This is a genomic window from Thauera sp. WB-2 (assembly GCF_027594845.1).
In the GTDB taxonomy this organism is placed as follows: Bacteria; Pseudomonadota; Gammaproteobacteria; order Burkholderiales; family Rhodocyclaceae; genus Thauera; species Thauera mechernichensis.
This window is the reverse complement of record NZ_CP088935.1, coordinates 2,393,808-2,506,475: the sequence shown is the minus strand read 5'-3', so window position 1 is coordinate 2,506,475 and position 112,668 is coordinate 2,393,808. Positions and strand designations below refer to the sequence as shown.

Annotated in this window: 96 protein-coding genes, 9 tRNA genes, 3 rRNA genes and 1 pseudogene (2 of these 109 running past the window's edge); 69 read left to right on the top strand and 40 right to left on the bottom strand. The window is 64.6% G+C overall.

What is annotated here, in order from left to right; genetic code table 11:
• Together LQF09_RS11520 and LQF09_RS11515 are read right to left on the bottom strand one after the other, a co-directional pair.
• A protein-coding gene (locus LQF09_RS11520; RefSeq protein WP_270068011.1) for a cytochrome b crosses the window boundary here: on the bottom strand, positions 1-540 show its 5' portion. Its footprint begins 54 nt before the window's first position; the window shows 540 of its 594 coding nt (coding positions 1-540); its start codon is at positions 538-540; its stop codon lies off the left edge, out of view.
• On the bottom strand, positions 537-1,358 hold the full coding sequence (locus tag LQF09_RS11515) for a DODA-type extradiol aromatic ring-opening family dioxygenase (RefSeq protein ID WP_270068010.1): 822 nt from the start codon (positions 1,356-1,358) through the stop codon (positions 537-539). Before LQF09_RS11515 ends, LQF09_RS11520 begins: the two co-directional genes overlap by 4 nt.
• Before the next feature lie 29 nt (positions 1,359-1,387).
• On the opposite strand from LQF09_RS11515, the pseudogene LQF09_RS11510 reads away from it, so the two are divergent.
• Positions 1,388-2,275, top strand: a pseudogene (locus LQF09_RS11510) (LysR family transcriptional regulator); the annotation flags it as partial.
• Positions 2,276-2,355: 80 nt separating this feature from the next.
• On the opposite strand, the gene LQF09_RS11505 reads toward LQF09_RS11510, so the two are convergent.
• The 7 genes from LQF09_RS11505 to LQF09_RS11475 form a co-directional block, all read right to left on the bottom strand.
• A tRNA-Leu gene (locus LQF09_RS11505) sits at positions 2,356-2,440 on the bottom strand.
• Positions 2,441-2,541: 101 nt separating this feature from the next.
• The gene (locus tag LQF09_RS11500; RefSeq protein WP_270068009.1) at positions 2,542-3,111 is read right to left on the bottom strand and encodes a DUF2946 family protein; all 570 of its coding nucleotides are present in this window, start codon (positions 3,109-3,111) and stop codon (positions 2,542-2,544) included.
• A 32-nt stretch (positions 3,112-3,143) separates the two neighbouring features.
• On the bottom strand, positions 3,144-3,989 hold the full coding sequence (gene nadC, locus LQF09_RS11495; protein ID WP_002927095.1) for a carboxylating nicotinate-nucleotide diphosphorylase: 846 nt from the start codon (positions 3,987-3,989) through the stop codon (positions 3,144-3,146).
• A 70-nt stretch (positions 3,990-4,059) separates the two neighbouring features.
• A complete protein-coding gene (locus tag LQF09_RS11490) occupies positions 4,060-5,592 on the bottom strand; it encodes an NAD(P)H-hydrate dehydratase (RefSeq protein WP_270068008.1) in 1,533 nt (510 codons plus the stop codon).
• A gap of 60 nt (positions 5,593-5,652) precedes the next feature.
• Positions 5,653-7,200, bottom strand: a complete 1,548-nt coding sequence (locus LQF09_RS11485; RefSeq protein WP_002927089.1) for a SpoVR family protein — start codon at positions 7,198-7,200, stop codon at positions 5,653-5,655.
• Positions 7,197-8,477, bottom strand: a complete 1,281-nt coding sequence (locus LQF09_RS11480; RefSeq protein WP_002927087.1) for a YeaH/YhbH family protein — start codon at positions 8,475-8,477, stop codon at positions 7,197-7,199. Before LQF09_RS11480 ends, LQF09_RS11485 begins: the two co-directional genes overlap by 4 nt.
• A 66-nt stretch (positions 8,478-8,543) precedes the next feature.
• Positions 8,544-10,466 (bottom strand): PrkA family serine protein kinase, encoded by a 1,923-nt coding sequence (locus LQF09_RS11475; protein ID WP_270068007.1) that lies wholly within the window; start codon positions 10,464-10,466, stop codon positions 8,544-8,546.
• Positions 10,467-10,830: 364 nt separating this feature from the next.
• Here LQF09_RS11475 and tig point away from each other — a divergent pair, with 364 nt between their 5' ends.
• From tig to LQF09_RS11445, 6 genes are all read left to right on the top strand, one after another.
• Complete coding sequence (tig, locus tag LQF09_RS11470) at positions 10,831-12,135, top strand: trigger factor (RefSeq protein ID WP_002927083.1); 1,305 nt, start codon at positions 10,831-10,833, stop codon at positions 12,133-12,135.
• A gap of 20 nt (positions 12,136-12,155) precedes the next feature.
• Positions 12,156-12,794: an ATP-dependent Clp endopeptidase proteolytic subunit ClpP gene (gene clpP / locus LQF09_RS11465; RefSeq protein WP_002927081.1), complete on the top strand. Its 639-nt coding sequence runs from the start codon at positions 12,156-12,158 to the stop codon at positions 12,792-12,794.
• A gap of 17 nt (positions 12,795-12,811) precedes the next feature.
• Positions 12,812-14,080 (top strand): ATP-dependent Clp protease ATP-binding subunit ClpX, encoded by a 1,269-nt coding sequence (gene clpX / locus LQF09_RS11460; protein ID WP_002927079.1) that lies wholly within the window; start codon positions 12,812-12,814, stop codon positions 14,078-14,080.
• Positions 14,081-14,188: 108 nt separating this feature from the next.
• Positions 14,189-16,618: an endopeptidase La gene (lon, locus tag LQF09_RS11455; protein ID WP_002927077.1), complete on the top strand. Its 2,430-nt coding sequence runs from the start codon at positions 14,189-14,191 to the stop codon at positions 16,616-16,618.
• Positions 16,619-16,841: 223 nt separating this feature from the next.
• The gene (locus LQF09_RS11450) at positions 16,842-17,114 is read left to right on the top strand and encodes an HU family DNA-binding protein (protein ID WP_002927069.1); all 273 of its coding nucleotides are present in this window, start codon (positions 16,842-16,844) and stop codon (positions 17,112-17,114) included.
• Between the two features lie 41 nt (positions 17,115-17,155).
• Positions 17,156-17,231 (top strand) — tRNA-Val (locus LQF09_RS11445).
• 91 nt (positions 17,232-17,322) lie between these two features.
• On the opposite strand, the gene LQF09_RS11440 is transcribed toward LQF09_RS11445, so the two are convergent.
• Positions 17,323-20,229, bottom strand: a complete 2,907-nt coding sequence (locus tag LQF09_RS11440; RefSeq protein WP_270068006.1) for a crotonase/enoyl-CoA hydratase family protein — start codon at positions 20,227-20,229, stop codon at positions 17,323-17,325.
• A gap of 200 nt (positions 20,230-20,429) precedes the next feature.
• Here LQF09_RS11440 and LQF09_RS11435 point away from each other — a divergent pair, with 200 nt between their 5' ends.
• Positions 20,430-20,966 (top strand): PadR family transcriptional regulator, encoded by a 537-nt coding sequence (locus tag LQF09_RS11435; protein WP_270068005.1) that lies wholly within the window; start codon positions 20,430-20,432, stop codon positions 20,964-20,966.
• 1 nt (position 20,967) lies between these two features.
• Here the strand turns inward: LQF09_RS11435 and LQF09_RS11430 are convergent, their stop codons facing one another.
• From LQF09_RS11430 to dbpA, 3 genes are all read right to left on the bottom strand, one after another.
• Positions 20,968-21,804, bottom strand: a complete 837-nt coding sequence (locus LQF09_RS11430; protein WP_270068004.1) for a DUF429 domain-containing protein — start codon at positions 21,802-21,804, stop codon at positions 20,968-20,970.
• An 80-nt stretch (positions 21,805-21,884) separates the two neighbouring features.
• Positions 21,885-22,805, bottom strand: coding sequence for a histone deacetylase family protein (locus LQF09_RS11425; protein WP_270068003.1), 921 nt, complete (start codon positions 22,803-22,805; stop codon positions 21,885-21,887).
• A gap of 25 nt (positions 22,806-22,830) precedes the next feature.
• A complete protein-coding gene (gene dbpA, locus LQF09_RS11420) occupies positions 22,831-24,249 on the bottom strand; it encodes an ATP-dependent RNA helicase DbpA (RefSeq protein WP_002927059.1) in 1,419 nt (472 codons plus the stop codon).
• A gap of 220 nt (positions 24,250-24,469) precedes the next feature.
• On the opposite strand from dbpA, the gene LQF09_RS11415 reads away from it, so the two are divergent.
• From LQF09_RS11415 to purT, 5 genes are all read left to right on the top strand, one after another.
• On the top strand, positions 24,470-25,642 hold the full coding sequence (locus LQF09_RS11415) for a M20 aminoacylase family protein (RefSeq protein WP_002927057.1): 1,173 nt from the start codon (positions 24,470-24,472) through the stop codon (positions 25,640-25,642).
• A 10-nt stretch (positions 25,643-25,652) separates the two neighbouring features.
• Positions 25,653-28,151 carry an ABC transporter permease gene (locus LQF09_RS11410; RefSeq protein ID WP_270068002.1) on the top strand — a complete coding sequence of 833 codons (2,499 nt, stop codon included), beginning with the start codon at positions 25,653-25,655 and terminating at the stop codon, positions 28,149-28,151.
• A gap of 17 nt (positions 28,152-28,168) precedes the next feature.
• A complete protein-coding gene (locus LQF09_RS11405) occupies positions 28,169-29,377 on the top strand; it encodes a DNA recombination protein RmuC (RefSeq protein ID WP_270069880.1) in 1,209 nt (402 codons plus the stop codon).
• Positions 29,378-29,451: 74 nt separating this feature from the next.
• A complete protein-coding gene (locus LQF09_RS11400; RefSeq protein ID WP_270068001.1) occupies positions 29,452-29,793 on the top strand; it encodes a hypothetical protein in 342 nt (113 codons plus the stop codon).
• A 249-nt stretch (positions 29,794-30,042) separates the two neighbouring features.
• Entirely contained in the window at positions 30,043-31,242 is a 1,200-nt protein-coding gene (gene purT, locus LQF09_RS11395; RefSeq protein ID WP_270068000.1) for a formate-dependent phosphoribosylglycinamide formyltransferase, read from the top strand.
• A 53-nt stretch (positions 31,243-31,295) separates the two neighbouring features.
• On the opposite strand, the gene LQF09_RS11390 is transcribed toward purT, so the two are convergent.
• The gene (locus tag LQF09_RS11390) at positions 31,296-33,029 is read right to left on the bottom strand and encodes a hypothetical protein (protein ID WP_270067999.1); all 1,734 of its coding nucleotides are present in this window, start codon (positions 33,027-33,029) and stop codon (positions 31,296-31,298) included.
• 80 nt (positions 33,030-33,109) lie between these two features.
• Here LQF09_RS11390 and LQF09_RS11385 point away from each other — a divergent pair, with 80 nt between their 5' ends.
• Entirely contained in the window at positions 33,110-33,919 is an 810-nt protein-coding gene (locus tag LQF09_RS11385; protein WP_270067998.1) for a creatininase family protein, read from the top strand.
• A gap of 76 nt (positions 33,920-33,995) precedes the next feature.
• Here the strand turns inward: LQF09_RS11385 and ribA are convergent, their stop codons facing one another.
• Positions 33,996-35,153 carry a GTP cyclohydrolase II gene (ribA, locus tag LQF09_RS11380; RefSeq protein WP_270067997.1) on the bottom strand — a complete coding sequence of 386 codons (1,158 nt, stop codon included), beginning with the start codon at positions 35,151-35,153 and terminating at the stop codon, positions 33,996-33,998.
• A gap of 155 nt (positions 35,154-35,308) precedes the next feature.
• Here ribA and LQF09_RS11375 point away from each other — a divergent pair, with 155 nt between their 5' ends.
• A complete protein-coding gene (locus LQF09_RS11375; RefSeq protein WP_270067996.1) occupies positions 35,309-36,106 on the top strand; it encodes a RibD family protein in 798 nt (265 codons plus the stop codon).
• On the opposite strand, the gene LQF09_RS11370 is transcribed toward LQF09_RS11375, so the two are convergent.
• From LQF09_RS11370 to LQF09_RS11350, 5 genes are read right to left on the bottom strand one after another with little or no spacing between them, the layout of a single operon-like run.
• A complete protein-coding gene (locus tag LQF09_RS11370) occupies positions 36,103-37,137 on the bottom strand; it encodes a lysylphosphatidylglycerol synthase transmembrane domain-containing protein (RefSeq protein WP_270067995.1) in 1,035 nt (344 codons plus the stop codon). The two genes, LQF09_RS11375 and LQF09_RS11370, sit on opposite strands and share 4 nt — an antisense overlap.
• Before the next feature lie 14 nt (positions 37,138-37,151).
• Positions 37,152-38,063, bottom strand: a complete 912-nt coding sequence (locus tag LQF09_RS11365) for a class I SAM-dependent methyltransferase (RefSeq protein ID WP_270067994.1) — start codon at positions 38,061-38,063, stop codon at positions 37,152-37,154.
• Between the two features lie 40 nt (positions 38,064-38,103).
• A complete protein-coding gene (locus LQF09_RS11360; RefSeq protein WP_270067993.1) occupies positions 38,104-39,183 on the bottom strand; it encodes a glycosyltransferase family 4 protein in 1,080 nt (359 codons plus the stop codon).
• Positions 39,184-39,217: 34 nt separating this feature from the next.
• A complete protein-coding gene (locus LQF09_RS11355) occupies positions 39,218-39,616 on the bottom strand; it encodes a 6-pyruvoyl trahydropterin synthase family protein (RefSeq protein WP_002930096.1) in 399 nt (132 codons plus the stop codon).
• A 17-nt stretch (positions 39,617-39,633) separates the two neighbouring features.
• On the bottom strand, positions 39,634-40,620 hold the full coding sequence (locus tag LQF09_RS11350; RefSeq protein WP_270067992.1) for a zinc-dependent alcohol dehydrogenase: 987 nt from the start codon (positions 40,618-40,620) through the stop codon (positions 39,634-39,636).
• 188 nt (positions 40,621-40,808) lie between these two features.
• Between LQF09_RS11350 and LQF09_RS11345 the strand changes: the two genes are divergently transcribed.
• Positions 40,809-41,534, top strand: coding sequence for a CDP-alcohol phosphatidyltransferase family protein (locus tag LQF09_RS11345; protein WP_270067991.1), 726 nt, complete (start codon positions 40,809-40,811; stop codon positions 41,532-41,534).
• Positions 41,531-42,142 carry a YceI family protein gene (locus tag LQF09_RS11340; RefSeq protein WP_270067990.1) on the top strand — a complete coding sequence of 204 codons (612 nt, stop codon included), beginning with the start codon at positions 41,531-41,533 and terminating at the stop codon, positions 42,140-42,142. The genes LQF09_RS11345 and LQF09_RS11340 overlap by 4 nt, the downstream gene beginning before the upstream one ends.
• Positions 42,143-42,170: 28 nt before the next feature.
• On the opposite strand, the gene moaA is transcribed toward LQF09_RS11340, so the two are convergent.
• Complete coding sequence (gene moaA / locus LQF09_RS11335) at positions 42,171-43,262, bottom strand: GTP 3',8-cyclase MoaA (protein WP_270067989.1); 1,092 nt, start codon at positions 43,260-43,262, stop codon at positions 42,171-42,173.
• Between the two features lie 181 nt (positions 43,263-43,443).
• Between moaA and LQF09_RS11330 the strand changes: the two genes are divergently transcribed.
• A complete protein-coding gene (locus tag LQF09_RS11330) occupies positions 43,444-45,873 on the top strand; it encodes a Lon protease family protein (RefSeq protein ID WP_270067988.1) in 2,430 nt (809 codons plus the stop codon).
• Between the two features lie 185 nt (positions 45,874-46,058).
• Here LQF09_RS11330 and LQF09_RS11325 read toward each other — a convergent pair.
• The 3 genes from LQF09_RS11325 to LQF09_RS11315 all read right to left on the bottom strand — a co-directional run bounded on the left by LQF09_RS11325 (position 46,059) and on the right by LQF09_RS11315 (position 47,572).
• Positions 46,059-46,134, bottom strand: a tRNA-Asn gene (locus LQF09_RS11325).
• Between the two features lie 64 nt (positions 46,135-46,198).
• Positions 46,199-46,274, bottom strand: a tRNA-Asn gene (locus LQF09_RS11320).
• Positions 46,275-46,363: 89 nt separating this feature from the next.
• A complete protein-coding gene (locus tag LQF09_RS11315) occupies positions 46,364-47,572 on the bottom strand; it encodes an amino acid aminotransferase (protein ID WP_002930075.1) in 1,209 nt (402 codons plus the stop codon).
• A gap of 150 nt (positions 47,573-47,722) precedes the next feature.
• On the opposite strand from LQF09_RS11315, the gene uvrB reads away from it, so the two are divergent.
• On the top strand, positions 47,723-49,810 hold the full coding sequence (uvrB, locus tag LQF09_RS11310) for an excinuclease ABC subunit UvrB (RefSeq protein ID WP_002930074.1): 2,088 nt from the start codon (positions 47,723-47,725) through the stop codon (positions 49,808-49,810).
• A gap of 27 nt (positions 49,811-49,837) precedes the next feature.
• A complete protein-coding gene (locus tag LQF09_RS11305; protein WP_002930073.1) occupies positions 49,838-50,311 on the top strand; it encodes a low molecular weight protein-tyrosine-phosphatase in 474 nt (157 codons plus the stop codon).
• Between the two features lie 82 nt (positions 50,312-50,393).
• On the opposite strand, the gene LQF09_RS11300 is transcribed toward LQF09_RS11305, so the two are convergent.
• The gene (locus tag LQF09_RS11300; protein WP_270067987.1) at positions 50,394-53,456 is read right to left on the bottom strand and encodes an Rne/Rng family ribonuclease; all 3,063 of its coding nucleotides are present in this window, start codon (positions 53,454-53,456) and stop codon (positions 50,394-50,396) included.
• Between the two features lie 446 nt (positions 53,457-53,902).
• Here LQF09_RS11300 and LQF09_RS11295 point away from each other — a divergent pair, with 446 nt between their 5' ends.
• Together LQF09_RS11295 and LQF09_RS11290 are read left to right on the top strand one after the other, a co-directional pair.
• Entirely contained in the window at positions 53,903-54,862 is a 960-nt protein-coding gene (locus LQF09_RS11295) for an RluA family pseudouridine synthase (RefSeq protein WP_270067986.1), read from the top strand.
• Positions 54,855-55,511: an HAD-IA family hydrolase gene (locus LQF09_RS11290; protein ID WP_002940511.1), complete on the top strand. Its 657-nt coding sequence runs from the start codon at positions 54,855-54,857 to the stop codon at positions 55,509-55,511. Before LQF09_RS11295 ends, LQF09_RS11290 begins: the two co-directional genes overlap by 8 nt.
• 31 nt (positions 55,512-55,542) lie before the next feature.
• On the opposite strand, the gene LQF09_RS11285 is transcribed toward LQF09_RS11290, so the two are convergent.
• Both LQF09_RS11285 and LQF09_RS11280 read right to left on the bottom strand, forming a co-directional pair.
• On the bottom strand, positions 55,543-56,283 hold the full coding sequence (locus LQF09_RS11285; RefSeq protein WP_270067985.1) for an SAM-dependent methyltransferase: 741 nt from the start codon (positions 56,281-56,283) through the stop codon (positions 55,543-55,545).
• Positions 56,280-56,855 (bottom strand): Maf family nucleotide pyrophosphatase, encoded by a 576-nt coding sequence (locus LQF09_RS11280; protein ID WP_270067984.1) that lies wholly within the window; start codon positions 56,853-56,855, stop codon positions 56,280-56,282. Before LQF09_RS11280 ends, LQF09_RS11285 begins: the two co-directional genes overlap by 4 nt.
• A 46-nt stretch (positions 56,856-56,901) precedes the next feature.
• On the opposite strand from LQF09_RS11280, the gene LQF09_RS11275 reads away from it, so the two are divergent.
• The 9 genes from LQF09_RS11275 (at position 56,902) to LQF09_RS11235 (ending at position 63,639) form a co-directional block, all read left to right on the top strand.
• Positions 56,902-57,426: a YceD family protein gene (locus LQF09_RS11275; protein ID WP_270067983.1), complete on the top strand. Its 525-nt coding sequence runs from the start codon at positions 56,902-56,904 to the stop codon at positions 57,424-57,426.
• Positions 57,427-57,456: 30 nt separating this feature from the next.
• Positions 57,457-57,636: a 50S ribosomal protein L32 gene (gene rpmF / locus LQF09_RS11270; protein WP_002930052.1), complete on the top strand. Its 180-nt coding sequence runs from the start codon at positions 57,457-57,459 to the stop codon at positions 57,634-57,636.
• A gap of 101 nt (positions 57,637-57,737) precedes the next feature.
• Positions 57,738-58,754 carry a phosphate acyltransferase PlsX gene (gene plsX, locus LQF09_RS11265; protein WP_002930049.1) on the top strand — a complete coding sequence of 339 codons (1,017 nt, stop codon included), beginning with the start codon at positions 57,738-57,740 and terminating at the stop codon, positions 58,752-58,754.
• Positions 58,751-59,716 carry a beta-ketoacyl-ACP synthase III gene (locus LQF09_RS11260; protein WP_002930047.1) on the top strand — a complete coding sequence of 322 codons (966 nt, stop codon included), beginning with the start codon at positions 58,751-58,753 and terminating at the stop codon, positions 59,714-59,716. Before plsX ends, LQF09_RS11260 begins: the two co-directional genes overlap by 4 nt.
• A gap of 43 nt (positions 59,717-59,759) precedes the next feature.
• On the top strand, positions 59,760-60,689 hold the full coding sequence (gene fabD / locus LQF09_RS11255) for an ACP S-malonyltransferase (protein WP_002930046.1): 930 nt from the start codon (positions 59,760-59,762) through the stop codon (positions 60,687-60,689).
• Positions 60,690-60,692: 3 nt separating this feature from the next.
• Complete coding sequence (gene fabG / locus LQF09_RS11250; RefSeq protein ID WP_002930043.1) at positions 60,693-61,442, top strand: 3-oxoacyl-ACP reductase FabG; 750 nt, start codon at positions 60,693-60,695, stop codon at positions 61,440-61,442.
• 91 nt (positions 61,443-61,533) lie between these two features.
• Entirely contained in the window at positions 61,534-61,773 is a 240-nt protein-coding gene (acpP, locus tag LQF09_RS11245) for an acyl carrier protein (protein WP_002930040.1), read from the top strand.
• A gap of 105 nt (positions 61,774-61,878) precedes the next feature.
• Positions 61,879-63,114: a beta-ketoacyl-ACP synthase II gene (fabF, locus tag LQF09_RS11240; protein ID WP_002930038.1), complete on the top strand. Its 1,236-nt coding sequence runs from the start codon at positions 61,879-61,881 to the stop codon at positions 63,112-63,114.
• A 21-nt stretch (positions 63,115-63,135) separates the two neighbouring features.
• On the top strand, positions 63,136-63,639 hold the full coding sequence (locus LQF09_RS11235) for a hypothetical protein (protein WP_270067982.1): 504 nt from the start codon (positions 63,136-63,138) through the stop codon (positions 63,637-63,639).
• A gap of 26 nt (positions 63,640-63,665) precedes the next feature.
• On the opposite strand, the gene nadB is transcribed toward LQF09_RS11235, so the two are convergent.
• Positions 63,666-65,267, bottom strand: coding sequence for an L-aspartate oxidase (gene nadB / locus LQF09_RS11230; protein ID WP_270067981.1), 1,602 nt, complete (start codon positions 65,265-65,267; stop codon positions 63,666-63,668).
• Positions 65,268-65,510: 243 nt separating this feature from the next.
• Here nadB and rpoE point away from each other — a divergent pair, with 243 nt between their 5' ends.
• The 17 genes from rpoE (at position 65,511) to LQF09_RS11145 (ending at position 80,478) form a co-directional block, all read left to right on the top strand.
• Complete coding sequence (gene rpoE / locus LQF09_RS11225; protein ID WP_002930025.1) at positions 65,511-66,110, top strand: RNA polymerase sigma factor RpoE; 600 nt, start codon at positions 65,511-65,513, stop codon at positions 66,108-66,110.
• A gap of 9 nt (positions 66,111-66,119) precedes the next feature.
• Positions 66,120-66,665: a sigma-E factor negative regulatory protein gene (locus LQF09_RS11220; protein ID WP_002930023.1), complete on the top strand. Its 546-nt coding sequence runs from the start codon at positions 66,120-66,122 to the stop codon at positions 66,663-66,665.
• Entirely contained in the window at positions 66,662-67,630 is a 969-nt protein-coding gene (locus LQF09_RS11215) for a MucB/RseB C-terminal domain-containing protein (RefSeq protein WP_002930020.1), read from the top strand. The genes LQF09_RS11220 and LQF09_RS11215 overlap by 4 nt, the downstream gene beginning before the upstream one ends.
• Positions 67,630-68,094 carry a SoxR reducing system RseC family protein gene (locus tag LQF09_RS11210; protein ID WP_083485764.1) on the top strand — a complete coding sequence of 155 codons (465 nt, stop codon included), beginning with the start codon at positions 67,630-67,632 and terminating at the stop codon, positions 68,092-68,094. The genes LQF09_RS11215 and LQF09_RS11210 overlap by 1 nt, the downstream gene beginning before the upstream one ends.
• Positions 68,094-69,545 (top strand): Do family serine endopeptidase, encoded by a 1,452-nt coding sequence (locus LQF09_RS11205; RefSeq protein ID WP_270067980.1) that lies wholly within the window; start codon positions 68,094-68,096, stop codon positions 69,543-69,545. Before LQF09_RS11210 ends, LQF09_RS11205 begins: the two co-directional genes overlap by 1 nt.
• Positions 69,542-69,817, top strand: coding sequence for a glutaredoxin family protein (locus tag LQF09_RS11200; RefSeq protein ID WP_002930015.1), 276 nt, complete (start codon positions 69,542-69,544; stop codon positions 69,815-69,817). Before LQF09_RS11205 ends, LQF09_RS11200 begins: the two co-directional genes overlap by 4 nt.
• A 52-nt stretch (positions 69,818-69,869) precedes the next feature.
• Positions 69,870-71,666: a translation elongation factor 4 gene (lepA, locus tag LQF09_RS11195; RefSeq protein ID WP_002930014.1), complete on the top strand. Its 1,797-nt coding sequence runs from the start codon at positions 69,870-69,872 to the stop codon at positions 71,664-71,666.
• A gap of 10 nt (positions 71,667-71,676) precedes the next feature.
• Positions 71,677-72,465 carry a signal peptidase I gene (gene lepB / locus LQF09_RS11190; RefSeq protein WP_002930008.1) on the top strand — a complete coding sequence of 263 codons (789 nt, stop codon included), beginning with the start codon at positions 71,677-71,679 and terminating at the stop codon, positions 72,463-72,465.
• Between the two features lie 15 nt (positions 72,466-72,480).
• Entirely contained in the window at positions 72,481-72,843 is a 363-nt protein-coding gene (locus tag LQF09_RS11185) for a DUF4845 domain-containing protein (RefSeq protein ID WP_002930007.1), read from the top strand.
• 4 nt (positions 72,844-72,847) lie between these two features.
• Positions 72,848-73,519, top strand: a complete 672-nt coding sequence (rnc, locus tag LQF09_RS11180) for a ribonuclease III (protein WP_002930005.1) — start codon at positions 72,848-72,850, stop codon at positions 73,517-73,519.
• Positions 73,516-74,442 carry a GTPase Era gene (gene era / locus LQF09_RS11175; protein ID WP_270067979.1) on the top strand — a complete coding sequence of 309 codons (927 nt, stop codon included), beginning with the start codon at positions 73,516-73,518 and terminating at the stop codon, positions 74,440-74,442. Before rnc ends, era begins: the two co-directional genes overlap by 4 nt.
• Before the next feature lie 15 nt (positions 74,443-74,457).
• Positions 74,458-75,210 (top strand): DNA repair protein RecO, encoded by a 753-nt coding sequence (recO, locus tag LQF09_RS11170; RefSeq protein ID WP_270067978.1) that lies wholly within the window; start codon positions 74,458-74,460, stop codon positions 75,208-75,210.
• A complete protein-coding gene (locus tag LQF09_RS11165) occupies positions 75,210-75,962 on the top strand; it encodes a pyridoxine 5'-phosphate synthase (RefSeq protein ID WP_002929996.1) in 753 nt (250 codons plus the stop codon). The genes recO and LQF09_RS11165 overlap by 1 nt, the downstream gene beginning before the upstream one ends.
• Before the next feature lie 19 nt (positions 75,963-75,981).
• Positions 75,982-76,359, top strand: coding sequence for a holo-ACP synthase (gene acpS / locus LQF09_RS11160; protein ID WP_002929994.1), 378 nt, complete (start codon positions 75,982-75,984; stop codon positions 76,357-76,359).
• Positions 76,360-76,378: 19 nt separating this feature from the next.
• Entirely contained in the window at positions 76,379-77,524 is a 1,146-nt protein-coding gene (gene nagZ / locus LQF09_RS11155; RefSeq protein ID WP_002929992.1) for a beta-N-acetylhexosaminidase, read from the top strand.
• 60 nt (positions 77,525-77,584) lie between these two features.
• On the top strand, positions 77,585-79,411 hold the full coding sequence (uvrC, locus tag LQF09_RS11150) for an excinuclease ABC subunit UvrC (protein WP_002929991.1): 1,827 nt from the start codon (positions 77,585-77,587) through the stop codon (positions 79,409-79,411).
• Positions 79,412-79,503: 92 nt separating this feature from the next.
• Positions 79,504-80,478 (top strand): TIGR01212 family radical SAM protein, encoded by a 975-nt coding sequence (locus tag LQF09_RS11145; protein WP_270067977.1) that lies wholly within the window; start codon positions 79,504-79,506, stop codon positions 80,476-80,478.
• Between the two features lie 54 nt (positions 80,479-80,532).
• On the opposite strand, the gene LQF09_RS11140 is transcribed toward LQF09_RS11145, so the two are convergent.
• The 3 genes from LQF09_RS11140 to LQF09_RS11130 form a co-directional block, all read right to left on the bottom strand.
• Positions 80,533-80,970, bottom strand: a complete 438-nt coding sequence (locus LQF09_RS11140; protein ID WP_002929989.1) for a GatB/YqeY domain-containing protein — start codon at positions 80,968-80,970, stop codon at positions 80,533-80,535.
• Between the two features lie 123 nt (positions 80,971-81,093).
• Positions 81,094-81,432: a hypothetical protein gene (locus tag LQF09_RS11135; RefSeq protein ID WP_002929988.1), complete on the bottom strand. Its 339-nt coding sequence runs from the start codon at positions 81,430-81,432 to the stop codon at positions 81,094-81,096.
• A 13-nt stretch (positions 81,433-81,445) separates the two neighbouring features.
• Entirely contained in the window at positions 81,446-82,693 is a 1,248-nt protein-coding gene (locus LQF09_RS11130) for an NAD(P)/FAD-dependent oxidoreductase (RefSeq protein WP_002929987.1), read from the bottom strand.
• A gap of 309 nt (positions 82,694-83,002) precedes the next feature.
• Between LQF09_RS11130 and LQF09_RS11125 the strand changes: the two genes are divergently transcribed.
• A complete protein-coding gene (locus LQF09_RS11125) occupies positions 83,003-84,376 on the top strand; it encodes a sigma-54 interaction domain-containing protein (protein WP_270067976.1) in 1,374 nt (457 codons plus the stop codon).
• A gap of 315 nt (positions 84,377-84,691) precedes the next feature.
• On the opposite strand, the gene LQF09_RS11120 is transcribed toward LQF09_RS11125, so the two are convergent.
• Positions 84,692-85,153 (bottom strand): c-type cytochrome, encoded by a 462-nt coding sequence (locus tag LQF09_RS11120; protein ID WP_270067975.1) that lies wholly within the window; start codon positions 85,151-85,153, stop codon positions 84,692-84,694.
• Positions 85,154-85,325: 172 nt separating this feature from the next.
• Between LQF09_RS11120 and LQF09_RS11115 the strand changes: the two genes are divergently transcribed.
• The 6 genes from LQF09_RS11115 to LQF09_RS11090 all read left to right on the top strand — a co-directional run bounded on the left by LQF09_RS11115 (position 85,326) and on the right by LQF09_RS11090 (position 89,638).
• Positions 85,326-87,920 carry a PEP/pyruvate-binding domain-containing protein gene (locus LQF09_RS11115; protein WP_270067974.1) on the top strand — a complete coding sequence of 865 codons (2,595 nt, stop codon included), beginning with the start codon at positions 85,326-85,328 and terminating at the stop codon, positions 87,918-87,920.
• A gap of 107 nt (positions 87,921-88,027) precedes the next feature.
• Positions 88,028-88,489 (top strand): hypothetical protein, encoded by a 462-nt coding sequence (locus tag LQF09_RS11110; protein WP_002929983.1) that lies wholly within the window; start codon positions 88,028-88,030, stop codon positions 88,487-88,489.
• A gap of 98 nt (positions 88,490-88,587) precedes the next feature.
• On the top strand, positions 88,588-89,163 hold the full coding sequence (gene pgsA / locus LQF09_RS11105; RefSeq protein WP_002929982.1) for a CDP-diacylglycerol--glycerol-3-phosphate 3-phosphatidyltransferase: 576 nt from the start codon (positions 88,588-88,590) through the stop codon (positions 89,161-89,163).
• Between the two features lie 97 nt (positions 89,164-89,260).
• Positions 89,261-89,336, top strand: a tRNA-Gly gene (locus LQF09_RS11100).
• 81 nt (positions 89,337-89,417) lie between these two features.
• Positions 89,418-89,491 (top strand) — tRNA-Cys (locus tag LQF09_RS11095).
• A 71-nt stretch (positions 89,492-89,562) separates the two neighbouring features.
• Positions 89,563-89,638: transfer RNA gene (locus LQF09_RS11090), tRNA-Gly, on the top strand.
• A gap of 159 nt (positions 89,639-89,797) precedes the next feature.
• Here the strand turns inward: LQF09_RS11090 and LQF09_RS11085 are convergent.
• From LQF09_RS11085 to LQF09_RS11075, 3 genes are all read right to left on the bottom strand, one after another.
• Complete coding sequence (locus LQF09_RS11085; protein ID WP_002929980.1) at positions 89,798-90,646, bottom strand: D-hexose-6-phosphate mutarotase; 849 nt, start codon at positions 90,644-90,646, stop codon at positions 89,798-89,800.
• A 3-nt stretch (positions 90,647-90,649) separates the two neighbouring features.
• On the bottom strand, positions 90,650-93,337 hold the full coding sequence (locus LQF09_RS11080; RefSeq protein WP_002929979.1) for a bifunctional acetate--CoA ligase family protein/GNAT family N-acetyltransferase: 2,688 nt from the start codon (positions 93,335-93,337) through the stop codon (positions 90,650-90,652).
• 187 nt (positions 93,338-93,524) lie between these two features.
• On the bottom strand, positions 93,525-94,733 hold the full coding sequence (locus tag LQF09_RS11075) for a sensor histidine kinase (RefSeq protein WP_232431619.1): 1,209 nt from the start codon (positions 94,731-94,733) through the stop codon (positions 93,525-93,527).
• A gap of 155 nt (positions 94,734-94,888) precedes the next feature.
• Between LQF09_RS11075 and LQF09_RS11070 the strand changes: the two genes are divergently transcribed.
• Positions 94,889-95,461 (top strand): class I SAM-dependent methyltransferase, encoded by a 573-nt coding sequence (locus LQF09_RS11070; protein ID WP_270067973.1) that lies wholly within the window; start codon positions 94,889-94,891, stop codon positions 95,459-95,461.
• Between the two features lie 46 nt (positions 95,462-95,507).
• On the opposite strand, the gene mnmH is transcribed toward LQF09_RS11070, so the two are convergent.
• Positions 95,508-96,554: a tRNA 2-selenouridine(34) synthase MnmH gene (gene mnmH, locus LQF09_RS11065; protein WP_270067972.1), complete on the bottom strand. Its 1,047-nt coding sequence runs from the start codon at positions 96,552-96,554 to the stop codon at positions 95,508-95,510.
• A 56-nt stretch (positions 96,555-96,610) separates the two neighbouring features.
• Between mnmH and selD the strand changes: the two genes are divergently transcribed.
• Positions 96,611-97,651: a selenide, water dikinase SelD gene (gene selD, locus LQF09_RS11060; RefSeq protein WP_270067971.1), complete on the top strand. Its 1,041-nt coding sequence runs from the start codon at positions 96,611-96,613 to the stop codon at positions 97,649-97,651.
• 6 nt (positions 97,652-97,657) lie between these two features.
• Here selD and LQF09_RS11055 read toward each other — a convergent pair whose 3' ends face one another.
• On the bottom strand, positions 97,658-98,269 hold the full coding sequence (locus tag LQF09_RS11055) for an arylesterase (protein WP_051018570.1): 612 nt from the start codon (positions 98,267-98,269) through the stop codon (positions 97,658-97,660).
• On the opposite strand from LQF09_RS11055, the gene LQF09_RS11050 reads away from it, so the two are divergent.
• Positions 98,253-98,966 carry an ABC transporter ATP-binding protein gene (locus LQF09_RS11050; protein ID WP_198291800.1) on the top strand — a complete coding sequence of 238 codons (714 nt, stop codon included), beginning with the start codon at positions 98,253-98,255 and terminating at the stop codon, positions 98,964-98,966. The genes LQF09_RS11055 and LQF09_RS11050 overlap by 17 nt on opposite strands.
• A gap of 20 nt (positions 98,967-98,986) precedes the next feature.
• On the opposite strand, the gene serB is transcribed toward LQF09_RS11050, so the two are convergent.
• Both serB and LQF09_RS11040 read right to left on the bottom strand, forming a co-directional pair.
• The gene (gene serB / locus LQF09_RS11045; protein ID WP_002929964.1) at positions 98,987-99,829 is read right to left on the bottom strand and encodes a phosphoserine phosphatase SerB; all 843 of its coding nucleotides are present in this window, start codon (positions 99,827-99,829) and stop codon (positions 98,987-98,989) included.
• A complete protein-coding gene (locus tag LQF09_RS11040) occupies positions 99,826-100,905 on the bottom strand; it encodes a 3-deoxy-7-phosphoheptulonate synthase (RefSeq protein WP_002929962.1) in 1,080 nt (359 codons plus the stop codon). The genes serB and LQF09_RS11040 overlap by 4 nt, the downstream gene beginning before the upstream one ends.
• Positions 100,906-101,274: 369 nt before the next feature.
• On the opposite strand from LQF09_RS11040, the gene LQF09_RS11035 reads away from it, so the two are divergent.
• The 11 genes from LQF09_RS11035 (at position 101,275) to LQF09_RS10985 (ending at position 112,519) form a co-directional block, all read left to right on the top strand.
• The gene (locus LQF09_RS11035; protein WP_002929959.1) at positions 101,275-101,481 is read left to right on the top strand and encodes a cold-shock protein; all 207 of its coding nucleotides are present in this window, start codon (positions 101,275-101,277) and stop codon (positions 101,479-101,481) included.
• A gap of 240 nt (positions 101,482-101,721) precedes the next feature.
• Positions 101,722-102,099, top strand: a complete 378-nt coding sequence (locus LQF09_RS11030; protein ID WP_002929956.1) for a hypothetical protein — start codon at positions 101,722-101,724, stop codon at positions 102,097-102,099.
• Positions 102,100-102,347: 248 nt separating this feature from the next.
• Positions 102,348-103,169: a hypothetical protein gene (locus tag LQF09_RS11025; protein WP_270067970.1), complete on the top strand. Its 822-nt coding sequence runs from the start codon at positions 102,348-102,350 to the stop codon at positions 103,167-103,169.
• Positions 103,166-105,265 carry a hypothetical protein gene (locus tag LQF09_RS11020; RefSeq protein WP_270067969.1) on the top strand — a complete coding sequence of 700 codons (2,100 nt, stop codon included), beginning with the start codon at positions 103,166-103,168 and terminating at the stop codon, positions 105,263-105,265. The genes LQF09_RS11025 and LQF09_RS11020 overlap by 4 nt, the downstream gene beginning before the upstream one ends.
• Positions 105,262-106,230 carry a hypothetical protein gene (locus tag LQF09_RS11015; protein WP_002929949.1) on the top strand — a complete coding sequence of 323 codons (969 nt, stop codon included), beginning with the start codon at positions 105,262-105,264 and terminating at the stop codon, positions 106,228-106,230. Before LQF09_RS11020 ends, LQF09_RS11015 begins: the two co-directional genes overlap by 4 nt.
• Positions 106,231-106,631: 401 nt before the next feature.
• Positions 106,632-108,168, top strand: a 16S ribosomal RNA gene (locus LQF09_RS11010).
• 77 nt (positions 108,169-108,245) lie between these two features.
• Positions 108,246-108,322 (top strand) — tRNA-Ile (locus LQF09_RS11005).
• A 27-nt stretch (positions 108,323-108,349) separates the two neighbouring features.
• Positions 108,350-108,425: transfer RNA gene (locus LQF09_RS11000), tRNA-Ala, on the top strand.
• 311 nt (positions 108,426-108,736) lie between these two features.
• Positions 108,737-111,623, top strand: a 23S ribosomal RNA gene (locus LQF09_RS10995).
• 118 nt (positions 111,624-111,741) lie between these two features.
• Positions 111,742-111,855, top strand: a 5S ribosomal RNA gene (gene rrf, locus LQF09_RS10990).
• The 16S, 23S and 5S rRNA genes sit together here with 2 tRNA genes alongside, the layout of an rRNA operon.
• Before the next feature lie 82 nt (positions 111,856-111,937).
• Positions 111,938-112,519 (top strand): DNA-3-methyladenine glycosylase I, encoded by a 582-nt coding sequence (locus LQF09_RS10985; protein WP_002928932.1) that lies wholly within the window; start codon positions 111,938-111,940, stop codon positions 112,517-112,519.
• Here the strand turns inward: LQF09_RS10985 and LQF09_RS10980 are convergent.
• Positions 112,512-112,668 carry the final stretch of a tetratricopeptide repeat protein gene (locus LQF09_RS10980; RefSeq protein WP_270067968.1) on the bottom strand. The gene runs 575 nt beyond the window's last position, so the window shows 157 of its 732 coding nt (coding positions 576-732); its start codon lies off the right edge, out of view; it ends in the stop codon at positions 112,512-112,514. The genes LQF09_RS10985 and LQF09_RS10980 overlap by 8 nt on opposite strands.

Genomic DNA, 112,668 nt, shown 5'->3' with positions numbered 1-112,668 from the left:
CCGGTCGAGGAAGTGATGCTTGAGTGCGGCTGCGATATGGCCGACGAGTGTCGCGGCGAGCAGCCAGTTGAGGTACATGTGGGTGGCCTGCAGCAGCTTGCCGAGGGCTTCGTCCTTGCCCAGAAGGTCAGGAATCGGCACCACGCCGAACCACACCGTCGGTACGCCCTTGGCAGAGCTCATCAGCCAGCCGCTGAGCGGGATGGCAAACATCAGCACGTACAGCAGGGCGTGCCCGGCATGCGCCGCCATGCGCAATGCGGGCGCCATGCTTGCGGGAAGCGGCGGCGGTGGATGGAACAGGCGCCACGTCAGTCGCAGTGCCACGAGCAGGAAAAGGCTGACGCCGGCCCACTTGTGCCACGCGATCAACTTGAGTTTTTCGGGCGAAAAGGGCAGGCCTTCCACGTACATGCCAAGGGCCATCGTTGCCGGGATCAGTACGGCCATCAACCAATGCATCACTTTGGCCGTGCTCGTGTAGGAGGTATCGGCACGTCGGGGTGAGCGGTCCTGGGGGGCGGGGGGCTTCGGGGTCATGCGGGGGCTCCTGGCTCGAAGGCGAAGATGTCCATCGCCAGCGCGTGATCGTCGATGCCGGCGTGCAGCCGACTTGCGTGGGGTTCATCGCCTGCGGCACCGAGGGCGACGAACAGGGGCAGCAGGTGCTCTTCGCTCGGGTGGGCGCGCATGGCTTCGGGTGCCTGCCGGCGGTAGTCCAGTAAGGCCGCGGTATCACCCGCGGCCAGGCGGTCGCCGAACCAGTCGGCAAAGCGGCGCACGTAGGCGGGCACGTCGGTCGCGCCGCTGCTGGCACCGAAGCGGAAATCGGCGAGGTTGTGGGTGAGGTTGCCCGAGCCGACGACGAGGATGCCGCGGGCCGTCAGCGGCGCAAGGCTGCGCCCAAGCTGCCAGGCGGCCTTTGGTCCGCCACGGCTTTGAATCGAGAGCGGTACGACGGCGATGTCCGCGTCCGGGAACATGATGCGTAGCGGTATCCAGGCACCATGGTCGAGGCCGCGGGTCGCCGATCGTGCGACCGGCAGGCCGGCGGCGCCGATCGCTTGTACAAGCTCCTCGGCGACCTCGCTGCAACCCGTGGCGGGGTAGTTCAGGCGATAGAGTTCGGGTGGGAAACCGTAATAGTCGTGGATGGTTTCAGGTCGCTCGGCAAAGCCGACGGTCGGGATGGTGGTGTCCCAGTGCGCACTCACGATGACCACCGCGCGGGGTTGAACCATGAGGTTTGCAAGACCGGCCATCGCCGCGCCGGCCGCGCCCGGCGCAAGCGCGAACAGGGGCGAGCCGTGGGGGACGAAGAGGGCGGGCTGCCGAGGGCTGGTCTGTCGTGCTTGCATGTTGGAAACGATTCTCACGTGTGCGTTGAATGCACTATAGGCTTCCGGCTCCGTCACATATACCGCACAATCAAGTTATTTCTGTTGCAGGAATGACAACAATGGATCGGCTGGAAGCGATGCAGCTCTTCGTGCGTGTGGCCGAGACCGGCAGTTTTTCGACCGTAGCCCAGCAACTCGGCGTGGCGCGTTCAGTGGTGACACGCAAGGTGGCGGCCCTGGAGTCGCATCTTGGTGCCAAGCTCATGGAACGCAGCACCCGCCGCCTGACGCTGACGACTGCGGGTACGGCCTTTCTTGAGCGCTGCCGTGTCATCCTGAACATGGTCGAAGTTGCCGAGGCTGGCGTTGCGCAGGAGCTTGCGACGCCGCGCGGGCGCATCCGTCTGAGCCTGCCGCTGAGCTATGGCCTGCGCCGGCTTGCGCCGCTGCTGCTCGATTTCTCACAGCAGTTTCCCGAGGTGGGGCTGGACATGGAGTACGCCGACCGTCGGGTGAACCTGATCGAGGAAGGGTTCGATCTTGCCGTGCGCATCACTGCGCAGCTCGAGCCGGGCGATATCGTGCGCAGACTTGCCAGCTGCCGCCTCTACGTGGTCGCCGCACCGGATTACCTGGCGCGTCACGGCAGGCCAAGGCATCCGGGCGAGCTCGCCCATCACGAGTGCCTGGGCTACATGACGCGGCTCGGCAGCCAGCTGTGGCGCTTTACCGTCGATGGTCGTGCCGAGACGCACACGCCGCGCTGCCGCATCAATGCCAACAACGGCGACGCGGTGATGGCGGCGACGGTAAGAGGGCTGGGCATCTCGGTACAGCCGGATTTCATCGCCGATGAGGCACTTTCGGCCGGTGCCGTCGAATGCGTGCTGGAAGACTACGCGCCGCCCGAGCTGGGGGTATTCGCGGTATTGCCAAGCAACCGCCACGTCCCGCACCGCGTAAGGATGCTGATCGACTTTCTGGCTGAGAGACTCGCGGCCGAACGGCCGGGAGATGGTGCCTTGGGCGAGACTCGAACTCGCACGGCTTTCGCCACTACCCCCTCAAGATAGCGTGTCTACCAATTTCACCACCAAGGCATTCGTGATCAGCAGCGGGTCTTGTTCGAGGGATGCTGCAAGCGCTGCTGTACGAGGGCGCGGACTATAGCCTTGATGCCCGGGCTACGTCAACAGGCCGATCAGACCGATCGTTCGTCGCTGCCGGGCTGCGGATCGAGTCGAAAGCCGAAGCGGGCGGGCAGCTCCGTGCAGCTGCAGGGCTCGACAGGCAGACCGCGCCAGGTCAGCGCGATGCGGGTGTCGCCACCGATGCAGGCAAGCAGCGCGTCCTCGCTGGGAAGCCTGCTGTCTGTATCGAGCATCTCGGTGATGAAGGCGGCGAGGTCGCGATCGTCAACGGTACCGGGGCCGGCATCGGTGGCGAGGACGATGTGGCCTTCCTCGTCGATGCAGACAGGGGGCTGCGCCTGCACTCGGCGCCCGGTGTGGTCGATCATGCTGCCGTCTCGTTCCAGGCGCAGCACCAGCGGTGCGCGCTCGAGACGGACGTAGACGCGCTGTGGGCCGTTGTTTACAAGCCAGTTGCCCGTTGCGTCGCAGGTGTAGTTGGCGTTGAGGAATGCGTTGAGTCCGGGGTGGGTGATGCGCTCGTCGCGCAAGCGCCATTGCCCGCGGGCGTCGAGCGCAAGCCATCCGTAGCAGGCTGGAACGGACGGCCAGTGCAGAGCGTCGGTTGCAGGGGCAGGCATGGGCGCCTCGTCGTCCGGTCTCAACCTGGTGTTCAGTCCTCGATGTGGCGCAGCGACAGGTCGAGTGCGCGCACGTCCTTGGTCAGCGCCCCGATCGAGATGCGGTCGACGCCCGTCTCCGCGATCGCGCGCACGCGCTCCAGGCTGACACCGCCGGAAGCTTCGAGTTCGGCACGGCCGGCGTTGATCGCCACGGCAGTGCGCATGTCGTCGAGGCTCATGTTGTCGAGCAGGATCATGTTCACCCCAGCGCCGAGGGCTTCCTCCAACTGCTCAAGGGTCTCGACCTCGACCTCGATGAAGACGTTCGAGGGTGCGATGCTGCGTGCTTGCTCGACCACCTCGCGGATGCCACCGGCCGCAATGATGTGGTTTTCCTTGATCAGGATGCCGTCGTAGAGGCCGACGCGGTGATTGGTGCCGCCACCGATTGCGACCGCGTATTTCTGCGCGAGCCGCAGCCCGGGTAGCGTCTTGCGCGTATCGACGATCTTCGCCTGCGTGCCCTCGATGGCATCGACGAAGCGGCGTGTCACCGTTGCCGTGCCCGACAGCAGCTGCAGGAAGTTGAGTGCGGTGCGCTCCGCGGTGAGAAGGACGCGTGCTCGCGCGATGATCTCGCACAGCGTCTGGCCGGGCTCGACGCGGTCACCATCGCGCACATGCCAGTGCACCACGGCCGCCGGGCTGAGTGCGGCGAAGGCGGCATCGAACCATGCCGTACCGCAGACGATGGCATGCTCGCGGGTGATCACTCGCCCGCGGGCCTCGGTGTCGGGGGCGATCAGGCGCGCGGTGAGGTCGCCAGTGCCGATGTCCTCGGCGAGCGAGGCGGCAACGTTGCGCTGGATTTCGACGCGGAGTTGTTCAGAAAGCATGTGATCGACCAAGACTGGAAACGGGTGAAAATTCTAGCACCGGCAGACGGGCTGCCGATGCCTTGCCAAGTCAGCGCAGCGGGCGCACGGCCGCCTGGCGCGGGTCGCGCTGTGCCTCGATCAGCCAACCGTTGAAGACGCCGCGTGCGGCGTCGATGGTCTCGCTCGCGGTAAGCCCAACCGGACCGATGCCTTCGCGCGCGAGGCGGTCGGCGGCGGCACCGTGCAGATGCACCGCGGCCATCAGGCCTGCTTCGGTGGGCCAACCCTGGGCAAGCAGGCCGACAGTCAGTCCGGTAAGGACGTCGCCCATGCCGGCGCTGGCCATCCCCGAGTGACCGCTGCCGTTGATGAACCAGCGCCCGTCTGCGGTGGCGATGATGCTGCCGCAGCCCTTGAGCACGACCAGCGCCTGGTGGCGGCGGGCGAGCTCGATGGCGGCGCTGAGGCGGTTTGCCTGCACGCTGGCCGTGTCGCAGCCGAGCATGCGCGCAGCCTCGGCCGGGTGCGGGGTGAGCACGGTGGGCGCGGCGCGCGTGTCGAGCGCCTTCGCCAGCGCGGGGTCTGCGCCGACGAGGTTGAGCGCATCGGCGTCGAGTACGAGTGGTATGTCGCGCCGCAGCGCCGCTGCCAGCAGGGCGGTGGAGGTGGTGTCGGTGCCAAGCCCGGGGCCCACTGCCATGGCGCTCAGGCGCTCGGGCACCTCTGTGGCCTGGCGCAGCATCAGCTCGGGATGTACGAGGTCGACGGCAGGGCCATCCGGATCCGCCAGGCCCACATAGACCCGGCCGGTTCCCAGCCAGAGCGCGGCACGGCCGGCGAGCAGTGCGGCACCCACCATGCCGGTGTTGCCGCCGACGATGGCGGCATCGCCGTAGAGGCCCTTGTGCGAGTTGCGCGGCCGCGGCCTCAGCATGTGGCGGAACAACGAGGGGGCGATCGCGTGGCCGTGTGGTTGGAGCCAGGCCGGGGCGTCGATGTCGATGCGCTGCACGCTGATCTCGCCGCAGTAGTCGGGGCCGTCGAGTGTGAGCAGGCCGGGCTTGAGGGCGATGAAGGTGGTGGTGTGCGTGGCGCAGAAAGTGGTGCCCATGGGCTGGCCGGTGTCGGCGTCAAGTCCGCTCGGCACGTCGAGTGCCATGCGCGGGCCGGGTTGGGCGTTGAGCGTGTTGATCCAGCTCGAGTAACGGCCTTCGATCGGGCGGCCGAGACCGATGCCGAACAAGGCATCGACCACCAGGGCCCAGCCATTGGCGGGCGCAGCGGGGAGGTCGGAGACAACCGTGCCACCTGCTGCGAGGTAGTCGGCATGCGCTTTGGCGGCCTCGGCCGGGAGTTTGTCGGCGGGACCGGCGAAGGCGACGATGACCTCTCGTCCCGCCTGCGCGAGCTGGCGTGCCATGACGAAGCCGTCACCGCCGTTGTTGCCGGGGCCGCAGGCGATCAGGATCGGGCCCGGTCGGTCCATGATCAGGCGCACCGCATCCTCTGCAGCGGCGCGTCCGGCGCGTTCCATCAGGGGTGGGCGTGCGCTCGGAATGAGCTTGTTCTCGATCGCGCGGATGCCGGCGACCGGGTAAATGGGGCGCAAGGGGCTGAACATGCGAAGACTCCCGGAAAGTTGCCCGGATTCTACGCCGTTCGCGGCCGCATGCAGCCGCGCTCAGTTGCCGTTGCGGCGCCGCTCGGCGCGGATTTCATGCTTGAGTTCGATGTTGCCGTCCTCGTCCACGGATTCCAGGCGCACGGTGAAGCCCCAGAGCCGAGCCAGGTGGCGCATGACCTCGTCGGTGCTGCCTCCCAGCGGCCGGCGGCGGTGAGGCTGATGGCGCAGGGTGAGCGAACGGTCGCCGCGCAGATCGACGTTCCAGGCCTGGACGTTGGGCTCGCGTGCGCCAAGGTTGTACTGGTCGGAGAGGATCTCGCGCACACGGCGGAAGCCGCTGTCGTCATGGATGGCCGAGACTTCCAGCTTGTCCTGGCGGTCGTCGTCGAGTACCGCGAACATGCGGAAATCGCGCATCACCTTCGGCGACAGGTACTGGGCGATGAAGCTCTCGTCCTTGAAGTTGCGCATCGCAAAGTCGAAGGTGTCCAGCCAGTCGCTGCCCGCGATTTCGGGGAACCAGCGCCTGTCCTCGTCGTCGGGGTGCTCGCACATGCGGCGGATGTCCTGCCACATCGCAAAGCCGAGCGCATACGGGTTGATGCCGTTGAACCAGCGACTGTTGTAGGGCGGCTGGTACACGACGTTGGTGTGCGACTGCAGGAACTCCAGCATGAAGCTGTCGGCCAGCAGGCCTTCGTCGTAGAGGTGGTTGAGCAGGGTGTAATGCCAGAATGTGGCCCAGCCCTCGTTCATGACCTGGGTCTGGCGCTGCGGGAAGAAGTACTGCGCGATCTTGCGCACGATGCGTACGACCTCGCGCTGCCAGGGTTCGAGCAGCGGTGCGTTCTTCTCGATGAAGTAGAGCAGGTTCTCCTCCGGCTCGGGCGGGAAGCGGGGGGCTTCGCGCGGGCCGCTGCGGGTGTCATGGGCAGGCAGCGTGCGCCAGAGGTCATTGACCTGTCCCTGGAGGTATTCCTCGCGCTCCTGCTGGCGCAGCTTCTCCTTGGCCAGCGACAGCTTGGGCGGGCGCTTGTATCGGTCCACGCCGAGGTTCATCAACGCATGGCAGGAGTCCAGCAGCAGTTCCACTTCCTCTTCGCCATGGCGCTGCTCGCATTCGCTGATGTAGTTCCGTGCAAACACCAGGTAGTCGATGATCGCGTCGGCGTTGGTCCATGTGCGGAACAGGTAGTTGCCCTTGAAGAAACTGTTGTGGCCGTAGGCCGCGTGGGCGATCACCAGGCCCTGCATCGTCAGCGTGTTCTCCTCCATCAGGTAGGCGATGCAGGGGTTGGAGTTGATGACGATTTCGTAGGCCAGACCCATCTGGCCGCGCTTGTAGCCCTTCTCGGTGGAGAGGAAGTGCTTGCCGAAGGACCAGTGGTGGTAGTTGACCGGCATGCCCACCGAGGCGTAGGCATCCATCATCTGTTCGGCGGTTATGATCTCGATCTGCACCGGGTACAGATCGAGCCGGTAGGCGGCCGCCACGCGCGCGATCTCCGCGTTGTAGCGCTCGATTGCTTCCGCGGTCCATTCGGAGCCTGAGGGCAGGGGGGGCTTGCGTGCGGGCGCTTTCGCTCTGGAGGTCATGGTGGTCATGCGATCGTCTTCTTGAACAGTTCGCGAAACACCGGGTAGATGTCAGCCGGCGACTCGATGCGCTGCATGGCGAAGTTGTCGTGCTCGGCACCGAGGCGGGCATACTCGCGCCACAGGTTCTGCGGCTCGCCAGCGGTGATTTCGACGTAGGCAAAGTACTGGCACCAGGGCAGGATCTCATTTGCCAGCAGCCGGCCGCACACTGGAGAGTCGTTGTCCCAGTTGTCGCCGTCCGAGGCTTGCGCACCGTAGATGTTCCACTGCCCGTTGGCATACCGCTCGCGCACGATGTCGCGCATCATCACCAGTGCACTCGATACCACCGTGCCGCCGGACTCGCGGGAGTGGAAGAATTCGTCCTCGTCGACTTCCTTGGCGACGGTGTGGTGGCGGATGAAGACGACTTCGATGTGCTCGTAGGTCCGGGTAAGGAACAGGTAGAGCAGCATGAAGAAGCGCTTGCCTATGGACTTGCGCTCCTCGTCCATGGAGCCCGACACGTCCATCACGCAGAACATCACCGCCTGGGTGGTGGGGCGTGGCACCTTGATGCGGTTGTTGTAGCGCAGGTCGAAGCTGTCGATGAAGGGGATGCGTTCGACCTTGGCGCGTAGCGCGGCGAGTTCCTCGCGCAGGGCGCGCAGCGTGTCTTCGTCGCTGTCCTCATCTGCCTCCTGGCGGGCCAGTGCATCGTCTAGGGCCTCCTGAAGCTGGCGAATGCGTGCGGCGTAGGGCGAGCCGAGCGCAAGCCTGCGGCCAAGCGCGCCGCGCATCGAGCGGATGATGTTGATGTTGGCAGGCACGCCGTCGGACTTGAAGCCGGCGCGCTGTGTCTTGTAGTCGGTGACCTTGGCAAGCTGCGTGCGGATCAGGCGTGGCAACTCGAGGTCCTCGAAGAAGAGTTCGAGGAACTCCTCGCGCGAGAGCTGGAACACGAAGTCGTCCTCATGTTCGCCCTCGTTGCTGGCCTTGCCCTTGCCCGAGCCGTCTCCGCCCCCACCGAGCGGCCTGTTGATGCGGTCGCCGCTGCTGAACTGGTCATTGCCCGGGAAGATCTGCTCCCAGACACCGCCACGGCCGTGATGAAGGGACGGCTCGGCCAGGTCGCGTGCGGGGATCGAGACCTCTTCGCCGTTGTCGAGATCGCGGATCGAGCGCCCCTGGATGGCACCGCTCACCGCCTTGCGGATCTGTTGCTTGAAACGGCGCATGAAGCGCTGGCGGTTGACCGCGCTCTTGTTCTTGCTGTCGAAGCGTCGATCGATGATGCGGACCATGTCTCCTCCCCGTATCACGCAAGAGGCGGGCGGGGCGTCAAGCCCCGCTCCGCCCGGCCGGCAACGTCAGGATGACTTGCGAACGCGCAGGTACCATTCGCACAGCAAGCGCACCTGCTTCTCGGTGTAACCCTTGTCGATCATGCGGTCGACAAAGTCCTGGTGCTTCTTCTGCTCGTCGGCGCTGGCCTTGGCGTTGAAGCTGATGACCGGCAGCAGGTCCTCGGTGTTGGAGAACATCTTCTTCTCGATCACCGCGCGCAGCTTCTCGTAGGAGGTCCAGCTCGGGTTGCGGCCGTCGTGCTTGGCGCGGGCGCGCAGCACGAAGTTCACCACCTCGTTGCGGAAGTCCTTCGGGTTGCTGATGCCGGCCGGCTTCTCGATCTTCTCCAGCTCCTCGTTGAGCGCGGCGCGGTCGAGGATCTCGCCGGTGTTGGGGTCGCGGAACTCCTGATCCTGAATCCAGAAGTCCGCGTAGATCACATAGCGATCGAAGATGTTCTGGCCGTATTCGGAGTAGCTCTCGAGGTAGGCTGTCTGGATCTCCTTGCCGATGAACTCGGCGTAGCGCGGCGCGAGGTATTCCTTGATGTAGCCGAGATAGCGCGCCTCGGTCTCGGCAGGAAACTGCTCGGCCTCGATCTGCTGTTCGAGCACGTACATCAGGTGCACCGGATTGGCGGCGACCTCGCGGTGGTCGAAGTTGAAGATCTTCGACAGCGCCTTGAAGGCAAAGCGGGTGGACAGCCCGGTCATGCCCTCGTCGACGCCCGCATAGTCGCGGTACTCCTGGTAGCTCTTTGCCTTGGGGTCGGTGTCCTTGAGGTTCTCGCCATCATAGACGCGCATCTTGGAGAAGATGCTCGAGTTCTCGGGTTCCTTGAGGCGCGACAGCACGGCGAACTGGGCCATCATCTTCAGGGTGTCGGGCGCGCACGGCGCTTCGGACAACGAACTGTGCGCCAGCAACTTCTCGTAGATGCGCATCTCGTCCGACACCCGCAGGCTGTAGGGCACCTTGACGGTGTAGATGCGGTCGAGGAAGGCTTCGTTGTTCTTGTTGTTCTTGAATGCCACCCACTCGGATTCGTTCGAGTGGGCCATTACGATGCCGTCGAACGGGATCGCGCCGAATCCTTCGGTGCCCTTGTAGTTGCCTTCCTGGGTGGCGGTAAGCAGTGGGTGCAGTACCTTGATCGGCGCCTTGAACATCTCCACGAACTCGAGCAGTCCGCGGTTGGCCAGGCACAGGCCGCCCGAGTAGCTGTAGGCATCCGGGTCGTCCTGCGAGTACTGCTCGAGCTTGCGGATGTCGATCTTGCCGACAAGCGATGAGATGTCCTGGTTGTTCTCGTCGCCCGGCTCGGTCTTGGCGACGGCGGTCTGGCGCAGTACCGAGGGGGTGAGCTTGACCACGCGGAAGCGGGTGATGTCGCCGTTGAACTCGTGCAGGCGCTTGACGGCCCACGGGCTCATGATGGTATTGAGGTAGCGGCGCGGGATGCCGAAGTCGCCCTCGAGGATGTGCGCGTCCTCGGCGGCGTTGAACAGCCCGAGTGGCGACTCATTGACCGGCGAGCCCTTGATGGCATAGAAGGGCACCTTTTCGATCAGGCTCTTGAGCTTCTCGGCGAGTGAGGATTTTCCGCCGCCAACAGGGCCGAGCAGGTAGAGGATCTGCTTCTTCTCCTCCAGGCCCTGGGCGGCGTGGCGGAAGTAGGACACGATGTTCTCGATGACCTCTTCCATGCCGTAGAAATCGCGGAAGGCGGGGTAGAGCTTGATGATCTTGTTGGAAAATATGCGCGACAGGCGGGGGTCGAGCCGCGTATCGACAAGCTCGGGTTCGCCGATGGCCGTGAGCATGCGCTCGGCGGCGGTCGCGTAAGCCATGCGGTCGGCGCGGCAGAGTTCGAGGTAGTCCTGGAGGGACATCTCTTCCTCGCGTGCAGCCTCATAGCGCGCCTGGTAGGCATTGAAGATGGTCATGGCGTCTCTCCTGTGCGAGCCAGGGCGGCGCGTATACAAGGTCCGGCCGCCATTTCGGATGGTTCAGCAGGGGGCCGTCTGCGCGGCCTTCGCCGGGGCATTGGACATGCCGACCGGGTCAGTAGATGAGAACAGTTCGGCGGGGGTGAGTTCCAGTCTGTGCGCGGCTTTTTTTCGCAGGAAGTGTGTCGCTTTTCTCACTCGCGATCACGCCTCCGGTGCGCCGCAGGGGCTGTGCTAGAATTCCGCTCTTCGTTCATCGTGTTCATGCTGGCGACGTTGCGAACGCAAGACTTTGCGGGTGCGCAAGCGCGACGGCCGTGACGCATTCATTGGCACTTATTGACTTCTCAGGATCGATTTAATGGAGCAGAACCAGGAAAACCCGAGCGCGCTGGAGCGCCGTATCGACATCACCGTCGCGCTGGCTGACATCGAGAAGGAGGTGGATGCACGCCTCAAGCGCATGGCGCGCACGGTGAAGATGCCGGGGTTCCGGCCGGGCAAGGTGCCGATGAAGATCGTGGCGCAGACGCATGGCGGCCAGGCCCGCGGTGAGGCCGTCGGTGCGGCGGTCGAGAAGGCGTTCGGTGACAAGGTGCGCGAACAAGGGCTGCGTGTGGCGGGCTACCCGCGCATCGAGCCCAAGGAGGCGCAGGGCGAGGGCGCGCTCGAGTTCAGCGCCGTGTTCGAGGTGTACCCCGAAGTCACCATCGGCGAACTGACCGGCCAGAAGATCGAGCGTCCGGTGCTTGCCGTCGGCGATGCCGAGGTCGACAAGACGATCGATGTGCTGCGCAAGCAGCGCACCACCTTCAGCGCGGTCGATCGTGCAGCCGCTGACGGTGACCGCGTTCTTATCGACTTCACCGGTCGCAAGGACGGCGAAGTGTTCGAGGGTGGTCAGGCCCAGGACTTCCCGTTCGTAATCGGTGCTGGCGCCATGCTCAAGGATTTCGAGACCGCTGTGCTCGGTCTCAAGGCGGGCGAGAGCAAGACCTTCGACATGAGCTTCCCTGCCGACTACCATGCCCAGCACCTGGCCGGCCAGGCGGTTCAGTTCGAAGTGACCGTCAAGGCGGTCGAAGAGGCCGTGCTGCCGGTGGTCGATGCCGACTTCGCCAAGTCGCTTGGCGTTGCCGATGGCGAGGTTGCCAAGCTGCGCGAGGAGGTCAAGGCCAATCTCGAGCGCGAGGTCAAGCGCCGCATCCAGGCTCGCGTCAAGGAGCAGGTGATGGAAGCGCTGATCGCTGTGACGCCGATCGAAGTGCCCAAGGCGCTGGTGCAGGCCGAGGCGCAGCAACTCGCTGAGAACGCACGTCGCGACCTCGAGATGCGCGGCCTCAAGACCAAGGACATCCCGGTGGATCCGTCCTGGTTCGGTGAGCAGGCCGAGCGCCGCGTCAAGCTGGGCCTGATCATGGCCGAGTTGGTCAAGGTCAACGAACTGCATGCCAAGCCCGAGCAGGTGCGCGCGCTGGTCGAGGAAATGGCGCAGAGCTACGAGGATCCCGCGGAACTCATGCGCTGGTATTACGCTCAACCCGAGCGTCTGGCTCAAGCCGAGGCGGTGGTCATCGAAGACAACGTCGTCGCCTGGGTCAGCAGCAAGGCTGATGCCACCGACAAGGAAGTGGCGTTCGACGAATTGATGGGCAACGCGGCTTAAAGTCGCAAAGGGTCTGACGAATGATGCAAGGAACACCCCAGCACAGCAGCGACTGGAACCCGGTCGGTCTCGGCCTGGTCCCGATGGTGGTCGAGCAGAGTGGTCGCGGCGAGCGCGCCTACGACATCTATTCGCGCCTTCTGAAGGAGCGGGTGGTGTTCCTCGTCGGCCCGGTGAATGACGTCACCGCCAACCTGATCGTTGCGCAGTTGCTGTTCCTCGAGTCCGAGAATCCGGACAAGGACATCTACTTCTATATCAACTCGCCCGGCGGTTCGGTCACCGCCGGCATGGCGATCTACGACACGATGCAGTTCATCAAGCCGAACGTCAGCACATTGTGCATCGGTCAGGCGGCGAGCATGGGTGCGTTCCTGCTGGCGGCGGGCGAGAAGGGCAAGCGCTACTGCCTGCCCAATTCGCGCGTGATGATCCACCAGCCGCTCGGCGGCTTCCAGGGCCAGGCCTCGGACATCGAGATCCATGCGCGCGAGATCCTCTACCTGCGCGAGCGCCTGAACGGCATGCTGGCCAAGCACACCGGCCAGAGCATGGAGCGCATCGAGAAGGATACCGACCGCGACAACTTCATGTCCGCCGCGGCCGCGGTGGAGTACGGTCTGGTCGACAAGATCCTCACCAGCCGCGACGACACCTGATTCAGGAGATTTTCCCAATGTCGGACAAGAAGGCAGGCAGCGAGAAGCTGTTGTACTGCTCGTTCTGCGGCAAGAGCCAGCACGAGGTCCGCAAACTCATCGCAGGCCCCTCGGTCTTCATCTGCGACGAGTGCATCGAGCTCTGCAACGACATCATCCGCGACGAGATCGTTGGCAAGTCCGACCCCGAGGGCGTCAAGGGCTCGCTGCCGACTCCGCGCGAGATCTGCCAGATCCTCGATCAGTACGTGATCGGGCAGGGGCAGGCGAAGCGCAACCTCGCGGTGGCGGTATACAACCATTACAAGCGCCTGCGCCATGTCGAGGCCAAGCAGGACGACGTCGAGCTGGCCAAGAGCAACATCCTGCTGATCGGGCCGACGGGTTCGGGCAAGACGCTGCTCGCGCAGACACTTGCCCGCCTGCTCGACGTGCCCTTCGTGATGGCCGACGCCACGACCCTGACCGAAGCTGGCTATGTCGGTGAGGACGTCGAGAACATCATCCAGAAGCTGCTGCAGAAGTGCGACTACGACGTGGACAAGGCGCAGCAGGGCATCATCTACATCGATGAGATCGACAAGATCTCGCGCAAGGCCGACAACCCTTCGATCACCCGTGACGTTTCGGGCGAAGGCGTGCAGCAGGCCCTGCTCAAGCTCGTCGAGGGCACGGTGGCTTCGATTCCGCCGCAAGGCGGGCGCAAGCACCCGAACCAGGATTTCATCCAGGTCGATACCACCAACGTGTTGTTCATCTGCGGTGGTGCCTTCGATGGGCTCGAGAAGGTGATCCGCAACCGTACCGAGAAGGTCGGGATCGGTTTCGGTGCCGAGGTGAAGAGCAAGGACACCAAGAGCCTTACCGACACCTTCCGTCAGGTGGAGCCGGAAGATCTCATCAAGTTCGGTCTCATTCCCGAGCTGATCGGCCGCCTTCCGGTGGTGGCGACACTCCAGGAACTGGATGAAGAGGCACTGATCCAGATCCTCGTCGAGCCGAAGAACGCACTGGTCAAGCAGTACCAGAAGCTGTTCTCGATGGAAGGCGTGGAGCTCGAGATCCGCCCCGCAGCACTGCACGCAGTGGCGCGCAAGGCCATCAAGCGCAAGACGGGGGCGCGCGGTCTGCGCTCCATCCTCGAGGCGGCCCTGCTCGACATCATGTACGACCTGCCGACGCTGGACGGTGTGGAGAAGGTTGTCGTGGACGAATCGACCATCGAGGAAGGTGGCAAGCCGCTCCTGATCTATGCTGATCAGCAGAAGGTGTCGGGAGCCAATTGAGGCTTGATGCCCCGCGCCTTGAGCGCGGGGCCTTTGTTGCAGCCCGCCACTTGAATTCCTGGGGCCCGCCCATAGATGAGCGGAACCCTTTCATGAAGGAAATAAAAAATGCCGGGTCCTGCTGACCTCCCCAAAGAAGCGATTGAATTGCCGCTGTTGCCCTTGCGCGACGTGGTGGTGTTCCCGCACATGGTGATTCCGCTCTTCGTCGGTCGTCCGAAGAGCATCAAGGCACTCGAGAACGCGATGGAGGACGGCAAGAGCATCCTCCTCGTCGCACAAAAGTCGGCCGCCAAGGACGAGCCTGCGGTCGAGGACCTGTATTCGATCGGCTGCATCGCCAACATCCTGCAGATGCTCAAGCTGCCTGATGGCACCATCAAGGTGCTTGTCGAAGGCGTGCAGCGTGCCCATATCGATTCGGTTAGCGACCTGCGCACCGTGTTCGTCGCCACCGCGCGTCCGGTCGTGCCGGTCGAGGCCGGCAACAACGAGCTCGAGGCCATGCGGCGCGCGATCATCGCGCAGTTCGACCAGTACGTTAAGCTCAACAAGAAGATTCCGCCGGAGATCCTCAGCTCGCTGGCTGGCATCGACGAAGCCGGCAGGCTTGCCGACACCATTGCCGCACATCTGCCGCTCAAGCTCGAGCAGAAGCAGGAAGTGCTGGAGATGTTCGATACCGCCGAGCGCCTCGAGCGCCTGCTTTCCCAGTTGGAGGGCGAACTCGACATCCTGCAGGTCGAGAAGCGCATCCGTGGACGCGTCAAGCGCCAGATGGAGAAGAGCCAGCGCGAGTACTACCTGAACGAACAGGTCAAGGCGATCCAGAAGGAACTCGGGGAAGGCGAGGAAGGTGCCGACTTCGAGGAAATGGACAAGAAGATCAAGGCCGCGGGCATGCCCAAGGAGGCGCTCGCCAAGGCCGAGGCCGAGTTCAAGAAGCTGCGTCTGATGTCGCCGATGTCGGCCGAGGCCACGGTGGTACGGAACTACATCGACACGCTTGTCGGTCTGCCCTGGAAGAAGAAGTCGCGCGTCAGCAAGGACCTGGCCGAGGCCGAAACGGTGCTCGACAAGGACCATTATGGCCTCGAGCGCGTAAAGGAACGCATCCTCGAGTACCTTGCCGTGCAACAGCGCGTGGACAAGGTCAAGGCGCCCATCCTGTGCCTGGTCGGACCGCCCGGAGTGGGCAAGACCTCGCTTGGGCAGTCGATTGCCAAGGCCACCAACCGCAAATTCATTCGCATGGCGCTCGGTGGCGTGCGCGACGAAGCCGAGATCCGCGGCCATCGCCGTACCTACATCGGCTCGATGCCGGGCAAGATCCTGCAGAACATGAGCAAGGTCGGGGTGAAGAACCCGCTGTTCCTGCTCGACGAGGTCGATAAGCTCGGCATGGATTTCCGTGGCGATCCGAGTTCCGCGCTGCTCGAAGTGCTGGACCCGGAGCAGAACCACACTTTCCAGGATCACTATGTCGAGGTCGATTTCGACCTGTCCGACGTGATGTTCGTTGCCACGGCAAACACCTTGAACATTCCTGCGGCGCTGCTCGACCGTATGGAGGTCATTCGTCTTTCGGGTTACACCGAGGATGAGAAGGTGAACATCGCCCAGCGTTATTTGCTGCCCAAGCAGATGAAGAACAATGGGCTCAAGCGTGACGAGCTGTCGGTCACCGAGGAAGCAGTACGCGATATCGTGCGTTACTACACGCGCGAAGCGGGTGTGCGTAGTCTCGAGCGCGAGATTTCCAAGGTGTGCCGCAAGGTGGTCAAGCAGTTGGTGCTGCGTAGCCGCAGCACGAAGGTCGTGGTCAATGCCAAGAACCTCGACAAGTTCCTCGGCGTGCGCAAGTACAGCTTCGGCATGGCGGAGAAAGAGAACCAGATCGGCCAGGTCACCGGCCTGGCCTGGACCGAGGTTGGCGGCGAACTGCTGACTGTCGAGGCCGTCCAGCTGCCGGGCAAGGGCAAGGTGGTCACCACCGGCAAACTGGGTGAGGTCATGCAGGAGTCGATCCAGGCGGCGTTGTCTGTGGTGCGCAAGCGCGCTCGGTCGCTCGGGATCGATCCCGATTTCTACCAGAAGAGCGACATTCACATCCACCTGCCGGAAGGGGCGATCCCGAAGGACGGTCCGTCTGCAGGTATTGCGATCTCGACGGCGCTCGTGTCCGTGCTGACTGGGATTCCGGTGCGTTGCGACGTTGCCATGACGGGTGAGATCACGCTGCGTGGCGAGGTCCTTGCGATCGGAGGCCTGAAAGAGAAACTTCTGGCTGCCGTCCGCGGGGGTATCCGCACCGCGCTGATTCCGGAGGAGAACGTGAAGGATCTCGCCGAGATTCCGGACATCATCAAGAACGCGATCGAGATCGTTCCGGTCAAGTGGATCGACCGTGTGCTCGAACTTGCGCTCGAGCGCAAGCCCGAGCCGCTGCCGGAAGGCGATGAGCCGGTGGCGCAGACCGGCGTGACCGGCGAGCATGCAGCGGGTGGATCGGCCGCAGCGAATCTGCGCGCGCACTGAGGCCCCTTGGAGGGGTGGTCGCGGGCCGCTCAGGCCCGCGTCTTCGAAGCCGCAATGTCCGCGAGGGCCTTGCGGCTTCGTCGTTGACAGCGTGGAATTGCGCGCGCTATAACGATCGCAGGTTTGCAAGCCCTGCCGTGCATCAGTGCGTCATGCTGCCCGACGGGCTGTCGGTTCGAGTCCATCGCAGTACCTGATCGCAGCATCCATTCGGAGGGTCCAAGTGAATAAACAAGAACTCATCACAAGCATTGCGGATAAGGCGTCGATGACCAAGGCGGATGCGGCGCGCGCACTCGATGCCACGCTCGCCTCGGTGTCCGAGGCACTCGAGCAAGGCGATACCGTGACCTTGGTCGGTTTCGGTTCGTTTTACGTCGGTGACCGCGCAGCAAGAACCGGACGCAACCCACGCACTGGCAAGAACATCAAGATCAAGGCAGCCAAGGTACCTAAATTCCGCGCTGGTAAAGGGCTCAAAGATGCTGTAAACTAGCAGGCTTTGCAGCTTCGTCATCTGCTCGATGGCGACAGCGCGGGTGCTTAGCTCAGTTGGTAGAGCGTCGCCCTTACAAGGCGAATGTCGGCGGTTCGACCCCGTCAGCACCCACCAGAACTTGCAGGGCCCGGGTATCCCCCGGGCCCTGCCATTTTCGGCTTCGGCTTCGGCTTCGGCTTCGGCTTCGGCTTCGGCTTCGGCGCGCTCAGTCCCTGAACGTCGGTGCCTGACGCGTCATCCCGGCGCGGATCGCAGCCTGCAGGTCTTCGGACATCAGCATTGCGGCGTTCCAGGTTGCAACACGGTCGAGACCGTCGGCGACGCTATGGTCGCGGGCGTAGTTGAGCATGTCCTTGGTGCCGCGGATCGCCAGTGGTGACTTGCTGGCGATTGCGTGGGCGATCTGCAGCACCCCCTCCAGCAGGGCAGAAGGGTTGTCGAAGACCCGATTGACCAAGCCGATGCGCGCAGCCTCCGCGCCGTCCACCTTGCGTCCGGTGTAGGCAAGTTCGCGCACCATGCCGTCGCCTATCAGGCGTGGCAGGCGCTGCAGGCTGCCGACGTCGGCGACCATGCCGAGGTCGATCTCCTTGACCGAGAACTTCGCGTCTGCCGAGCAGTAACGCATGTCGGCGCAGGCGACCAGGTCCACCCCGCCACCGATGCAGGCGCCGTGGATGGCGGCGAGTATCGGTTTGCGGCAGCGCTCAAGACTGCTCAGTGTGTCCTGGAGGTCGATGATGAGATTGCGCAGGTTCTCGCGCGTACGGGCCTCGCAAGCATCCTTCACGCTGGGCAGGATGCTCATCATCATTTGCAGGTCGATTCCCGCGCAGAAGTTGTCGCCTGCACCATGCACCATTGCCACACGCACCGCGGTCGTGCGGTCGACCCATTGCATCGCGGTGCGGATGTCGTGCCACATCTGCAGGTTCATCGCGTTCGCCTTGTCGGGGCGGTTCAGGGTTAGCACGGCCACCTTGCCTTCGATGGCGATGCGCAGGGTATCGAGCTGGGGCAGGGGGATGCTGCGGGTGGCCGCAGCACCAAGTTGGCCAGGCGTTGACGCTGCAGGGGTGAGTGCCGAGCTGTTCTCGATCGTCGCGGCCAGTTCCATCCCCTGCTTGATTGCGCGCTTGGCGTCGAGTTCGGCGGCGACATCGGCGCCACCGATCAGGTGCACCCGCATGCCGGCCTCGAGCAGGGTTGCCTGAAGTTCGCGTTGGGGTTCCTGTCCGGTGCACAGGATCACGTTGTCGACCGGAAAGATCTCGTCCTTGCCGCCGATCGTCACATGCAGGCCAGCGTCGTCGATGCGGTGGTAGGTGACGCCTGGGATCATCTTCACGCCGCGGTTCTTCAGCGCGGTGCGGTGGATCCAGCCGGTGGTCTTGCCCAGGCCCTCGCCGACCTTGCTGGTCTTGCGCTGCAGCAGCACAATCTCACGCGGGGCGGCTTCGAGTTGGGGCGTCATGAGCCCGCCGCGGCGCGCGTAACGTGCATCGATGCCCCATTCGGCAAAGAACTTCGATGCCTCCAGGCTCGGGCTCACGCCTGCGTGGCTGAGGTACTCGGCGACGTCGAAACCGATGCCGCCTGCCCCGAGGATGGCCACGCGGCGGCCGACGGGCTTCTTGTCCCTGAGTACGTCGAGGTAGCCGAGTACCTTGGGATGGTCCACGCCCTCGATGTCGGGCTGGCGGGGAACGATGCCGGTGGCGAGCACCACTTCGTCGAACTTCCCGGCCAACTCGGCGGCGGAGACACGGGTGTTGAGCTTGAGCACGACGCCGGTCTGCTCGATGCGACGGCCGAAGTAGCGTAGCGTCTCCGAGAACTCCTCCTTGCCGGGGATCTGCATCGCGATATTGAACTGCCCGCCGATGCGAGCCCCGGCCTCGAACAGGGTGACCTTGTGGCCACGTTCGGCTGCGGTGGTGGCGAAGGCCAGGCCCGCCGGGCCGGCACCGACTACCGCGATGCTGCGCGACGAGCTGGTGGGCTCGATCACCAGTTCGGTCTCGTGGCAGGCACGCGGATTGACCAGGCAGGAGGTCACCTTGCCGTTGAACGTGTGGTCCAGGCAGGCCTGGTTGCAGGCGATGCAGGTGTTGATGTCGGCGCCGCGCCCGGCGGCCGCCTTGTTCACAAAATCGGGGTCGGCGAGGAAGGGGCGGGCCATCGACACCATGTCCGCCTTACCCTCGGCAAGAATGCCTTCGGCAATCTCGGGTGTGTTGATGCGGTTAGTGGCGATCAACGGAATGCGGACGTGGTCCTTCAGCTTCTGCGTCACCCAGGCGAAGCCAGCGCGTGGCACACAGGTTGCGATGGTGGGGATGCGCGCCTCGTGCCAGCCGATGCCGCTGTTGATGAGCGTGGCACCGGCTGCCTCGATTGCCTGTGCGAGCTGAACGACCTCCTCGAAGTTCGAGCCGTCCTCGATCAGGTCCAGCATCGAAAGCCGGTAGATGATGATGAAGTCGCGCCCGAGGCGCGCGCGCGTTCGACGAACGATCTCGGTGGCGAAGCGAATGCGGTTCTCGTAGGGGCCGCCCCATTCGTCGCTCCGCTTGTTGGTGTGAGCGACGATGAACTCGTTGATCAGATAACCCTCGGAGCCCATGATCTCCACCCCGTCGTAGCCGGCCTCGCGGGCGAGCTCCGCGCAGCGCACGAAATCCTCGATCGTGCGCTCGACATCGGCGGCGGAAAGCTCGCGCGGTACGAACGGTGAGATCGGCGCCTGGATCGGGCTGGGTGCGACCAGCTCCGGGTGGTAGGCGTAACGGCCGAAGTGCAGGATCTGCATGGCGATCTTGCCGCCCTCGCGATGGACTGCATCGGTCACCACGCGGTGGCGGGTGGCTTCTTCCGACGTGGTCAGTGTGGCGCCGCCGCTCCATGGCCGGCCCTCGGCGTTGGGGGCGATGCCGCCGGTCACGATCAGGGCTACGCCGCCGCGCACGCGCTCGCCATAGAAGGCAGCCATGCGCTCGAAGCCACCCTCGGTCTCTTCCAGGCCGACGTGCATCGAGCCCATCAGGAAGCGGTTGGGCAGCGTGGTAAAGCCGAGGTCCAGGGGGCGGAACAGGTTCGTGTAGGTGGCCATCGTCTCGCTCGCATTCTTTATGGGTGGGGCTGGTTGCATGGGCGCGTCGTGAATGGCCCGCCCGCCAGAGGGGAGGGAGAAGCGTGCGGACCGCGGAGGTGTCACGGTACGCCTATGCAACCAGTTGCATTAATGTAGAAGATCCTGCTTAACCATGCAACGCGTTGCATGGTTTGCGATGCGGCGTTTAGACTCGCGCCATGTCGCTCTGCCACGCACTGCTCACTTCGCTGCTCGAACAGCCCTCGTCCGGCTATGAACTGGCACGGCGCTTCGACAAGTCCATCGGCCATTTCTGGCAGGCGACGCACCAGCAGATCTACCGTGAGCTGGGTCGGATGGAAAAGGCAGGCTGGATCCGATCCGACGCCGACCCCGACGCCGGCCGCACCCGCAAGCGCAGTTACACCGTGCTGCCCGCTGGTCGCGAGGAGCTGGCCCGATGGGCTGGCGAGGCTGGGCCCCTGCCTGAGTTGCGCGACGAGTTCATGGTGCGCCTGCGCGCCGATGCCGTGGCCGGACCGTTTGGCTTGCGCCCCGAGCTGGAGCGCCGTCGTTCGCTTCACGCCGACAAACTGCACGCCTACCGTGCCATCGAAGCGCGTGATTTTCCGCCCGAAGCCGAGCCCACGCGCCAGCGCCGCATCCACTACCTCATCCTCAGGGCCGGCATCCAGTACGAACAGAACTGGATCGCGTGGTACGACGAGGCGCTGCAGATGCTCTCCGAAGACTGAGCTAGCAGCCGGCGATCCATCCTTCCAGCGGGTCCATCCCGGCGGGTAGGCCGAACAGCGGCGGGCCCGCGCGCGCTGCGGCGGCTGCCTGCATCAGGGCGAGTGCGGCATCGAGCAGATCGCCGCTGGCGTCATCGATCAAGGCTTCGCGCTGTGTCCTTGTCGCATGCAGGCCGCCGGCATCGTCATTGCCGGCAACGCCTGCTGGTCGAGAACTCAGCGCATCGACGATGCCCTCCCGTGCCGCGCGCCGCTCCGCGGTCTGCTTGCGGCGCTCGTCGCTCTTGTACGACGCAGTGGTGGTGCGCCGGGCGAGCAGTCCGGGGTAGGCCTCGATGGCCACGCGCTGTGGGTCGCCGTCATGCAGGCCGGGCAGATGTACGCCTGCGGCGAGCAGGCGGGCTGCGCCTTCCAGGAACATCAGCCCCACCGGTGGGTTGACCAGCTTGAGTGGGCTGTGGGAACGCGCAGGCAGGTCTGTGGCACGGTGGGCGTAGCGCTGGCCGACGGGGCGTGACTCGCGGTAAGCGTCCAGTGCGGCGCGAAAGCCTGGCTTGCCGAGGTCTGCACAGTGGCGTACCAGTGCCGGCCAGACCTGCGGCCAGCCGAGGTCGATCACGGCTTCGCGTGGCAGGCCGAAGGGAAAGTCGAAGGCGCCCAGCCAGGGACCAGGGCGCGCCAGCACGGCTTCGAAGGAGGGCCAGTCCTCGCACAATTCGAAATGGTCGAGCGTCACACGCGCACCGGCCAGGTGGCCGTGGGCGACAGTGATCGGCTTGGCCCGGCGGGGCGCGGAGGTGAAGTCGACGCCGAGCAGCCTGAGCGTAGGTAGTGTCACGGGCAGTTTCCTGTTGAGTGTGCAGACCGGTCGGCCGGGTTGAAGCCATGGCTATGGCTGACGCAAGGGGCCGGACCGGCTCAGCGGCGCCCGCCGAAGATGCGCGCCGCGGTGTGCACGGTGTTGAAATGTACCGTCACCGTGTCCTCGATCGGCTGCGCATAGCCGCCTGCCATCGCCACCGCAACCGGCACGCCGGCTGCCCGGCAGGTGCCGAGTACGCGTTCGTCGCGGGTCTTCAGCCCTTCGATGCTGAGCGCCAGGCGGCCCAGGCGGTCGCCTGCGTAGGGGTCGGCGCCGGCGAGGTAGATCACCAGTTCGGGGCGCGCGTGGTTGAACACGGTGTCGAGCGCATCGTCGAGCGCGGCGAGGTAGTCCTCGTCGCCGGTGTCGTCGGCCAGTTCGATATCGAGGTCGCTCGCCTGCTTGCGGAAAGGGAAGTTCTTCGCGCCATGCAGGCTGCAAGTGAAGATCTCGGGTGAGTCGGCGAGGATGGTGGCGGTGCCGTCGCCCTGATGAACGTCGCAGTCGACGATGGCGACGCGGCGGACGCGGCCTTCGGCGCGCATCGCCAGTGCGGCGATGGCGGCGTCGTTGAACACGCAGAAGCCCGAGCCAAAGTCGCGGTGTGCGTGGTGGGTGCCGCCGGCCAGGTTGGCGGCGCAGGCGCTGCCGCCCTCGCCATCGAGCGCACTGCGGCAAGCAGCGAGCGTGGCTCCGGCCGAGCGGCGCGAGCGCTCGACCATCGCGGCAGTCCACGGAAAGCCGATGCGCCGCACCTCGACCGCGTCCAGCGTGCCGGCCGCAACCCTCGCCAGGTAGCCGGCGTCGTGGGCGCGCAGGATCTCGATGTCGCTCGCCGCGGCGGGCACGCGGAAGTCGTCTTCGGCAAAAAAACCGCTGTCGCGCAGGCGTTGGCGCAGCAGTGCGTATTTCTCCATCGGAAAGCGGTGCCCGTCGGGCAAGGGCAGGACGAAATGATCCGCGTAGTAGAGCTTCAAGATGACTGGCGTCCGGCTGAAGGGTTCAGATCTCGAGTGCGCGCACCTTCACCTTCTTTCCCTTGAGCTTGCCGGCCGACAGGCGACGGACCGCCTCGCCTGCGATCGCGCGCTCGACGGCGACATAGGTCGTCTGGTCGGTGACGGTGATCTTGCCCACCTGCTCGCGGCTGAAGCCAGCCTCGCCGGTGAGCGCGCCGAGCACGTCGGCGGGGCGGATCTTGTCCTTACGTCCGCCCAGGATCAGTAGCGTCACCATCGGCGCCGGCACGGGCAGGCTTTCGTCCTCGGGCAATTCGTCAAGCGCATGCCACTCGGGTTCGAAGCCCATGGCCTGTGCAATGCCTGAGATGCGGCGCTTGTCCGCGCTGCTGCACAGGCTCAGCGCCCAGCCGTCCTCGTCGCCGCGGCCGGTGCGGCCGATACGGTGGATGTGGATCTCGGGGTCGGGGGTAACATCGACGTTGATCACCGCTTCGAGCTGGGCAATGTCCAGCCCGCGTGCGGCGACGTCGGTGGCGACCAGCACCGAGCAACTCCGGTTGGCGAACTGGATCAGCACCTGATCGCGCTCGCGCTGCTCGAGTTCGCCGTTCAGGGCCAGGGCGGCGAAGCCTTGGGCGCGCAGCAGATCGACCAACTCGCGGCATTGCTGTCGCGTGTTGCAGAAAGCCAGCGCGCTGGCGGGGCGGTAGTGGCGCAGCAGGCGGGCGACCGCCTGCAGGCGCGCCGGATGCTCGATCTCGTAGAAGCGTTGGCGGATCTTGTTGCCCGCATGCTGCTCGAGCAGTTTCACCTCCTGTGGAGTGCGCAGAAAGCGTGCGGCCAGGGTGGCGATGCCTTCGGGGTAGGTGGCGGAGAACAACAGAGTCTGCCGTGCCGAGGGGCAGCGGCTGGCGATGAAGGCGATGTCGTCGTGGAAGCCCATGTCCAGCATGCGGTCGGCCTCGTCCAGCACCAGGGTGCTGAGCTCGTCAAGCACGAGGCTGCCGCGTTGAAGGTGGTCCATGATTCGTCCGGGCGTGCCGACAACAACATGGGCGCCGTGCTCCAGGCTGTCGCGCTGGGGCCGCATCGGCGTGCCGCCGCACAGCGGCAACACCTTTATGTTGGCTTCGAAGCGCGCCAGGCGGCGGATCTCCTGCGTGACCTGGTCGGCCAGCTCGCGCGTCGGGCACAGTACCATGGCCTGCACGGCGAGCTTGCGCACGTCCAGCCGGGCCAGCAGCGGCAGGGCGAAAGCTGCGGTCTTGCCGCTGCCGGTCTTGGCCTGGGCGATGAGGTCGTGCCCGGCAAGCGCAAGCGGCAGGCTGGCGGCCTGGATCGGGGTCATCGTGCGGTAGTCGAGCTGGCGGAGGGTGTCCAGCATCGCTGGGGCGAGTGGGAGGCTGTCGAAGGGCAGGTCGGAGGCCGCGGCGGGGAGCCCGGCGGAAGGGGTGGTCATCTCGTTCATGCGCAATTATCGGTCCTGAAGCGCGATAGTCAGCAGAAATGTTGCCGGGTCGCCAGTCTGCTGCCGCGGTTGCTGCAGGTGCGGGAACTTCGCCTGCGTGCCGGCTTCAGACCGCGAAAGCAAGGCAAAGTGCGCGCCGCGCAAGCCGCCGTCCCGTCCGCCTGTAATACACTCGGACACCCGCAACGACCCACAACGATACGGTGCAGCCATGAGCCTCATCGAAAGTGTACGCCCCCTTCAGGACAAGCTGACCGCCATACGGCGCGATATCCATGCCCATCCCGAGCTCGCCTTCGAGGAGCACCGCACGGCCGAGCTCGTCGCGCGCCAGCTCGAGGCGCTCGGCATAGAGGTTCATCGTGGCATCGGGGGTACGGGTGTGGTCGGCGTGGTGCGTGGCGGGCGTGGTCTGCGCGCGATCGGCCTGCGTGCCGACATGGACGCCCTGCCGATCACCGAGCGTAACGAGTTCGCACACAAGTCAACCGTACAGGGCTGCATGCACGCCTGCGGCCATGACGGCCACACCACGATGCTGCTCGGCGCGGCCGAGGCGCTGGCTGCGCGGCGGGATTTCGATGGCACGGTGTACCTGATCTTCCAGCCGGCGGAAGAAGGCGAGGGCGGGGCGCCGGCGATGATCGCCGACGGCCTCTTCGAGCGCTTCCCGATGGAGGCCGTGTTCGGCATGCACAATTGGCCGGGCATGGAGGCGGGAAGCTTCGCCATCCACAGCGGTCCGGTGATGGCGAGCGCAGACCGCTTCGATATTCGCTTCACCGGTGTGGGCGCACATGCGGCCATGCCGCATCTGGGGGTCGATCCCGTAGTGGCGGGTGCAGCCTTCGTGCAGGCCGCGCAGACCCTGGTCAGCCGGGTGCTCGACCCGATCGATGCCGGCGTGGTGTCGGTCACGCAGTTCCACGCCGGCGAGGCCTACAACGTGATTCCCGACCGCGCCGAGCTGTGCGGTACGGTACGCACCTTCTCCGCCGCGGTGCGCGACCGCCTGGAGCAGGGCTTGCGCCAGGTTGCCGAGGGCATCGCGCGCAGCCATGGCGTGGAGGTGGATTTCCAGTTCCGCCGCGGTTACCCGCCGACGATCAACACCGCCGCCGAGGCTGCGCTGTGCGCCGAGGCTGCGCGTGCGGTGGCGGGGCCAGAGCGCGTGTTCACCGACCGCCGACCGAGCATGGGTGCGGAGGATTTCGCCTACTTCCTGCAGGAGAAGCCAGGTGCCTATGTGTGGATCGGTAACGGCCCGGGTGAGGGTGGCTGCATGCTGCACAACCCGCATTACGACTTCAACGACGGGGTGATGCCGGCGGGCGTTGCCTATTGGTGCGAGCTGGCGCGGCGTCTGCTCGGCAACGCGAAGTGAGGCCGGCGACATGATGCGTACCCTGCTGCTCGCTGCTCGCATGATGCTGCGCGACCTGCGCGCAGGCGAACTGCACCTGCTCGGGCTGGCGATCGTGATCGCGGTGGCAAGCCTGACCAGCGTTGGCTTCCTGGCCGACCGCGTCGGTCGTGCGCTCGACCGCGAGGCCAACCAGTTGCTCGGCGGCGATCTCCTGCTGCGTGCCGACCGGCCGTGGCCGGCGGCGTTTGCCGACGAGGCGCGCGACCGTGGCTTGCAGGTCGCCACCACCGTGCTGTTCACCAGCATGGCGAGCACAGAGGAAACCGCGGCGCTGGCCGGCGTCAAGGTGGTGGAGGATGGCTACCCGCTGCGTGGCGCCATCCGTATCGCAGCGGGTCCCAACCAGGACGATGCCGTCGCGGGCAGGGTGCCGGCGCCGGGCGAGCTGTGGTTGGACGAGCGCCTGTTCGCCGAGCTTGGGGTCAAGGTCGGCGACGTGGTCGGCATGGGCGAGCTGGCGTTCCGCGTCGGCGCCATGGTGAGCTTCGAGTCCGACCGTGGCGCCAACTTCTTCAGCCTGCTGCCGCGGGCGATCTTCAACCTGGACGAACTCGAGCGCACCGGCCTGATCGCCGAGGGCAGCCGTGCCACCTGGCGCCTGCACGTTGCTGGCGAGCAGACCACGGTCGACGCCTATGAACGCTGGGCGCGTGACAACCTGGGGCGCGGGCAGGCGGTGGAGACGGTGGAGAACGCCCGCCCCGAAGTGCGCGCGGCACTCGACCAGGCGCAGCGCTTCCTGCGCCTCGCGGCCTTGCTGGCAGTGATCCTCGCCGCGGTAGCAGTCGGCTTGTCCGCGCGCCGCTTCATGGCACGCCACCTCGATGGCTGCGCGGTGATGCGCGTGCTCGGCGCGCGCCAGGCACAGGTGCTGGGCATCGTCGTCGGCGAGTTCCTGATCTTCGGCCTGGCTGCAGCGCTGGCCGGTACCGCCTTGGGCTGGAGCGTGCAATGGGGGCTGGCGGGCGGCCTGCGCGAGATCCTCGCCACCGAGCTGCCGGCGCCCTCCTTGCTGCCGATCGCGCATGGACTGGCGGTCGGCATGGCGCTGCTGGCAGGTTTCGTGCTGCCCCAGCTGCTGCGCCTGCACAAGGTCAGCACACTGAGGGTACTGCGCCGCGAGTTCGACATCGCCGAGCCACTCTCGGGCGCGGCCTGGGCCTTCGGGCTGGCGGCCTTGCTCGGGTTGATCTTCTGGATCGCCGCCGATATGCGGCTTGGCCTGATGGTCGCACTCGGCTTTGCGCTCGCGCTCGGCGTGTTCGCGCTTGCGGCGTGGTGGGTGCTGCACCTGGCCGGGCGGCTGAAGGGGCAGGGCAGCCTGCGTGGCGGCGGCTGGCGTTACGGTGTGGCTGCGCTCGGCCGGCGCATGGGCGGCAGCGTCGTGCAGGCGGCGGCGCTCGGCCTGGGCATGACCGCGCTGCTGTTGCTGACCCTGGTGCGCGGCGACCTGCTCGACAACTGGCGCGCCATGGCGCCGGCGGATGCGCCCAACCGCTTCGTCATCAACATCCAGCCCGACCAGCGTCAGGGCGTGGCCGCGTTGTTCGGTGCCGAGGGGCTGCCCGAGCCGGCGATTCAGCCGATGATCCGTGGCCGCATGGTCGCCATCAACGGCACGCCGATCGCGCCCGAGGCGTTTGAGGACCAGCGCACCCGGCGGCTGGCAGAGCGCGAGTTCAACCTGTCCTATGCTGCCGCGCTGCCGGACGCCAACGTGGTCAGCGCCGGGCGCTGGCATGGCGCTGCGCGCGAGCCGCAGTTCTCGGTCGAAGTCGGCCTGGCGCAGACCTTCGGGCTCAAGCTCGGCGACCGCGTGACCTTCGAGATTGCCGGTGAGCGCGTCGAGGCTCCGATCACCAGCGTGCGCACGCTGGAGTGGGATTCGATGCGGGTCAATTTCTTCTTCATCGCCTCAGAGGGGCTGCTCGAGACGTATCCCGCCAGCCTGATCACCAGCTTCCATCTGCCCGCCGAGCGCCACGATTTCACCACCCGGCTGATCAGCGCCTTCCCCAACCTCACCGTGATCGACATCGCCGCGGTGGTCGCCCAGGTGCAGTCGATGACTGACAAGCTGATCCTGATCGTGCAGTTCGTGTTCGGCTTTGCGGTGCTGGCGGGACTGGTGGTGCTGTATGCGGCCCTGCAGTCGACCCACGACGAGCGCGAGTACGAGCTCGCCATGCTGCGCACGCTGGGCGCGCGCAACCGCCAGGTTCGCCAGGCCTTGCTCGCCGAGTTCCTCGTGCTCGGCAGCGTGGCGGGCGTACTCGCGGGCGTGGGGGCGAGCGCGATCGGCTGGCTGCTCGCCGAGCAGGTTTTCCGCATGGCCTATGTCCCTGCGCTGGCGCCGGTCGTGGTGGCCGTGCTGCTGGGCACGGCTGGCGTGGTGGCCGGCGGCTGGCTGGGTACGCGCAAGCTGCTGTCGCGCCCGCCGCTGGCCAGCCTGCGTGCGCTGGCCTGAGGAGCGCGGGCTTGCAGATCGGGACGTTGACGCTGACCCAGGCGGAGATGCTGCTGGGTGGTTTGTTGCTGCTGGCGCTGATTGCGCTGGCGTGGTTGCTGGCGCGCAGCTTCGGCAGCGAGCGCCGCTTGCAGGGCGAGCTGTCCGAGGTGCTTGCCGAACAGCTCGAGCAGCGCCTTGGCGCGCAGCACCGCGAGATCCTGCGTGATCTGCATGAGGGTCTGGCGCGCCAGACCGATCGCATCGGCGAGCACGCCCGTGCCGACCGCGAACTGCTGCAGCGCGGGCTTACAGCCGCCTCCATGCAGTTGTCGCGCGGCATGCAGGCGTTGACGCAGAGCGTCGACGGCCGCCTCGACACCTTGTCGGGCCAGGTCAGCCAGCGCCTGGACGAGGGCTTTCGCAAGACCAATGAGACCTTCGCCAGCGTGATGGCGCGCCTGGCCACCATCGACGAGGCGCAGAAGAAGATCGACGGCCTGACCACCAACGTGGTCAGCCTGCAGGCGCTGCTCGGCGACAAGCGCGCCCGCGGCGCCTTCGGTGAGGTCCAGCTCGAGGCCCTGGTGCAGAACATCCTGCCGCCCGATGCCTTTGCCTTCCAGGCAGCGCTGCCCAATGGCAGCCGTGTCGATTGCCTGCTCAGCCTGCCGGCGCCGACCGGGGATGTAGCGGTGGATGCCAAGTTCCCGCTGGAGAACTACCAGCGCATGTTCGATGCAGATGCGGGCGGGCTGGAGCGGCGCGCCGCGCAGACCGCTTTCCGCGCCGATGTGCGTCGCCATATCGACGCCATTGCCGACAAATACATCCTGCCCGGGGTGACCTCGGACGGTGCGGTGATGTTCCTGCCGGCCGAGGCGGTGTTCGCCGAGATCCATGCCTACCACCCCGAGCTCGTCGCCCACGCCCAGCAGCGCCGGGTGTGGATCGTGTCGCCGACCACGCTGATGGCGGTCCTCAACACCGCGCGTGCCGTGCTCAAGGACGTCGAGACGCGCAAGCAGATCCACGTCATCCAGGACGCGCTCGGCAAGCTGGCGAAGGATTTTCACCGCTTTGACGAGCGCATGGCGGCGCTCGCCCGCCACATCGAGCAGGCCAGCCGCGACGTGCAGGACGTGCAGACCTCCAGCCGCAAGATCAGTGCGCACTTCCAGAAGATCGAGTCGGTGCAGCTCGAAGATGGCGAGACAGGAGAGGCTGGCGGGGGCCGCCGAACTTGACCTCGAACAGGGAATGCGGAGCAGCCTTCCGTTAAGGTCGGCGGGGTCAAGAACCCGCCCGGATTGCCCTTACGATGTCTGACTTCCCTCTGCCGGTCCTCTTCATCATGGCTGTGTTCTTCTCCATGTGGATGATCATGCGCGTTTTTCACAAGCACGAGAAAGCCAAGCGCGCGCTCCCCGAGCTTGACGTTTACCTGCAGGCGCACGGCCAGGCGGAGCCCTCGTGTCATGCCTGCGGGGCTGTCGAGCTCAAGGAGGAAGGCCTTAGCCACGGCAAGGACAGCCAGCGCTTCGTGTCCTGCGCCAAGTGCAAGGCCCTGCTGTACCGCTTCGAGCGCCCTCAGGCTGCCGAGGAGGCTGTGCCCGTCGATGCCCACTGGCGGCCGCTCGATTCGGCCGAGCGTCGCGAGTAGGGCAATCGCAGCGCGCAGGGTCGTTTTTTGCGCTGGGTATGCGCTGCGTCGCCTTTAACCCCTCGCGGCTCGCGCCGCTCCCACAGCAAAGCCAAATGCACGATGCGTCCCGTGTAGGAGCGGCGCAAGCCGCGAGCTTTCGAGCGCGGCGCCTCTGTTGCAGAGCCTCGCAGCCGGCGCAGATTCCACGTGCCTGAACGCGTGGCGTATTAACATGCGGCGTTCCCCATACCGACAAGGAGAGCCCCCATGGACCTCGGTACCCCGCTTTCACCCTCCGCGTTGCGCGTGATGCTGCTCGGCGCCGGCGAGCTCGGCAAGGAGGTGATCATCGCCCTGCAGCGCCTGGGCGTCGAAGTCATCGCCATCGATCGCTACGCCAACGCACCCGGCCATCAGGTCGCCCATCGTGCCCATGTGATCCCGATGACCGACGGCGCGGCCCTGCGTACGCTGATCGAGCAGGAGCGCCCACACTTGGTCGTACCGGAGATCGAGGCCATCGCGACCGACATGCTCGCCGAGATCGAGGCCGCCGGCCTCGCCGAGGTCATTCCTACGGCGCGCGCCACCCAGCTCACCATGAACCGCGAGGGCATCCGCCGCCTGGCTGCCGAGACCCTCGGCCTGCCCACCTCGCCTTACCGCTTCGCTGATTCGCTCGACGAGTTGCAGGCTGCAATCGACGGCGGCATCGGCTATCCCTGCATCGTCAAGCCGGTGATGTCGTCCTCGGGCAAGGGGCAGTCGCTGCTGCGCGGGCCGGACGACGTGAAGAAGGCCTGGGACCATGCCGCGGCCGGCGGTAGGGTCAATCAGGGGCGCGTCATCGTCGAAGGCTTCATCGACTTCGAGTACGAGATCACCCTGCTCACGGTGCGTGCCCGTGATGCCGGCGGCGAGGTCCGCACCTACTTCTGCGAGCCGATCGGCCATGTGCAGGTGGCGGGCGACTACGTCGAGTCGTGGCAGCCGCAGGCGATGAGCCCGGCGGCGCTGGCGCGCTCACAGGAGATCGCCGCTGCGGTCACGGGCAACCTGGGCGGACGCGGGCTGTTCGGCGTCGAGCTGTTCGTGCGCGGCGATCAGGTGTGGTTCTCCGAAGTGAGCCCACGGCCGCACGATACCGGCCTGGTCACGCTGTGCTCGCAGCGCTTCTCCGAGTTCGAGCTCCACGCACGTGCCATCCTCGGCTTGCCGGTGGATACCGCGCTGCGCGAGCCGGGTGCGTCGGCGGTGATCTACGGCGGCGTCGATGCCGGGGCGCTGCGCTACGAGGGCGTCGCCGAGGCGCTCGCCGTGCCGCGCAGCGACCTGCGCCTGTTCGGCAAGCCCGAGTCCTTCGTCAAGCGCCGCATGGGCGTCGCAGTCGCCAACGGCGCGGACGTCGAGGAGGCGCGTGCGCGCGCCAAGCGGGCAGCGGGCAGGGTCAGGCCGGTCGCGGGCTGAGCGGCCAGCGCCTGGCGCGTTTATGCATGCGGCTGGCTTGCGCTGTGGCTGTGTCAGGGTGGGCTTGCAAACGCCTCGATGAGCAGCGGCGTGATGGCGTGCATGGGGCCGAAAGGCGTCGCTGGCGGCACCAGGCCAGGGACAAAGCCTGCGGCCTCGAAATGCGCCAACAGCCTGCGATTGTGGCTGACGATGTGGATGGGCACGTCCCATGGCTGATTCGGGCCGGTGACCGAGCCGATCGGCTGGTGGTCGCCGACGATGATCGTGAATAGATCGGCAGGCGCGTGGCGGCCGAGGTAGTCCGCCAGCCAGTCGAACTGGTAGCGCATCGAGGCCAGGTAGGCTGGCGTGGGGTTGGACCATGCCACGGCTACGCCTTCGGCGGCATCGCGCTCGTCGATGGTATAGGCGTCCGCGCCCAGCAGGCGTGACCAGTCAGCGGTGAAGGGCGGCAGTGCGCGGAAGGGCGCGTGCGTGGTCACGGTGGGAAACACCACCAGACGCGGCTGCCGGTGGCGGGGGCCGGCTTCTTGTTGCGACGCCGGGAGCGCCGAGAAATCCTTGCCGAACTCCTGGTGGTGGATGAGCGCCATCGAGGCCTGGTCGGGAATGCGCCAGAAGCCGAAGTGTGGTCCCTCGTAGCCGATGCGCTCGGCGTCGGCATAGCGGTCGAAAGCGTAGAACGCGCCTTCCGGCCAGGCGCGCTGAATGCCAGGCAGCCAGCCTACGCTGCGGTAACCATTGGCGGCGAAGTGGCTCACAAGACTCGGCCGGCTGCTGGCGAGCAACTGTTGGTAGTTGCGCGGATCACGAGTATCCATTCCCGCCAGCAGGCTGGCATGGGAAAGCCAGGACGCGCCGCCGAAGGTGGGCGCGACCAGCCGGGCGGACACGACATGGCGGTCGCCGGCGGCGATCGCGGCGGCGAGTTGTGCTCGTGACGGCGCCAGCGCTTCGGCAATGTCCGGCTTGTCGAACGTTATTGCGCCGTAGGCCTCGGCAAACACGATCAGCACGTCCGCTCCACCGAGCGCATCGACAGTGCCCGAGAAAACCGGCCCCGGGCCGAAGCGCCCGCCCTGGGCGTCGGCGGACAGCGCAAGCACAAGCAGGCGCGACTGCTCGGCGAGCAGGGCACTGACCGGTGGAGCGAGCAATGGGCGCAGCCGCTCGGGCTGCCATGGCTGGGCGACCGACAGCGCGCACACCGCGAGCCCGAGAAAGAGCAGCAGGCGCCGGGTGAGGTCGTGTTCCGCTGCGCGGACAAGTGGAAGCATGCACAGCCTCACGATCGCGTATAGCAGTGCCAACGCGAGTCCGGCGACGATCAGTGTGAGAGCAGTGGCGAAGGCCTTGTTCTCGACGCTCATCCTGATGACGGCCCATAGGTGCTGGCTGTCCCAGTAGGCGTTGAGTCGGCGGCCGAAGATCGATGGCACCGTGACGTTGATGTAGTGCATCACCACCCAGGTACTGCCGAGCGCTGCAAGTGCGCCAAGCATGCGCTGCCCGAGTGCGCCGCGCCAGCCGATCCAGATGGCGAGCGCCACCAGCAAGGCGGCAAGCTCAGTGGATAGCCGCCACTCGAGCCGCGGCCACAGGGTGGGCCACTCGTTGCCAAAGGTGAGCAGGAGGTTGAGCACGAACAGCGGCAGCACGACGAGGCCAAGCGCACGCGCACCAGCGGCGAACGCGGTTGCAGCTGCGGTGCGGACCGCGGGGTCTTCGTTGTCCCCCCGCCCGTACTCACCTTGCCGCGGCGCTTCATGCGATTGTCTGGTCATCACCGGCACCTGCTCACCGAGGCCGCCCCGATCCGGCTATGATCGGACGCAGCCGATCTCTTCGCCCCAACTTTGCCGACATGGACAAAATCGCTGCGGTTTCGAACTGGCTCGACCTCACCCCGCAACAGATCCGTCGCCTTGCAGCCGAGGATGCGGTGGCGGTGTTGCCGTTGGCAGCGGTCGAGCAGCATGGCGAGCATCTGCCTCTGTCGACCGATCTCGATATTGCCGAGGGCTTGCTGCGTGCAGCCCTGCCGCAGCTTGACCCGCAGCGGCGGGTCTGCGTACTGCCTGCCCTCGCCGTGGGCTTGAGCCTGGAGCACACTGCATTCGCGGGTACGCTGAGCCTGAGCCCGGAGTGTGCGCTGACCACCGTTTGCGAACTGGGCGACAGCGTGGCGCGCGCGGGGCTGCGGCGATTGGTGTTGTTCAACACCCACGGCGGCAACAAGGCTGTTGTGGATATGGCTGCGCTCAAGCTGCGAGCCGCGCATGGCATGCTGGTTGTACGCGCAAACTACTTCCGCTTCGCGCCCCCGGAGGACGCGCTGCCAGCGGCCGAGTTGCGCCACGGCCTGCATGGCGGCGCACTGGAAACCGCGATGATGCTTCACCTTGCACCGCACAAGGTCAGGTGCGAGGTGCTGGCGAACCATGCCTCGCTCGGCCAGGCCATGGACGCCAAAGGCAGCCTGCTCGGGCCCGAGGGCGAGGCTGGCTTTGCCTGGATGGCGCAGGATCTCAACCCGCATGGGGTGACCGGCAACGCAACGCTCGCCGATGCGGCGCTGGGGTCGCGCCTGGTCGAGCACTTTGCCGCTGCGCTCGTACGCGTGATCGAGGACGCCGCGGCCTTTGATCTCGAGTGCCTGAGCCGGGGCGGTTAAGGCCCGCGGCTGCGGCGGATGGGCGGCGTGCAGTCCCCGATTCACCGCGCCGCAACCCGCATACGAAAGATGTGCCTCAGGCGCCGCCAGCCGTGCCGGGCGCGGGCAGACGTTCGGGTTCGGCTGACGCCGGCTCGTCCTGCTCACTGAGCAGGTCGTGCAGCCAGTGACCGTGCCGATCTGCCTTGGTCTGCAGGTAGCGCTCGTTCTGGCGGGTGACGTCGCCGTAGATCGCCTGGCGCTCGACGACGTTGATGCCGGCGCGTTGCAGCGCCTCCACCTTGCTTGGGTTATTGGTCAGCAACATCACCTTGGCAATCCCGAGCTGATCGAGCATCTCGTGCGCGACTCGGAAATCGCGCTCGTCCTTGGAGAAGCCGATGACCTGGTCCGCATCGATCGTGTCCAGGCCCTCGTCCTGCAGGCCGTAGGCGCGCAGCTTGTTGGCGAGCCCGATACCACGCCCCTCCTGGGAGAGATAGAGCAGGACGCCGCCGCCCTGTTCGTTGATCGCGGCCACGCCGCGGCGCAGCTGTTCGCCACAGTCGCAGCGCAGGCTGCCGAAAAGGTCGCCGGTGAGACAGGATGAATGCAGGCGTACGGGCACGGCCTGCGGCCACCGGCCCGGGTCACCGATGACGATTGCCACATGCTCATGCACCCCGTCGGCTTCGCGGAACAGCACGAAGCGGCTGTTCTCGGCCTCGGCGAGCGGAACGCGGGCTTCGCTGACTCGGGTCAGCAGGCCAGGCCCACTTCTGCACAGGCGCAGCGCCTCGTCGGCCTCTACCGCCAGCAACTGGCCGCCGGCCAGCTCGTGCTCGACCGCACTACGCGCAGCCTCCGGCACGGCAAATGCCAGTGCGGCAGGGACAAGCTGGGCACGGGCAAGAAGACGCAGTGCCGCAAGATTGGTCTGGTCGGCGTCCACTAGCTGGACGCCGTGGGGCAGTGCCGCCCCGCGCGTCCACGCCAGGGCACGCAGCTCACCTTCCATAGGCTGCTGATCGAAGACGAGGCTCACCGCCTCGGCCGTGACGACATGGCCGAGGGCAGCCATGCGGTGGCGGCTCAGCACGAGTGCGGGTGAGGCGCCCGTGAGTGTGCTGGCTGCAGAGAGCGTGGCGTCGCACAGGCCTTCGACCGCGAGCACGAGCGTCTGCGCGCCCTGGTGGCGCAACACGATGGGAAGTCCGCGTCGCAGGTCGAAAATGGCACGCTCGGCTTGGCGCATTCGGTGTTCTCCGTTCGGGTTATCGGGTTCATCATTGCGCAACTGCCGGACATGGCAACAGACTGTAGGCGCGAACCGCTTTGTTCAATGGATTCTGTATGGCGAGCTTACAACGCACTCAAGATTGGGGCTGGTCCTGCATTCTTCAAGCGTGCATGCACGATTGGTCCGCGCAGCCCGAGACAAGTTTCCAGGCGGGCGGCGCCTGTCTCCGTGTGGTCGCGGGTGGTGGCTGGCGGTGCGACACCGTGGTCGATGCGGCGACGGTGGCCTTGCTCGACACCTTCCTGCCGCTGGTCGCCAGCTGCCGGCCGTGGACGGTCGCCCAGATCGGCCAGAGCCTGGATGGACGCATCGCCACTCAAAGCGGAGCCTCGCACTATATCAACGGAATCGAGGCCCGCACACACCTGCACCGCCTGCGCGCCGTGGCTGATGCGGTGGTGGTCGGTGTGGGCACGCTCAATGCGGATGACCCACTGCTTACGGTGCGCCATGTCAGCGGCCCACAGCCGCTGCGGGTAGTGCTCGATCCCAGCGGCCGCGCCGCGCCGCAGGCGCGCATGTTTGCCGATGGTAGCGGAGCCTGCCTGCTGATTCGGGGGGAGGGCGCGGGTGAGGTGAGGGCAGAGGGTCAAGTCCGTACGCTGCGCTTGCCGACCCGAGAGGGACGCTTTGCCCCGGCTGAAGTGGTGCAGGCGCTCCATGCCGAGGGATGCAGGCGTGTGCTGGTCGAGGGCGGTGGCTTGACGGTATCGGGCTTCCTGGAGGCAGGCGTGCTCGACCGCCTGCATGTGCTGGTGGCGCCGATGCTCATCGGCTCGGGCCGGCCAGGGCTCAGCCTGCCGGTCATCGATACGCTCGAAGGCGCGTTGCGGCCGCGCTGCCGCTACTTTGCCTGCGGCGATGACGTGCTGTTCGACCTCGACTTCGGCGACGAGGGCGGTATTTAGCGGCGCTGCCGGAACAGCACCAGCGCGCCTGGCAGGCTGGACAGCAGCACGACCACGCCATAGGCGATTGCAATCGCGACGCCCTGCGCGGGGTCCAGTCCGGCGGCCGACCATAGCAGGGCCGCAGCACCTTCACGCACGCCCCAGCCGGCAATCGACAGCGGCAGCGCCATTGCCAGCAACACCCAGGGGATCAGCGGCAGGGCCTCACCGGGGTGGGTGGCTGAGCCAAGCATGAGCAGGCAGCACAGGTACACAGCCACATAGCTGACAACGATCAGGAGCGATGCGAGCAGCTGCTTGAGCAACACCTCGCGCGCAAACAGTGCCTGCCTGAGCGCGGTGGTCAGGCTCGCAAGCACGGCGGGGCGTCGTCGCCACCACAGCCAGCCGAGTGTGAGTGCCATGAGCGCCGCAATGAGTGTCGTCATGGCGAACGTCGTCATCGAGCCCGCCGCGCTGCTGTCCGAGTCAAGCACGCGAGCCAGTGCGGCGCGCAGGCTCGGTGCGGTGACGAGCGCCAGCAAGGCGACCAGAAGCAGTGCGAACTGACCGGAAACGCGCTCGATCAGCACCGCGTGCCAGGCCGAGGTGCCGCGCCCTGCTGTGCCGGTGGTCGTACGGGCGTGTCGCCACGCGCGGTTGGCATCGCCCATAACGCCTCCGGGCAGCAGCTGGTTGAGGAGGGTGGCCAGGTAGTACTCGGCGAGTGCCGTCCTGAAACCGAGCGGCACGCCAAGCTGCTGTGCCGTCAGCCGCCAGCGCCAGGCCGACAGCGCAACCTGGGGCAGGCTCAGCGCCAGCGCCAGCGCCAGCCAGCCAGGGTGAGGGGCGGAAAGTGCGGCCAGCAGGGTAGAGGGCTTCAGCCACAGCACGAGCGCGACCAGCAGGCCGCAACTGAAGGCAACGCGCAGCGCGGGCAACAGGCGGACGAGGCGGCGGTGCGCGGGCTTGGCAGTGCGTTCGTGTATCGGTAATCCGGGTAGTCCGTCGTCCGCCGCCGCGCCGGCGCCCCTTCGCTGCGTATCCATCGCCCTGGCCTGGCTCAAGTGCTTGACCGCGGCGGGCTTGCGAACAGGTCGACGTGGCCGACGACGAGGCGACCACTGTATCCGGCACACCAGGCTTGGCGACGCGCATGCCAGTGCCGGATGCGCTCGGCCATGGCCGGCAACTGCGCACATGCGGCCTCACGCCAGCCATCGATGAGGGCGCGGGCCAGCTGTGACTGCCTTGAGTCGTCGAGCTGCAGTTGCCAAGGGCTGGCTGCAAGCTCGACGTCAAAGCCGCGAGTGCGCAATGCGGTGGCGAGGCAGGCCGCAGCGTCCGGCCCGAGTGCGGCCCCGATGCCCTTGTCGCCACGCTGGTGCGCATTGAAGGCCTCGTTCACCACGGGATCGTCCACGTCCGTGTCAGCCTCCCACACCGGCACGCCGGCTGCGCTGGACTCGGGGGCGCACAGGCGCTCGAAGCGCCAGCTGCCATCCACGCTCAGGGTGACGAACACCGCGCTGCCGTGAGCGTCGCAGGCGGCGGCAAGACGCTCGATCCAGCTTGCGTCGACCAGGTCGAGCAGCGCCGAGGCGCACACCAGGTCGGCCTCGCCGATTGTGAGTTCATCCAGCGTAGCGAGGTCCTGCAGCCGGGTGTGTACGCTCACCGGCTTGCCTTCGGCGTCACATAGTGAGGCGCAAGCATGTCGCGCATGTACGAGCAGTGCGTTGTCGCGGTCTACCAAGGTCCACCGTTGGGGGCCAGGCAGTCGGGGGGCAAGGTGCGCAGGGTTGGCGCCGCTGCCGCTGCCCAGGTCCACGAGGTGCAGCGCACGCGGGCTGCCGCCGCGGCGAGCGTCGAGCCAGGTGCGGGCGCGCGCTTCGAGCGCATGTGCGCGGGCGGCGGTATCGGCCGGGCGTCGCAGCGCAAGCCAGTCGATGCTGAAAACCGCATCGGTATGCATGCCCTCTCGTCCGTGGCGATCGCCGGCTTTGGCTTGGTCGCTATGCATGGCGTCCTTGCGCTAGGTGGTTCGTAGCTGCGTGGCGGTCGAGTGCGGTGGCGAATTCGAAGCCTGCACGCGTCCAGTCGCGCAGGCTGGAACGGGCGCGGCGGGCGCCATCGCGAAGTTGCAGCCTGTGCTCGCGGTTGCTCAGCAAGTCACGCAGCGCGCTGGCGAAGGCATCGACGTCATCGACCGGCAGCGCCAGCCCGGCTCCATGCGGCAGGGTTTCGCCCAGAGCACCACCCGAAGTGGTCAGTACCGGCAGTCCGGCGGCGACTGCCTCGGTGATGACCATGCCGTAGCCCTCGTAACGCGAGGGCAACACGAAAAGGTCGGCTGAGGCGTAGGCTGCGCAGAGCGCATCATCCGTGCATTCGCCGCTTAGCCGGACGCGCCCGTCGAGGCCGGCAGCGGCGATCTGAGCGGCGATCGTGCCCGCATGCACGGGGTCGCGTGCGAGGCTGCCGATGCAGTCGCACTGCCAGTCCAGGTCGGCAACACGCGCGAGTGCCGCCACCAGCAGCCCGTGGCCCTTGCGCGGGGTTAGGCTGGCTACGCACAGGAGCTTGGGTATGTCGGCATCAGCCGCAGCGAGGGGCAAGGCGCGTACCCCCGGCTCGACCACCTGCAGGCGATTGGGTCGCACGCCGAAATGCGCAAGCCGCCGTGCGGTGTGGCGGCTGGTAGTGATGACGGTACGGGCTGCGGCCAGGGCTGCGCGCTCCGAGGCCAGAAGGCAGCGTTGCAGCGTGGTGCATAGTCCGCCTTCGTCGGCCAGCGGGTGGTGGATGAGGGCGATGAGGTCCAGGCGACCGGCGTGGGCATGCGCAAACTCAGGTAGCCCACCCAGAGCAAGTCCGTCGATGACCACCTGGCGGCCCGCAGGCAGCGCCGACAATGTGGCATCTAAGGCTTCGCGCGCTTGGGCATCGGCGTCGGGGAAGCGCCCGGGCAGGCCGTGCACGGTGACCGTCCAGCCCTGTGCGCGCAGCGAGGCGGCGATGTTTGCGTCGTACAGGTAGCCGCCGGTGAGCTGGGCGGGGTCGCCCGGGACGACGAGATCGACGCGGCGGCTCATGGAGATCGGTCCCATGTCAAGGCTGGCGTCTGGTTCAAAGCGCGCCCTCATAGGCTGCCCAGGCGATGTGCGACTCGTGCAGGGTGACCTTCAGGCGCTCGAGCCCGCGCGCGCCCTCGCCAAGGCGGCCGCTGCGGACGGCTGCGGCCATGCGCTCGAAGATCACCCGTGCCATGAACTCGGTGGTGGTGTTGCGGCCGCTGAAGGCCGGCTCATCGTCGAGATTGCGGTAATTGAGTTCGGCGAGCACCGCCTTGAGCGTATCGCTGGCGAGACCGATGTCGACCACCAGGCCATCGGCGTCGAGCTCGGGGCGCTGAAAGCATGCATCAACGACATAGGTGGCACCGTGGACGCGCTGGGCGGGGCCGAAAACCTCGCCCTGGAAACTGTGGGCGATCATGATGTGATCGCGGACGCTGAGGCTGTACATGCAGGTGCTCCGGTTGGTCAGTCATAGCGGATGCGCTCGCACAGGGCGCCAGCCGGCGTGTGCGCCAGGCGTGCCATGAGTGCGGGCAGGGCTGCGAAAGGGTGTTCGCCGCTGATCAGTGCATCGAGCCGATCGTCGACGAGCAGCGCGAGCGCGAGTTCCAGGCGGCGGCGGTAGTCCCAGCGCGGCGCGCGCGGCGCAGTGATATGGCCGACCTGGCTGGCGCGCAGGACGAGCCGGCGCGAATGAAAGGCGGCGCCGAGGGCGAGCGTGGCGGTGCGCTGGCCGTACCAGCTCACCTCGATGATGCTGGCTTCCTGGCCGGCGAGTTCGAGCGCTTGCGCGAGGCCGGCTGGATTGCCGCTGGCGTGAAAGACAAGGTCGCATTCCGGGCGCGCCGCCCCGGGTGCGCGATGGACGAGGCCGAGCGCCGTGGCGAGCGCTGCACGCTCGGCGTCGACATCGATCAGTTCTACCTCGGTGCCGGGGATGCGTGCACACAGCCAGGCGATCAAGGTGCCGACCACGCCGGCGCCGATCACCGCGATACGGTCGCCGACGGCTGGGCTGCCGTCCCAACAGGCGTTGATCGCCGTCTCCATGTTTGCGGCAAGTACCGCACGCGCGGGTGGCACTCCGGGGGGGAGCGCCAGCACGGCGCTGGCAGGGACGATGTAGCGCTGCTGATGGGGGTGCAGGCAGAAAACGGTCTGCCCCCGGAGCGCGGCGGCCTGGGAGCCGATGCCGTCCTCGACGATGCCGACACTGATGTACCCGTACTTGACTGGCCCGGGAAATTCGCCCTCCTGGAAAGGCGCACGCATGCGCTGGTATTCCGAGCGCGGAACCTCGCCACGGAACACCAGGCTTTCGGTGCCGCGGCTGATCGCGCTGTACAGCGCGCGCACCAGAACTTCGCCGTCGGCGAGCGGCCGCAGTGGCGCGGGGCGAAGCTCGCCCCGATCCGGTGGCAGGCTCCAGAACGCGAGGTTGGGAACGGGCATGCGTTAATTGGTCGCGCGGGCGAACCCGATGCGGAATCTGGTGATCGAAAGCGGTATGTTAGCAGGCGGCCCGCAGGTCCTCGCGGGCCAACGGGCGACGGTGTCGGGAGCGGTCAGTCGTGGCGACAAGTGGGAGGTGAAGCGTGCAGCGTGGTGGCCTCGGCGAGGTGTCGAGCGGGAGGGGGTACATGCCAAGGCTCTGGCAGGAGTTGGGGCTCGCACTGCTGATGTTGCTGGGCGGAGGCATCGTGGCTTGCGTCTTCGCTGCCATGCCGGTGCAAGCGCTGGTGGGTGCGACGGTGGCGCTCGCAGTCATCGTCCTGCTGCTCGCCCGCTTCTGGGGGGATCCCCAGCGCAGTCTGGGGCCCGCCAATCAGGTCACGCTGGTGCGCGCAGTGCTGGTGTGCATGCTGGTCGGGGCGCTGTTCGCGCCTGCCTGGGGGGCACAATGGGCGTGGCTGCTGGCCGCCATCAGTATGCTGGCGCTGGTGCTGGATGGCGTCGACGGCTGGGTGGCACGACGCTGGCGCTGCGCCAGTGCGTACGGGGCACGCTTCGACATGGAACTCGATGCCCTGCTGATCCTCGTCCTTTGTGCGCACCTGTTGCAGATGGGCAAGGCCGGGTCCTGGGTGCTCGCGATCGGACTGATGCGTTACGGCTTCGTCGCCGCCATGCTGCGCTGGCCGTGGTTGGGCGCTCCCTTGCCCGACAGCGACAGGCGCAAGCTGGTGTGCGTCGTGCAGGTCGCGAGCCTGCTGCTATGCCTGCTGCCACTGGTCGACGCCTCGTTGGCGACGGCCTTGCTGTTGCCCGCGCTGGCGTTGCTGGCGTGGTCCTTCGCGGTCGATGTGCACTGGCTGCACCGCGCAGTCCGGGGCGGGACCGCTGACAACCGGAGGAGAGAAGGATGAAGACCGAACCGATCCGCTGTGCCCGCAACGCCCTGATCGGCGCCGCGACGCTGCTCGCCGCGGCGTTAGCGAGCCCTGCATGGGCGCAGTCGCACAGTTACCGTATCGACCCCGACCACTTTGCGATCGCCTTCAAGGTCGATCACATCGGCTACGCCAAGGTGATAGGCCTGTTTCAGAAAGCCAGTGGCAACTTCGTCTACGACGAGCAAACCCGTGCGCTGAGTTCGGGGCGTGTCGTGGTGAGCGCCGATAGCGTGTTCAGCAACCACGGCGCACGCGATCGCCATGTTCGCGACAGCGATTTCCTCGACGCCAAGCGCTTCCCCGAGATCGTCTTCGAGGCGACCACGTTCGAGCCCAACGCCGACAACACCGGTAAGCTCAGCGGCAAGCTGACCCTGCTCGGCCAGACCCACCCGGTGACCCTCGATGTGGCGCTGAACAAGGCAGCGGTGTATCCGTTCGGGCACCGCAAGCATACGTTGGGCATCTCGGCGCGCACCACGCTGCTGCGCAGCCAGTGGGGCATGACCTACGGCATCGAGCGCGGCATGGTCGGCGACGAGGTCGAACTGCTGTTCGAACTGGAGGCGATCCGCGAGTGAGCGGGCTTGGGCGGCGGACGGGGGCGTCTCAGCCGCCTATGTAGGACATCTCGATCTTGCGCAGGGCTGCGGTCTCGGCCGTGCGGATCTCCGAGTAGCGGTCGTCGCGCTGCTGCCACACCTGGGCGATCGCGGCATCGAGGCGGGCGTCGACGCTTGCCGCCTCGTCCGCGCTGCGCAACAGGGCGCGCAGGTCATGCCCCGCCTGCGCGAACAGGCAGGTGTAGAGCTTGCCCTCGGTCGACAGGCGGATGCGCGTACAGGTGGAGCAGAAGGCCTGGGTGACCGAGGAAATCACGCCGATCTCGCCCGCTCCATCCTTATAGCGCCAGCGCTCGGCAACTTCGCCCTCGTAGTTGGGGTCGATCGGCTCGAGCGGATGGACGCGGTCGATGCGCGCGATCACGTCCCGCGAGGGCAGCACTTCGTCCATCTTCCAGCCGTTCGACGTGCCGACGTCCATGAACTCGATGAAGCGCAGGATGTGCCCACTGTGGCGGAAGTGGGTCGCCATTGCCTCGATGTCGCTGTCGTTGGTGCCGCGCTTGACCACCATGTTGACCTTGATCGGCCCGAGACCGGCCGTACGTGCAGCCTCGATGCCTTCGAGGACCTTCTCTACCGGGTAGTCGGCGTCGTTCATGCGTCGGAACAGCGTGTCGTCCAGTGCATCAAGGCTGACCGTGACCCTGTGCAGACCCGCGTTCCTGAGCCTTTGCGCCAGCTTGGGCAGCAGCACGCCGTTGGTAGTCAGTGTGATCTCGACGCCGTCGAGCTTGGCCAGCATGCCGATCAGACGGTCAATGTCCTTGCGCAGCAGCGGTTCGCCACCGGTGATGCGTATCTTGCGCACGCCGCGGGCAACGAACAGCTGCGCCACGCGAACGATCTCCTCGAACGACAGCAAGTCTGCCCGTGGCAGAAAGGGGTAGTCATCACCGAACACCTCGCGCGGCATGCAGTACACGCAGCGGAAGTTGCAGCGATCGGTGACCGAGATGCGCAGATCACGCACATTGCGCCCGCGCCGGTCGAACAGGGCAAGACCGGGAGCGGGCCTGTTTGCAGGGTCGGCAGGCGAGGGCGCCGCCGCTGCGTGCTGGATCGGGATGACTTTCATGGTCGTTGCGCAGTGGTGTGACTGGATTATCGGCACGCTGGCGCGGGGGTGCAAGGCGGGTTGGGAGGGCTGGTGCCACATGCGACCTCCACGGGCAGCGGGCCGCGCTCAATGAGCCGGCAGAGCCAGGGTGTATCATGGCGCGCCGACGCGACTTGCGGCATCTGGAGAATACTCGAACATGGCCGACCTCGTGCCACTGCCGGCAACGGCACTGCGTAAGCACTGCACCCCCGATTCACTTGGTTTCGATACCACCGAGGCGCTCGCCGACCATGCCGGCGACCTTGGCCAGGAGCGCGCCGTGGAGGCGATTCGCTTCGGGCTGGCGATGGGACACACCGGATACCACGTGTTCGTGCTCGGCGAGGCGGGCAGTGGCAAGCATGCAACCACCTTTCGCCTGCTGCGCGAACGTGCGGCGAGCGAGCCGGTACCGCCCGACCTGTGCTATCTGCACAACTTCGATGAATCGCTCAAGCCACGCCTGCTCACCCTGCCCGCCGGGCGGGGCGCAGCGCTGCGGGCGCACATGCAGACCTTCATTCGCGATCTCGGCCCGGCGCTTGCTGCAGCGCTGGACAGCGATGCGCACAGCGAGCGTGTCGAGGCCCTGCAGAACGCGCACAAGGCACGCGAGGAGGGGGCTCTGCGCGAGCTGGGGCAGGCCTGTGCCGCGGAGCAGATATCGTTGCTGCAGACCCCGGAAGGCTTTGTCTTCGCACCGATCCGCGACGGCGAGGTGATGTCGCCAGAAGCCTTCGAGGCCTTGCCCGAGGCCGAGCGTGACCAGATCGAAGCGCGCGTGACGGCCTGGAGCGAGAAGCTCGAGGACCTGCTCAACGACTTCCCGGGCTGGCGCAAGGCGGTGCGCGAGTCGATCGAGCGCGCCGAGCACGAGGTCTTGGGGCCTGCCGTGTCCCACCTGCTGCGTGAGGTGCGCGAGGCGCATGCCGACTTGCCCGAGGTGCTGGCCTTCGTCGACGCCGTGCAGCACGATGTGCTCGACAGCGCGATCAAGGGCACCATGCTCGAAGAGGATGAGGACGATGTTTCCGAGCCGGAGGAGAACACGCGTTACCACCGCTACCAGGTCAAGCTGCTGGTCGATCATTCGGCCTCGCAAGGGGCGCCGGTGGTGTTCGAGAACAATCCTGGCTATGGCAACCTGATCGGCCGGATCGAGCATGTGGTGCAGCAGGGCAACCAGGTCAGCCACTTCAACCTGATCCGTGCCGGGGCGCTGCACCGCGCGAATGGCGGTTACCTGGTTCTCGACGCCGAGCGCCTGTTGTCGCAGCCATTCGCATGGGAGGGGCTCAAGCGCTGCCTGCGTGCGGGCGAGATCCGCATCGAGCCGCCTGCCGAGGCGCAAGGCTGGAGTGGTGCGCTGACCTTGGAGCCGCAGGCAGTGCCGAGCGCACTCAAGGTCGTGCTGATCGGCGATCGTGACGTGTATTACCTGCTCATGGAGCACGATCCCGAGTTTGCCGACCTGTTCAAGGTCGCAGCCGATTTCAACGACGACCTCCCGCGTACGCCGGAGAACGAGCGCGAGTATGCGCGCCTGATCGCGCTGCTCGTACGCAGCGCCGGCCTGCTGCCCTTCGACAGCAGCGGTGTCGCCCGCCTTGTCGAGGAGGCCTCTCGCCTCGCCGAAGATTCCGGTCGCCTGTCGCTGAACACCCGTTCGCTGTCGGATCTGATGCGCGAGGCCGACCACCATGCCCGGCTCAAGCGGCGAGACACGAGCACGCGCGTCGAGGTGGAGGATGCACTGGCGGCGCGCGTGCGTCGCTGCAGCCGTTATCCGACCCGGGTGCGCGAATCCATCCTCGACGGTACGACGCTGATTTCCACCGATGGCGAGCGTGCCGGCCAGATCAACGGATTGGTCGTTGTCGAACTCGCCGGCGAACGCTTCGGCCATCCGGTGCGCATCACTGCCACGGTGCGTATGGGCGAGGGCGACGTGGTCGATATTGAACGTGAGACCGAACTCGGCGGTGCCATCCACTCCAAGGGGGTGCTCATCCTGTCCGCCTTTCTTGCCGCACGTTACGCCCGTCACCAGCCCTTGTCGCTGTCGGCGAGCCTGGTATTCGAGCAGTCCTACGCGCCGGTCGAGGGCGACTCTGCCTCGCTTGCCGAGTTGTGCGCGCTATTGTCGGCGCTGACGCAGATTCCGATCCAGCAACGCTTCGCGATCACTGGCTCGGTGAACCAGTTTGGTGAGGTGCAGGTAATTGGTGGCGTCAACGAGAAGATCGAGGGCTTCTTCGACCTGTGCAGCGCCCGCGGCCTGGATGGCTCGCACGGGGTGGTGATCCCCGCGGCCAGCGTACGCCACCTGATGTTGCGCGAGGACGTCGTGCAGGCGGCCGCCACAGGCCGGTTCCACATCCACGCCGTATCGACGGTGGACGAGGCGATGACCGTACTGACCGGTGTCGAGGCGGGCGAGCCGGACGCAAAGGGCGTGATCCCCAAGGGTACCCTCAACCACAAGGTTGCGACGGTACTGGCCGAAATGACTGCGGCCCGCCATGCTTATGCAGACGGCGAGGGTTCCGCAGGTTCGCGCCAGCACCGGCGGCGACACGGGGTGTGATTAGAGGGGGGCTCGCTCCCCGACCGGGGCTCGTCGCGAGTCCCGTGAGCTGTACTCGGCCCACCCAGGCCCCACGGCCCAGGCGTTCAGCTGGTCGGTGTTGTTGCCTCGAAGTCACTGACCTTCGGGGTTGGAAAAGCCAACAAAAAAGCCAATCCCGAAGGATTGGCTTTTTTGCTTGATGCTGGCTCCCCGACCTGGGCTCGAACCAGGGACCTACGGATTAACAGTCCGGCGCTCTACCGACTGAGCTATCGGGGAATTACCTTTTGCAGCCTACTGCTGCGACCTGCTGTTCCTTGGAGAAACACCAAGTCCTTAAACTTGGCTCCCCGACCTGGGCTCGAACCAGGGACCTACGGATTAACAGTCCGGCGCTCTACCGACTGAGCTATCGGGGAACAGAGGCGCGCATTTTAGGCATAGGGCGCGCCTTCGTCAAGGCGAAGAAGCGTTTTTTTGCTGCTCCGTCGCCTTGGTGCGATTGGGCTCAGCCCTTGACCACCTGTGCGATCGCCTTGGCGACGTAGCCGATGTTCTTCGAGTTGAGCGCGGCCAGGCAGATGCGGCCGGTCGATACGGCGTAGATACCGAAGTCGGCCTTGAGCGTCTCGACCTGGGCTGCAGTCAGGCCAGTGTACGAGAACATGCCGCGCTGCTTGATCACGAACGAGAAGTCCTGCGCCACGCCTTCGGCCTTGAGTTGATCGACGAGGCCGGTGCGCATCGCGCGGATGCGCTCGCGCATGCCGCCGAGCTCGTCTTCCCACATCTGGCGCAGCTCGGGCGAGGACAGCACCGCGGCAACGATGGCGCCACCATGGATCGGCGGGTTGGAGTAGTTGGTGCGGATCACGCGCTTGACCTGCGACAGCACGCGGCCCGCTTCTTCCTTGCTGGCGGTGACGATGGAGAGCGCGCCGACGCGCTCGCCGTAGAGCGAGAAGCTCTTGGAGAACGAGCTCGACACGAAGAACTGCAGGCCGCTGGACGACAGGGCGCGCACGGCTACGGCGTCGGCGTCGATGCCTTCGGCGAAGCCCTGGTAGGCCATGTCGAGGAAGGGAATCAGGCCGCGCTCACGACATACGGCCACGACTTCGTCCCACTGCGCGTCCGACAGGTCGGCGCCGGTCGGGTTGTGGCAGCAGGCGTGCAGCACGATGACCGAGCCGGGCTGCAGGCTGTCGAGCTTGGCCTTCATGGCGGCGAAGTTCACGCCACGGGAGGCAGCGTCGTAGTAAGGGTAGTTCTCGACCGGGAAGCCGGCGGATTCGAACAGTGCGCGGTGGTTTTCCCAGCTTGGGTCGGAGATATAGACGGTGGCGCCGGGCACCAGACGCTTGAGGTAGTCGGCACCGACCTTGAGGGCACCGGTGCCGCCCAGGGCTTCGATGGTGACCGTCTGGCCGCTGGTGGCGAGCTGCGAGTCTTTGCCGAACAGCAGGCCTTGCACCGCGTTGTTGTAGGCGGCAGGGCCTTCGATCGGCTGATAGCCGCGCGGCGGCATGGCTTCGAGGCGGGCCTTCTCGGCAGCGCGCACGGCGGCGAGCAGCGGGATCTTGCCGTTGTCGTCGTAGTACACGCCAACGCCGAGGTTGACCTTCTCGGCGCGGGTGTCGGCGGCGAAGGCCTCGTTCAGGCCAAGGATCGGGTCACGGGGCGCCATCTCGACGGCGGCGAAGATCGAAGCGGACATGAGGACTCCAGTCGTTCCAGTAGGGCAGCGGTGGGTGCGCGTGGCGGGAACGGCGCCGGGCCGTGCCTTGTCACGCGATTTGGGAAATAATCGGTGTTTTAGTCCGGTCTCGCCGGGTGGCGATGCACCGGAATGGAGCGGGATTTTAGCATGACGAGTCAAGGCAATAGCGCCGGAAACGATGCGCCGCAGCAAGGCGGCAAGGTGATCGGTTTCGAGGGCAGCCCCTTCCGCCTGCATCAGCCTTTTCCGCCCGCGGGTGACCAGCCCGAGGCGATCCGCCTGTTGTGCGAAGGGGTGGAAGACGGCCTCATGTACCAGACCTTGCTGGGCGTCACCGGCTCGGGCAAGACCTACACCATGGCCAACGTCATTGCCCGCATGGGGCGCCCGGCGCTGGTGCTGGCGCCCAACAAGACGCTGGCGGCGCAGTTGTACGCCGAGTTCAAGGAGTTCCTGCCGGAGAACGCGGTCGAGTACTTCGTGAGCTACTACGATTACTATCAGCCGGAGGCCTATGTGCCTTCGCGCGACCTCTTCATCGAGAAGGATTCGTCGATCAACGAGCACATCGAGCAGATGCGCCTGTCGGCGACGAAGAGCCTGATGGAGCGGCGCGACGTGGTCATCGTCGCTACAGTGTCATGCATTTACGGCATTGGCGACCCGGTCGACTACCACGCCATGATCCTGCATCTGCGCGAGGGTGAGCGCATGGCGCACCGCGACCTCATCCAGCGCCTGGTGGCGATGCAATACACCCGCGCCGACATCGACTTCCGCCGCGGCACCTTCCGCGTGCGCGGCGACGTCATTGATGTGTTCCCGGCAGAGAACGCCGAACTGGCGGTGCGTATCGAGATGTTCGACGACGAGATCGAGCACCTGACCCTGTTCGACCCGCTTACCGGGCACCTCAAGCACAAGCTGGCGCGCTTCACGGTGTATCCGTCGAGCCACTATGTGACGCCACGCGCCACCGTGCTGCAGGCGATCGAGGCGATCAAGGATGAATTGCGCGAGCGTATCGAGACCTTTCAGCGCGAGGGCAAGCTGGTGGAGGCGCAGCGCATCGAGCAGCGCACCCGCTTCGATCTCGAGATGTTGAACGAGATGGGCTTCTGCAAGGGCATCGAGAACTATTCGCGCCACCTCTCCGGTCGAGGCCCCGGCGAGCCGCCGCCCACCCTGATCGACTACCTGCCGCAGGACGCTCTGCTCTTCATCGACGAGTCGCACGTTGCCATCGGCCAGGTGGGCGGCATGTACAAGGGCGACCGCTCGCGCAAGGAGAACCTGGTCGGCTACGGCTTTCGCCTGCCCTCGGCGCTGGACAACCGCCCGCTCAAGTTCGACGAGTTCGAGCGCCTGATGCCGCAGACCGTCTTTGTCTCTGCAACGCCGGCGAAGTACGAGGCCGAGCACCAGGGGCAGGTTGTGGAACAGGTGGTGCGCCCGACGGGGCTGGTCGATCCGGTGGTTGAGGTGCGTCCGGCGATGACACAGGTGGACGACCTGCTCGGCGAAATCAAGAAGCGCCTGGCGGTGAATGAGCGTGTATTGGTCACCGTGCTCACCAAGCGCATGGCCGAGGACCTGACTGACTACCTCGCCGACAACGCGATCCGTGTGCGTTACCTGCACTCGGACATCGACACCGTGGAGCGGGTGGAGATCATCCGTGACCTGCGCCTGGGAGAGTTCGACGTACTGGTGGGCATCAACCTGCTGCGCGAGGGTCTGGACATCCCGGAGGTGTCGCTGGTGACGATCCTCGATGCGGACAAGGAGGGATTCCTGCGCTCGGAGCGCTCGCTGATCCAGACCATTGGCCGCGCGGCGCGCCATCTCCATGGTACGGCCATTCTCTATGCGGATCGCATGACCGATTCGATGAAGGCAGCCATCGGTGAGACTGAGCGCCGTCGCCAGAAGCAGATCGCCTTCAACGAGGCCAACGGCATTGTGCCCAAGTCGGTGAGCAAGCGTATCAAGGACATCATTGATGGGGTCTATGATTCGGATGGCGCAAAGCGCGATGCCGCGCGCGTGGCGGAAAAGGACGCAGACTATGCGGTGATGGACGAGAAGGCGCTGGCGCGGGCGATCAAGCGCCTGGAGAAGGAGATGCAGGAGCATGCCCGCAATCTGGAGTTCGAGAAGGCGGCGGCGGCGCGTGACGAGCTGTTCAAGCTTCGCCAGCGAGCGTTCGGTGCCGACCAGCATGGCAGTGTTTGAATAACAAAAATGAGAGGAGGGGATGACATGACCAGGATCCTGTTCGTGTGCACCGGCAATATCTGTCGTTCGCCGACAGCCGAGGGCGTGGCGCGCCATTTCATCGAGACCGCCGGCTTGAGCGAGCTCGTCGAGGTCGATTCGGCTGGGACCCATGGCTATCACGCCGGCGAGGCGCCCGATCCGCGCACTCAGAAGGCAGCGAAGCTGCGCGGCTACGATTTGTCCGCGCTGCGCGCGCGCAAGCTCGAGGCGCGCGATTTCCAGGAGTTCGACCTGCTGCTGGCGATGGACCGTGGCCACCTCGAGATCATGCAGCGTCAGTGTCCCGAGGTGTATCGTCCGCGGCTCGGGTTGTTCATGCCTTACGCAGGTCCCGAACGGCTCGATGATGAGGTGCCTGATCCGTACTACGGTGGGCCGCGTGGCTTCGATGTCGTGCTCGACATGTGCGAACACGGCGTGAGGGGGCTGCTCGAGGCCGTCGTGGCCAGGGCCTGAGCAGTCGTCGGAAACGACAAGGCCATCCCGTGGGATGGCCTTGTCGCTCAAGCCCGCTTTGCTCGGGCGGGTGCGCGTGCGCTTACTTGCGCGTTTCCACCTGCTGCAGCGGCTCCTGTGCGACGAATGCGGCTGCACGAGGCTTGCGGCCCAGGCGAACCGGGGCTTCCACAGCGCCGGTGCCGAACTGGGCGCGCTTGGCTGGATCGGTTTCGATCTTGATCAGGCCGCCTTCAGCCGTGGCTGCAGGTAGCGTGATCGGGGCCGTTTCCGCCGGCGTTGCAGGGGCTTGCGCTTGAGCCGTGGTAGTTTGCACGACTTCCGGCTCAGCGGCTTCGACAGCGGATGCGACTGACTCTGGCTGCCCCTCGACGGCTGCCGCAGGCGCTTCCGCCCGATGCGGCTCGTTGGTCGCAACAGCCTCGGCCTGCTCGCTCACCACCAAGGTCGGTACATCAGGGTCGATCTCAGTCCTTGCTGCGGAGCCGGCCTGAGCTGCAGCCTGCGGTTCGACCTGAACTGCAGCCTCAGGGGCCGTCTCGGTGGCCGGCGCGGCTGGTTCGGCGGCTGCGACTTCAGCCTCTGCTTCGGCCTGCATCGTTACCCTGACAGGCAAGGGGGCTGCTGCGTTTTCCGCGAAGCGATCCTGAGCCTGCGGCTCGATGGTCTCCGGTTCGGAAACGGCAACCGGGAGTTCGGCCGGAGTCGCATCCGCGGCGGATGCAGCCGACTCGGCTGCAGCGCTGACGGGCGTCATGGCCTGCGCTTCGGTGGTCTCGCTTGCCACGCTCTCGACGGTCTCCACCACGGCCGCAGGCGTGGCGGTTGCAGGTTCGTCGGTGGTGCCGGAAGCGAGCTGAGCAGCGTCTGCGCTGGACTCGCCGGCTTCGCTGGTTTCGACTCCGCCCTGGAGGTCGGCGGCTTGGCCTTCGCCCGAGCGGCGGCCGCGACCGCGGCCACGGCGGCGACGCTTCTCGCTGGGGGCGCCGTCCTCGCCGGCAGGCGTGTCTGCGACCACCGTGCCGGCTGCTTCGGCAACCTGTACGCGCTCTTCGCTCACCACTGCAGCGGCAAGGCCAGCCGCGAGCTTCAGCTTGTCGTCGTCGGGTGCGCCCGTGCGCTGTTCTACAGCCTTATCAGTACGTTCGGCTGCGTCCTCCGTCCGTTGGCCGCGCCCACGTCCGCGGCCACGGCCACTGTCGCTACGCTCGGACTTCTCTGCGGGCGCCGTGCTGCGCTGCGGCTTGTCGCTTTCGCTGCGTTCGCTGCGGCTGTTGCGGCCGTTCTGGCTTTCGCCGTCACGCTCGCTACGACGGCCGCGACTGCCGTTGTTACGACGGCCGTCACCGCCGTTGCTGCGCTCGCCGCGCGGGCGCGGCTCGCGCTTCGCAGGTGTTTCGGCTGCAGCCACGGGCTCGGCGGCCGGTGCCGGCTTGCTGCCGGTAAACCAGCCGAGGATGCGGGCGATGAGGCCCTTGCTCTCGACGGCGGCCGGGGCTGTGGGGGCCTCGGCGGCAACCGGTGCCACCGGCGCCGGCTGCGCAGGAGCGATACCCTTCACGGCCGCTTCGGGACGTGCCGGGCGGTCGTTTGCCTTCGAGGGCAGGCGCTCGTCGTCCTCGCTGGGCTTCTGCACCATCTGGTAGCTCGCCAAGGCGATGTCCTCGGCGTTGAGCTGGTCGTGACGCAGGCGGATGATCTCGTGCGCCGGCGTTTCGAGGTGGCGGTTCGGCACGATGATGAGCTGCACCTTGTGGCGCATCTCGATGCGGGCGATATCCACGCGCTTTTCGTTGAGAAGGAAGGTGGCCACGTCGACGGGCACCTGCAGGTGCACCGCGCCGGTGTTTTCCTTCATCGCTTCCTCTTCGAGGATGCGGACGATGTGCAGTGCCGACGATTCGGTGCTGCGGATGTGGCCAGTGCCGTTGCAGCGCGGGCAGGTGATGTAGCTGGTCTCGGCCAGTGCCGGACGCAGGCGCTGGCGCGACAGTTCGAGCAGGCCGAAGCGGCTGATCTTGCCGGTCTGTACGCGCGCGCGGTCGTGGCGCAGGGCGTCACGCAGGCGGTTTTCGACCTCGCGCTGGTTCTTCGCCGACTCCATGTCGATGAAGTCGATGACGATGAGGCCGCCCAGGTCGCGCAGGCGCAGCTGGCGGGCGATCTCGTCGGCGGCCTCGCAGTTGGTACGGAAGGCGGTTTCCTCGATGTCCGAGCCCTTGGTGGCGCGGCCGGAGTTGACGTCGATCGATACCAGGGCTTCGGTGTGGTCGATGACCACTGCGCCGCCCGAGGGCAGATTGACCTGGCGAGAGTAGGCCGACTCGATCTGATGTTCGATCTGGAAGCGCGAGAACAGCGGCACGTCGTCGCTGTAGCGCTTCACGCGGGCGACATTGCCCGGCATCACATGGGCCATGAACTGCGTGGCCTGTTCGTAGATGTCGTCGGTGTCGATCAGGATCTCGCCGATGTCGGGCTGGAAGTAGTCGCGGATGGCGCGGATGACGAGGCTGCCTTCCTGATAGATCAGGAAAGCGCCGGCCTGGCCCTGGGCCGCACCCTCGATGGCGCGCCACAGTTGCAGCAGGTAGTTGAGGTCCCACTGCAGCTCTTCGGCACTACGGCCGATGGCTGCGGTGCGGGCGATCAGGCTCATGCCGCCGGGCACTTCCAGCTGGTCCATGTTCTCGCGCAGTTCGGCACGCTCGTCGCCCTCGACGCGACGCGACACGCCGCCGCCGCGCGGGTTGTTGGGCATGAGCACCAGATAGCGGCCGGCCAGCGAGATGTAGGTGGTCAGCGCCGCACCCTTGTTGCCGCGCTCGTCCTTTTCGACCTGGACGATGAGTTCCTGGCCTTCGCGCAGGGCTTCACGGATGGTGGCCTTGCTCGCGTCCACGCCGGGCTGGAAGTAGGCGCGCGAGATTTCCTTGAAGGGCAGGAAGCCATGGCGCTCGGCGCCATAGTCTACGAAGGCCGCCTCGAGGCTAGGCTCGATGCGGGTGATCACCGCCTTGTAGATGTTGCTCTTGCGTTCTTCTTTTGCGGCCGATTCGATATCGAGGTCGATCAGTTTCTGACCGTCTACGATCGCGACGCGCAGTTCTTCGGCCTGCGTCGCATTGAAAAGCATGCGTTTCATTGGGATCGTTCTCCCGCGCAATTCACACGGGCAGGACGAACGGCGCGCACCATCGCGCTTTCCGGGATCAGGAGCGATTCTTGAGGACTGCTGCTTTCATCCGGTGTGTGTTCAGGGCTGTGATGGGTCGGCTGGTCGATATTCTCTTGACCCCGCCCGCCAGGCCGTCGAGGCCAGGCGGGCGGATCATTTGATCCTGCGTGTGCGTCTTGCACGTCAAAATCCAACCCGTGGGCTGGATGGGTATGTCGAAGTGGGTCTGTTGCGTTACCATCGGCGCCTTTTGGGCCTTGGATGGCTTGCAACGGTCAAGCCGGGAGCGCTCTTCAGGGCTCATTGCCAGCAGTCTGCGCGCATCGCCGGTGCAGATGTTTCGACCTGCTTTTGACGTCGACGCGCCGCACTTGGGTGGCAGCGACCGGGTTAACCGTGCAGAAGTATATTTCATGACGATGATTGATGGCAAAGCGATCGCAGTCCGGCACGAACGCATCGACGATGCGGCGGCTGGCCAGCGGATCGATAACTACCTGATGCGGATAGCGAAGGGCGTGCCAAAGAGCCACGTCTATCGGATCCTGCGCAGCGGTGAGGTCAGGGTCAATGGCCGCCGGGTGCAGCAGACCTACCGCCTGGCCGAGGGTGACGAGGTGCGCATTCCGCCGCTGCGCATCGCTCAGGCCGAGCGCAGCGCACCGGCGCCTGCCGGCAAGCCGCTTCCGGTCGTCTACGAGGACGATGCGCTGCTGGTGATCGACAAGCCGTCGGGCAAGGCGGTACATGGCGGCAGCGGGGTGAGCTACGGCGTGATCGAGCAGCTACGCGTGCAGCGTCCGGAGTTGCGCATGCTCGAACTGGCGCACAGGCTGGATCGCGAGACCTCGGGGCTGCTCATCGTTGCGAAGAAGCGCTCTGCACTTACCGCACTGCACGACATGATGCGCGAGGGTAGGGTGGAGAAGCGTTACCTGACGCTGGTGCCCGGGCGCTGGGCTAACGCGTTGCAACATGTGAAGGCTCCATTGCACAAGTACCTCACCGCCGAGGGTGAGCGCAGGGTGCGCGTCAGCGAGGACGGCAAGCCGGCGCACAGCGTCATGCGTCTGGTGCGACGCTGGCGTGATTACAGTCTGCTCGAGGTCGAGCTCAAGACCGGGCGGACGCATCAGATCCGCGTTCATCTTGCTCATCTTGGTTTCCCGCTGTGTGGAGACGACAAATACGGCGATTTCGCTCTCAACAAGCGTCTCGAGGCCGAAGGGTTGAAGCGCATGTTCCTGCATGCGGCAATGCTGAGCTTCGCGCATCCGCTTACGGGCGAGGTGCTGTCCTTCGAGGCGGCGCTGCCTGCAGAGCTACAGGCGTTTCTGACGTATCTCGACATTCAGGAGAGGGAGTATGGCTGAGCGCTTCGATCTCATTGTCTTTGACTGGGACGGAACCCTGATGGACTCTGCCGGGGCGATCGTGCGCGCAATGCAGGCCGCTGCGCGTGACCTCGGTCTGCCTGAGCCGGCGGAGGATCGGGCGCGCTACGTGATCGGGCTCGGGTTGGTCGATGCGCTACAGCATGCGGTGCCGGAGTTGGCGCCGGAAGACTATGCGCGCATGGTCGAGCGTTACCGTCACCATTACCTGTCGCGGGACCATGAACTGGTGCTTTTCGACGGGGTTGGCGACGTTCTGGGGGCGCTTTCTGAGCGCGGACACCTGCTCGGAGTGGCGACCGGCAAGAGCCGCTTGGGTCTGGATCGCGTCCTTGGGCGGACCGGGCTGGGGGCGTATTTCCATAGCACCCGCTGTGCGGACGAGTGTTTCTCCAAGCCGCATCCTGCCATGCTCGAGGAGATCATGAGTGAGCTCGGTGTACTGCCCGAGCGGACCCTGATGGTGGGCGATACCACGCATGATCTGCAGATGGCGAGGAATGCTGGCACGGCGGCGCTCGCCGTGAGTTTCGGTGCGCATCCGCGCGCGGCACTGCAGGCCGAGACGCCGCTGTCGTGCCTTGATTCCCCCCGCGAGTTGGTCGATTGGTTGCTTCGTGAGACTTGAGGCTTGAGGCGTGAGGCTGGCGCCCCGTCATTCAGCCGAGTAGAAGGTAGATCGCAGGCCGGCGGGCGATTGCCGGGCGCGCGGCCTTGCGCCAGTCCCGGATGCTGTGGGTGAGCAGCCAGGCTTCTGGCGTGCCGAGGTCGCAGCCGATGCACAGGCGGGTGTCTGGCTTGAGCAGCTTGAGCAGAGCATCAAAGATGCGCTCGTTGCGGTAGGGGGTTTCGATGAAGATCTGCGTGCGCCCGCAGCGGCGGGATTCGTCTTCGAGGGTGCGTAGCGCGCTGTCGCGCTCCTGCTCGCCGACCGGCAGGTAGCCATGGAAGCAGAAACTCTGTCCATTGAGTCCCGAGCCCATGAGTCCGAGCAGGATCGATGAGGGGCCAATCAATGGCACTACCTGAATGCCAAGTGCATGCGCGCGCGCGACCAATCGGGCTCCGGGGTCGGCGACTGCCGGACAGCCGGCGTCGGACATCAGGCCGACATCGTTGCCGGCGAGTGCGGGGGCGAGCAGCGCATCTAGGGTTGCGTTGGTGGTCTGCGGCTCGGTCGGCAGTTCGCGAACGTCGGTGTCCCGTAGCGGGTGCGGGTAGTCGAGCTGCTTCAGGTGTGCTCGTGCGGTGCGAGCCGTTTCGACGACGAAGTGACGTAGCCCGGCGGTGATCCGCTGCGCCTGTTGGGGCAGGAAGTCGGTCCATGGGGTTGCTTCGCCAAGGCTGACCGGGACCAGGTAAAGGGTGCCGTGCCGGGTGTCTGGGGTGGGGGCATTCACGGCAGTTGGAGGCCTTCGGCACGGAGCATGCGGGACAGTGCGATGAGCGGCAGCCCAATCAGTGCGGTGGGATCGTCGCCCGGCATGGCATCGACCAGGGTGATGCCCAGTCCCTCGGATTTGGCGCTGCCGGCGCAGTCCAGTGGGCGCTCCCTGGCGACATAGCGCTCGATTTCAGCGTCGCTCAAATCGCGAAAGCGGACTTGGGTCGGGACGCCTTCGACCTGCAGCGTACCGGTGCGCGTATTGAGGAGCGCGAGCGCGGTGTGAAAGGTGACGATGCGACCGCGCATGCGCTGAAGTTGTGCGATTGCGCGCGCCTCCGTGCCCGGTTTGCCGAACACCTCGTCGCCCATGTATGCGACTTGATCGCTGCCGATGACGAGTGCGTCCGGCCAGCGCGCGGCCACGGCACGCGCCTTTGCAGCTGCAAGACGCTCTGCAGTGGCGGGCGGCGCTTCGCCCTCGAGTGGCGTCTCGTCCGTTTCCGGGCGGTCGGTCTCGAACGGAATGTGAAGGCGTTCGAGGAGCGTGCGGCGATAGGCCGATGTGGAGGCGAGGACGAGCGTCATGGTGGTCTTTACAGAAGCGTCGAAAAAATAATATCATGCACGGCTTATGTCGCAACAAGGCATCCCTTCCCGGACGATTCCGGATCCCTTCAGGTTTGCTGCAGACGGCCGCTCCTTGGTGGGCGAGGTCGCTGTCGCGGACCTGTTGCGCCTGTCGGACGTGCTTGCGTCGCTCGAGGGCGCGCTCGCATGGCGGCTGGAGGGCTCCATGGCTCAAGGGGCCGTGGGGCTCGAGCCCAGGCTGCGGTTGGTCGTCGAGGGGGAGCTTTCCCTCAGCTGCCAGCGTTGCCTCGGTGGGCTGTCGTGGGGCTTGAAGGTCGATAATGTCCTTCAGCCCGTACGGCCGGGGCAGGCGATTCCCGAGGGGGAGCTGGAAGACGACGAAGTGGATGCGATCGAGGTCGCTGCAGAGCTCGATGTCCTGGCATTGGTAGAGGATGAGATCCTGCTGGCCTTGCCGATTGCGCCACGGCATGAAAACTGCGAGTCGCCCCGAAACATGGCTGGCTCGAACAAAGAATCGCCTTTCGCTGCGCTGGCGTCGCTGCGAGGCAGTCCCAGCGCGAAATAGGCGCGATATTTAGCTTTAGGAGCATTACTCATGGCCGTTCAACAGAACAAGAAGTCCCCCTCCAAGCGTGGCATGCATCGCGCACACGATTTCCTCACCGGCCCGGCGCTCGCCGTCGAGCCGACCTCGGGTGAAGTCCATCTGCGTCACCACATCAGCCCCAACGGTTTCTACCGCGGCAAGAAGGTCGTCAAGGTCAAGGGCGAGTAAGTTCAAGCCCCAGGTATCGAGGGCGGCGCATGGCGCTTGGCGCCTGCGCCGCCTTTTTTCCGACTCCAGTCTTCAAACAATAAATAGCACGCGAGATGCCGATGGGTGTCACCATTGCGATCGACTGCATGGGTGGCGATCATGGTCCGGTCGTGACCGTGCCTGCCGCACTTGCCTTCCTGCGCCGCCACCGGGACGCGAAGGTCATCCTGGTGGGGCTCGAGGAGGCGATCCGGCCCTTGCTCGTCAGCACTGCAAGCGAGTTCGGCGAACGAATCAGGGTACGACATGCCACCGAGGTGGTGGCGATGGACGATCCGCCGGCGATCGCGATGCGCACGAAGAAGGATTCTTCGATGCGCGTTGTCATGGATCTCGTCAAGGCGGGTGAAGCGAACGCCGCGGTTTCCGCCGGCAATACCGGTGCGCTGATGGCGATCTCGCGCTTCGTCCTCAAGACTTTGCCGGGTATCGATCGGCCTGCGATCGCGACCGTCCTGCCGTCAATGCATGGTCACACGTATGTGCTCGACCTCGGCGCCAATGTTGACTGCACGGCGGAGCATCTGCTTCAGTTTGGCGTCATGGGGGCGATGCTCGTAGCAGCGATCGAGCACAAGGAGCGCCCGACCGTGGGCTTGCTCAACATTGGCGAAGAGGTGATCAAGGGCAACGACGTCGTCAAGGAGGCAGGCGAACTGCTGCGCAACAGCGGCTTGAATTTCCAGGGCAATGTCGAAGGCAACGATATCTACGAAGGTACGGTGGACGTCGTCGTGTGCGATGGCTTTGTTGGAAATGTCGCGCTCAAGACCTCTGAAGGCCTCGCGCAGATGATCGGCGCTTTCCTGAAGCAGGAGTTCAAGCGCTCGCTGCTGACCAAGCTGATGGCAGTTGTGGCGCTTCCCGTCCTGAAGCGCTTCAAGCAGCGTGTCGATCACCGTCTCTACAACGGTGCGCCCTTGCTTGGGTTGCGCGGTGTCGTCCTGAAGAGCCATGGCTCGGCCGATGCGGTTGCCTTCGAGAATGCGTTGGGGCGAGCTGCCGAGGCGGCATCGAACCGGCTGATCGAGCGCATCACGGAGCGCATGGCGAGCATGAACGAGGTAAACGCATGATTTACGCACGCATCGCGGGAACGGGCAGTTACTTGCCGGGCGATCCGGTCACCAATGACGATCTGGTCGCGCGTGGAATCGATACCTCCAATGACTGGATCGTGAGTCGCTCGGGCATCCATAGCCGACACCTCGCCGCCGCCGACGTGGGGGCAAGCGATCTCGCCAAGCTCGCCGCCGAGCGAGCACTCGATGCTGCGGGCTGCGAAGCCGACGACATTGACCTGATCATCGTCGCCACATCCACGCCTGATTTCATCTTCCCGAGTACCGCCGCTCTGGTGCAGTCCAAGCTCGGTATCCGCAACGGCGGCGCTGCGTTTGACGTGCAGGCGGTGTGCAGCGGTTTCGTGTACGCGTTGAGCGTGGCCGAGAAGTTCATTCGTTCCGGTAGTCATACGCGTGCGCTAGTCATCGGTGCCGAGGTCTTCTCCCGCATTCTTGACTGGTCCGATCGGTCAACCTGTGTGTTGTTCGGTGATGGCGCCGGTGCGGTCGTGCTCGAAGCGTCGACGAGCCCCGGCATTCGCATGTCTGCCCTGCATGCCGACGGCAGTCATCATCCCATTCTCTGTGTGCCCGGTGGTGTGGCCTCCGGTCAAGTGATCGGCGATCCTTTTCTGCGCATGGACGGGCAGGCCGTGTTCAAGTTTGCCGTGAAGGTGCTTGGCGATGTCGCGCACGAGGTGCTCGAGCGCGCCGGGGAGTCCGCACAGAGCGTCGATTGGTTGATCCCGCATCAAGCCAATATCCGCATCATCCAGGCTACGGCCAAACGCCTCGGCCTGCCGATGGACAAGGTGGTGACCACGCTCGATCACCATGGCAATACATCGGCCGCCTCCATTCCGCTCGCGCTCGATGAGGCTGTGCGCTCGGGGCAGATCCGCCCCGGGCATCGACTCATCCTCGAGGGGGTCGGTGGTGGTTTCACCTGGGGCGCAGCCCTGGTCGATTTCTGAATCGCTTCCTGCTTTCACTTTTTTCTGATTGGTGGAGAACAGCATGGCATTTGCGCTGGTTTTTCCCGGCCAGGGTTCGCAGTCGGTCGGCATGATGGCCGCCTACGGCGAGTCGGCCGTCGTTCGTGACACGTTTGCCGAGGCTTCCGATGCCCTGGGCGAGGACTTGTGGGCCATGGTCTGCGACGGGCCGGCCGAGCGCCTGTCGCTGACGGTGAATACCCAGCCCCTGATGCTTACCGCAGGGGTGGCGACTTACCGCGCATGGATTGCGGCAGGTGGGCCTGCGCCCGCCCTGGTCGCCGGACACAGCCTGGGTGAGTATTCCGCGCTGGTTGCTGCCGGTGCGCTGGCCTTTGCCGACGCCGTTCCGCTGGTGCGCTTCCGCGCCCAGGCGATGCAGGAGGCGGTGCCGGCCGGCGAAGGTGCAATGGCGGCGGTGATGGGGCTCGAGGCTGAAGCGGTGCGAGAAGCCTGCGCCGAGGCGGCCCAGGGCCAGGTGGTCGAAGCTGCGAATCTCAATGCGCCTGGGCAGATCGTCATCGCGGGTGCGAAGGCGGCTGTCGAGCGTGCAAGCGAGATCGCCAAGGCAAAGGGTGCCAAGCGCGCCGTGCTGCTTCCGGTGTCGGCGCCGTTTCATTGTGCGCTGATGCGCCCGGCTGCGGAGCGTCTTGCCGAGCGCCTGGCAACGGTTGCTGTCTCCACACCCACGATCGGTGTCATCAACAACGTTGACGTGGCCGTCTATGATGAGCCTGAGAAGATTCGCGATGCACTCGTTCGCCAGGCCTATTCTCCGGTGCGCTGGATCGAACTGGTGCAGGAGATGGCACGCCGTGGAATGAGCCATGTGATCGAATGCGGTCCGGGCAAGGTGCTGGCAGGCATGACCAAGCGCATCGCCAAGGAAGTCGAAGGAGGCTCGGCACACGATGCGGCCAGCCTCGAACAATCCATCGCCGCAGTGAGGTAACGCATGAGCTTTTCGCTTGAAGGGCAGGTCGCACTCGTTACTGGCGCCTCCCGCGGCATCGGCCGCGCGGTAGCGCTCGAGTTGGCTCGGCTTGGTGCCATCGTTGTGGGCACGGCAACCTCCGCCTCCGGCGCTGCCGACATTGCGGCTGCGCTTGCCGAGTTGGGCGCCAAGGGGACAGGGCTGGCGCTGAATGTGACCGATGCCAACGCCTGTGAGGCGCTGATCGGCGACATCGAGAAGCAGTTCGGTGCGGTTACCATCCTGGTCAACAATGCTGGCATCACTCGCGACAACCTTGCGATGCGCATGAAGGATGAGGAGTGGGATGCGGTTATCGACACCAATCTGCGCGCTGTGTTTCGCATGAGCAAGCTCGTCATGCGCGGCATGATGAAGGCGCGCAATGGTCGCATCATCAACATCACTTCGGTGGTGGCGAGTGCCGGCAATCCCGGACAGGCCAACTACGCAGCGGCCAAGGCCGGTGTGGCCGGCATGACGCGCGCACTGGCGCGCGAGTTGGGCAGCCGCAACATCACGGTCAATTGCGTGGCGCCTGGCTTCATCGACACCGACATGACGCGTGCGCTGCCCGAGGCGGCACGCGATGCGCTGCTAGGCAACATTGCTCTTGGCCGTCTGGGTCGTCCCGAGGAGATCGCCGCTGCGGTCGCCTTCCTGGCCTCTCCTGCCGCCGCCTATGTGACCGGAACCACGCTGCACGTCAATGGTGGTATGTACATGTCCTGATAACGGATCGGGATAGCGGTTCCCCGGCGTTTTGGTAGAATACGCCGGCTTTTTTTCAATACACCTGTCACCCTCAGGAAGGAGTTGGTTCATGGAGAACATCGAACAGCGCGTCAAGAAGATCGTCGCTGAGCAACTTGGCGTGAACGAATCGGAGATCAAGACCGAATCTTCGTTCGTCGATGATCTGGGCGCGGATTCGCTGGACACCGTGGAACTCGTCATGGCGCTGGAAGAAGAGTTCGAGTGCGAGATTCCGGACGAAGAGGCCGAGAAGATCACCACCGTCCAGCAGGCGATCGACTACGTCAACGCCCACCTCAAGAAGTAAGCAGCATCAGCGCTTTCAAGGCGTAGCCTGTCCGGTTGCCGCGTTTGCGCGTGGCCCCGGGCAGGTCAGTTTTACCCTTTTCATCGTTTCATATCGGAGTTGCCTGTGTCGCGTCGCAGAGTCGTCGTCACCGGTCTGGGCGTCATTTCGCCGGTCGGAAATACCGTCCAGGAAGCCTGGGCAAATATTCTTGCCGGCAAGAGTGGTATCGGCCCCATCACGCGCTTTGATGCCAGCGGATTCGCAGCACGCATCGCAGGCGAGGTGAAGGGCTTCGACGTTTCGGCCTACCTGTCGCCCAAAGAGGCGCGCCGCATGGATGTCTTCATCCACTACGGCATGGCGGCGGGCATCCAGGCAATCCGCGATTCCGGCATCGAGGTCAATGAGACCAATGCCGACCGGATTGGCGTGAACATCGGATCGGGCATTGGTGGCCTGCCGATGATTGAAGACACGCATAACGACTACCTCAACGGTGGTCCGCGCAAGATCTCGCCCTTCTTCATTCCGGGCACCATCATCAACATGATCTCGGGCAACCTCTCGATCATGCATGGCATGAAGGGGCCCAACCTGTCCGTCGTGACTGCGTGTACGACCGGCCTGCACGCCATCGGCATGAGTGCGCGCATGATCGAGTACGGTGACGCCGACGTGATGGTATGCGGCGGCGCCGAATCGACTGTCACGCATCTCGCGATCGGTGGCTTCGGTTCGGCAAAGGCATTGTCGACCCGCAATGACGATCCCGCCACGGCCAGCCGCCCCTGGGACAAGGATCGTGATGGCTTCGTGCTTGGCGAGGGGGCGGGCGTCCTGGTCATCGAAGAGTACGAGCACGCGGTCAAGCGCGGTGCGAAGATCTATGCCGAGCTTGCGGGCTTCGGCATGAGCGGTGACGCCTACCACATGACGGCGCCCGATACCGATGGGCCGCGGCGCAGTATGGTCAATGCGATGAGGAACGCCGGCGTCAATGCCGACGAGGTGCACTATCTCAACGCACACGGCACCTCGACGCCGCTCGGTGACAAGAACGAGACCGAGGCGATCAAGCTTGCCTTTGGTGTCGATGCGGCGCGCAAGCTCGTCGTGAACTCCACCAAGTCGATGACCGGGCATCTGCTCGGTGGGGCCGGTGGTCTGGAGTCGGTTTTGACGGTGCTTGCCGTGCATCATCAGGTCTCGCCGCCCACCATCAATATCTTCGAGCAGGATCCGGAGTGCGATCTCGACTACTGCGCCAATGTGGCGCGGCCGATGAAGATCGATGTCGCCCTCAAGAACAACTTCGGCTTTGGCGGTACAAACGGCACCCTGGTTTTCCGCCGGATTTGATGGCGATATGCATGGCCTCCCATGCATGAGCCGCTGATCATTGCATTGCGCCCCTCCCCGGGGGTGATGGCGTCAGTGTCGGTCGCGCATGTTGCGGCTGCACTGGCGCTTTTTCATGTCCCTGCGTTTGGACTCGAGGCACTGCTCGGCGGGCAGGGTGTGATGCAGGCGGTCATCGCCGGTGGCGCTGGCTGCGTGCTGTTCGCCTCGCTGATCAGGGCGTTGGTCCAGGAGTGGCGCAAAAGGAGGTTGCACCTGGCACTGAACGAGGCGGGTGAGATTTCACTTCTGCAGCCAGCCGCTCCGCCATTGCGGGGAAGGGTGGCGCCGCATTCGATCGTGGTGTTCGAATGGGCCGTGTGGTTTCAGTCGTGCCTGGAGTTCGAGGGGCGTCTGCGTCCAGGTCGCTCGCGGCGCTTCATGATCGTGGCGGCAAATCTCGATGCGCAACAATGGCGCGGGCTGCGCATCTGGCTGCGTCATGAGGCCGTGCGTGCCGATGCTCCCGATGGGCGTGCCGCCTGACCCGGCACAGGGTGTGCCGGGCAGTGTCAGCCTTGTGCAGAGCGCCTGGCCTTTGGCGGGCGAAGGATGGTGTCCCGCGGGCGGGCGAGCGTCTCAGGGAAGTCGTTGGAGTAATGAAGTCCGCGACTTTCCTTGCGCTTGAGGGCGCAGCGCACGATGAGGTCGGCAGTGACCACGAGGTTGCGCAGTTCGATCAGGTCGTTGCTCACGCGGAAATGGCTGTAGAACTCGTGGATCTCGCTGGCCAGCAGGCGAATCCGGTGCTGGGCGCGGAGGAGGCGCTTGGTGGTGCGCACAATGCCGACGTAGTCCCACATCGCGCGCCTGAGTTCAGCCCAGTTGTGGGTGATGACCACTTCCTCGTCGGCGTCGGTGACCCGGCTCTCGTCCCAGTCGGGCAGTACGGGCGGTTGCGTGCGCGGCTTGGACAAGATGTCCTCGGCGGCCGCTTCGCCAAATACCAGGCACTCCAGCAGCGAGTTGCTGGCGAGGCGGTTGGCGCCATGAAGCCCGGTGAACGCCGACTCGCCAACGGCGTACAACCCCGGTACGTCGGTCCGTGCAGCGAGGTCGGTAACGATGCCGCCGCAGGAATAGTGTGCAGCCGGTACGACCGGAATCGGTTCGCGGGTGATGTCTATCCCAAGCTCGAGGCAGCGCCGGTAAATGTTCGGAAAGTGACCGCGAAGCCACTCTGCCGGCTTGTGGCTGATGTCGAGGTAGACGCAGTCCAGGCCGCGCTTCTTCATTTCGAAGTCGATCGCCCGCGCAACCACATCGCGCGGCGCAAGCTCTTCGCGAGGGTCGTGGTCAGGCATGAAGCGCGTGCCGTCGGGTAGCTTCAGAAGTCCGCCCTCTCCGCGTACGGCTTCCGATATCAGGAAAGATTTTGCATGAGGGTGGTAGAGGCAGGTCGGATGGAACTGGATGAACTCCATGTTCCCGACTCGGCAGCCTGCTCGCCACGCCATGGCTACGCCGTCACCGGTGGCGACGTCCGGGTTCGTCGTGTACAGATAGACCTTGCCGGTGCCGCCCGTGGCCAGCACTGTGTTGCGCGCCGCAAACGTCACCACGCGATCGGCATCGATATCCAGCACGTAGGCGCCGAGGCAGCCTGCCCCGGGCTGGCCCACCTTGTCGCCGATCACGAGATCGACCGCGATGTGATGCTCGAAGACGTCGATGTTCGGATGCGCGCTCACCTGCGCGCCGAGCGTCGATTGCACCGCGGCGCCAGTGGCGTCGGCGGCATGGATGATGCGCCGGTGGGAGTGTCCGCCTTCGCGTGTGAGATGGTAGCCGAGCCTGGAGTCCGCCTCGCGCGTGAAGGGTACGCCGCGGTCGATGAGCCAGTCGATCGCACGCTTGCCGTTTTCGACGACCAGTCGTGTGGAGCGCGGATTGCACAGCTCGGCGCCGGCGACGAAGGTGTCGCGCACATGCGCTTCGACGCTGTCTGCAGTATCGAGTACGGCGGCAATGCCGCCCTGCGCCCAGTTGCTCGCGCTGTCCGAAAGCTCGCGCTTGGTCACGAGGGCGACGCGCATGCTGTCGGCGAGGCGCAGTGCCATCGACTGCCCGGCGGTGCCGCTGCCAAGGATGAGTACGTCGTACTGTTTCAGCAAGATGTCGCTCTGGCTCGTGGGAAGGGGCGAAATATAGCATGTCGCGGCGCCGTGCCGCGTGGCCAGGCCCGGTGGAGCGTACGGGCAGGGGGCCGGTAAGTCCTGATCGAATGACCCTGTCGGGGGCTGAACTATTTTAACGGCCGCCTGTCTTGAACCATGTCTTCGATTGCTGCTGATTGCCCACTCGGTCGCTTATAATCCGGACGCTTCATATTCTGAATATCCGGAAGAACTTATTACATGAGCGATCGTGAGCTCGATCAGCAACTCGTTGAGCGCGTACAGCGCGGCGACAAGCAGGCATTCGGCTTGCTGGTATCCAAGTACCAGCGCAAGTTGAATCGTTTGTTGTCGCGTCTGATCCGCGATCCCGCCGAAGTCGAGGACGTTGCGCAGGAGACCTTCATCAAGGCCTACCGGGCGTTGGGTTCTTTCCGCGGAGACAGTGCCTTTTACACATGGCTTTACCGGATCGGAGTCAATACGGCGAAGAACTACCTGGTATCTCAGGGCAGAAGAGCGCCGACATCGACGAGTTTCGACTCGGAAGAGGCCGAGACCTTCGAGGATGGAGACCAGTTGCGGGACATCAACACGCCCGAGCGTTTGTTGATGACACGCCAGATCGGTGAGGCCGTCGAGGGGGCAATGGGCGATCTGCCCGAGGAGTTGAGGACGGCGATCATGCTGCGGGAGTTCGAGGGTCTGAGCTACGAAGAGATCGCCAGCATCATGGAGTGCCCCATAGGCACGGTGCGCTCGCGGATCTTCCGCGCGCGTGAAGCGATTGCAGAGCGTCTGCGGCCGTTGCTCGACACGGCGCCGGACAAACGTTGGTAGGTGGCAGACATGAAGGACAAGGTATCGGCGTTGCTTGATGGAGATCTCGACGAGCAGGCCACGCGTTCGGTCATCGAGCGCATGGGGGTCGATTCGGGACTGCAGCGGCAGTGGGATGCATATTGTTTGATCGGCGATGCGATCCGCGGCGATCGCTTCGGCTCGAGTGATTTCGTCGATCGCGTGATGGCCCGGCTCGACGACGAGCCGACCGTTCTTGCTCCCCGGCCTGCTGCCGGCGACAGCGTCAGGCGGTCGGTCTGGCAGTCCTTGTTGCCGATCGCTGCGTCGGTGATGGGTGTGGCCGCGGTGGGGCTCGTGGCTGCAACGCTCTACTCCCAGGACGATCGCGCACCTGCGAAGCTGGCGAGCGAGGCTGCCAAGGTTCAGGTGGTGGCTGCGCCGGCCGTGCGTGCGTCGGTCCAGCCGGTGGGCCTGGACCCGCATCGCGAATATGTGTTTGCGCATCAGGGCCTGAGCGGCGTCGGTCCGCTGCCCGCTGGCGTGCAGTACGTGAGGACTGTTTCCGATCAGCGCCAGGGAACGGGCCGATGAGGTTCAGCGCAGCCGTACTGACCGCCTGCGCCTTGCTGCTGCAAACGCCTGCTCACGCCGAAGGCCCCTCGGACCCGTTGTCCTGGCTCGGCAGGATCCAGTCCGCAGGGCAGCGCCTCAATTACGTTGGAACCTTCGTTTATCAGTCGGGTGGGCATGTCGAGACATCTCGCGTTGCTCACCGTGTCGATGCGGCAGGTGCCCTCGAGCGGCTAGAGGTGCTCGATGGCAGTCCGCGGGAGATCATCCGCCGCGGCAATGAAGTGCACTGCGTTCTTCCCGATGAGCGCACGGTCATCATCGACCAGGCCAGCGGCAGGCGCGCCTTTCCAGCCCGTCTGCCGGCAAGTCTGACCGACCTCGCGGAGTACTACCGGATCCGCAAGGGTGAGTTGAGCAGGGTCGCGGGCTACGAGGCTCAGGCCATCGTGCTCGATCCGCGTGACGACCTCCGCTACGGCCACACGCTGTGGGCCGAAGTGCAGAGCGGGCTGTTGCTCAAATCGCGCATGGTGGACGAGCATGGCTTGCTCATAGAGCAGTTCAGTTTCAGCGACATCCGCATTGGCGGCGATGTCGATGCGGCCTTGCTCGAATCCCGCTTCACGCCCGATGGCGACTGGAAGGTTGTCAACGCGCGCGGCGACGACATGCCCAAGACAGAAGCCGGGTGGGTACTGACCGAGCCGCTGCCGGGTTATTTGCTCACTTCGGTCATGAAACGGCCCTTGGGGCGTGACCGCGGGCAGGCGGTGCACATGGTGTTCAGTGACGGACTGGCGGCCATTTCGGTCTTCATCGAACCGGTTGGCGATGGGTCCGAGATCGGTTTGGGGCCGGTGTCGACCGGGGCCATCAACATCTACAAACGCGCCCAGGATGGCCATCTGGTAACGGCGCTGGGCGAGGCGCCCGAGCGCGCGGTGCGCCATGTGGGCGACCACATTCGTCCGGTGTCGCGGTGATGCAGGCTCGGGCGCGGGTGCTGAGGGTCGAGCGTGGCAAGGCTTGGGTCAAGCTGAGCGACAAGGCAGGTGGTTGCGGGCGTTGCGACGAACCTGGTGGCTGCCGGTCAATGCAGATCACGCAGGCGCTCGGTGCCGGCAAGGATGAGTTTGCGCTGCCGCTGGTTCCCGGCATCGGTCCGGGCGACGACGTCGTGATCAGTATCCCCGACGGCGCGGCGCTGCGCGCGGCGCTTGCCAGTTATGGCCTGGCGACCGTGCTGCTGGTTTCGGGCGCAGGTCTTGGTGGCCTATTCGCTGATGGGCGTTCGGGCGATACGTATGCGCTCGCGGGGGGGCTTGCCGGCTTGCTGCTGGCGTGGGCGACGAACAGGGTGCTCGCGCGCAGCAGGAACTGGCGCCTGGGTCTGCGCATGGACCTGGCGCCGGCCTCTGCGTGTGTGCAGGGCGGCCCACAGCGGTGATGGCGCGGATGCCCGCTGTGCCCGGCGTGGGGGCGCTCCTGCGCTTGCTGGTTCTGTTCGCGTGCCTCACTGCTTTCGGTGCGCCGACGTGGGCGGCCAGTGCCGCCTTGCCGGACTTCACCCGTCTGGTGGAGAAGCAGGGTGCGGCTGTGGTCAATGTCAGCACCAGGCAGGCGCGCAAGGCGGCCAGCCGCTTGCCGTTTCAGATTCCCGAGCTCAACGAGTCGGACCCGATGTTCGACTTTTTCCGCAAGTTCATTCCGCGCACCCCGGAGGCGCCGGGTGGTGACCCTGACAACCAGTCGCTCGGTTCAGGGTTCATCATCAGTGCCGATGGCTACATCCTGACCAACGCACATGTGATCGAGGAGGCCGAGGAGATTCTCGTTCGCCTCGCTGACAAGCGTGAGTACAGCGCCGAGGTCATCGGCGCCGATGCACGCAGTGACGTCGCATTGATCCGCATCGACGCAAGCGATCTGCCTCACGTCGTGTTCGGGAATCCCGATGCGCTGAAGGTTGGCGAGTGGGTGCTCGCGATCGGTTCGCCCTTCGGCTTCGAACAGTCGGTTACCGCAGGCATCGTGAGTGCAAAGGGGCGTAGCCTACCGGATGAGAACTTCGTGCCCTTCATCCAGACCGACGTCGCGATCAATCCTGGCAACTCGGGCGGTCCATTGTTCAATCTGCGGGGTGAGGTCGTCGGTATCAACTCGCAGATCTACAGCCGTACGGGTGGGTTCATGGGCTTGTCGTTTGCGATCCCGATCGATCTGGCGATGGATATCCAGCAGCAACTGCGCGCCTCGGGCAGGGTGCAACGCGGTCGCATCGGGGTGTCGATCCAGGAGGTCACGCGCGCACTTGCCGACAGCTTTGGGCTGATGCGTGCCGCAGGGGCATTGGTAAGTGCCGTCGAGCCCGAAGGGCCTGCCGCGCGCGGCGGTGTCGAGCAGGGCGACATCATTGTCCGCTTCAATGGCCGCCCGGTGGAAAGCTCGGCCGATCTCCCGCGTATCGTGGCAGCGGCACGTCCGGGGCAGGAGGTCGACGTCGACATCCATCGCGCTGGCGCGGCACGCTCGTTGAAGCTTACGGTTGGCGAGTGGGAGGATCCTGAGGCGGAAGAGGCCGAGGAGCTCGGCGTCGATCCCGGTGGGCCAGCCAATGCACTCGGCCTGGATCTGGTGGTGCCGACACCTGCGCAGCGCCGCGAGGGCAAGGTCGACCAGGGGTTATTGGTGCAGCGCGTACAGGGTGCCGCAGCGCGGGCCGAGATCGTTCCTGGCGACGTTGCACTTGCAATGGTGGTTGCCGGCCGTCATGTAAGGCTCGACACCCTGGATGCGTACAATCATGTGTTGGGTGAGCTGCGCCCCGGTCAGCAGGTGAGTGTGCTCATCCGGCGAGCCGACTTTGTTTCCTACGTGAGCTTGAGAGCGGAGAAATGACGGGGATAGCCGGGAGCAGGGTATTTACCGTGCTGAGTCGGGAGTGGTGCCACCTCTGTCACGACCTTGTCGCTGCGCTCGAGCCCATCGCGGCTGAGCATGGCTGGCGGATCGAGGTGGTCGACGTGGACCAGGATGCGATCCTCGAGGCGCGCTGGGATGAACTTGTCCCTGTATTGCTTCACGGCGAGCACGAACTCTGCCACTACCACCTCGATGAGCCTGCGGTGCGCGCTTATTGCAGCCGTTTTCCGCTAGAATCACGGGCTTGACAAGGCCAACCATTCCGAAAACGGGTGCTGCAAGGCACCCTTTTCGTTTCGCATGAACCACATCCGCAACTTCTCCATCATCGCTCATATCGACCACGGCAAATCGACCCTGGCCGATCGACTCATCCACTTCTGCGGCGGCTTGTCCGAGCGCGAGATGGAAGCCCAGGTGCTCGACTCGATGGATATCGAGCGCGAGCGCGGCATCACCATCAAGGCGCAGACAGCAGCCCTGCACTACAAGGCCAAGGACGGGCAGGTATACAACCTGAACCTGATCGATACCCCGGGCCATGTGGATTTTTCCTACGAGGTCAGTCGTTCGCTGGCCGCCTGCGAAGGCGCGCTGTTGGTCGTGGATGCCTCGCAAGGGGTGGAGGCGCAGACGGTGGCGAACTGCTACACCGCGCTCGATCTCGATGTCGAGGTGGTGCCGGTGCTCAACAAGATCGACCTGCCGGCGGCTGACCCGGACAACGCCCGTCAGGAGATCGAGGACGTGATCGGCGTCGATGCTTCGGAGGCTATCCTGTGCTCGGCCAAGACCGGCCTGGGCGTGGAGGACGTGCTCGAGGCAATCGTCGCCCGCATCCCTTCCCCCAAGGGCAAGGCTGATGGCCCGCTCAAGGCGCTGATCATCGACTCCTGGTTCGACAACTATGTCGGCGTGGTGATGCTGGTGCGCGTGGTCGACGGCGAGCTGAAGCCTAAGGACCGCATCCTGCTGATGTCCAACGGCGCACAGTACCCCTGCGACCAGGTGGGCGTGTTCACGCCGCGCTCGGTGAGCCGGGATGCACTGCGCGCGGGCGAGGTCGGCTTCGTGATCGCCGGCATCAAGGAGATCGAGGCGGCCAAGGTCGGCGACACCATCACGCTCGCCAACAAGCCCGCGAGCGAGCCGCTGCCCGGCTTCAAGGAGATCAAGCCGCAGGTGTTCGCCGGCCTGTATCCGGTGGAGTCCTCCGAGTACGACCAGCTGCGCGACTCGCTCGAGAAGCTGCGCCTGAACGATGCTTCGTTGCAGTTCGAACCCGAGGTTTCGCAGGCATTGGGCTTTGGTTTCCGCTGCGGCTTCCTCGGCCTGCTGCACATGGACATCGTGCAGGAGCGCCTGGAGCGCGAATTCGACATGGACCTGATCACCACCGCGCCTACGGTGGTGTACGAGGTCGTGCTCAACGACGGCAGCATCATCCGCATCGAGAACCCGGCCAAGCTGCCCGAACCCGGCAAGTACCAGGAGATCCGTGAGCCCATCATCACCGCCACCATCTTCCTGCCGCAGGACTACGTCGGCCCGGTGATCACGCTGTGCAACCAGAAGCGTGGCAACCAGGTCGACATGCGTTACCACGGTCGCCAGGTGCAGCTGATCTACGAACTGCCGATGAACGAAGTGGTGATGGACTTCTTCGACAAGCTCAAGTCGGTGTCGCGCGGCTACGCGTCACTGGACTACGACTTCAAGGAATACCGCACGGCCGATCTGGTCAAGCTCGACCTGATGGTCGGCGGCGAGAAGGTCGATGCGCTGTCGGTGATCGTGCACCGTGCCAGCGCGCAGTACCGCGGCCGCGAGCTGGCGAGCAAGCTGCGTGGCCTGATTCCGCGCCAGATGTTCGACGTGCCGGTACAGGCTGCGATCGGCGCCCACATCATCGCCCGCGAGACGATCAAGGCCTTGCGCAAGAACGTGCTCGCCAAGTGCTACGGCGGCGACATCAGCCGCAAGAAGAAGCTGCTCGAGAAGCAGAAGGAAGGCAAGAAGCGCATGAAGCAGGTTGGCAACGTCGAGATCCCGCAAGAAGCCTTCCTCGCCGTGCTGCGCACTGACGAAGGCAAGTGACGGATAGCGCATGAATTTTGCACTCATCCTCTTCCTGCTGCTTGTCGCCACCGGTGCGCTCTGGTTCCTGGATCGCTTCCATGCGCGCAAGCTGCGCGCGGCAGGCGCGCCGAACCCTTGGTGGGTGGAATATGGCGCGAGCTTCTTCCCGGTGATTCTGATCGTGTTCGGCTTGCGCTCCTTTGTCGTCGAGCCGTTCAAGATCCCCTCCGGATCGATGATCCCGACGCTGCTGGTTGGCGACTTCATCCTCGTCAACAAGTGGACCTATGGCATCCGGCTGCCGGTGATCAACCAAAAGGTCATCGATATCAACGCCCCCGAGCGCGGTGACGTGATGGTGTTCCGCTATCCGGCCGACCCTTCGCTGGACTACATCAAGCGCGTGGTCGGGCTACCGGGCGACCGCGTCGAATACGTGAACAAGCGTCTCAGCATCAACGGCCAGCCGGTGCCGATCGAGGAGGTCGGCGCCTACCTGCATCCGGACAGGTTGTACTATTCGCCTCAGTTCACCGAGCGCCTTGGCGCAGTCGAGCACTCGGTCCTGATCGAGCGCGATGCTCCGGCCTTCATCCCGCAGGTGATGAATTTCCCCGGGCGTGAGAACTGCACCTACACCAGCGCCGGCGTCAGTTGTACCGTGCCTCAGGGGCACTACTTCGTACTCGGCGATAACCGCGATGCGAGCAGCGACAGCCGGGTGTGGGGTTTCGTGCCGGAGCAGAACATCGTCGGCAAGGCTTTCTTCATCTGGTTCAACTTCAACGACATGAAGCGCATTGGCGGCTTCCACTGATCGAGGGGTATCAGCATGCGCATGAAGTCACAGCGCGGCGTCACGCTGACCGGGGTTCTCGTGGTCGGCACACTGGCTGCGTTCCTGTTGATCCTCGGTTTTCGCACGGTACCGGTGTTCAACGAATACCTCGCCATCAAACGTATCCTCGTAGTGCTTGCAGACGAGGGCGACAAAGGGGCAACGGTGGCGGATCTTCGCCGAGGCTTCGACACGCGACGCCAGATCGACGATGTGAAGAGTATCCGTGGCGCGGACCTCAAGATCGACAAGACCGCGTCGCGCACGCAGATCTCCGCACGCTACTCGCGAACGGTGCCACTCATTGCCAATGTCAGCCTGCTGTTCGACTTCGAGCCGAACAGCGAGGCGCGCTGACCCCATGGCGCCCGATCAGTTGCAGTCGCGCCTGGGCCACGTATTCGGTGATCCCCGGCTGCTGCGCGAGGCCCTGACCCACCGCAGCTTCGGCCAGCCCAACAACGAGCGCTTCGAGTTCCTGGGCGACAGCATCCTGAACTGCGTGATCTCGATTGCGCTGTTCGAGCGTTTCGGTGGTTTGCGCGAAGGTGACCTGTCGCGCGTCCGTGCCTCTCTCGTACGCCAGGACGCGCTCTATCGCATTGCCCTGGAGCTAGAGCTGGGTGCGTTCCTGCACCTTGGCGAAGGCGAGTTGAAGTCGGGTGGCAGCAAGCGGCCATCGATACTGGCCGATGCGCTCGAGGCCGTTTTTGCGGCGGTCTTTCTCGACGGTGGTTTCGACGCTGCAAAGCAGGTCATCGACCGCCTTTATGCGCCACTGCTCTCCGAAGTCGATCCGCGGCGGCCGAGCAAGGATGCCAAGACGGCCTTGCAGGAGTGGCTGCAGGCGCGCAGGATCGCGGTGCCGACCTATTCGATGGTGCAGGCGCTGGGCGAGGCCCATGCGCAGGAATTCGAGGTGGCCTGCGAAGTGCCCAAGCTTGGCGTGCGTACGCTGGGCCGCGGCCCGAGCCGCCGTATCGCCGAACAACAGTCAGCCGAACTCGCCCTCGCGGCACTCAGGAAGCAATGAACGAACATACTCTCGACAGCCCGGCCGACGGCAGCTCGGACGACGCCTTCCGCGCCGGCTTTGTCGCCATTGTCGGCCGCCCTAACGTCGGCAAGTCGACCCTGCTCAATCGCCTGATCGGGCAGAAGATCAGTATCGTCTCCAGCAAGGCGCAGACCACCCGCCATCGCGTCACCGGCATTCTCACCGAAGCCGATGCGCAGTTCGTGTTTGTCGACACGCCGGGCTTCCAGACGCATCACCGCAACGCCCTCAACCGGTCGATGAATCGCACCGTGTCGCAGGTGCTGGCCGATGTGGACCTGGTCTTCTTCGTCATCGAGGCTGGCCGCTTCACCGACGATGACCGCAAGGTGCTGTCGGTGATCCCGGAGACGTCCAAGGTCATTCTGGTGATCAACAAGGTCGATCAGTTGAAGGACAAGGCCCGTCTGCTGCCCTTCATCGACCAGGTGCGCCAGGCACGCGAGTTCATCGAGATCGTGCCGCTGTCTGCGGAGAAGGGGCGCAACGTCGACACCCTGGTCAAGGCGGCGACGCCGCTGTTGCCCGTGGCTACGCCGATGTTCGAGGAGGACGAGATCACCGACCGCAGCGAACGCTTCCTGGCCTCCGAATTCCTGCGCGAGAAGCTGTTCCGCCTGCTCGGCGACGAGCTGCCCTACGGCATCGCGGTGGAGATCGAGAAGTTCGAGGTCGAGGGCAACCTGCGTCGCATCCACGCTGCAGTGATCGTCGACAAGCCAGGCCACAAGGCGATGGTGATCGGCAAGGGCGGTGAGAAGCTCAAGCGCATCTCCAGCGAGGCGCGCGTCGAGCTCGAGAAGCTGTTCGACGGTAAGGTCTTTCTCGAGGTCTGGGTCAAGATCAAGAGCGGCTGGGCCGACGACGAGCGCGCGCTGAAGAGCCTCGGTTACGAGTGATCCGGGCGCAGGGCAATGGCGGGAGCCAAGCAGCGCGTCGAGCAGCAACCGGCCTGGGTGCTGCACACCTATCCCTGGCGTGAGACGAGCCTGATCGTAGAGGTGTTCGCGCGCGATCATGGCCGCGTTGCGCTCGTCGCCAAGGGTGCGCGCCGGCCGCATTCGCAGCTGCGTGGGGTGCTGATGGCCTTTCAGCCATTGTCGATGGACTGGTCGGGCGGCGGCGAGGTCAAGACGCTCGTGCGCGCCGAGTGGCAGGGCGGACAGCCACTGCTCACTGGTCGTGCGCTGATCTGTGGCTACTACCTCAACGAGTTGCTGGTGCGCCTGACCGCCCGAGAAGATCCCCACCCGCAGCTCTTCATCGCCTACGCCAAGGCCGTGCGTGCCCTTGGTCGCGGCGAATCCGAGCCACCGATCCTGCGCCGCTTCGAGCTTGCCTTGCTGCAGGACCTTGGCTACGAGGCCGGGCTCGCGAACGAGGCCGACGGTGGCGGTACCGTGCGCCCCGAAGGGCGCTACATTTACATTATCGAACGCGGCCCGCTGCGCCTGGAAACCCTTGAAGGGGAGGGCGTCGACCCCGCTGCGCTCGGTGACCAGGCGCTGCTGTCCGGGCAGACCCTGCTCGACATGGCCGCCGACGATTTCTCGCGCGCGGAAACGCTGGCCCAGTCCAAGCAGTTGCTGCGCATGCTCATCAACCTCACCCTGGGCGGCCAGCCGCTGCAATCGCGCCGGGTGCTCAAGGAACTGCAGGAACTCTGATGATCGAACTCGGCGTCAATATCGACCACGTTGCCACCTTGCGCCAGGCGCGCCGCACCTGGGAGCCTGACCCGGTGTGGGCCGCGGTCGAGGCCCATCTCGGCGGTGCGGACGGCATCACCATCCACCTGCGTGAGGACCGCCGCCACATCAACGACGACGACGTGCGCCGCCTCGCCGAACTCACCCAGGTCAAGCTCAACCTCGAGATGGCGGCCACCGACGAGATGGTCGACATCGCCTGCCGCACCAAGCCGCAGATGGCCATGCTGGTCCCAGAGGGACGCCACGAGGTCACCACCGAGGGCGGGCTGGATGTGTTGGCGCAGGAGACGCGCCTGCGTGACGTGATCGCCCGCCTGGCCGACGCCGGCATCGTCACCAGCGTGTTCATCGATGCCGAGCTCGAGCAGATCGAGGCCGCTGCGCGCATCGGTGCGCGCGTGTGCGAGATCCACACCGGCCCCTACGCCCACGCCTTCCATGCCGCCGGCCGCGATGCCGAGGCGCCGGCGGTGGTCGACGAGCTCGACAAGATCCGCATCGCCGGCGAAGCAGTGCGCCAGCTCGGCATGCGCTTCAACGCCGGCCATGCGCTGAACTACTACAACGTCCAGCCGATTGCCGGCCTGCATGGTATCCGCGAGTTGCACATCGGCCATTCGATCGTCAGCCGTTCGGTCTTCGTCGGCCTGCGAGAAGCGGTGGCCGAGATGAAGCGGCTGCTGCGCGAAGCCGCGCTCACGGCCTGATGCTCGCGGAGGGCTGCGCGTGATCCACGGCATCGGCACCGACATCGTGCGCGTGCAGCGCATGCGCGCCGCGCTCGAGCGCCACGGCGAGCGTTTTGCCTTGCGCATCCTCGCCGCCAGCGAGGTGGCGGATTGGCGCGCCCATCGCGACCCGGGGCGGTTTCTAGCCAAGCGCTTCGCCGCCAAGGAGGCCTTTGGCAAGGCGCTTGGCACCGGCGTTGCCGTGCCTGCCACGCTGCACGCGGTCGCCGTGGGCCACGACGCGCTCGGCAAGCCTGGTTACCTCTATGATGACCGCCTTGCTGCCCACATGCGCGAGCACGGATTGCGCGCGCACCTGAGCATCAGCGATGAGGACGACAACGTCGTTGCATTTGCGCTCATTGAGCGCGTCTGAGCGCAACGGAGCCGACAGCATGACCCAGCCCATCCACCGCCCGCGCGGCCCCGTCATGATCGACGTTGCCGGCACTGCATTGACCGATGAGGAGCGTGAACGCCTGCTCGACCCGCTGGTCGGCGGTGTCATCCTGTTTGCGCGCAACTACATCGGTTCCGACCAACTGCGCGCCCTCACCGCCGAGATCCGCGCGCTGCGCGATCCGGCGCTGATCATCGCGGTCGACCACGAAGGTGGCAGGGTGCAGCGCTTTCGCAGTGACGGCTTCACCCGCCTGCCGGCCATGCGCAGCCTCGGTGCCTTGTGGGAGCGGGACCACCTCGCCGCGCTCGATGCCGCCCGCGCCACCGGATTCGTGCTTGCCGCGGAGTTGCTGGCGCATGGCGTCGATCTCAGCTTCACGCCGGTGCTCGACCTCGACTACGGCTGCTGCAGCGCCATCGGCAACCGCGCCTTCCACCGTGACCCGCAGGCCGTCGCCGCACTTGCGCAGGCACTGTGCGCGGGGATGGCCGAAACCGGCATGGGCTGCGTCGGCAAGCACTTTCCCGGACACGGATTCGTCGAGGCCGACTCGCACCACGACGTACCGGTCGACGAACGCGACTTCGATACCCTCTGGGCCGAGGACATCGCCCCCTACCGCCATCGTCTCGGCCGCCAGCTTGCAGGTGTGATGCCCGCCCACGTCATCTATCCCAATGCCGACCCCAGCACCGAACCCCATCCGGCGGGCTTCTCGTCGTTCTGGCTCAGGGATGTGTTGCGCGAGCGTCTGGGCTTCAAGGGCGTGATCTTCAGCGATGACCTCAACATGGAGGGCGCCCGTGTCGCCGGCGACATCGTCGGCCGCGCCAGGGCCGCATATGGCGCCGGCTGCGACATGCTCCTGGTGTGCAATCGACCGGACCTCGCCGCCGAACTGCTCGACCGCTGGGCCCCGGTCGCCGACGCCGACAGCCTTGCCCGCCTGGCCGCAATCGGGCCGGGTACGACCCGCCCCGCCTGGGTTGTCGACCCTTTCGCACTCGAACTGCACGCCCCCTATGTCCAGGCCCGCGGGCTTATCGCGTCCATTCCCGAAGACATGAGCGCAGCCCCGGCGATGACAGCAGCCACCATCGGCCAGCAGCGTACCGAAGTCCTGCGCCAGGACGGATAATTCCCATAGGCAGCGGCTTTTCATCACCAACGCCGCTGGCGCCAGAAGCAGCCGACGAGTATGCGCATGTCCGACCCGAAGAACGAAACAGCCGCCTTCGACCCAAAGCCCTTCCTGCGCACCCTCACCGAGGAGCCCGGCGTCTACCGCATGATCGGCGCCGACGACAAGGTGCTCTACGTCGGCAAGGCCAAGAACCTCAAGCGCCGCGTCTCCAGCTACTTCCAGAAGACCGTTTCCAGCCCGCGCATCGCCATGATGGTTGCCCAGGTGCTGCGCGTGGACATCACCGCCACGCGCTCCGAGGCCGAGGCCCTGATCCTCGAGAACAACCTCATCAAGAGCTTGGCGCCGCGCTACAACATCCTCTTCCGCGACGACAAGACCTACCCCTACATCGAGCTCTCGGCTGACGAGTTTCCGCGTCTGGCCTACCACCGCGGCGCCTTCACCAAGGGCGCGCGCTACTTCGGCCCCTTCCCGAACGCCTGGGCGGTGCGCGAGAGCATCCACCTGTTGCAGAAGACCTTTCAGCTGCGCACCTGCGAGAACACCGTCTACGCGAACCGCTCGCGGCCCTGCCTGCTGCACCAGATCAAGCGCTGTACTGCGCCCTGCGTCGGCCTTGTCGAAGCCGAGGCCTATGCGGCCGACGTCCGGCTAGCAACGCGCTTTCTCGACGGCCAGGCGAGCGAGGTGATCGATGACCTGACGAACCGCATGCAGGCTGCCGCCGAGCGCCTCGCCTTCGAGGAGGCCGCCGCCTGTCGCGACCAGGTACGTGTGCTGCAGGCGGTGCTGCACAAGCAGTTCGTAGACAGCCGCAAGGATGAGGATGTCGACGTGCTTGCTGCAATCGAGGAGGACGGCATGACCTGCGTGAACATCGCCATGGTACGCGGCGGCCGCCACCTCGGCGACCGGCCGCAGTTTCCCAGCGGTGCGGCGGTGTCGGGCGCTGCGGACAGCCTGCTCGCCTTCGTCGAGCAGCACTACAGCCAGCACCCCATCCCCGCGCGCATCTTGGTGAATCTCCCGCCTGAGGCGGTCAAGGAAACGCTGGCCGAGATCACTGACCGCCCGCCCGGCGTGGTGTCGCCGCGCTTCGCCGCCGAGAAAGCCTGGATGGAGATGGCAGAGAAGAACGCTCGCCTCGCCATTCAGGCTCGTGCGCGCGACACCGGCCGCCTCGAGCAGCGCCTTGAAGCCCTGCGCGAGGTGCTGGGCATGGACGAGGCGCCGCAGCGCATCGAATGCTTCGACATCAGCCACACCATGGGCGAGGCTACGGTGGCGTCGTGCGTGGTGTGCGAGGCGGGCGCCATGAAGCGCGCCGAGTACCGCCGCTACAACATCACCGGCATTACCCCGGGCGATGACTTCGCCGCGATGCGTCAGGCGCTGGAGCGCCGCTACGGCAAGGTCGCGGCGGGTGAGGGAGTGTGTCCCGACCTGATCCTGATCGACGGCGGCAAGGGCCAGGTCAGCGCCGCGCGCGCCATTCTCGCCGAGGTCGGCCTCGAGTCGGTGGCGATGGTCGGTGTGGCCAAGGGCGAGGGTCGCAAGGCCGGGCTGGAAACGCTGATCTTCCCGGACGGTCGCGAGGGGCTGGCACTTGGCGGCGAATCGGCCGCGCTGCACCTGATCGTGGAAATCCGCGACGAGGCCCACCGTTTCGCCATCACCGGCCACCGCGCCAAGCGCGGCAAGGCGCGCGTGGGCTCCAAACTCGAGGACATCCCTGGCGTCGGCCCGTCACGCCGGCGCAACCTGCTCGCCGCATTCGGCGGCCTCGACGGTGTGCGCGACGCCACGGTGGAAGACCTGTGCCGCGTCGATGGCGTCAGCCGCAAGCTGGCCGAACAGATCCACGCTGCTTTGCATTGAAGTCGGGGAGCGATTTGCGCCTGGTCAAGGGCGGCGGCCGGGGCCGGGCGCATACTGCGCCGCCTCCGATCTGCCCCGCCCAGGCCGTACCCATGCACCTCGCCGCCGCATCCGTTGCTACCGAGATCAGCTCGCCCTTCGGTGGGCGCCGCTACAACGCCTGGAATGACCATGTGAAGCGGCGCTACGGCGGGCGCGTGCAGAAGGTGTCGGTGGCCGCCGGCTTCACCTGCCCGAACCGCGACGGCACCCTGGGGCAGGGCGGCTGCACCTTTTGCAACAATGCCGGATTCACCCCCGGCTATCTCGATCGCCGCGATTCGATCCATGCGCAGATCGACACCGGGCTGCGCTTTCTGGACCGGCGCTATCCCGACAGCGTGCGTTTCATCGCCTATTTCCAGAGCTACACCAACACCTATGGTGAGTTCGAACGCTTGAAAGCGGTATATGAGGAGGCGCTCGCGCATCCGCGCATCAGCGGACTGGCGATCGGCACGCGGCCGGATTGCCTGCCGGAGGCGGTGCTCGACTACCTGGCTGAACTTGCGCGCGAGCATATCGTGGAGCTGGAGATCGGTGTCGAGTCCTGCGACGACGAGGCGCTTCGGCGGGTCAACCGCGGTCACGACTTCGCCTGCAGCGAGGACGCCATCCGCCGCGCCGCTGCGCGCGGCCTGGAGAGCACCGCCCACCTGATCCTTGGCCTGCCCGGAGAGACCCGCACGGGCATGCTCGATGCGGCGCGGCGGCTATCCGTGCTGCCGCTGGCAGCCTTGAAACTGCACCAACTGCAGCTGGTGCGCGGCACGGCGATGGCACGCGACTGGCAGCGGGATCCCGCCTCCGTACCCCTGCTGGACGAGGAGGCGTACATCGAGCTGCTGGCCGATTTCGTGGAGCGGTTGGCGCCGCACATCATGTTGCAACGCCTGGGTAGCGAGGTACCGCCTGCGCTCAAGCTTGCCCCGCAGTGGAACATGCGGCTGGCCGAACTGGCGCCACGGCTCAGCGCCGAGCTGGCGCGGCGGGGAAGCTGGCAGGGGCGCCTATACGAGGCAGCCTGATCGCAGGCTGCGGCCCCCGGCGACAGGCGGGCGCGGCGCCGGCCGGGAGCGGCGTCAGCCGAGTGCGGCCTTCACCCAGGCGTTGGCTTGCTTGGCGTCGAAGCCGCTGCCGTACTTTGCCTTCAGCGCGCCCATCACCACGCCCATCTGCTTGGGGCTGCGCTCGGCCAGACCGGCGACGGTGTCGGCGATGAAGGCCTTCACCTCCTCCTCGGTTGCCATCGGCGGCAGATAGGCGGTGAGGATGGCGGACTCCTGCTCGAGCACTGCGCGGCGGCCCGCATCCTTGATCACGCCCAGTGCTTCCTGGTTGTTCTTGAGGAACTTGCGGATCGTCTGCTGGACTTCGTCGTCGCTGCTTTCGCGGTTTCCGGCGTTCTTGCCGACCATTTCGGCTTCGCCGATGAGGGTGCTCAGCAGGGTGGCGCGCACGCCGTCGGCGGCCTTGCGTGCGAGCAGGGAATCCTTCTTGAGTTGGGCCAGAAGGCTCATTCGTTTCTCCGTGATGTTGTTCAGCCGGGGCGCCGCATCGGGGCGCCCCGCGAGCGCACGGAGTTTAGCGCAGTCGCGCCCTCGGTGCCGGGCCCAGCCTGCGTTCGGTGCCTTGCGGCTGGGTCAGGCCTGCCGGCACATCGTCGCCGCCAGCGGCCAGGCAAGTGCCGCACCGACGGCGCCGAAGGAGGCGGCATAAAGCAGCAGGTTACCCCAGTCCACCCAGTAGCTCACGTTGGCAAAGGACGATTGCGTCAGCCCGGGGGTGATCGCAAACGTGATCGCGGTGACAACGAGGCCGACCACGATCGCGGGCTTGATGGCCTTGCACCAGGCCGGCTTGCCGCGGCGGGCGGCGACCACCATGAGCACCAGCCACAGTGCGGCGGTGCCCACCACCACCGGCAGGTACATCAGCCCGAGTTCGAACAGGATATTCAGCGTCAACCAGATTTCGTACATGTCTCGTCTCCCTTCAGACCCGGCCCTTGGCGACCGCCATGTAGGCGGGCTTGAGCAGGCGATATTTCATGACCCAGGCGAAGTAGCTCTCCTGCATGGGGTCGATCATCGGTAGCGATGGGGTGAGCTTGCCGTCGTAGTCGAACTCGATGAGCATCGCCGAGCCCTCGCGCAGGATCATCGGGCACGAGGTGTAGCCGTCGAACAGCTGCGAGGGCTCGCGACCGGCGATGACGTCGATCAGGTTCTGGGTGACCATCGGCACGCTCTTCTTGACGGTGGCGGCGGTCTTGCCGCGCGGTGTGCCGTTGATGTCGCCGAGGCCGAAGACGTTCGGGTAGCGCCGATGGCGCAGGGTCTGGCGGTCGACCTCAAGCCAGCCGCCAGCGGCGAAGTTGCCCTCCTGCCAGGCGAGCGGACTGTTCTTGACCGCGTCCGGCGCACGCATGGGCGGCACGACGTGAATGAAGTCGTAGTCTTCCTCGACGCGCTGGCCATCCGGCGTGACCAGGGTGGCGCGGCGGGCGGCGATGTCGACGCCGACGAGCTTGCTGTTGAAGACCACTTCGACGTTCTGTGCAGCCCAGTCCGCCAGCACCTTGTCGTTGATCTTGGGCACGCTGAAGACGACGCCAAGGGCTGAATGGAAGGACACCTCGGACGACGCCAGCGTACCTGCCTGGCGCAGGCGGTCGACCAGCATGAAGGTCGTCTTGAGCGGCGCCCCGGCGCACTTGATCGGGGTGGCAGGCAAGGTCATCAAGGCCTTGCCGCCCTTGCGCCTGAATTCGTCCATCGCCTTCCAGGTTGCCACGGCAGCGTCCGAGCTCGGATAAACGCTGGTCAGGCCGTTGCGGCCGATCGCGTCTACGTCCATGCCCTCGATCTGGCTGTAGTCGAGGTGGACGCCAGTGGCGACGATGAGGTAATCGTAGCCGATGCGGCGGCCGCTGTCGGTGACCACGGCATTGGCGTCGGGGTCGAACTCGGCGACCATCTCCTTCACCCACTCGATGCCACGGGGCTGGAGATCGCTGTTGCGGTCGATGACCTTGTCAACCGGCCATACGCCAGTGGCGACCAAGGTGTAGCCAGGCTGGTAGTTGTGAACTTCCTTGCGGTCGACAATGGTGATGCTGGCGCCGTCCAGTTCGCGGGCGAGGCGGTTCGCCACGGCGATGCCAGCCAAGCCGCTGCCGGCGATCACGATGCGTGCGCTGGTCTTGATGCTTGCACCCGCTTTCCCTGCGGGGACGGTCAAGCCCAAGCCTGCCACAAACGGCAGGGCAGAGGCGCCGAATAGCAGCCGACGCCGTGTGCTGTCGCAAGGCCGCTCGTCGGGTTTGTCAGATGCCGTTTGTCTCATGTGTTCCTCCTTCATCTCCGTGGGGTCCAGGGACTCGAATAGTTCTAAACATGACTATATAAGGAAATACTTACTGTTAGAAGGGGTATCGGTGTCGCAGCGGGGAGGGGGCTACATGAGCTTGCGCGCCTTCGATCGTGATCATTGACCGTCAGGGCACGCAGCCGGCAGACTTTCGGCAGACATCTGCCATTGGTGACAGTCATGCCACACGATTCGCGCCCGCTGCCTGAGCTGGTCTCATTTCTGGAGACGCTGCCTGAACCGCACATTCTGTGCGACCGTGATTACCGCATCATTGCCGCCAACGAGGCTTACCGGCGTTCATGCGCGGATGGTGCCAGCGTCGTGGGGCGGACCTGCTACGAGGTTTCTCACCGCTACAGCGTACCCTGTGACCGTGCTGGCGAGTCCTGCCCGCTGGCGCGCAGCCTGAGTTCTGGGCAGCGCGAGCGCGTGTTGCACCTTCATCACACGCCGCGCGGAGAGGAGTACGTCAACATTGAACTTTCGCCGGTGCGCGACGCCGGTGGTGAGATTGCCTGGTTCATCGAGAAGATGGAGCCAATGCATGTTGCGCGCGGCGTTTCTGATCATCGCGGCCTGATCGGCCGCTCGGCCGCGTTCCAACGCATGCTGGAGCTCATTGCGCGGGTTGCGCCTTCTGACGCCAGTGTGCTGCTACAGGGCGAGTCGGGTACGGGCAAGGAGCTCCTTGCCAGCGCGGTTCATGAGGCGAGTCGGCGCGCCGACCGTCCCTTCGTGGTGGTCGATTGTTCCGGCCTGCCAGAGACCTTGTTCGAGAGTGAGGTCTTCGGCCACGAACGCGGGGCGTTCACCGGTGCCAGCGCACGCAAGCCCGGCCTGGTTGAGGCGGCGAGTGGTGGGACACTTTTCCTGGACGAGGTCGGCGACATTCCCCTCGGCATGCAGGTGAAGCTGCTACGCCTGCTCGAGACCGGCACCTATCGTCGTGTCGGCTCCACCGAATTGCGCCGGGCCGATATTCGCTTGGTGTCGGCAACGCACAGGCCGCTCAAGCGCATGATCGTGGAGGGCGGCTTCCGTCAGGATCTGTATTTCCGCATCAACACCTTCCCGATTCGGGTTCCGGCGCTGCGCGAGCGCGAAGGGGATCTGCCGCTGCTGATCGCGTCATTGCTCGAGCGCGTGGCACCTAACCGCCGTCTGGCGCTCTCTGCGGCCGCGTTGCAGGCACTTGCGCGCTACCCCTTTCCGGGCAACGTGCGAGAACTGCGCAACGTGCTCGAGCGGGCCAGCCTGATGTGCGACGGCGAAACCATCGGGCTCGAGCACCTGGCAGAGGATCTACTGTATCCGGAGGTGGACCTGGATCTGACTGGGGCAGGGGCCTCGGATCGCGAATCCGCTATCGAGCCTACGGCGCCCGTGCTGGATCTGCTCGAAGTTCAGCGCCAGGCGCTACTGCGGGCGGTGCGCAGCCACCGCGGCAGCCGTCGTGAGCTTGCAGCACGCCTCGGAATAAGCGAGCGCACCCTGTATCGACGGCTCAAGGAACTGGGTCTGGTTGATCATGGAGCAGCCACGCTCGCGTGAGGCACGCAGGAGGTTGCCGCTGCCAGATGCTGCCACTTCTGTCATTGGTGGCGGTAGATCTGCAGATTTAGGCAGTGCTGTGTCAGCTCAAACGAGCCGGTCGATCGTGCAAGTGTTTGAATCGAAAGAATTCAAAGTTTTGGCATGATGCTTGCTTTTAAGTGACCTGCGAAGCGGGGCCGCATCGTGAAAACTGTACGATCGTCCCCCTCAGCGATCCACCCCCGGCAGTGTCGCCACGACTGAATCCGCGGGCCCGCTTCGCCTTTTCCCTCGCGCTCGCTTCGCCGTGGCAGCCTTCGTGCGCTGGTGGTGTCAGCGGCGGAAGTCGTTGTGGCAGGCCTTGCAACTGTTCTGAACCGCCTCGTATGCGCTGCGGGCGTCGGCCTGGGTGCGGCGCTCGGCCGCTGCCAGCAAGGCATCCGTTGCTTCAAAGAAACGCACTCGCTTGGCTTCGAACTCGTCTGGCTTCTGCCACACGGCGGCTTTGGCCTTGGTTGGCGGGTAGTTCGTGTCCGCGCCGAAGTGTGCCCAGGGCTGGTCGCGCAGGGTGTTCAACTGCTGCGCGAGGCGCGCGAATGCGTCGGCGTCGAAGCGCTCGGTACGCAGCATCGTGCCCATCGGCTCGAAGGTCCGCAGCATCGCCTTGAAGGCTTCCTGGCGCTTGGTAACGGGCTGGTCCGGGTGGGTATCCTCGACCTTCTGCGAACACGCCGTCAGGCTCAGCGCAAACAGGGCAGTCAGGGCAATGCGGGCGGTCGGTTTCATACGGAGCATCGGTTCGATCCTTAGTGGGGCGCGCAGTATACGCGCTTGTCTGGGCTAGTCCGGCGGGAGGTGTCTGCAGCCGTGGGCTGGACAAAGGAATACCATCGCGTCTGGGTCTGTCCACGCCGGATGAAGTTCCCTTCTTCGCGCCGGCTTCTCTTACTCGCTGCCGGGGGGCCTCATGACGCCGCACCCTGTTTCCCAGTCCGCCGAGTTCACTCCCACCACCGGCCTGAGCTCACTCGATGCCGTCATCAGTGGGGTGGCGCGTGGTGACAACATCGTCTGGCAGGTCCAGTCGCTCGACGACTACCAGGCGCTGGTGATGCCCTATGCGTATGCCGCGCGGGCGCAGTGTCGGCGTCTGGTCTATTTTCGCTTCGCGTCCCATCGCGCCTTGCTCGATGCAGGGAGCGGGGCGGAGATTCACTATCCGCAGCCCGCGGCGGGTTTCGACGCCTTCGTCGATCAGGTGCACTCGGTGATCGAGGCGGCCGGACCCGAGACGATGTACATCTTCGATTGCCTGTCGGAACTGGCAGATGCCTGGCAGTCTGATCGCATGATGGGCAATTTCTTCAGACTTACCTGCCCGCGCCTGTTCGATCTGGATACAGTGACCTACTTCGCCGTGCTGCGGCACCGCCATGCACGCGCGGGCATGGGCATGATCACCGAAACCACGCAGTACCTGCTCGACGTCTTCCGTTGCCGCGACCGGCTCTATGTTCGGCCGATCAAGGTGCAGCACCGTTCCGCGGCGGTGATGAACCTGATCCACGCCTGGGACGCGGGCGACCATTTCCGTCCAGTAGCCGACAGCGGCACCGTCGCTGAGATCCTCGCCGGGTCGGGCTGGCCGGGGCTCGAGGACGAGCAGATCCGAAGCCACTGGCAGCATTTGTTCGACGCTGCGCGCACACTCGTCGCCCTGCGCGAAGCCGGTGTGCCGGACACAGCCGCAGAGGCCGAAGCGTTCGCACGTCTTGCGTGCATGCTGTTTCCCGACGAACCAGGTCTGCAGGGGCTGATCGCGCGCTACCTTGGCCTCGAGGATCTGATCGCCGTCCGCGCGCGCATGATTGGTATCGGTACGATCGGCGGCAAGGCCGCGGGCATGCTGGTTGCGCGCGCGGTGCTGCGCCGCGATGCCCCCGCGCTGCACGCGCGAATGGAGGCGCACGACTCCTTCTATGTCGGCACCGAGGTGTTCGACACCTTCTTCGTCAGCAATGGGCTGTGGTGGGTGCGGCGGCGCCAGCGCGAGGATGCGGGCTTCCTGCAGGGGCTGGACGGCGAGCAGGGTGCGCGCCAGCGCATCCTGAAGGGGACTTTCCCGGATAGCACCTTGCGCCAGTTCGAGGCCATGCTGGACTACTTCGGCGAGTGGCCTTTCATCGTGCGCTCCAGCTCGCGCCTTGAAGACCGCTATGGCAATGCCTTCGCGGGACAGTACGACAGCGTGTTCTGCGTCAATCAGGGTACGCGCGAACGGCGGCTCGCCGATCTGCTCGACGCGGTGAGGGCTGTCTATGCGAGCAGCCTGTCCGAGCAGGCACTGCGCTACCGCAAGCGCCGCGGCCTGCTCGACGAACACGAGCAGATGGCCTTGCTGATCATGCGCGTCTCGGGAACGGCCGGCGGCCGTTACTTCCATCCGCACGCGGCAGGGGTGGGGCTGTCGGTCAATCCCTATCCATGGAACCCGCAGATCGACATGAGGGCAGGCGTGGTAAGGCTGGTTGCAGGCTTGGGTACGCGTGCAGTGGATCGCTCGGATGACGACTATACCCGGCTGGTGGCGCTGAACGCGCCGGAGCTCCGCCCGGAGACAAACTTCGGCGCGATCGCCCGCCATGCACAAAGGCGCATGGATACGCTCGATCTCGAGCGCAATGCCGTCGTCTCGGGTGTCTTTGCCGACCTGGTCAGGGGCCAGGAAGGGTTCCCCTTCGATCTGTTCACAACCCGCGAGGAACCGGGGCGTCCGCCTTTCCTGACCTTTGATGGTCTGATTGCACGCACGCCCTTTGTCGCTGATCTGCGAGCGCTGCTGGCAACGCTGCATGCCGCTTATGCACATCCCGTGGAGACAGAGTTCGCCCTCAATGTGCTCGCCGATGGCAGCTACCGTGTCAACCTGCTCCAGTGCCGGCCGATGCAGGTCCGCAGTGTAGAAGGAGTGGCCGATGCGGAGCCTCCGGCGGAGGCAGAGCAACTTGTGTGCGCCCGTGGTGCGGTGATCGGCCCGAGTCGAGTCATCCAGCCGGATTGGGTCATTCACGTCAGGCCCGCCGCGTTCGGGGTACTCAACCAGTCGCAGCGCCTTGCCGTCACGCGGGTGATCGGCCGGCTCAATGGGCTTGCAGCAGGACGCTGCGTACTGATGCTGGGCCCCGGGCGCTGGGGATCACGCGATCCGTTTCTCGGCATACCGGTGCTGTTCTCGGAGATCAACCACATCGCCGCACTGTGCGAGATCGTGGCCATGCACGACAAACTGATCCCCGATGTCTCACTCGGGACGCACTTCCTGAACGAGCTCATCGAAGGCGACCTGCTGTACTTCGCCCTGTTCCCCAGGCTGGAGGGCAACATGCTCGATGAGGCGCGGTTGCTCGATCGACCCAACGTCCTGCCCCAGCTGCTGCCTGACGATGCCGGCTGGGCGGATGTGATCCACGTCGGGCAGTGGGCACACGGTAGCTTGCTGCTGTACGCCGATGCGCTCAAGCAGCGTGTTGCGGTGGTGCGAGCGCAGCCGCCGCTACCGTGAATATCGAGTATCGCCTCATGCGGCTGAATGAACTTGATCCAGTTCAAGCAGTACGGCGGACGAAGTCGATAGCATGGACGCAATTCTATTCCTCCTGGAGAGTCAGCATGCAGTTCCTACCCATGCTTGCAGTGGTGGTCGGCCTCGGGTTTGCGGGGCCTGCGCCGGTATACGCGGATTCCGACTCGCGTGCGGCGCCGCGCCTGAGTACCCCGGCCGACGAGATTCCCCGTCCGGCCGATGAGCGCCTGCGCGCCGGCATGCTTGATCTGCGCGCTCTGCTCGCACAGGGCATGGAGGGCGGGCAGCCAGTCGCGGAAGCGGACTACGTCGCACTGGCCGCAAAGATCGAACAGCAGGTGCAGGCCATCAGTGCGGGACGTGACTTTCACAACAGGGCAGGCCGTCATCTCCAGTGGCTGCTCGGCGACATTACCGATGGCGTGCAGTTGATGCGCGATGCGCCGCGCGCGCCGGCCAAGCGGCTGGGATTGATGCGAGTGGTTGAAACACTCAACTACTACGGGCGTGAATACGACCACCCTGGCTGGGAGCCGCTCAAGCCTTGATGCCTGCCCGGCGATCCAGGTGACCCCGTCCGGGGCATCGGCTTGAGTGGGGCTGATATACTGCGCGTCCCCTTTCCTCATGCGAAACGCCCCCCGGCATGCCGCTCAACATCCCAAACGCGCTGACCTGGGCGCGCATCGTTCTCATCCCGGTCTTCGTCGGCGTCTTCTATTTGTCCGACGGGGCGTTGTCGGTCGAGACCAAGAACCTGATCGCCACGATCATCTTCGTGGTTGCCGCCGTCACAGACTGGTTCGACGGCTACCTTGCCCGCGCCCTTGGGCAGACCTCGGCTTTCGGTGCCTTTCTCGATCCGGTTGCGGACAAGCTGATGGTGGCGGCGGCGTTGATCCTCCTTGTGCAACTGTCGCGCGTAGATGCGCTTATTGCAGTGGTCATCATCGGCCGCGAAATAACGATCTCGGCACTGCGCGAGTGGATGGCAAGGGTTGGGCAATCGGCAAGTGTTGCCGTGGCCTTTGTCGGCAAACTCAAGACTGCGGCGCAGATGGCGGCGATCCCCATGCTGCTGTTCAATGCCCCAGTGCTTGGCATCGACATGGTGCTGGTTGGTACCATCCTCATCTATGTCGCAGCAGGCCTCACCCTGTGGTCGATGGGTTACTACTTGCACCGGGCGATGCCTTTGTTGCTTGATAAGGGCGGTGACTGAGTGTTGCGTTACGCCAGTGAATGCAACGAACACGAACTAATTTTGTGATTGCGGTTGACGAATTAAAAAACTTGCCTATAATGGCGGTCTTTCCCGAGCGGGAATAGCTCAGTTGGTAGAGCGCAACCTTGCCAAGGTTGAGGTCGCGAGTTCGAGACTCGTTTCCCGCTCCAAGTATTCGTAGGCCAAGCGCTTTGCTTGGTCTGGAAGGCGGCTCCGGGCTGAGGCCAGGGGCAGCCGGCCAAAATGGTCGTGGCGCGATGGCAGAGTGGTTATGCAGCGGCCTGCAAAGCCGTGTACCCCGGTTCGATTCCGAGTCGCGCCTCCAGTAGTAAAAAGTAGTTTTGTAGTGTTGCGATGTGGTTGCAAAGTTGCTATAATTTGCGCCCTGTCGTTAAAGCGGGAATAGCTCAGTTGGTAGAGCGCAACCTTGCCAAGGTTGAGGTCGCGAGTTCGAGACTCGTTTCCCGCTCCAGATATCCTTGTGCGTCGTTGATTCAGCGACGCACAAATGCAAAAAGAGGCTCAGGCCTCTTTTTGCATTTGTGCGTTCACTTTGGCGGCCTGCGCATTCTCGTGGCCGCTCGTCCGGGGCTTGAGGGGCGCCGCCATTGTGGATGGCGCCCCGCGCTGATCAGAGCGCGACCAGGGTCTGCCTGCCGAGCCAGATCTTGCCCGCAGGCAGCGTCACCGGGGCGACTGCCGCTGCGGCCTCGACGCAAAGCATGCGGCGGAAGCCGTCGTTCGGCATGTCGGGAAGCGCCGCACTGCGCTCCTCCCAGGGGTTCCATACCACGACATCGGGGAAGCCTTCGGTGTTGATGCCCAGGCTGCGGTCATACTCACGCAGCAGCAAGGGGCGCTTGACGTCGCGATAGATACGATCGACCTCGCCTTCGACCAGCACAACGTCGCCACTTTCCCGCACCACCTGCCCGTCAGCGTTCATGTCGTGGAACATGTGGCCGTGCAGCCCCTCCAGGCGGGATTCTTCGACCTCGCGCACTGCGAGGTAGGTGTGTAGCGCTGCGGTGAACTCGAAGGCCGCATCGCCGGTATTCTCGATCTCGATCTCGATGTCCAGGCGGCTGTCTTCAACCAGGATGCCCAACTCGACGTGGAATGCGTGCGGCCACAGCGCTCGGCTGGCAACATCATCGCGCAAGCCGAGCGTAACGAGGGCAAAGTCGTCATCGCTGCGTTCGGTCTCTACCTGCCATATGGCATTGCGTGCAAAACCGTGGCGTGGCAGCGCGCCTTGCGTGGCAAACTGAGGAAAGCATACGGGTATGCCGCCACGGATCGGCGTGTGGCCATCCAGGACCGCCGTGGGGCTCAGGTAGATGCGCTCGCCGCCGCCTGGTGGTGTCCATGACAGGACCTGGCCGCCAAACAGGCTGACGACCGCGCGGGCGCCTGCACGCGTGCTCAGGCTCAGCGCGGGCAGACCATGAAAGTCGATGTGCTCGATGCCGGCTTTCATCGTTCAGTCCTGAAGCGGCAGTACGCCGAGCTTGACCGAACTGTCCTCAGGGTCGTTGCTGAGCACGAAGCCAAGCTTCTGCACGAACTTGAGCATGCGTTCGTTATTGGCGAGGAAGACGCCATTCATGTACTGGATGCCTCGGCTGCGTGCGGTCTCGATGAGCACACCCATCAACTTGCGAGCCAGGCCGCGGTGCTGCCAGTCATCGGCGACCACCACGGCAAACTCGCAGGATTCGCCATCCGGGTTGACCGCGTAGCGGCACACACCGATTTCCTTCTCGACGCCTTCGACCATCAGCGTGGCGACGAAGGCCATCTCGCGGTCGTAGTCGATCTGTGTCAGGCGCGCAACCATCGCCGGCGGCAGCTCCCGCATCGTGTTCATGAAGCGGTAGTACTTGGTCTCGGCCGATAGACCGCGCACGAACTCGACTTCGAGTTCGGCATCCTCGGGCTTGATCGGGCGGATGGTCACCGTCGTCCCGTCCGGCACGGTCCAGGTGCTGATGAGGTGCGACGGGTAGGGGTGGATCGCCATGTGGTCATAGCGATCCGCCGTCGGCGATACGTTTTCCACGCTGATGCTGGCGTCGACCGCCACCACACCGTTCTCATCGACGATGAGCGGGTTGATCTCCATCTCTGTGATCCACGGCAATTCGCAGACCATCTCCGATACGCGCAGCAGCACGAGTTCGAGCGCATCCATGTCCACTGCAGGCATGTTGCGGAACTCGCCCAGGCGTGACGCGATGCGCGTGGAGCGGATCATGTCGCGGACCAGGAAGCTGTTGAGCGGGGGCAGGGCCACTGCGATGTCGCGGTTGGCTTCCACCAGGTTGCCGCCCTCGCCAAAGCTGATCGCGGGGCCGAACACGGGGTCGCGCTTGACGCCAACCACCAGTTCGCGGCCGTTGCGTTTCTGGATCATCGGTTCGATCGCGATGCCGTTGATCACCGCTTCGGGCTGTGCGCGCTTCACTTCGTCCAGGATCTCCTGGTAAGTCGAGCGCACCGCAGCCAGGCTGCGGATGTTCAGGCGTACGCCGCCGACGTCCGACTTGTGCTTGACGTTTGGCGAATCGATCTTCATGACCACTGGTAGCCCGATCTCGGCCGACAGCACCATGGCCTCGGCCGCCGAGCGCGCGACCACGGTCTGCGCGATGGGGATGCGGAAGGCGGCGAGCAGCGCCTTCGACTCCATCTCGTTCAGCTTCTTGCGGCGCTCGTTGAGCGCCATCTCGATGACCAGGCGTGCGCTCTCGATCGACGGTGCGGGCAGGTCCGACAGCGAGGACGGCGTCTGCATCAGCAATTTCTGGTTCTGGTAGTAGGCCGAGATGTGACTGAACAGCTCGACCGCCGGCTCGGGAGTGCGGAAGTGCGGGATGCCCGCCGCGCTGAACTTCTGGCGTGCCTCGCCGACGAGGTCCTCGCCCATCCAGCATGCGACAACAGGCTTGTCTGCGGTTTTTTCCAGTTCGATGATGACCTCGGCCACGCCCGTCGGGTTGCTCATTGCCTGTGGGGTCAGCATGACCAGCACGCCATCGACGTTGGGGCCTTCGAGTACTGCCTTGAGCGCCTTGCCGTAGCGCTCCGGGTCGGCGTCGCCAAGGATGTCCACCGGGTTGCCACGCGACCAGCTCGCAGGCAGCGCTGCATTGAGCTTCTCCATCGTGCCTTCGGAGAACTGGGACAGCGGGATGCCGATGTCGAGCGCGCGGTCGGCCGCCATCACGCCGGGGCCACCGCCGTTGGTGATGATCGCCAGACGGTTGCCGCGCGGGCGGAAGTGCGAGAACAGGGCATTGGCGGCGGCGAAGAGCTGGCCGAGGTTGTACAGGCGGATGACACCGGCGCGACGAAGTGCCGCGTCGAAGATGGCGTCGTCACCGATGGGGGCGCCGGTGTGTGACAGGATGGCGTTCGACGCCTCGGGGTGGCGGCCAGCCTTGATCAGCAGCACAGGTTTCACTCGCGCCGCGCCGCGCAGGGCGCTCATGAAGCGGCGTGGGTCGCGGATGCCCTCGACGTAGAGAAAGATGCTCTCGGTACGCGGGTCCGAGATCATGTACTCGAGCACCTCGCCGAAATCGATGTCCGAGGAAGACCCCAGGGAGACGACCGACGAGAAACCGACGTTGTTCGGCTTTGCCCAGTCGAGAATCGCCGCGCATAGCGCACCCGATTGCGAGATCAGGCCAATGCTGCCCTTGAGTGCGCTGGCATGGGCAAAGGTGGCATTGACGCCGAGTTGCGGGCGCATCACGCCCAGACAGTTGGGGCCAAGCAGACGGATTTTGTGACGTTGAGCAGCATCGATCACCTGGCGTTCGAGCAGTGCGCCGCGCGGTCCGGCCTCGGAGAAGCCTGCCGACAGGATGATTACCGCTTTGGCGCCGGCCCGCCCACAGCTCTCCATGATTGCGGGCGCCTTCTCGGCACGCACCGCAATTACGACGAGATCGAGTCGTTGCGGCACGTCCTCCACCGATTTGTAGCAGGCAACCCCATGCACTTTGTCGTGCTTGGGGTTGATCGCGAACAGTTTGCCCTTGTAGCCGGCTTCGAGCATGTTGCGCATCAGCACGCTGCCGAGCGACGCCTCGCGTTCGCTGGCGCCGATGATGCCTACCGAGCGTGGCTCCAGCAGCGGTGTCAGGTAGTGTTTCTCTTTCATGATGGAAACCTGGGGATGGAATAGGGGGAGAGGTCAGGGTCTGGTGTGCGGCATCCGCTCCGAGGGCGCGGCAAGGCGCGTCAGCCTGGAGTCTGCGGGCATTATACTGCGGTGCACAAAAGTCGCTTCGTCGGCTTGTTGCTTTTTGCGAACTGGTTCCGTTTTAGCCCGCATTGCCTCGATTCACTCAATGGCTCAGGGTGAAATGGAAGCGCGCTCCCTCGCCTGGGCGGGACTCCACCCAAATCCGGCCATCATGACGAGTGACGATGCGCTTGACCGTGGCAAGGCCGATGCCCGTTCCGGGGAACGATTCCGTGGTGTGCAGGCGGGAGAAGGGTTCGAAGAGCCGGTTCGCATAGCGCATGTCGAGCCCGGCACCGTTATCCTCGACACAGTACACCGTGCGTGTACCCTCCTGGCGAGCAAGAAAGGCAATGCGCGGCATACGGGTGTCGCGTGTGAACTTCCAGGCGTTGCGGAGCAGGTTGTCGAGCATGACGTGCATCAGTCCAGGGTCTGCATTCACGCTCAGATCCCGGGTGATCTCGACTTCGACCCTGCGTTCCGGGTCCTCGGCATGGAGCTCCTGAATGACCGATTCGGCCAGTGCCGACAGGTCAACCTGCTGGCGCTTGAGTGGCTGGCGAGCCACCGTTGCCAGCCCGATCAGTGCATCGATGAGGATGGCCATGCGCTCGGCGGCCTTGCGGATGCGCCCAAGCTGCTCGCGCTGGTGCGCCTCGAGCCGGTCAGCGGCGTCCTCGTAAAGGATGCGGGCAAAACCGTCGATCGCTCGCAACGGTGCGCGCAGGTCGTGCGACACGGAGTAGGAGAAGGCTTCCAGCTCACGGTTCGCGGCCTCGAGCTCGGCGGTTCGCGCTCGCACCCGGGCTTCGAGTTCGAGGTTGAGGTTGCGCAGGGTCATCTCCGCGATCTTGCGCGCAGAGATGTCATCCAGGGTGCCGGCTATCCAGCTCGGCGATCCGCTGCCCGCACTCGGCCGGCGTGCATTGATCGCGATCCAGCGGATCTCGCCGCCGTGGGTGCGCAGCCGCAGCTCGTCGGCCCATTCCTGGCGCTGGCCGTCGAGCAGTTCGGCGAATGCCGCACGCGCCCGCTGGCAATCGTCCGGGTGCAGGAAGTCGGCGAGCGGGCGGCAGAGGCTTTGTTCGATCGCGAAGCCGGATAGCACCTTCCAGAAGTCGTTGAGAAAGGTCAGCTGACCGATATTGTCGGTGCGGAACAGCACCTGCTTCACCGACTGCAGCATCTCGAGCCAGTGTGCGCTGTCGTCCGCTGGCGCTGAGATTCCAGTAATGGGCGGGCGAGCTGGGGCCGGCGACTCGGTGGGGGCCTCGGGGGGCGATTCGCGGTCTTGCGGTCGGGCAGTCACGGAAGCACGATCGTGGTAGGCAGGGGTGCCCCGGGCATGCGCTCGTGGGCGACTTCCTGTATATCACAGATCGACTTCGCGCCACCGGTACCGGATCAACAGCGCATAGAATTGCGTCCGGTCAACGCGCACGACAACCCCGGCAGGACCAAGACATGTCTCTCTCCACCTCGAACACTCACGCCCATCCCGGCCTTGCGCTCCCGTCGCCCTGGGTGCTGCGTTTTGCCCCACTGATCCCCGCCGGTTCGCGTGTGCTCGACTACGCCTGCGGCAATGGTCGCCATGCGCGCTGGCTGGCAAGCGCGGGCTACGAGGTGGCTGCTGTCGATCGCGATTCCCTTGCGCTGGAGGCCTTGCGGGACATCCCCGGCATCCGGACGCGCGTACTCGACCTGGAGGGGGCCGACTGGCCGCTGGCCGGCGAGCGCTATCGGGGGGTGGTCGTGACCAATTATCTGTACCGACCGCGCTTTGCGGACATGCTTGCTCTGCTGGGGCAAGGCGACGTCCTGATCTATGAAACCTTCATGGCGGGCAACGAGCGCTTCGGCAAACCGTCGCGGGCCGACTTCCTGCTCCAACCCATGGAGCTCATCGACCGTCTCGAGGGCGACTGGACCTTGGTTGCCTTTGAACAGGGCGAAGTGCAGGGCGCACGCCCCGCAGTGGTTCAGCGCATATGTGCGATCCGCGGTAAGGTCGAGCCGCAGCTGCCTGCGGCCTGAACATGGGCTCGGGCCCCGGCGTCCGATCCGAAGCCGTGCCCCATGTTCAGCCGAGCTCCAGGATGCGCCGGGCCAGTGTGTGTATTCCGGCCGGGCTCAGGTCGTCGGTGTGCAGGCTGGGGGCGTCCGCGTAGCGCAGGTAGTTGCCGTTCTGCGAGCGGCGGTAGAGCGGGTCGTAGTGCAGGTCCATGAGTTCGCCGAACAGCGCCGGCAGGGCATGCGCGTCGGCGAGTGCATGCCAGCGTGCCAGTGTGTCGCGGCTCTGCAGTTCGCGCAGCCTTTGCAGGCTGCGTTGCAGGCCGGCCACGTCGTCGCCCAGGTAGGCATAGTCGCGGATGAGGAACTCGAGGCGGGCGTCCCGCGTCGCGTCGATCATGATGCAAGGCGCGGCACGCATGCGCATGATCAGCGGCTCGGGTACGAACACCATGCCGATCCTGCGGCTCTCGGCTTCGATGTACACCGGGCGTGCCAGGTTCAGCGTGACGAGTTGAGCATGCAGCATCGTCTCAAAGTGCTTCTGCGCAGGCTGCGGGCGGTTGGGCAGGGCGCCCAGTACCGATCCTTTGTGGGCAGCGAGATCTTCCAGATCTAGTGTTTGCGCGCCAAGCGTGGCAAGGGCCTCGAGTACGCGTGTCTTGGCGCTGCCGGTGGGGCCGCAGACGACGCGCAGATCGAGCCCTGGCGCAATCTGCTCGATACCGGCGATGACGTGGTGGCGAAAGGCCTTGTAGCCCCCCTGAAGCTGGCAGGCATCCCAGCCCACCATGCGCAGCCAGGTGGTGAATGAGCCGCTGCGCTGGCCACCGCGCCAGCAGTAGATGAGCGGGCGCCAGCTACGCGGCTTGTCGCATAGTGCGGTTTGTAGATGATGCGCGATGTTGGCGGCCACCATCGCACCGCCGACACGCCGCGCTTCGAAAGCGGATTGCTGCTTGTACATCGTACCGACGATGATGCGTTGCTCGTTGTCGAGCACCGGCAGGTTGACTGCGCCGGGCAGGTGGTCCTCTGCAAACTCGGCCGGCGTGCGGGCGTCGATGATCTCGTCAAACCCGGACAGCTGTGCTACGGTCGCGACGCCTTTTTGCATGGTTGATGCGGCTCCATCCGGTGCGCGCACCGGCCTGCCGTCACTCCTCACTGAACATGAATGAAATCAAACTGACCCAATTCTCCCACGGTGGCGGTTGCGGCTGCAAAATCGCGCCCGGCGTACTCACCGAACTGTTGGCTGCGATGCCTGCCGGTGTCGTGCCCGCCGACCTGTTGGTCGGTACCGACACCGCAGACGACGCCGCGGTTTATAGACTGAACGAGCGCCAGGCGATCGTTGCCACCACTGACTTCTTCACCCCAATCGTCGACAATCCGCGCGACTTCGGTCGCATCGCCGCCACCAATGCGCTTTCCGACGTGTATGCGATGGGTGCGACGCCGCTGTTCGCGCTGGCCGTCGTCGGCATGCCGCTCGACAAGCTGCCGCGCGCGGTGATCGGCGAGATCCTGCAGGGCGGGGCCGAGGTGTGTCGCCAGGCGGGCATCCCGATCGCCGGCGGGCATTCGATCGATGTGCTCGAGCCGATCTACGGCCTGGTGGGCCTTGGTGTGGTTGACCCGGCGCGGGTGCGCACCAATGCCGGCGCACGGGCAGGCGACGTGTTGATCCTGTCGAAGCCGCTCGGTATCGGTATCCTGTCTGCAGGTCTCAAGAAGGGCACGCTGTCGGCAGAGGGCTACACCGAGATGTTGCGCTGGACGACCACGCTCAACCGGGCCGGTGCGCGCATGGCCGATATCGATGGCGTACACGCGGTGACCGACGTGACCGGCTTTGGCCTTGCCGGCCACCTTTTGGAGATGTGCCGCGGTGCCAAGCTTGGCGCCATGCTGCGCTTCGATGCGCTGCCGGTGATTGCGGAAGCATTGGTGCTGGTCCAGGCGGGCACGGCCACGGGCGCGTCTGCACGCAACTGGGCGAGCTACGGCGACAGCATCGATCTGGCTGCCGACGCACCCGAGTGGCAGCGCAAGCTGATTACCGACCCACAGACCTCGGGCGGCTTGCTCGTTGCCTGCGCGCCGAACGCGGTGGATGCCGTGCAGTCGGCCATTTGTGCCGAGCAGGGGGTGCCCGGTACCGTCATCGGTACCATGGCGGCGGGTGCCGTCCGAGTGCAAGTGGCCTGAGCGGCCTTACTGCAGGATTGGCGCAAGATCCTTCCAGACGGTATCGAGGATCAGAGGCTGTGCCTCGGCGCTCGGGTGAATGCCGTCCGCCAGGAACATTTCGGGGCGGTCGGCGAAACCTTCGAGCAGGAAGGGTATCAGTGGCACCTTGGTGTCGGCGGCGACGTCGACGTAGGTCTGGGCGAAGCGGCGGGTGTAGGCTGCGCCATAGTTGGGCGGCATCTGCATGCCGACGAGCAGCACGCGTGCGCCTGCCGTGCGCGCGTCGGCGATCATCGCCCGCAGGTTGTCGCCCATGAGTTGCGGGCGCAGCCCGCGCAGTCCATCGTTGGCACCAAGCTCGAGGATGAGGATGGTCGGCCGGTGGCGCGCCAGCGCTGCGGGCAGGCGCGTGCGTCCGCCCGCAGAGGTTTCACCCGATACACTGCCATTGACGACCTCGTGCAGGAACCCTTCCTGTCGCAGACGCGTCTGCAACAAGGCGGGCCAGTCCTCGCCAGGCTTGAGGCCGTAGCCGGCCGACAGGCTGTCGCCCCAGACCAGGATGGAGGGTGCGGCGTGGGCCATGGCGGTGAACAACAACATGACGAAGAAGGTTGCGATGGATCGTAGCGGCATTGAGCTCTCCAGTCCGGTCATCGAGGTCGATGGCCTGTCCAAGCAGGTGCGGCTGGCTGATGGCCAGGGCGATCTGCACATTCTGCAGGACGTGAGTTTCGCGGTGGGGGCGGGGGAGTCGGTCGCCATTGTCGGCGCGTCCGGCTCGGGCAAATCGACGCTGCTGGGATTGCTCGCCGGCCTGGATGTTCCCGTGTGCGGCACGGTGCGGCTGCAGGGTACCGATCTGTTTGCGCTCGATGAGGATGCGCGGGCGGCCTTGCGAGGCGAATCGATCGGCTTCGTGTTCCAGTCCTTTCAGCTCTTGCCCGCGCTCACGGCGCTGGAGAACGTGATGCTGCCGCTCGAGCTTGCCGGCGTTGCCGATGCTCGAACGGTCGCTTCGCAGTGGCTGGAACGGGTGGGTCTGGGTGGCCGGCTGCGTCATTATCCCAAGCATCTTTCAGGGGGAGAGCAGCAGCGCGTGGCACTGGCACGTGCTTTTGCGCCCAATCCTCGGGTGCTGCTGGCCGATGAGCCGACCGGCAATCTCGACGCGGAAACCGGACAATCGGTGATCGAACTGATGTTCCGCCTCAACCGCGAGGCTGGCACCACCCTGATCCTGGTCACGCATGACGAATCCCTGGCTCGCCGCTGCGGGCGTGTGTTGCGCATGCAGGCCGGGCGCTTGGCGGAGCAGCCTGCGCCCGCCTGAGCGCAGGCTGCTCCGGATGATCAACCCACGTCGTTGCCGAACAGGTCGAGGATGCCGTCCAGCCCGGAGTGGTCAAGGCAGCAGTGGGCTACGTCACGTAGTACAGGCTTGGCATGGAATGCAACGCCAAAGCCTGCCGCGCGCAACATGGGAATGTCGTTGGCGCCATCCCCAGCTGCAATCACCTGCTCAGGTTTCAGGCCAAGTTCGTCACGCATGCGTACCAGATGGTTTGCCTTGGCCTCGCCATCGACGACGTCGCCGATCACCTTTCCAGTCAGCTTGCCGTCGATCACTTCCAGTTCGTTGGCGTAAGCGTAGTCGAAGCCGAGACGCTGCTTGAGGCGCTCGGTGAAGTAGGTGAATCCGCCCGACACCAGCATGCTGCGGATGCCCGCGCGCTGCAGTCCCTGCAGCAGGCGCTCGGCGCCGGGGTTGAGCTGCAGGCGGTGATCGAACACCTCGGCCAGTGCGCGCTCGTCGAGTCCGGCGAGCAGTGCTACGCGGCGCGTCAGCGATTCGCGAAAGTCGATCTCGCCCTGCATCGCGGCCTCGGTAATCGTGGCCACTTCGCGCTTGAGGCCCTGCATGTCAGCGATCTCGTCGATGCACTCGATGTTGATCAGCGTCGAATCCATGTCGGTGACGAAAAGGCCGAAGTCGCCCAGCCGGCGGCCTTCGGGGAGCCACACATGGTCCAGTCCGCCCTCGGCACAAGCCGTGACCAGACCTTCGTGCGGCCGGGCGCCGAGCAAGCGGAACGAGCGCGGGGTGATCTGCTGGATTTCGCGCGTTTCGGTGAGCTTGGCGACGTTCTTCAGCGCGACGCTATCGACGTCGGCAGCCAGCACGACCAGGTTCATGCGCGCCGCTCCACAGCCGGCAGCACCTCGCGCAGCACGGCAGCGGCGTTGCGGATCATGTCCTCGGTGGTGTTCCAGCTCACGCAAGCGTCGGTCACCGAGCAGCCATACTTGAGCTGCGACAGGTCGGCTGGAATCGGCTGGTTGCCGGCTTCGATGTTGCTCTCGATCATGAGTCCGACCACCGACTCGTTACCTTCTCGAATCTGATGCATCACGTCCTTCATTACCAGCGGCTGGAACTCGGGCTTCTTCCAGGAATTGGCATGCGAGCAATCGACCACGATGTTCTTTGGCAACTTTGCCTTGGCCAGCGCCTGCTCCGCGAGCGAGATCGACACCGAATCGTAGTTGGGGCGTCCGCCGCCGCCGCGCAGCACTGCATGACCGTAGCGGTTGCCGCGGGTACGGGTGATGGCCGATTGGCCCTGGCTGTTGATGCCGAGGAAGCTGTGCGGGCTTGCGGCCGAGATGATGGCGTTGATCGCCACTTCAAGGTCACCGTCGGTAGCGTTCTTGAAACCGACCGGTGTGGACAGGCCTGATGACATCTCGCGGTGGGTCTGGGATTCGGAGGTGCGGGCACCGATGGCGGTCCATGAAATGAGATCGCCGTAGTACTGCGGTGCGATAGGGTCGAGCGCCTCGGTTGCGGTGGGAAGGCCTATCTCGCAAACGTCGAGCAGGAACTGGCGAGCACGCTCCATGCCGACGTCGATGCGGAACGAGTCATCCATGAAGGGATCGTTGATGAAGCCCTTCCAGCCGGTGGAGGTGCGCGGTTTCTCGAAGTAAACCCGCATTACCAGTAGCAGGGTGTCGGATACTTCATCGGCGAGGGTCTTGAGTCGGCGCGCATAGTCGAGGCCGGCCACCGGGTCGTGGATCGAGCACGGTCCGACGACAACGAACACCCGCGGGTCCTTGCGGTCGAGGATGTCCATCACCGCCTTGCGCCCGGCGACCACCGACGCAGCAGCGCGCTCGGTGAGCGGGACGCGGGCCTTGATCTCGTCCGGCGACGGCATGTGATCGAAGGCGAGGACGTTGAGGTTTTCGGTCTGGGTGAGCGGCATTGCGAAGGCTCCGGTTGCGGCCTGGAAAGCCTGCAATTGTAACGCCCGTGCGGAGGTGTGTCCGGGGAGATTTAAGGCATCATGGGTGGGGGCGGGCAGCGTGCTCTCGCTTGCGCCTTGCGCGGCATCGCGGGTGGGGAGCGCACTGACAGGTTACGATCGGTAGAGAAATTGCTGTCGTTATTGGCCCGATGCGCGCATACTGTGGCCCAGCGATATTCAAGTCGTGCAGTTTGTTTGTTGGCATATCCGATTTTCGGTTGCGGTCTCATGGTCGCACCGTTCGGCCGTATTCCCCCAAGTCATACCTTGCTGTCTTGATACTCGCCCCATCCAGGGGGCTTTCCCCGTTTTCAGGAGATTCAAGACATGGCAGCTGGTACCGTAAAGTGGTTCAACGATTCGAAGGGCTTTGGTTTCATTACGCCGGAGGCCGGGGGTGACGACCTGTTCGCGCACTTCTCCGCCATCCAGGGCCAAGGCTTCAAGACCCTGGCTGAAGGCCAGCGCGTCACCTTCGACGTGACCACCGGCCCCAAGGGGCTGCAGGCGTCGAACATTCGCGCCGCCAACTGAGTTGCATCCCAGCCGTCGCGCGTAAAGCGCAGGCTGTCGCAAGGCCCGGCAAGCGCCGGGCCTTTTGCTTTTTGAAACCCGATAACCCGAAGCGCATTCAGCGGCGGCAAGACAGGCGCCAATGCCTTGCGTTACAGAAGGGGTTCGCCGTAACGGGGAGCTCACCAACAAGGCCCGTGCGCTGCAGCTTCGCTGTGCGGTGCACGCAGCTACATCATCAGCGCGCTCAAGGAGATCCCGATGTCCCAGTTCATACAACGCACCGAACTCAAAACGTTCTATTACACGCCTGTTCACTGTCCGTTCTGCGGTACGCGTGTCATGGGCGCCGATCCGCTCGACGAAACCCGCATCACGGCTTGCCAGCACACCTTGTTCATTGCCCACGATACGGCCTTCGAGTACCGGTCGGCACGCTTGAACGCAAATCTGAGCCTCGAGGGCATGTCTGACCAGCAGGTCGAAGCCGCATGGCTGGCGGACGAGCGGGGCATTGACGGTTTCACCGACACCGTGACCTTGACCGACGCAATAAAGGTCGCGGCCTACGCGCCGGAGCCTTCAGCCTACGGTTCGTACTATGGTTTCGCGCCTGTCGACGCCCAGTTGGACAACTGACCGTCCTGGCGCCTTGTGCTCCAGTCGGTAGGGCGTCTAGATCAAAAACTCTGGCAGGCTCCGACAAATCGATGAGCGTCGCGTCGAGATCGAAGACTGCGTCCAGCCAGTCTGACTATAATTGGTCGACTTCCATGCCATCCTGATCGTGTCTGGTCTGGCCATGCTGCGGCCGGCGACGCGACCGCGAATGACGTGACGATGCGCTCCTCTCGGGGTGCGTGTGCACTCCTGCTGGGCGCTCTTGCATGCCACAACCCCGACCGCTGACGCATCACCGTGCGGACCCGAGCGTGATGATGCTCGGGGTATCGGCGCGGTCGACGATCGGCGAGCGCATCAGCAGGGCCGCCGGGGTGCTTGAGCTTGTCGTGAGCCTGCTCATTGCCTTGGTGTCTCCGTTTGCGTTTGTCTTTCTGCTCGTGACGCACGCAAAGTGGGTGATCGCTCTCGGTGCCTTGAGTACTGCAGCGCATGCTTTATGGTGCGCTCGGTTCGAGGGCTGGGGTGAGCGGTCGGCGGGAGAGCCCATGGGCGCCGGCCGGCGTGTCATGCTGACGCTGCTGGTGCTGTGTCTCAACACACTGTTCTGGGGGCTGGTGCTGTCGAGCATCGTACCGCGGACCTGGGTCTCGAGTTTCAACGCCAGTGCGCCAGCGTGGCTTGGCGATCACGACTGGCTGCGATGGGCCGAACCCTTAAGTGCGAGCGTCGAGGCCTTCGTGGCGGGGGCGCTCGTGGAACTGCTCGCCTACGTGCTCGCCCTGCTGCCTTTCGTGCTCGTGGTGGCCGTCGTAGCCCTGCTCATGATCCGACTCGGGGCTGGACGCGCGCGCGACAGGGTGATGTTCACCTTCTATGTGCTGTTCGTCGCCGGTTCTGCCTGCTTACTGTGCTATCTCCTGTTTGGCAGTTCGCTGGCTTGGCTGTTCTGGGGAATCAACGGCTACATCTTGTGGAAGGGGGGCGCGTGGCTGACGCTGTTCAGCGTCTTCGTGGTCGGGTCGATCCCGTTTCGCATCATGACACTGCTGCGTAACGGAAGCTGGCTGCGGGCGTTCTTCCGATGAAGGCCGGCGCAGGTGTTGCATCGGAGGAGGAGCGCGCATATGGCTCGCGCCCGGCAAGCACCTGGGCTTGCGGCATCAAGGTGCTGGGGGTAGCGCTGATCCTGTGCTTCGCGCTTTCTGGGTACGCCGATGATCCCATGTCGGCACCGGTGCAGGACTTCGTCGTGGTGGAAGCACGCGGTGGTATCCAAGGCTTCCGCTTTCACGATCTGCTCGTACTCGATCCCGCAAACGGACGTATTCTCAATGTGCTGCCGATGAGTCCGCGCTTACCGGAGGCTCTGATACAGCGCGCCGACGATCGCTTGCGATTGTTCCCGATTGACCAGGGGTTGCTTCGGACGGTTGTCGCGCCGTTGGGCCAGACCGTGGTCCATAGCCGGACGGTGGCGGGCGAGGCCTCCAGTCGACGCGTGCACAGCTATGTGTGGCGCATGGCGTCCGGCGAGCTTGCCTTCACTCTGGAGGATGCTTACGGTTTCGCGCTGCTCGGCGAAGACGGCGCTCATCTTGCGGTGCTCACCAAGGACAAGGACGTCTCGGTGACTGAGTTCCAGGTCTGGGACATCGCTGCCAACAGGATGATCTTCAAGGCGCGCTTTCCGGAGGCGGAGCATGTCCGCGCTCATCGCACCAACGCGGTGAATCTTGCTGTTTTCTCGCTCGACGACGGCTACCTGATGGTCTGGGATCAGCGCCAGCGAAATCTGCGCCGGATCGCAATGCCGGACGGGCGTCAGCTCGACCAACTCCGTGATGGCTACGCGTGGAGCATGCAACAAGGGGCGATAGCCCTTTCCGCAGACGAGCGCTGGCTTGCGTTCCTTACGCGCTCGACGCGACAGCAGCCCTTGCCAGGCTACTACCTTGTTGACCTTGATCGGGCCGATCCGTCTGCGCCTTTGACGCCGTCGGCCTCGGGGGTCCTGCACGATAGTCCGTTTGCCTGGGTGTCTTTTGGTTCAAGCCTGCTGGGGATGAGCGCAACTGCGCTTCATCGCGTCGCGCTGTCCGACGATTCCGACGCAGGAAGTTGGGCGCCGCGGGCATGGGTTGCGCAGGGGGCCTCGACCCCAGCATGTGCCGGAACGTCAACGCAGAGCCTGCGCGCATGCGCAAAGGCCCGGGAGCTGGAGCGTGCCCGCAGGGCCTTCCTGCCGCCCGGCGCCATGCTCGAGGCTGTGGACGTGCTGGTGCGCACGCGTTACGTCGCCAGCAATGATGCCAAGCTGCTAGTAGCTTGGGACGGCTACAACGGTCGTCCGATCATCCTAGACGCCAGTGTGTTCCCGCCGCGCGAGATTTCCCCGGATCGGCCGGATGGGGCCGATCCAGCAGCGCTGTATGAAATCCGCCCAGGTTTTCCACTCGATGAGGGGGCTCGGGCCGCGCCCGGCATGCTGCGTTTCAGCCACTACGGAAGTCATCTCGTCAGTTTCGAGCCTGAAGCGGGTGCCACGTCGTCACCGCCGGTCGAACTGCGTGCTTACTCGACTCCAGATCTCGTTCCCCGTCCCATGCTCAACCCTTCACTTGGTGATTATCTGCGTGCTCGACGAGACAGTCAGGGGCTGAAGAATCCTGCACTGTGCCGGCTGGAGCCTGCGGCATGTCACATGACCGATGGTGCGCGGCAGACGATAGGGGTCGTAGAGGCGCCAGTGCGTCAGTCCGCTGCAAGTGCACACGCCGACCTTCCCGATGCGAGCGATGTCCCGCTCTCGATCGAGCGGTGGATGAGACGTGATCCGTCGCGCGCGAGAACATCCGCGCCCGAGCTGTGCAAGGTCCTTGGGCGCATCCAGCGCCCGATTCAGGGCGAGCCCTATTTCATCGACGGTCATTACCAGGGTATCCGTATCGCGGCTCAGGCCGAGATCATTGCGAGCGACCCGGCCGTGCCCTTTCGCGACGGCGACATCGTGTTCGACGGTGGCTGGTGCAGCGCGCGCGCGTGCTCTGCCGATGCCTTTGGCCAGGCGATGAAGCAGGCTTGTGCATCAAGGCGGCGTGACCTCATCCGCAACGTCGTGCTCGAGGTTGGGTCAATCGACCCTGAGCGCGACCGAATCTGGATCATGATGGAAAAGCCATGACGCATCGCACTCGACATGTCCGCGCTGGCACAACAATCATCCGGGTGGCTGCTGCCGCACTGCTCCTCGCCGGCTGTGGCGATCGCTTGCTCGAATCGAGGGAGGCGGAGTTGGAACTGGCCGATCCGCTGCAAGGCGCCCGGGTGGCAGACCCCCGGATGCATCTGCGCTGGCCCGAGGGTACGCCGCTGGCCATCAACAAGGTCCTGCGTGCGCCCATGGTGGTAGGCGATGCCGTCGATCATGCGCAGGCGCCCATCCCGGTCATGAGTCTGGTAAGGGTGGAGGTGGCGCTCTATCGGCCGATTGATTGCGACAAGCCGCCGGCATGGTTGCTTGACAGCCGTGCATTTGACTACCCGGCGTCAGTCGACGAGGCACGGCTGGCCGACCTGGGGCTGCCCGTGCACGCCGCGGAGGTGTGGCTTGTGCCGGCTTCCACTGGGGGTGCCTATTCAGATGCTCGGCCAAGGGGCGCTGCTGGCAACGCCGTTGCCATGGAGAGGCGTTATTCCGGAGAGGAGTCCGAGCAGCGGGCGCCGTTTGACGCTGCGTTCGAGTTCGGTCCCGCCTGGTTGGGTATCCCCTTGCGCCAGGTGGGCGCTGCTCGGACTGTGGTCTTCCCCCCAAGTCAGGATTGCACGGGCTTGAAGCGAGCTCAGGACGATCGGGTGCCGATTCGCGTGGTTGCCTACGGTCCCTTCGATCAAGGCTCGGAGCCGAGCAAGTACCTCCGGGTCCCGGCCGACACACCATTCACTGCTCGCGTCGTCGAGGTGTGCCCGGTACGCATCAAGCAGCGCGACGAACTCTTCGAGGTCCGCACCGGCATGATCTACCGGCCGGCGTCCAAGGAGTGGCGGTTTGCTGCCAGCGTTCTGGGTGAGTGCGAGAGTGGGGTAGTTGAGCTCAAGCTTGGCCCTCTCGTGACTCGGGTTACGGGGGGCGATGCGGGCCGCCGGTAAGCTGAAGGGTGAGTGCATCAGTGTCGCGGGCAAGGCCGTGTGCTCTCCAAGTTCCGCTCCGATAGGCGCAAAAGGAAGTTTTATTGATTTCCTGTTGACCGGCGTTTTTTTATCTCTATAATGCGCGGCTCTCCTGAACGAAAAACACTTTTCAAAAAGAGTTCGGCGCTTAAGGGGAGTGAGAGTTCTGTTAGATGTTGTGCGAAAAATCAGCGCTCGACGTAAGCAGGATTCAAGCAAAAAGACAGTTGATGAATGTCTGTCGCTCTTTAAAAAATTGAACAACCGATAAGTGTGGGTGCTTGGTGGTTGTGGTCGAAAGCGGCTTCGGTCGTTTTGGTTTCACAATGATTAGGTGCTCATGCTGATTAAAGTCAGTATTTTGAGTACTTTGCTGGATTGAACTTAAGAGTTTGATCCTGGCTCAGATTGAACGCTGGCGGCATGCTTTACACATGCAAGTCGAACGGCAGCGGGGGCTTCGGCCTGCCGGCGAGTGGCGAACGGGTGAGTAATGCATCGGAACGTGCCCATGTCGTGGGGGATAACGTATCGAAAGGTACGCTAATACCGCATACGTCCTGAGGGAGAAAGCGGGGGATCGCAAGACCTCGCGCGATTGGAGCGGCCGATGTCGGATTAGCTAGTAGGTGAGGTAAAGGCTCACCTAGGCGACGATCCGTAGCGGGTCTGAGAGGATGATCCGCCACACTGGGACTGAGACACGGCCCAGACTCCTACGGGAGGCAGCAGTGGGGAATTTTGGACAATGGGGGCAACCCTGATCCAGCCATGCCGCGTGAGTGAAGAAGGCCTTCGGGTTGTAAAGCTCTTTCGGCCGGGAAGAAATCGTGGTCTCTAACATAGGCCATGGATGACGGTACCGGACTAAGAAGCACCGGCTAACTACGTGCCAGCAGCCGCGGTAATACGTAGGGTGCGAGCGTTAATCGGAATTACTGGGCGTAAAGCGTGCGCAGGCGGTTTTGTAAGACAGATGTGAAATCCCCGGGCTTAACCTGGGAACTGCGTTTGTGACTGCAAGGCTAGAGTACGGCAGAGGGGGGTGGAATTCCTGGTGTAGCAGTGAAATGCGTAGATATCAGGAGGAACACCGATGGCGAAGGCAGCCCCCTGGGCCTGTACTGACGCTCATGCACGAAAGCGTGGGGAGCAAACAGGATTAGATACCCTGGTAGTCCACGCCCTAAACGATGTCGACTAGTCGTTCGGAGCAGCAATGCACTGAGTGACGCAGCTAACGCGTGAAGTCGACCGCCTGGGGAGTACGGCCGCAAGGTTAAAACTCAAAGGAATTGACGGGGACCCGCACAAGCGGTGGATGATGTGGATTAATTCGATGCAACGCGAAAAACCTTACCTACCCTTGACATGTCTGGAACCTTGCTGAGAGGCGAGGGTGCCTTCGGGAGCCAGAACACAGGTGCTGCATGGCTGTCGTCAGCTCGTGTCGTGAGATGTTGGGTTAAGTCCCGCAACGAGCGCAACCCTTGTCACTAGTTGCCATCATTTAGTTGGGCACTCTAGTGAGACTGCCGGTGACAAACCGGAGGAAGGTGGGGATGACGTCAAGTCCTCATGGCCCTTATGGGTAGGGCTTCACACGTCATACAATGGTCGGTACAGAGGGTTGCCAAGCCGCGAGGTGGAGCCAATCCCTTAAAGCCGATCGTAGTCCGGATCGTAGTCTGCAACTCGACTACGTGAAGTCGGAATCGCTAGTAATCGCAGATCAGCATGCTGCGGTGAATACGTTCCCGGGTCTTGTACACACCGCCCGTCACACCATGGGAGTGGGTTTCACCAGAAGTAGGTAGCTTAACCTTCGGGAGGGCGCTTACCACGGTGAGATTCATGACTGGGGTGAAGTCGTAACAAGGTAGCCGTATCGGAAGGTGCGGCTGGATCACCTCCTTTCAAGAGAACAGATCACGGTCTGCCAAGTATCCACAGCTTATCGGTTGTTCAGGCGAAGAGCCTCGAAGCATATGAGAGGGTCTGTAGCTCAGCTGGTTAGAGCACCGTCTTGATAAGGCGGGGGTCGTTGGTTCGAACCCAACCAGACCCACCAAGTCTTTTTGGTTGCTCGACACGAGAGGGGGCTGTAGCTCAGCTGGGAGAGCGGCGGCTTTGCAAGCCGTAGGTCGTCGGTTCGATCCCGACCAGCTCCACCAGAACTCGTGCGGCATGAAAGCAGGTGCTGCAAGTAGGCGTTCGAGAAGTCAGACATGGTGATCGATGTCGTCATGTCTGACTTCTTGATCGATGGGCGACTCCGTTCGAGTCGGTTGTCGGTTGTTTGAGGTTCGCTCTTTAACAAAGTGGAAGAAGTGTAGTACGTACCGAGCCGGTGCGTACTGCAAGTTGTGTGATTGCATTGATCCGGTGCTGAGCTTGTCAGCGTAGTGCCGGATCGCACAAACGAGTTCGTTCCTGTACGAAGGGTCTTCGAGATCGCAAGATCGGAGAGGATCCAAGGTTATAGGATCAAGCGACTAAGTGCATGTGGTGGATGCCTTGGCGATCACAGGCGATGAAGGACGTGTAAGCCTGCGAAAAGCGTGGGGGAGCTGGCAATAGAGCTTTGATCCCACGATGTCCGAATGGGGAAACCCACCCCGCAAGGGGTATCCCAGACTGAATACATAGGTCTGAGGAGGCGAACGCGGCGAACTGAAACATCTAAGTAGCCGCAGGAACAGAAATCAACCGAGATTCCGCAAGTAGTGGCGAGCGAACGCGGAGCAGCCTGCACGACTAAACCATCAGCTTAGCAAAACGGTCTGGAAAGTCCGACGATACAGGGTGATAGTCCCGTATGCGAAAAGCCGGTGGCGGGTCTGAGCGTGCGACAAGTAGGGCGGGACACGAGAAATCCTGTCTGAAGATGGGGGGACCATCCTCCAAGGCTAAATACTCGTGATCGACCGATAGTGAACCAGTACCGTGAGGGAAAGGCGAAAAGAACCCCGGGAGGGGAGTGAAATAGATCCTGAAACCGCATGCATACAAACAGTGGGAGCCTCGTAAGGGGTGACTGCGTACCTTTTGTATAATGGGTCAGCGACTTACGTTCAGTGGCGAGCTTAACCGAATAGGGGAGGCGTAGCGAAAGCGAGTCTGATAAGGGCGACTTAGTCGCTGGGCGTAGACCCGAAACCGGATGATCTATCCATGGCCAGGATGAAGGTGCCGTAACAGGTACTGGAGGTCCGAACCCACTAACGTTGAAAAGTTAGGGGATGAGCTGTGGATAGGGGTGAAAGGCTAAACAAATCCGGAAATAGCTGGTTCTCCCCGAAAACTATTTAGGTAGTGCGTCGTACGGACACTTGCGGGGGTAGAGCACTGTAATCGTTGGGGGGGTCATTGCGATCTACCCCGCGATAGCAAACTCCGAATACCGCAAAGTGATATACGGCAGACAGACATCGGGTGCTAACGTCCGGTGTCAAGAGGGAAACAACCCAGACCGCCAGCTAAGGTCCCAAATGCATGGCTAAGTGGCAAACGAGGTGGGAAGGCATAGACAGCTAGGAGGTTGGCTTAGAAGCAGCCACCCTTTAAAGAAAGCGTAATAGCTCACTAGTCGAGTCGTCCTGCGCGGAAGATGTAACGGGGCTCAAGCCATGAACCGAAGCTGCGGATGTGTCTTTGACACGTGGTAGGGGAGCGTTCCGTAAGCCTGCGAAGGTGTCTCGTAAGGGATGCTGGAGGTATCGGAAGTGCGAATGCTGACATGAGTAGCGATAAAGGGTGTGAAAAGCACCCTCGCCGTAAGCCCAAGGTTTCCTGCGCAACGTTCATCGGCGCAGGGTGAGTCGGCCCCTAAGGCGAGGCAGAAATGCGTAGTCGATGGGAAACAGGTCAATATTCCTGTACCGCTCTTAGATGCGATGGGGGGACGGAGAAGGTTAGCTCAGCCATCTGTTGGAATAGGTGGTTTAAGCGTGTAGGCGTGCTGCGTAGGCAAATCCGCGTGGCTTAGCTGAGGCGTGATGACGAGGATCTTCGGATCCGAAGTGAGTGATACCCGGCTTCCAGGAAAAGCCTCTAAGCTTCAGTCTAAGAGTGACCGTACCGCAAACCGACACAGGTGGGCTGGTAGAGAATACCAAGGCGCTTGAGAGAACTCAGGAGAAGGAACTCGGCAAATTGATACCGTAACTTCGGGAGAAGGTATGCCCCTGGTACGTGAAGGCCCTCGCGGCCGGAGCGGAACGGGGTCGCAGAGAATCGGTGGCTGCGACTGTTTATTAAAAACACAGCACTCTGCAAACACGAAAGTGGACGTATAGGGTGTGACGCCTGCCCGGTGCCGGAAGGTTAAGTGATGGGGTGCAAGCTCTTGATCGAAGCCCCGGTAAACGGCGGCCGTAACTATAACGGTCCTAAGGTAGCGAAATTCCTTGTCGGGTAAGTTCCGACCTGCACGAATGGCGTAACGATGGCCACACTGTCTCCTCCTGAGACTCAGCGAAGTTGAAATGTTTGTGAAGATGCAATCTCCCCGCGGCTAGACGGAAAGACCCCATGAACCTTTACTGTAGCTTTGCATTGGACTTTGACGGGACTTGTGTAGGATAGGTGGGAGGCTATGAAACCGGGACGCCAGTTCCGGTGGAGCCAACCTTGAAATACCACCCTGGTGTCGTTGAGGTTCTAACCCAGGCCTGTGAATCCAGGTCGGGGACCGTGCATGGTGGGCAGTTTGACTGGGGCGGTCTCCTCCCAAAAGGTAACGGAGGAGTACGAAGGTCACCTAGGTACGGTCGGACATCGTACTGATAGTGCAATGGCAAAAGGTGGCTTGACTGCGAGTCCAACAAGACGAGCAGGTGCGAAAGCAGGTCATAGTGATCCGGTGGTTCTGTATGGAAGGGCCATCGCTCAACGGATAAAAGGTACTCTGGGGATAACAGGCTGATTCCGCCCAAGAGTTCACATCGACGGCGGAGTTTGGCACCTCGATGTCGGCTCATCACATCCTGGGGCTGTAGCCGGTCCCAAGGGTATGGCTGTTCGCCATTTAAAGTGGTACGTGAGCTGGGTTTAAAACGTCGTGAGACAGTTTGGTCCCTATCTGCCGTGGGCGCTGGAAGTTTGAGAGGGCCTGCTCCTAGTACGAGAGGACCGGAGTGGACGCACCCCTGGTGTACCGGTTGTGACGCCAGTCGCATCGCCGGGTAGCTATGTGCGGAAGAGATAACCGCTGAAAGCATCTAAGCGGGAAACTCGCCTCAAGATGAGACTTCCCCGGGGCCTCGAGCCCCCTGAAGGGTCGTTGAAGACCACAACGTTGATAGGCCGGGTGTGTAAGCGTGGCAACACGTTCAGCTAACCGGTACTAATTGCCCGTGTGGCTTGATCCTATAACCTTCAACACAAAACGAACTCGACTCTCTGGTGAAAGCATCAACACACCAGACAATCACACAACACTTCTTCCTAACTTTGCTTCAGCTCAATACGCTGAAGAACAAGTCAAAGTCTGACGACCATAGCTGTGTGGAACCACCCCTTCCCTTCCCGAACAGGACCGTGAAACGCACATGCGCCGATGATAGTGAGGTCCGCCCTCGTGAAAGTAGGTCATCGTCAGACTAACCCACAAAACAAAGCCCTGCTCTCAAAAGAAAGCAGGGCTTTGGCGCGTCAACGCGTAGTTGAGCCACAGGAGACCCCTATGACCGAGCGCTGTGCCTGGTGTGGCAACGACCCCATGTACGTCGCCTATCACGACGCTGAGTGGGGCGTCCCCAGCCACGACGACCGCCACCTGTTCGAGATGCTGGTACTCGAAGGGGCACAGGCGGGGTTGAGCTGGATCACCATCCTGCGCAAGCGGGAGCATTACCGCCGCGTGTTTGCCGATTTTGACGCGGAGCGGGTTGCACGTTACACCGACGACGACGTGATGCGATTGCTTGCCGACCCGGGCATTGTGCGTAATCGGCTCAAGGTGGCGTCTGCGATTGCGAATGCGCGCGCGGTGCTCGATGCGCGTGAACGCTTCGGCTCACTCGATGCCCTGGTGTGGCAGTTCGTCGATGGGGTGCCGCGCAATGACGTGCGCCGATCATTGGCCGACGTGCCCGCCGAGACAGCCGCGTCGCGAGCGATGAGCCGCGAGCTCAAGCGCCTAGGCTTCCGCTTTGTGGGGCCGACGGTGTGCTATGCCTTCATGCAGGCGGTGGGGATGGTGAACGACCACGTCGAGGGTTGCTTTCGCCAGCGCGAGATCGCCGCCGGGTGCAGCATCACTTGACCACGCCCCAGGCCTTGAGCCGGCTGTAGGAGTACTGCGCTGCATTGCCTTGCTGACTCTGGCGAAGGTAGGCGAGGTAATGCTGAGCTGCAGCCTGGCGGTTGCCAATGCCCTCTAGCGCGATGCCCTTGAGGAAAGTGGTGCCTGCA

What these genes read in the sequence shown, in the direction of transcription:
- fabD (WP_002930046.1), top strand. Translation starts at nt 59,760, where the DNA reads ATGGCATTTGCGCTGGTTTTTCCCGGCCAGGGTTCGCAGTCGGTCGGC.
- rpmF (WP_002930052.1), top strand. Translation starts at nt 57,457, where the DNA reads ATGGCCGTTCAACAGAACAAGAAGTCCCCCTCCAAGCGTGGCATGCAT.
- LQF09_RS11280 (WP_270067984.1), bottom strand. Translation starts at nt 56,855, where the DNA reads ATGACGCTCGTCCTCGCCTCCACATCGGCCTATCGCCGCACGCTCCTC.
- pgsA (WP_002929982.1), top strand. Translation starts at nt 88,588, where the DNA reads ATGCCGCTCAACATCCCAAACGCGCTGACCTGGGCGCGCATCGTTCTC.
- LQF09_RS11135 (WP_002929988.1), bottom strand. Translation starts at nt 81,432, where the DNA reads ATGTACGAAATCTGGTTGACGCTGAATATCCTGTTCGAACTCGGGCTG.
- LQF09_RS11300 (WP_270067987.1), bottom strand. Translation starts at nt 53,456, where the DNA reads ATGAAACGCATGCTTTTCAATGCGACGCAGGCCGAAGAACTGCGCGTC.
- era (WP_270067979.1), top strand. Translation starts at nt 73,516, where the DNA reads ATGAACGAACATACTCTCGACAGCCCGGCCGACGGCAGCTCGGACGAC.
- LQF09_RS11315 (WP_002930075.1), bottom strand. Translation starts at nt 47,572, where the DNA reads ATGTCCGCTTCGATCTTCGCCGCCGTCGAGATGGCGCCCCGTGACCCG.
- LQF09_RS11205 (WP_270067980.1), top strand. Translation starts at nt 68,094, where the DNA reads ATGGCGCGGATGCCCGCTGTGCCCGGCGTGGGGGCGCTCCTGCGCTTG.
- LQF09_RS11385 (WP_270067998.1), top strand. Translation starts at nt 33,110, where the DNA reads ATGGACAAAATCGCTGCGGTTTCGAACTGGCTCGACCTCACCCCGCAA.
- uvrC (WP_002929991.1), top strand. Translation starts at nt 77,585, where the DNA reads ATGCGCATGTCCGACCCGAAGAACGAAACAGCCGCCTTCGACCCAAAG.
- LQF09_RS11185 (WP_002930007.1), top strand. Translation starts at nt 72,481, where the DNA reads ATGCGCATGAAGTCACAGCGCGGCGTCACGCTGACCGGGGTTCTCGTG.
- LQF09_RS11410 (WP_270068002.1), top strand. Translation starts at nt 25,653, where the DNA reads ATGATGCGTACCCTGCTGCTCGCTGCTCGCATGATGCTGCGCGACCTG.
- LQF09_RS11500 (WP_270068009.1), bottom strand. Translation starts at nt 3,111, where the DNA reads ATGCCTGCCCCTGCAACCGACGCTCTGCACTGGCCGTCCGTTCCAGCC.
- LQF09_RS11120 (WP_270067975.1), bottom strand. Translation starts at nt 85,153, where the DNA reads ATGCTCCGTATGAAACCGACCGCCCGCATTGCCCTGACTGCCCTGTTT.
- LQF09_RS11295 (WP_270067986.1), top strand. Translation starts at nt 53,903, where the DNA reads ATGACGATGATTGATGGCAAAGCGATCGCAGTCCGGCACGAACGCATC.
- LQF09_RS11115 (WP_270067974.1), top strand. Translation starts at nt 85,326, where the DNA reads ATGACGCCGCACCCTGTTTCCCAGTCCGCCGAGTTCACTCCCACCACC.
- LQF09_RS11220 (WP_002930023.1), top strand. Translation starts at nt 66,120, where the DNA reads ATGAAGGACAAGGTATCGGCGTTGCTTGATGGAGATCTCGACGAGCAG.
- LQF09_RS11290 (WP_002940511.1), top strand. Translation starts at nt 54,855, where the DNA reads ATGGCTGAGCGCTTCGATCTCATTGTCTTTGACTGGGACGGAACCCTG.
- LQF09_RS10985 (WP_002928932.1), top strand. Translation starts at nt 111,938, where the DNA reads ATGACCGAGCGCTGTGCCTGGTGTGGCAACGACCCCATGTACGTCGCC.
- LQF09_RS11400 (WP_270068001.1), top strand. Translation starts at nt 29,452, where the DNA reads ATGTCTGACTTCCCTCTGCCGGTCCTCTTCATCATGGCTGTGTTCTTC.
- fabG (WP_002930043.1), top strand. Translation starts at nt 60,693, where the DNA reads ATGAGCTTTTCGCTTGAAGGGCAGGTCGCACTCGTTACTGGCGCCTCC.
- lepB (WP_002930008.1), top strand. Translation starts at nt 71,677, where the DNA reads ATGAATTTTGCACTCATCCTCTTCCTGCTGCTTGTCGCCACCGGTGCG.
- LQF09_RS11140 (WP_002929989.1), bottom strand. Translation starts at nt 80,970, where the DNA reads ATGAGCCTTCTGGCCCAACTCAAGAAGGATTCCCTGCTCGCACGCAAG.
- LQF09_RS11260 (WP_002930047.1), top strand. Translation starts at nt 58,751, where the DNA reads ATGATTTACGCACGCATCGCGGGAACGGGCAGTTACTTGCCGGGCGAT.
- LQF09_RS11020 (WP_270067969.1), top strand. Translation starts at nt 103,166, where the DNA reads ATGAAGGCCGGCGCAGGTGTTGCATCGGAGGAGGAGCGCGCATATGGC.
- rnc (WP_002930005.1), top strand. Translation starts at nt 72,848, where the DNA reads ATGGCGCCCGATCAGTTGCAGTCGCGCCTGGGCCACGTATTCGGTGAT.
- LQF09_RS11370 (WP_270067995.1), bottom strand. Translation starts at nt 37,137, where the DNA reads ATGGATACGCAGCGAAGGGGCGCCGGCGCGGCGGCGGACGACGGACTA.
- LQF09_RS11125 (WP_270067976.1), top strand. Translation starts at nt 83,003, where the DNA reads ATGCCACACGATTCGCGCCCGCTGCCTGAGCTGGTCTCATTTCTGGAG.
- LQF09_RS11350 (WP_270067992.1), bottom strand. Translation starts at nt 40,620, where the DNA reads ATGCCCGTTCCCAACCTCGCGTTCTGGAGCCTGCCACCGGATCGGGGC.
- LQF09_RS11415 (WP_002927057.1), top strand. Translation starts at nt 24,470, where the DNA reads ATGAGCCTCATCGAAAGTGTACGCCCCCTTCAGGACAAGCTGACCGCC.
- LQF09_RS11165 (WP_002929996.1), top strand. Translation starts at nt 75,210, where the DNA reads ATGATCGAACTCGGCGTCAATATCGACCACGTTGCCACCTTGCGCCAG.
- LQF09_RS11485 (WP_002927089.1), bottom strand. Translation starts at nt 7,200, where the DNA reads ATGACCACCATGACCTCCAGAGCGAAAGCGCCCGCACGCAAGCCCCCC.
- LQF09_RS11435 (WP_270068005.1), top strand. Translation starts at nt 20,430, where the DNA reads ATGTCGCTCTGCCACGCACTGCTCACTTCGCTGCTCGAACAGCCCTCG.
- lon (WP_002927077.1), top strand. Translation starts at nt 14,189, where the DNA reads ATGCCGGGTCCTGCTGACCTCCCCAAAGAAGCGATTGAATTGCCGCTG.
- moaA (WP_270067989.1), bottom strand. Translation starts at nt 43,262, where the DNA reads ATGAAAGTCATCCCGATCCAGCACGCAGCGGCGGCGCCCTCGCCTGCC.
- LQF09_RS11275 (WP_270067983.1), top strand. Translation starts at nt 56,902, where the DNA reads ATGTCGCAACAAGGCATCCCTTCCCGGACGATTCCGGATCCCTTCAGG.
- LQF09_RS11085 (WP_002929980.1), bottom strand. Translation starts at nt 90,646, where the DNA reads ATGAAAGCCGGCATCGAGCACATCGACTTTCATGGTCTGCCCGCGCTG.
- LQF09_RS11055 (WP_051018570.1), bottom strand. Translation starts at nt 98,269, where the DNA reads ATGCCGCTACGATCCATCGCAACCTTCTTCGTCATGTTGTTGTTCACC.
- ribA (WP_270067997.1), bottom strand. Translation starts at nt 35,153, where the DNA reads ATGCGCCAAGCCGAGCGTGCCATTTTCGACCTGCGACGCGGACTTCCC.
- serB (WP_002929964.1), bottom strand. Translation starts at nt 99,829, where the DNA reads ATGAACCTGGTCGTGCTGGCTGCCGACGTCGATAGCGTCGCGCTGAAG.
- tig (WP_002927083.1), top strand. Translation starts at nt 10,831, where the DNA reads ATGGAGCAGAACCAGGAAAACCCGAGCGCGCTGGAGCGCCGTATCGAC.
- clpP (WP_002927081.1), top strand. Translation starts at nt 12,156, where the DNA reads ATGATGCAAGGAACACCCCAGCACAGCAGCGACTGGAACCCGGTCGGT.
- LQF09_RS11215 (WP_002930020.1), top strand. Translation starts at nt 66,662, where the DNA reads ATGAGGTTCAGCGCAGCCGTACTGACCGCCTGCGCCTTGCTGCTGCAA.
- LQF09_RS11490 (WP_270068008.1), bottom strand. Translation starts at nt 5,592, where the DNA reads ATGTTCAGCCCCTTGCGCCCCATTTACCCGGTCGCCGGCATCCGCGCG.
- LQF09_RS11235 (WP_270067982.1), top strand. Translation starts at nt 63,136, where the DNA reads ATGCATGAGCCGCTGATCATTGCATTGCGCCCCTCCCCGGGGGTGATG.
- LQF09_RS11015 (WP_002929949.1), top strand. Translation starts at nt 105,262, where the DNA reads ATGACGCATCGCACTCGACATGTCCGCGCTGGCACAACAATCATCCGG.
- LQF09_RS11210 (WP_083485764.1), top strand. Translation starts at nt 67,630, where the DNA reads ATGCAGGCTCGGGCGCGGGTGCTGAGGGTCGAGCGTGGCAAGGCTTGG.
- plsX (WP_002930049.1), top strand. Translation starts at nt 57,738, where the DNA reads ATGGGTGTCACCATTGCGATCGACTGCATGGGTGGCGATCATGGTCCG.
- LQF09_RS11390 (WP_270067999.1), bottom strand. Translation starts at nt 33,029, where the DNA reads ATGACCAGACAATCGCATGAAGCGCCGCGGCAAGGTGAGTACGGGCGG.
- clpX (WP_002927079.1), top strand. Translation starts at nt 12,812, where the DNA reads ATGTCGGACAAGAAGGCAGGCAGCGAGAAGCTGTTGTACTGCTCGTTC.
- LQF09_RS11070 (WP_270067973.1), top strand. Translation starts at nt 94,889, where the DNA reads ATGTCTCTCTCCACCTCGAACACTCACGCCCATCCCGGCCTTGCGCTC.
- LQF09_RS11145 (WP_270067977.1), top strand. Translation starts at nt 79,504, where the DNA reads ATGCACCTCGCCGCCGCATCCGTTGCTACCGAGATCAGCTCGCCCTTC.
- LQF09_RS11305 (WP_002930073.1), top strand. Translation starts at nt 49,838, where the DNA reads ATGACCAGGATCCTGTTCGTGTGCACCGGCAATATCTGTCGTTCGCCG.
- rpoE (WP_002930025.1), top strand. Translation starts at nt 65,511, where the DNA reads ATGAGCGATCGTGAGCTCGATCAGCAACTCGTTGAGCGCGTACAGCGC.
- nagZ (WP_002929992.1), top strand. Translation starts at nt 76,379, where the DNA reads ATGACCCAGCCCATCCACCGCCCGCGCGGCCCCGTCATGATCGACGTT.
- LQF09_RS11360 (WP_270067993.1), bottom strand. Translation starts at nt 39,183, where the DNA reads ATGAGCCGCCGCGTCGATCTCGTCGTCCCGGGCGACCCCGCCCAGCTC.
- LQF09_RS11480 (WP_002927087.1), bottom strand. Translation starts at nt 8,477, where the DNA reads ATGGTCCGCATCATCGATCGACGCTTCGACAGCAAGAACAAGAGCGCG.
- LQF09_RS11200 (WP_002930015.1), top strand. Translation starts at nt 69,542, where the DNA reads ATGACGGGGATAGCCGGGAGCAGGGTATTTACCGTGCTGAGTCGGGAG.
- LQF09_RS11040 (WP_002929962.1), bottom strand. Translation starts at nt 100,905, where the DNA reads ATGCCGCTCACCCAGACCGAAAACCTCAACGTCCTCGCCTTCGATCAC.
- LQF09_RS11365 (WP_270067994.1), bottom strand. Translation starts at nt 38,063, where the DNA reads ATGCATACCGATGCGGTTTTCAGCATCGACTGGCTTGCGCTGCGACGC.
- LQF09_RS11330 (WP_270067988.1), top strand. Translation starts at nt 43,444, where the DNA reads ATGGCCGACCTCGTGCCACTGCCGGCAACGGCACTGCGTAAGCACTGC.
- purT (WP_270068000.1), top strand. Translation starts at nt 30,043, where the DNA reads ATGGACCTCGGTACCCCGCTTTCACCCTCCGCGTTGCGCGTGATGCTG.
- lepA (WP_002930014.1), top strand. Translation starts at nt 69,870, where the DNA reads ATGAACCACATCCGCAACTTCTCCATCATCGCTCATATCGACCACGGC.
- LQF09_RS11110 (WP_002929983.1), top strand. Translation starts at nt 88,028, where the DNA reads ATGCAGTTCCTACCCATGCTTGCAGTGGTGGTCGGCCTCGGGTTTGCG.
- LQF09_RS11355 (WP_002930096.1), bottom strand. Translation starts at nt 39,616, where the DNA reads ATGTACAGCCTCAGCGTCCGCGATCACATCATGATCGCCCACAGTTTC.
- LQF09_RS11440 (WP_270068006.1), bottom strand. Translation starts at nt 20,229, where the DNA reads ATGGCCACCTACACGAACCTGTTCCGCCCCCTGGACCTCGGCTTTACC.
- selD (WP_270067971.1), top strand. Translation starts at nt 96,611, where the DNA reads ATGAATGAAATCAAACTGACCCAATTCTCCCACGGTGGCGGTTGCGGC.
- LQF09_RS11025 (WP_270067970.1), top strand. Translation starts at nt 102,348, where the DNA reads ATGCCACAACCCCGACCGCTGACGCATCACCGTGCGGACCCGAGCGTG.
- LQF09_RS11340 (WP_270067990.1), top strand. Translation starts at nt 41,531, where the DNA reads ATGAAGACCGAACCGATCCGCTGTGCCCGCAACGCCCTGATCGGCGCC.
- LQF09_RS11375 (WP_270067996.1), top strand. Translation starts at nt 35,309, where the DNA reads ATGCACGATTGGTCCGCGCAGCCCGAGACAAGTTTCCAGGCGGGCGGC.
- LQF09_RS11515 (WP_270068010.1), bottom strand. Translation starts at nt 1,358, where the DNA reads ATGCAAGCACGACAGACCAGCCCTCGGCAGCCCGCCCTCTTCGTCCCC.
- dbpA (WP_002927059.1), bottom strand. Translation starts at nt 24,249, where the DNA reads ATGACCACCCCTTCCGCCGGGCTCCCCGCCGCGGCCTCCGACCTGCCC.
- LQF09_RS11345 (WP_270067991.1), top strand. Translation starts at nt 40,809, where the DNA reads ATGCCAAGGCTCTGGCAGGAGTTGGGGCTCGCACTGCTGATGTTGCTG.
- LQF09_RS11050 (WP_198291800.1), top strand. Translation starts at nt 98,253, where the DNA reads ATGGATCGTAGCGGCATTGAGCTCTCCAGTCCGGTCATCGAGGTCGAT.
- LQF09_RS11035 (WP_002929959.1), top strand. Translation starts at nt 101,275, where the DNA reads ATGGCAGCTGGTACCGTAAAGTGGTTCAACGATTCGAAGGGCTTTGGT.
- LQF09_RS11475 (WP_270068007.1), bottom strand. Translation starts at nt 10,466, where the DNA reads ATGACCATCTTCAATGCCTACCAGGCGCGCTATGAGGCTGCACGCGAG.
- uvrB (WP_002930074.1), top strand. Translation starts at nt 47,723, where the DNA reads ATGACGAGTCAAGGCAATAGCGCCGGAAACGATGCGCCGCAGCAAGGC.
- LQF09_RS11030 (WP_002929956.1), top strand. Translation starts at nt 101,722, where the DNA reads ATGTCCCAGTTCATACAACGCACCGAACTCAAAACGTTCTATTACACG.
- acpP (WP_002930040.1), top strand. Translation starts at nt 61,534, where the DNA reads ATGGAGAACATCGAACAGCGCGTCAAGAAGATCGTCGCTGAGCAACTT.
- LQF09_RS11080 (WP_002929979.1), bottom strand. Translation starts at nt 93,337, where the DNA reads ATGAAAGAGAAACACTACCTGACACCGCTGCTGGAGCCACGCTCGGTA.
- recO (WP_270067978.1), top strand. Translation starts at nt 74,458, where the DNA reads ATGGCGGGAGCCAAGCAGCGCGTCGAGCAGCAACCGGCCTGGGTGCTG.
- nadC (WP_002927095.1), bottom strand. Translation starts at nt 3,989, where the DNA reads ATGCTTTCTGAACAACTCCGCGTCGAAATCCAGCGCAACGTTGCCGCC.
- mnmH (WP_270067972.1), bottom strand. Translation starts at nt 96,554, where the DNA reads ATGCAAAAAGGCGTCGCGACCGTAGCACAGCTGTCCGGGTTTGACGAG.